The organism is Niabella agricola (assembly GCF_021538615.1).
Lineage (GTDB): Bacteria > Bacteroidota > Bacteroidia > Chitinophagales > Chitinophagaceae > Niabella > Niabella agricola.
Genome location: NZ_JAJHIZ010000002.1, coordinates 747017 through 862359 on the forward strand (window position 1 = coordinate 747017; position 115343 = coordinate 862359).

The window sequence follows — 115343 nt, forward strand, 5'->3', positions numbered from 1 at the left end:
CTTTAACTTATTTTTAATCAATATGTAACAATGGTTTCATGATTGCAAATTATCGGAGGAATCCATTCCTGCGCCAGCCATAAACGCAATAAAAAGAAGCTGTCTCAAAAGTCCGAAACCGTCATTTTCGATCCCGTACGAAGCGGTCCCGATTGCTATCAGGAGGAGAAATCTCATTGCCTGGAGATTATGTATTGGAGATTTCCCGGCTCACTACATTACGCTCGAAATAACGGACTTTTGAGACAGCCGCTCTTTTTCCAGGGAAACAGCAAAGGCTTCCCGGTCATCATTTATCGTTTGTGCATCTTCATCATCTTTCCTTTCCACTTTCTCATAGCCTGGGAATTGATCTGCATACCCAGGCTCATCGTCAGGTTACGGTTAGTGAAGGATGGCGTCTCACTGGGATTATTGGGTTTCTGCTCCACAAAGCCGTGATAATAATTGATCTCATGATTCAGGTAGAAGCCGTCAAATACACGGATATTCAATCCCAGGGAAGCGTTACCGCCCACATCGATTTTAGTATTCAGCGCCCGGGTGCTGTATACGCCGGCAAATGCATCTTCTTCGGTTTTTAAAAATGTTTTGCCACCTACCAGGAATTGTACCGAGGGGCCGATGGTTAAACGCGGACGTACCCGTTGCGCTGCATCCCCGAAATTAAAGCTGGCAAATACCGGAACCTTTATATAGTTTGTTCTTGCGATGGCGCGATTACCGGAGTTTTCGTATTTAAAGCCCGTACCCTGGCTGCTGAAAAAAGTACCAAAACCAATGCCCGCCACATCGGTAAACTGATACGTAGCCGTGCGACCGATTTCAAAAGTGGGGTGAAACTGTCGTTTTGCATTATCCGGCTTATTGCCCACTGTCCAGCTATGTCCAAATGCGGCACGATCGCCGATATTCCAGCCGGTTTGAGCGGTTGTTGCCAGGCTTCCCGTTAACAGAACTGCCGAAAAAAATAAATGCTTCATCTTTTTAGTTTTTTTGAATGTGTAGGGGGCGTTCCTGTTTAAGTAGACCATTGCTTCTAAATTACAGGACCCGGTTCCCATTATGTTATATATAGGATCTGTTTATCAAGTAAAAAGCCCGCAAAACCATGCCAGAACATGGCTTCCGGAGCAACAAAACGTTGATCCCGTTTATCTTGGCGGTATCACAGTGCCTGCGAAACCCTTGCTCCGGGCCTTTTCCTCCAAAAGCGGTCTGCCTGCAGGACAGAGAGGCTGCCGGCGGGAAGCAGGTTGGGAAACCGTATGTGGATCTTTTTGCCAAAAGCAGGGTTTTTGTTGGATATTTCCTCCTGCCGGAAATCGCTGCAGATATTGCCTTTTGTGTAGTGGTGATTCTTTGCTAATTTTGCCACCTTATTTTATTGAATTTTAATGAATATGATCAATATTACATTTCCGGACGGAGCCCGGCGTGCGTATGAGCCCGGCGTTACAGCGCTGGACATCGCCAAATCCATCTCTGAGGGATTGGCGCGAAAAGTAATTGCTGCAAACGTAAACGGAGAAGTTTGGGACGCCACGCGCCCGATCCATACTGATAGTGCTGTTATTTTGTTAACCTGGAGCGATGCAGACGGAAAGAAAGCATTCTGGCATTCAACGGCACACCTTATGGCAGAAGCAGTAGAAGCCTCTTTTCCCGGTGTAAAATTTTGGGTAGGACCTCCGCTGGATTCCGGCGGGTTTTATTATGATATGGATCTTGGTGACCGCAAACTTTCCGAAGAAGAGCTGGGCGCCCTGGAGAAAAAAATGAATGAGTTGGCAAAGCAAAACAATGCTTATGTGCGTAAGGAGGTTCCCAAGCAGGAAGCCATACAATATTTTACCGAGAAAGGTGATGAATACAAACTGGACCTGCTGAACAACCTGGAAGATGGTAATATAACCTTTTACACCCAGGGGAATTTTACGGATCTCTGTCGCGGCCCGCATATTCCGGCCACTGGTATCATCAAAGCCATTAAACTTACCAGCGTGGCCGGCGCTTACTGGAAGGGCGATGAAAAAAATAAGATGCTCACCCGCGTTTATGGTATCAGCTTTCCCAGTCAGAAAGAACTGGATGAATACCTGCAGATGCTGGAAGAAGCCAAGAAACGCGATCACCGAAAGCTGGGTAAAGAACTGGGCATATTTACCATGGATGATGATGTAGGCCAGGGGTTGCCTTTGTGGTTACCCAATGGTACGATTGTGATTGAAGAGCTGGAGAAACTAGCCAAGGAAACCGAAGAGGCCGCCGATTATAAGCGGGTGGTAACGCCGCATATCGCCAAGGAGAGTATGTACCTCACCAGCGGGCACCTGCCTTATTACCAGGACAGCATGTATCCGCCCATGGAGGTAGACGGACAGAAGTATTATCTCAAGGCGATGAATTGTCCGCATCACCACAAGATCTTTGCAGCCGAACCTAAAAGTTACAAGGATCTTCCGCTGCGCCTGGCCGAATACGGAACCTGCTACCGCTATGAGCAGAGCGGGGAGCTGTTTGGATTGATGCGGGTACGCTGCCTGCATATGAATGATGCGCATATCTATTGCAGTAAAGAACAGTTTGCAGAAGAGTTTCGTGCGGTGAACGATATGTACCTGAAGTACTTTAAGATCTTTGGGATCGATCGGTATGTAATGCGTTTGTCGTTACATGATCCGGAAAAACTGGGACAGAAATATATCAACGAGCCGGAGCTGTGGCTCGAGACCGAAGCATTGGTGCGAAAGGTGCTGGTGGAATCAAATATTCCTTTTGTGGAAGTAAAGGGCGAAGGCGCCTTTTACGGGCCTAAGATCGATGTACAGATCTGGAGTGCCATCGGCCGCGAGTTTACGCTGGCCACTAACCAGGTAGATTTTGCACAGGGCCGGCGGTTCAACCTGCAGTATACCACGGCAGATAACGGACACGATGTGCCCCTGATCATTCACCGCGCGCCCCTGGGCACCCACGAGCGTTTCATCGGGTTCCTGCTGGAGCACTATGCGGGGAAATTCCCGGTGTGGCTGGCACCCGTACAGGTAAAAGTACTGCCCATCAGCGACAAGTTTGAAGCATACACCAAAGATGTATACAGGGCACTGCGCAGGGCCGGCATCCGGGCGGAGATCGATGAGCGGAATGAGAAGATCGGGAAAAAGATCCGTGATACGGAGCTGATGAAGATCCCCTATATGCTGGTGATTGGCGAAAAGGAAATGAACGAGGGAAAGGTCGCCATCCGCAGGCAGGGCAAGGGCGATGCCGGAACAAAGACTATAGAAGAATTTGTTGAGGGCGTTAAAAACGAGATCGCCAACCGGGCAGATGCCGTATAAGGAGCAGGTTTGAGATTTGATGTTTGATGTTTGATGTCTCATTTCATAATTCTCACATAGACCGGGTCCGGCGCTGGTATTTTTATATTTATTATTCTACATTTTATATTTTATATTTCAAATGAGTTTTACCGTAGCAATTGTAGGAAGGCCAAACGTGGGAAAGAGCACGCTCTTTAACCGTTTGCTGGAGCAAAAAAAAGCGATCGTTGATGATGTCAGCGGCGTAACCCGCGACCGGCAATACGGCATCAGTGAGTGGAACGGTAAAACGTTTAACGTCATCGATACCGGCGGGTTTGTACATGGCAGTGATGATGTGTTTGAAAAAGAGATCGCCAAACAGGTACTGGTGGCTGTAGAAGAAGCCAATGTGATTCTTTTTATGACCGATGCTGCTACCGGCATTACCGACCTGGACGATTCGATGGCCCGGGTGCTGCGCAAAAGCACAAAGCCCGTTTTCCTGGTTATTAATAAGGTGGATAACAACGAACGCCTGCTGGAAGCCAGTGAATTTTACAGCATGGGATTTGAGCAAGTGTTTTTTATAGCGGCCGCCAGTGGAAGCGGAACGGGAGAACTGCTGGATGCCGTTACCGACCTGATGACGGAAGATTCCGGTATCGACGAGCATATTGCGGACCTGCCGAAGTTCGCCATCATTGGGCAACCCAATGTGGGCAAGTCTTCCCTGTTAAATGCATTGGTTGGAGAAGAGCGTACCATCGTGAGCAATGTGGCGGGCACCACCCGTGATACCATTCATACACATTACAATCTGTTTCAGAAGGAATTTGTGCTGATCGATACAGCGGGGATCCGGCGCAAAGCCAAGGTGCACGAAGACCTGGAGTTTTATTCGGTGATCCGCGCTATTAAGGCGATGGATGAAGCAGATGTATGTATATTACTACTGGATGCAGAAAAGGGAATTACGGCCCAGGATCTGAATATCTTCAGCCTTGCGGCAAAAAAAGGAAAGGGCATTGTATTGCTGGTAAATAAATGGGACCTGATCGAAGATAAGAAAACCAATACAGCAAAGGAATATGAAGATGCATTAAAAAAGCGGCTGGCACCCTTTAGCGATGTGCCGATTCTTTTTGTATCGGCCACCGAAAAAACAAGGATTTATAAAGCGATCGAAACCGCACTGGAGGTATATCAAAACCGCAAGCGCCGGATTCCTACCAATAAGCTGAACGAGGTGATGCTGAAAGCGGTGGAAGCACATCACGCACCGGTAGTAAGAGGCCATTCGATCAAAATAAAATTCGTGACACAGCTGCCAACGGTGGTACCTTCGTTTGCGTTTTTCTGTAATTTCCCGGATGATGTAAAAACGCCCTACCGGAACTACCTCGAAAACCAGTTGCGCAAAAATTTTGATTTCAGAGGCGTTTCCCTGCGTCTCTTCTTTAGAAAAAAATAACAATTGTTGCAGGTTACTTTCAGGCGGTTTCCGGAATCATACTGAAAACAGGAATCATTATGAAAAATAAATTGAAATTGACTGCTTTGGGGTGCGTATGGCTGATGGCTTCATGTAACCTGAGCTCCGGCAGCGACGCCGAGGCCAACAAGGATTCGCTTTCTTCCGATTCGATCGCGAAAATCACCGACAGCACTGCAAAAGCGGTTACCGATAGTATCAAGGCTGCCGGGAAGGATGCCGACAGCTCATTGAGAAGCCTCGGGGATTCGCTGAAAGCCGATATCCAAAGTGCCACCAGCAAATTAAAGAACCGTTCTGTAGAACTGGGCAATAAAGCAAAGGAAGGGCTCAATGCTGTAAAAGAAGGTGCCGAGAAATTGAGCAACGCTGCAAAAGCCGGTGTGGAAGCGGGAAAAGAGGCGTTGAAGAAATAACGCAGGCAACTGACGCTTCTGCCAGGCCTGATCATGCACAGCGATCCATGTTACCGGTGACCGCGTATGGCTGTGGATCTGCAAAATCATTACGCGGGAAAGCGGTCCGTGTGCTCATAGCCATGAGGAAAAGCTGCCTGGTACCTGCTGTGATCAGTGGTTGTAAGGATGCTTACTACGAAAAGGTTTTGACACCGCGAATCTTTGCAGCGAATCCGGGCCTAACTGGTATACGATCTGCTGTACTTTTGGCTTAAAGGATGGTGACCGTATTCTCAACAGATTACGAAAGAAGGGCGGTTAGATGCGCCTGCTTTATGATACAGCAACGCATGCCGTATATTTTGATTGCCGGCGTCCGGACAATGGCCGCTTCTTATGATATATTTCCGATCAATTGTTTTACCGTATTTTCAAATGCAGCCGCTTCTTCCAGTTGTTCGTGAATAAACGGATTGTCCTTTAGCGCTCCTACAACCGCCTCCATTTCTGCCGCCGACTCATAAACCATTTTCCGGAATGGATTTTCGTAATCCTTGGCTTTTGATGCATAAACCGAGTCTGCAATCCATCGTTTGGTATCTGCAGCCAGTGATAGCAGTTCCCGGATCAAAGGGCCGTCAACCGCACCGGGTGTAAAGCCGCGGATCTCCATGAGGGCACGTAAGGCGTGCCGGAGTTTCCGTGCGGGGTAGAGGCCGGCCTGCGCTTTGTAAAATGTATGAATCGCAGACCACCCGCCTTCCAGCTTCCCGTTTTCAATATCCCGGATCAGGTGACGGATGTCTTGTTCCGGAATCAGCTGTCCGCCGGCGTTTAACCAGGTAGTACGCGCTGCTGCTTCCTCAAAAAGTTTCCGGATCGCCGGCAGGCTTTTATCTGCCGCCTGCTCCAAATGCTTTACCAGGAGCGCCGCTCCGTAATAGGCTACCATTTTTTTATAGATCGCATACCCTTCCTGTACTTTCAGCAACAGCACGGGGCGGTGGGAATTTTCAAAACCGGAGGCGTATATTTCCAGTTGATCCAATACCGGGGCCTGTTCTTCGAGCAACGCTTTTCCCTTTTGTTCATGTTCGGCACTGCTGCCAATCATCTGGTATTGCTGGTAATAGGCCTGCCCGGTAAAGCGGCATAACAGGCGAAGGGCGTCAAAGATCTCGTTGACAGTATCCGGCGCCAGGAAATCGTACTCCAGCAGCTGTGCCTTTTCCTGGCGTTTGTCCCGGTCGGCAAACTTCCGTTCATTCCGGAGGATGGCATACATATTATACATAAACCAATATCCGGGCATCACCAGCAGGCGATCTTTATGCACCTCGTTGCTCACCAGGCTAAAAGGCAGGGGAATGTTCAGTTCTGCCGGGTAATCGCCCTTGGCAATCATCGTAAAGGATGCAAATTTTGAATTGTGTTTGAGGCTCACACAAAGTCCCGGCCAAAAGCCGCGTCCCGCCTGCAGCTCACCATCCGCTGCTCTTGAATTGTGGTTGGAACCAATAGTGGCTCCTGCAGCAATATTGCTTTGTCCCATCACCAGGGAAGCACATAAAAAGGAATTGTTGTGGTGTTGCTCATGTGCGGGAAACAACAGGGTGTTCAATACCTCGCAACAGGAAATAGTGGCGTTTTCTCCCAGGTAAGAATTAATAAGGCGCGCTCCGTATTTTAACTGCGAGAAGGGGGCCAGGATAAAACGCACGGCTTTTACGCCGTAGAAGGCACGGCTGCCCGCGCCCATAATACCATTTACCAGTTCACAACCCTCGCCGATCTGCGATTTGGCGACTTCATTGGAATTGATGGTCAGGTTCTTTAATTTGTTAGCACCCTTAATATAGGCGTCGCTGCCAATCTTTACATCTTTAAGGATATGCGTATTTTTGATCACCGTTCGTTTGCCAACGGTTCCGTAACTACCCCTGTAGGTGCCAAACTTCTGATCAGTAAATGCCTTAAAGGCCTGCAATAATTTTTCGTTATCCCTGTATTTCGACCATAACCAGGCGTCGCCGGGCAGCATGCCGTCGAAAGGGATCACTTTCCGGCCACCGTTCTCATTACAGATCTCCAGCCAGATCCGTACCTCCTCCGGTTCGCCGTCTTTAACAATACCGTTACCGAATTTGCTGTGCGAGGTGCAGGACATTTCATTGACATTGATGAGAATGGCTTCGTCTTCAATAATATAATGACTGAGCATCCGTACATTATTAATGGCCACGTTATTGCCGATATCACAACTTACGATCAGGCTGCGATAAAGCCCCACAGGCGTACGCAGCTGGCTAAACTCCAGGAAATAAGGCTCCAGTTTCCCAATCCGTACCAGCCCGAAGAACGTGCATTCTTCAATGAGCAGGATATCGATCCCATCCCGCACCAATACCTGTGACCAGTTATCGGAACGGTTCCCGTTTGATTTCAGGATGGCAATTTCCTGTTTGGTAAGCGGCCGGTAATCGGTAGCTGGGTTTTGCTGAAAGCGGATATAAAATTCATCCCTACCCTCCGGTAAAAATTGCCGAGGAATAAAGTTGTAACCCAGGTTTTCTACCGGATGTTTTTTAATCTGGTTCATGGTCGTATTTAGATATTAGAGGTCAGATGTCAGATTTGAGATGTCAGATGATGCCGAGACCTTTTGTTTCAGGTTTAAGATGCCGTGCCGGTAGTTATTAAATGGAGATTGAATGGTGGTTTGATACCTCCGGTAACCCGCTCCATTCTGAGATCTCAACGCTCACATCTCGCATCTCAATGCTCAATTCCGGATTATTCAACGGTAACGCTTTTCGCCAGGTTCCGCGGCTGGTCTACATTGCAACCTTTTGCCACACCGATATAGTAGGAGAGCAGCTGTAGCGGAACCACGGCCAGCATGGGCGCTACGATTTCATCAGCTTCGGGGATGGAGATACAGTCATCACAAAGAGCCCGGCTGGTTTCGTCGCCTTCGGTAATAATACCGATCACTTTTCCCTTCCGCGCTCTGATCTCCTGCATATTACTAACGATCTTTTCATGAAAGGCATCCTTACTGGCAATAAATACCACGGGCAGCTGTTCGTCAACAAGGGCGATAGGGCCATGTTTCATTTCCGCTGCCGGATAGCCTTCGGCGTGTATGTAGGAGATCTCCTTTAATTTAAGTGCACCCTCCAGGGCAACCGGAAAATTATAGCCGCGGCCGAGGTAAAGGAAATCGCGCGCGTCCTTATATTTTTCAGCGATGGCTTTTATTTGCTCGTGATGATTCAGGATCCATGCTACTTTTTCCGGTATGGCATCCAGTTCCAGCAACAGCTTCCTGTACCGGTTCTCATCGATACTACCCTTGATATAGGCAATCTTCAGGGCAATCATGGTGAGTACCACCAGCTGGGCCGTAAACGCCTTTGTGGAAGCCACCCCGATTTCAGGACCGGCATGGGTATAGGCACCACCATGACTGATCCGGGCAATGGAGGAACCTACCACGTTGACCACGCCCAGGATGATGGCGCCTTTCTCTTTAGCTTTTTCAATGGCCACAAGGGTATCGGCGGTTTCACCGCTCTGGCTTACGGCAAGGATCACATCGCCTTTATTGATGATGGGATTGCGGTACCGGAACTCCGATGCATATTCCACTTCCACATTGATCCGGCAAAGTTCCTCAAAAATATATTCGGCTACCAGGCCGGCATGCCAGCTGGTACCGCAGGCAATGATGATGATCCGGTTGGCATTGATGATCTGTTCGGCGTATTGCTGAATACCGGCCATGGTAATGGTTCCGCTGGCGGAACTGAGCCGTCCGCGCATACAATCAAAAATCGTTTGAGGCTGCTCAAAAATCTCCTTCAGCATAAAATGATCGAAGCCCCCTTTTTCAATAGCCGCCAGTTCCAGGTCCAGCTTCTGCACATAGGGCGTAATACTTTCATTACCGAGGTTTTTCAGGATCAGCTGATCCGGCCGCACAATGGCCAGTTCATAGTCATTGATATAAACCACCTCCTTGGTGTATTCCAGCATGGGAGAGGCATCCGATCCCAGGAAATGTTCATTCTTGCCCACGCCGATCACCAGCGGGCTGCCTTTGCGGGCGGCGATAATGGTATCGGGGTTGGCGGTTTCAATCAGCAGGATTACATAGGCCCCGGTAACCCGCTTCAATGCAATGCGCACGGCCTCTTCCAGGGAGCAGTCATTCTGCTGCCGGATCTCATCAATAAAGTTGAGCAATACTTCGGTGTCGGTATCGCTTGAGAACTCGTATCCTTTTTTCAGCAATTCATTTTTCAGCTGGGCATAGTTTTCAATAATCCCGTTATGGATCATGGCAATGGTGCCGCTTTTGGAAAGATGGGGGTGGGCATTTTTATCACTGGGCTCGCCGTGTGTAGCCCAGCGGGTATGCCCGATACCGGTGGTGCCTTCCACATTTTTTGTTCCGATGGCTTCTTCCAAATCGGCCACCTTCCCCTTTTTTTTATAGATTTTGAGCTGGTCTTTGTCTAAAAGTGCAACCCCTGCACTGTCATAACCTCTGTATTCTAATCGTTTTAGTCCCTTAATAATAATAGGATACGCATCCCGGGTACCGGTATAACCAACAATTCCGCACATGATGTTTCGTGTTTTTACTAAAGAAAGCGAAGATACACAAAGTTTTGTGCAAACGATTGCGCAGGTGTATTAAATATTGTTTAAAGAAGCGTGCCCTTTAAAACCATATAGGCTACCGAGAAGTAAATGATGATACCGGTTACATCCACAAGGGTGGCTACAAAGGGTGCGGAAGAGGTGGCCGGGTCGAGCTTTAATCGCTTTAAAACAATGGGCAGCATGGAGCCGATCAGGCTTCCCCATAAAACAATGCCGATGAGGGTAAAGAAAATGGTGATGCCTACCAGCAGCCAGTGCGGACCATAATCATAAAGATGCAGCTGTTGCCACATCATAATACGAAGCAATCCGATCGTGCCCAATGTCAGTCCCAGCATCGCACCCGAAAGCAATTCGCGGCGCATCACCCGCCACCAGTCGGCAATGGTTACCTCACCCAGGGTCATGGCCTGAATGATCAGCGTGGAAGCCTGGGAACCGCTGTTACCGCCGCTGCTCATGATCAGCGGCACAAAGAGTGCCAGCAGGGTGGCTTTTTCGATTTCCACCTCAAAGAACTGCATGGCCGTGGCCGTCAACATTTCACTCAGGAACAGGATGATGAGCCAGCCCACTCTTTTTTTATATAATTTAAACAGGGCAATGTCCAGGTAGGGCTCTTCAAAGGCCTGGGTACCCCCCATTTTCTGCATGTCTTCGCTATATTCCTCTGTAGCCACCCATAACACGTCGTCGATGGTTACAATACCCAGTAGTTTATTGCTCTGGCTCACTACAGGCAGGGCGATTCGGTTGTTCATTTTAAACACCTCGCTGGCCGTTTCCTGGTCATCGTAGGCATTGAGCGAAATCACCCGCCGTTCGTCCATTAAGTCGGATACCGGGGTTTCCGGAGTGTTTAAGATAAACTCACCGATCCGGATATCATCCAGCAGTTCACCTTTATGGTTGATCACATAAATGACGTTGATGGCGTCGCTGTTTTTGCCGTATTTGCGGATGGTATCAAATACTTCTGCTACCGTGTTGTACGCATATACATACACATAATCCGGGTTCATCAAACGGCCGATGCTGTTTTCGGGATAACCCAGCAGGGAAAGCGTGATCTTGCGCTCCTCCGGATCCAGCAGTTTGATCAGTTCTCGCACCGCGTTGGAGGGCAGTTCTTCCAGGAAATCGGTACGGTCATCCGCCGGCAGGTCGTTGAGCAGCTCGGCCGCCTTACTGGGCGGCAGTTTGTGAATGATGTCTTTTTGATTGGCGGTTTCCAGGAGTTTAAAAACGCTGGCGGCCCGGTGCATCGACATATTGGCGATGATCTGGCTGTCGTATTCCGGCATTTCATAGATGAGGTCAACCACGTCGGTGATGTTCTGGGCATCTAAAAATTTTTTGATCTCCAGTTTATCTTCCGTAAGGATGACTTCTTTGAAAAGCTCTACCAGTGTTTTATCTTCTTCTTCAAAAGACATGCGTCAAACGTACATAAAATTTTCCATTCCCGTTTCAACAGGTTGGATGAAAAGTTTGGATTACCTACCGGTTTTTGAAGCAGCGGAACCGGTGATGATTTTGTAGATCAGATCTGTGAACTTTGCGTAATTTGCCGGCTGCAGGTGCTGATCCTGCGGGGATTAAGTTTCTGTTAATAATGTATCTTGGTTTAAATTATATATAGTGATCGCATCCGGGTTATATATCGCGCAGACGGAAAAAATGGGAAGGGGCGTATTTACCAGTGTAGCCATTACGGCAGGATCGGTAATCGAAGTGGCCCCGGTCATCGTAATGTCGCAGCGGGAGCGGGAATTGCTGGACCAGACCCTCCTGCATGATTATATTTTTGAATGGGGAGCGGAAGGGGAACAATGTGCCATGGCCCTGGGCTGGGTGGCCGTTTATAATCATTCGTATAGGGCCAATTGCGATTATGAAATGGATTATACCACCGATTCCATACAGATCATCACCGTAAGAGATATCCAGGCAGGCGAGGAGCTGTTCATCAATTACGGCGGTAGCTGGGATGAGCAAAAGCCGGTATGGTTTGAAACGCGGTAGGGGAATTGAGATTTGAAATTCCAGATTTGAGACAGGAAGTCTGAAATCTCTGGTGCAGGTGAATCATCAGATCTTTTAGTCCGGACCCTTGGACGCCCGATACCGGATGCTCAATGTTCAAATCTCGAATCTCAGATCTCGAATCTGGAATCTCAAACCTGACACAGCTATTCAAAATAGATCCGTACTGTTTGATAGAGCAGTTGGTTCTGCATGATATTGGAAGACTGGCTGGCTTTATCTGAGAAGCCTTTTAATCCGAACAGACCTGCAGCATTCCCTTTATTAATGGCGATTTCGAGGTACCCGGCACTATTAAAAAGCGCCAGTTTATCGCCTTCCCGCACATCGGCATAGGACTCGCTGATCCGGTCGATGACTTCATCCCGTTTAAATACAATTTTAAAGCCACGGCCATTGCGTTGTTCTTCAAATTGCTCACGGGTAATATTTACAATTACGTTTTCAAAATTGTCGATAAAAATAATCTGGCCCTCAATATAGTTACTGTCAACCAGCGGCTGCAACGGATTTTTTTCCCGGAAGTTAAAATCCGGTACGCCGATCTTTTGTATCGATTCGCCGTTGACCAGTCGCTCCACGGTTTTGGCCATTACCTCCGTAACATAGAGGGTATTTTTTATAGCGCTCCGGCTTAACGGAATGCCGATGATGATATCGGGTTTTTCCTCCAGGATCATACTCAGCAGCCCGTTGTCGGCACAAATGATGTATTGATTTTTATGGAATGCTACCAGCAGGTTTTCCGGCCGGGTTCCAAAAAGATTCACCAGGATCAGGTGGAAGCTAAATTCGGGAAAGTTTTTAAAAGCGCCGCGGCATACATAGGATGCCTGGGGAAAATTAAAGGGCGTAATATTATGAGAGATATCTACCAGCTGAAGATCTGCATTTACTTGTAACAACTGAGCCTTGATAGCCCCCACTAAATAATCCTGGTACCCGATATCAGATGTTAATGTTACAAAATTCATTGCCTGTTCAGTAGATTCACATATTTTTTGTTAGGAGTATGTCCTGCAAAGTAAACAACCATTGACTACTTTATCAACTCTTTGTTTTTAAAGTAAAACTTATGAACCAGTTTATCGGCAATTGAAGGAAAAAATTTGTTCAGGAAAACGGTTTCTTTCCCGGTAGTGGTCATTACAATGGTACGTTTCTTACTCCGGATGGCTTTCAGGATCCGCAGGGCCACGGCTTCTGCGGTCATCATTTTCCCTTCATCCATGGGGTTTTCTTTTTGTTTTTCCCCCTTATCGTTCAGGGCATTGTCGCGGATGCTGGAGGCGGTGAACCCCGGGCTTACCCACATCACATGCACCTGGTCGTCGCGCAGCTCGGTCATCAGGCATTCGAGGAAACCCTGTAAGGCAAACTTGCTGGATGAATAGCCGGTTCTTCCGGGAAGTCCGCGGTAGCCCGCGATGGAAGAGATGCCCACAATGGTGCCCTTGCTTTTAGTCAGCCAGGGCAGGGCGAGCTTGGTGCAATATACGGCGCCGTAAAAATTGATGTCCATCAGTTTTTTAATAACGGCCACGTCCAGGTCTTTAAAAAGTCCGCGCATGCTGATGCCTGCGTTATTGATTAGCACATCAATGCGTCCGAATACTTCCACGGTAGATTCAATAAAGCGCTGGCAGTCGGCCTCTGCACTTACATCCGCCACCAGGGTATGCAAAAAGGAAGAGGGATGCGCGGCCTGCAGGGCATATAATTTATCATGGTTGCGCCCGCAGGTGGCCACCCTGGCGCCAAAACCCAGCAGTACATCCACCAGGGCACGTCCGATTCCATCTGTTCCACCCGTAACCACTACCACCTTATCTTTGTAATATTCGTTCATGCGGCTAATGAAAATATTTCAACAAACCTACTTATAAAATATTAAAAAATAACTTTTAATACAGGGTATATGGTGTGGTTGCAAAAGAAAATACTGCTGGTCATTGTTTTGAGTGCCTGCTTTTTTACCGGGTATGGTCAATCCTGGGTGCGGGTCAATCAACTGGGCTATACCGAAAAGGATGTAAAAGTGGCAGTACTGGTGTCTAAAAATGCGATGATCTGCACGCGTTTCTCCCTGGTTGATGCCGCAACCAACAGGGTCGTGTATACCAGCAATAAGGTGCAGGCCTTCCCGGCTTATGCTGCTTTTAGAAGCGGGTTCCGGCTGAATTTTACGGCATTTCAGAAGCCGGGCACCTATTATATAAAGGCGGGTGAGGCCGTTTCGCCGGTGTTCCCTTTAAACAACCGGGTTTATGATGGTACCGCGGATTTTATCCTGAACTATATGCGGCAGCAACGTTCAAAGTTCAATCCTTTTTTAAACGACAGCTGCCATACGGAAGACGGATTTATCGTATACCATAACGACAAAGCCAAAGATTCCACACGCATTGATGTGGCAGGCGGATGGCATGATGCATCCGACTACCTGCAGTACCTGCCTACATCGGCCAATGCCACTTTCCAGATGCTGTTTGCGTACATGAAAAATCCCGGGAGTTTTGAAGACCGTTACGACGCCAGCGGAAGAAAGGGGCCTAACGGGGTGCCGGATATTCTCGACGAGGCCCGCTGGGGGCTGGAATGGATGGTAAAGATGAACCCCGGAAAAGAGGAATATTATAACCAGATTGCGGATGACCGGGATCACCGGGGCATGCGCTTGCCAACGCAGGATACTGTCAAATACGCTGCGCATATGGGATTGAGCCGGCCGGTATATTTTATATCCGGTAAACCACAGGGCCCGAAATATCAGAACCGTACAAAGGGCGTCGCTTCAAGCGCCGGCAAGTTTGCATCGGCTTTCGCCCTGGGTGCAAAGATTCTGGAAACATACGACCCTGTTTTTGCAGCCACCCTAACGGAAAAGGCCCGAGATGCCTATGCTTTTGGAAAAAAATACCCGGGCAACAACCAAACCATTCCTTTTGGTGCGCCTTATTTTTATGAGGAAGATAATTATGTAGATGACATGGAGCTGGCGGCCCTCTCCCTGTACGAAGTGGATAAAAAGGAAGATTACCTGGATGAAGCAATCCGTTTTGCAAGACAGGAGCCGGTAACACCCTGGATGGGAGCAGATACCGCCCGGCATTATCAATGGTATCCCTTTTTAAACCTGGGGCATTACCTGGGTACCAGGCATGGCAACAACCGCAACGAATACCTTTCTTTTATGAAGGAAGGGATCGAGCGGGTAAAAAAGCGTGGAGCCGGAAACCCGTTTTTGATGGGCGTACCCTTTATATGGTGTTCGAATAATTTAACCGTGGCCATCCTCACGCAAATCAGTTTATATAAGGAAGCCAGCGGCGATCATCAGTATGATGAGCTGGAAGCCGCGTTGCGCGATTGGCTGCTGGGCTGTAACCCCTGGGGCACCAGCATGATCTGCGATCTGCCGGAAGCCGGCGTGGCACCAAAAGATCCGCATTCGGCCTTTACCCATTTGCATGGCTACAAGATTTCGGGCGGCTTGGTAGACGGTCCCATTTATGGAAGCATCTGGGATAAGTTGATCGGGATCAAATTGTATAAGCCGGATACGTTTGCTGCGTTCCAGTCGCCCCTGGTTATTTACCACGATGATTATGGCGACTATTCCAGCAACGAACCAACCATGGACGGCACGGCGAGCCTGAGCTATTATTTCGCAAAGATGCAGGCCCGGGCTTCGGAAACAGAAGCATTACGGAAAGACGCGGCAGGTGCCGTGATCGGGATGCCGGGCAAGACCGTATACCTCATCTTTTCGGCACACGATAAGGGCGAAGGCGGCGCCTATATCCGGCAGGTATTAAAGAAGCAGGATGTAAAAGCCAGTTTCTTTTTTACGGGTGATTTTTTAAGAGACCCGCAATTCAAACCCGGAGTGTTGCAGCTAAAAAAGGAGGGACATTATATTGCGGTACATTCCGATAAACATTTATTATATAACGACTGGAAGCAACGCGATTCCCTGTTGGTAACAAAGGAACAATTTGTAACCGATCTGAGCCATGCATACCAGGCACTTGAAGCAATGGGTATTTCCAAAGGCCGCTGGTTCCTGCCGCCCTATGAGTGGTACAACAAGGACATTGTAGCCTGGGCCCGGGAGCAGGGATTAACGGTCATCAATTTTACACCCGGCACGGGCACCAACGCGGATTATACCTGGCCCGGTCAGCCGAATTATAAAAGCAGTGCACAGCTGCTGACGCAATTAAAAAAAGCGGAAGCAGAAAAAGGATTGGCGGGTAATTTCCTGCTGATCCATTATGGTACGGATGAACGGCGGACCGATAAGTTTTATCATCAGCTGGAAACCATCATCCGCTTTTTGCGTGCCCGGGGATATCAGCTGGAGCGGCTGCCTTAGATGTATGATTTACATAAGCTGCGGTCATAAAGGATGCAAAACGATACTCCATCGGTCAGCAAAATAGCGCGTATACGGTGCGCAACGATGTCTTGCATGCAGGACAAAAAAATGAAAAAATATTTCAAGAATTCTGTGTTTTTTTTTGGAGCAATAAATTGATTCCCTTATTTTTGCACTCCCAAACGGGAACGCAGTTGATTCCGTAGCTCAGTTGGTAGAGCAATACACTTTTAATGTATGGGCCCTGGGTTCGAGTCCCAGCGGGATCACAGACAACTTAAAACCTCGCGCTCGTCGCGGGGTTTTATATTTTAGGCGGGCGTTTAGCTGGGTTCCTTTTTTATAACCCCGATTTTTTCCTGTACTTTATACTGGTTCATTAGCTTTCACTAAGTAAGCATATCTTAATCGGAGTTTACAGGTTCAGTGATTGGAGTGCAGTTGGATAAAATTGTAAAATTGCAGCAAATTAATTAAAAACCACGCTCGCTTATTTCACATAGGCTATCCGTTCGAAATTACCGCCTAACAATTCCAAGTGAAGCGAAATGAGTATACTCAACCTGTTTCTATTTTGATTGGCAACCATATTTGCTAACAAAAACGGTTAAATAATCGCTATGGTCTTTTGTAGTAAAAAGTCAGAGAATCATTTAAACCGGTTATTTGGGCGACACCTCTGGTCGCATAATCATTTACTATATTTGTCTGGTTTATTACAAATTGCTCCATAAAATGGAAGATGTCAATCTTTGGTTAGACCAGCCCAGAAAAGGTTAATCAGAAGTTAAGAATAAAGCGGTTTTATTTAAGTAGAGTCTTTCGATGAGCAATCCGGAAATTTTTTCGGATACCTTTTCTGTGCTCATCCATCAACGTCTTCAATCGATTATTTTTAACATGAAAGGCTTACCACATTTTTCTTTATTTTCGCAGCATTCTACTTTCTTTCAATATGAGCGTATGATGGATATTGTATTACCTTAATTACCGTTTGGGTAATTACATCTTCAACTGATTATTTCATTAGTGGCTGCTGCATCTTTCGCAGCGGAGCTACTCTTATTTTTATTTAATGCATCAGTAATGTACAAATACAATTATACCATCAGACAGGAAAAACCTGCTGATATCGAAACGATCAACGCAGTAACAAAGGCCGCGTTTGCCTCTGCTCCATATAGCAGCGGAACGGAATCATTCATTATAAATGCCCTGCGCAAAAATGGTCAGCTGACCCTTTCCCTGGTAGCAGCGGAGGAGGGCGTATTGATCGGGCATGTTGCTGTATCGCCCGTAACCATTTCTTCGGGTGCTGAAGGCTGGTTTGGACTGGGACCAGTATCGGTGCTCCCCTCCAAACAGGGATCGGGTGTGGGTTCCGGCCTCATCAGGGCCGCCATTGACGCATTGAAGGAGCTGCATGCAGCCGGCTGTGTGGTGCTGGGTGAGCCTTCCTATTATGGCCGGTTCGGATTCAGGAGTGATGCCCGTTTGCAGTACCCGCATGCTCCCGCCGAATATTTTCAGGTACTGCCATTTAGGGAAAAGCTACCGGAAGGAACGGTAGCATATGATGATTCTTTCCACGTCACCGGTTGAAGTAATCAACTATAAATAAAAGCGACGGTCTCAAAAGTCCGTCATTTCGAGACTGCAACGTAGTGAAGCCGGGAGCTCATCTGCATTTAATTTTTAGATCATATGAAATTTCCCTCCCGATAGCCGGGACCGCTTCGCCCTGCAACGGGCAGGATCGAAAGGACGGTTCCGGACTTTTTGAGACCGCCGTTTTTATAATTGAGATGATCAGAAAAGGGCACCAGGCCGGTTGATCCCGGCCGTTTTTAAGATCAACGGCGAAAAGAACCTGGGTCGGTTTTATGAGGTGCATCAACGCTGGTGTGTCAGGATATTTTATAAACAGTTAAATGATTGATGGGACTGCGGGTGTAACAAGGTCCGTTCCGGTATCGTGCCACCGGTTCGTTGGGTTGATGATGTGGTTTATAAACTGCTTAATTCAGCAGACCTCAGAACAAACGAAGCTGCCCCAGGGTTTGCGGAACGCCGGTACAGGGCGCCTTATCCCCGGAAATCGTATACACCGGTGTTTCTGCGTACCGCGATGCAACGATGATATGTGTGCTGGTTGCCTGCCCGGTAAAAAGATCAAGGACCAGATCCGGATCGTTGTTATCAGCCGAAAGATGGGAAAGGAAAAGGTGACTCATCTGTTCCTGCCGGCAGGAAAGAAAAAGCCCGAGCGCTTCTTTATTGGATAAATGTCCCCGGCCGCCGCGGATCCTTTTTTTCAGGTGATAGGGGTAGCGGCCTTTCTCAAGCAATACCTCATCATAATTGGCTTCCAGGAAAGCGGCATGGCATTTCCGGAAATGGGTGCTCAGGTTTTCACATACGCTCCCGATATCAGTAAAAACGCCGATGCAGGTAGGGCCGTCTTCCACCGTAAAGCTATGCGGGTCTGCGGCATCGTGCTGTTTCCGGAAAGCGCTGACCGACAACGCTCCAATCGCTACCGGCAGGTCTGCAGTCAGTGTTCGCACCAGCCCGGGATCCAGCTGCAGGCCGGAGTGCCGGAGCGTGCCGGGGGAGATATATACCGGAAGCTGATACTTCCGGGAAAGGACTTCGAGGCCCCGGATATGATCGCTGTGTTCATGGGAGATGAAGATCGCTTTTACTTTTTTAAGGGTCAGGCCCAGCCGGTGCATCCTTTTTTCGGTTTCCCGGCAGGACAGGCCGGCGTCGATCAGTACGGCCGTATCCTCGTTGCCGATATAATAACAATTACCGTTGCTGCCGGAATTCAATGATGTCAGATGGAGGCTGCCCATGGCTGCAAAATACTTTTTTTTATGCAACTACCGGTTTGGAGTCACTTTCATTTTGGCCGGTTGATTGCCGTCAATGAGTATTTTAATTTAATGGCCGGTAGTCAACGGGTGTTACCCTCGTATTTTCCTGGCGACGGATGCCGTAATGGTATCCAACGTTTTTGTAAAAAGATGGGCCGGGGTCGCGGGTGTCTCATAGCGACCACCCGTACCTGCAGCGTTTTTTTGATTAACGTATTCATCAGCGGAAGGAATGGGAAAAATGACGTATCTTTCAGGGCGAAACGCAAACTAAAACAAACTATTATGAAACAACTACTGATCACTGCTGCTGCTGTTCTGTTATTTTTTTCCTGTAAAAAGGAGTTGGCTGAAGAAAAAGAACCTGCGCGGGAGCAGGAGACTGCTAAAGAACAGGGACCCGTGATGCAGCTGGTAGCCGAATACAAGACGGTGAGTTATACCAGGGCCTATGGGATGCATCCGAAAGGCGGCAGTAAGGAAACGGCAGATAAACCTTTTGGAACCGGGTATAGCCTGGTACAACTTTTTAGTAAGAATGCCGGTGGCCCGGTTTCGGATGCGTTCGTCGTGATGATCAACAAAGACGGGGAGCTCTGCGGGCAGGATACCGTTGCTGTGAAATCCATATCCCCGGGCATCTTCGAACTGCTGGAGAACGCAATCGGCTCTTACCCGCTTAAAGCCCGGACGTATATCCGGATATCGCCCATCGACGATCAGCCGCAAACCATAGGAGTGGGAGCACAGGCGTTGATGCATTATGATGGTCCGGGTGCCGGGGTTACAGACTGGGTTTACCAGGACTATCAAACCGTTGTCCGGACAAAATAAAACAACCACGGCGGCAGGCAATACTCAACCCGGTTTCGGGGGATGGGATTCTTCACGGAATAACCGCTTCAATTGAAAGGTAAGAATGCGCCGCACCGGCCGTACAAAAACGTTGATAAAAATGCTGCCCGGGGCCATGGCCTCCATATTTTCAAAAATGGATACCACTTCGGTATAGATCATGATATATAGCATGCTATCACCAAAGAACCCGGTAAGACGGTTGTCAAATACCTGGTTGGAAGCACACACGATATTCAGGATCACCATGGCTACGATAATGCAGCCGCCGTATTGCAAAAATTTTGTAATGGTTTTACGGAAACCCTGGGAACTGCGGGGGATCCCGGTAAGTGTAGCCCTGGCTACGCCAAAAATGAAATCCAGCAGTACTCAATCAGGTAGCGTTGCTTGAAGCAGAGGAGTTGCCTTTAATATGCTTTAAACAAGATGAAGCACATTGGGTTTTGATAACAAGCGATCGAGTAATAGAGGTGCGAGGGGGTAAAAGAATGATAATGCCATACTCTGAATTGGTTGAAGTGGACCTCGCTATACAAGATGAATTTAACGATGGGGTGATAAATAAGGTGGATTTTACGCGTCTTGTTTTAAAAGATAGATCCGGCAGAAAGTATATTATAAGGTTGGAGAAAGGTAAACCTTATCAGGGAATTTATCAAGTATTGCATTATGTAGCATCGAAGCATTAAGCCGTTTAATGGACTGTTTTATGAATTTAACTGCAACAGATCTGGATATTAGATTTAAAGAATTAGTTTCAAAACCAAATGAGTTTCAGGAGATTTAAAATTAAAGGCGGCGATTTGAAAATTCTAGACGCCGGGAGTGATGATTTAAACAACCGGCTAAAAGAAATACCTTTTAAAGAAGCTCTGGATATACGGGGAATACTCAAAAAATAACCAGGGGAGGATTATTCATTGATAGAGAAAGAGCGGTTAAAGAAGATTGAAAAGATCATTCTGAAACAACGGATCTCTAATGTTCGAGAATATATGCTAGTACGGGAGCGAACAGAAGAGATATATGCCGATGTGAGCAAAAGGGAATAGTTAGAAAAAATTAAACGAGTTAATTATAAGTTTGATGAATCAAAAAAGGAAGGATTGATGGTGTTTTAATAGAGTATATTACCTGTCTGGTTTTGTTGCTTTAGTAAACAGCAATTTTAGTTCTTTGAAAAGGTGCACCTGACAAATATGGAGACACCCGCTGAAGTTTACGGATCCTACCGGAGATTTGTTGCAGGAGCAATGGAAGAGCGCAGTGACGGCTATTAATGCATTGTTGGGAGGTTATTACAATGATCTTTTTCCAGGAGCATATGGACAAAGCGGCAGTACCGGTCAAATGACTTTTTATGATAAGGATCAGCTGTTTGGTTATATGTCTGGATTGATGAGTCAATATGGATATTGGGATGCACAGCGAAACTGGGCGCGCTCACCGTATGAAGCTCTCCGTCGCTATCAGGGAGGTAGTAGTTCAAGGTTGACTGCAGGAATGTGGAACGGATATATGCAGTCCGTGTGGAGAAATTATGCATTCGATATCAATACGACGGATGCCACTTCGGTAAGATATGGTAGCGGTTTTCAGACCGTTGGGCTTACATTTGCAAATGCTAATCTGGGAGCTGCAGCTGCTACATTTTACTCTTATGGTAAAGCCGAAGCGTTGTTTTTTCAACAACAAAACGAGGCGAATCGGAGTGTCGGAGAGCCCGGATTGGGAGAAAGTTTAATTCCGATTTGGGGAAATGGTAGGTCTGCAATAAATGCCTTTCAGAACGGCAACTGGGGCTGGGGCTTATTCCATACTGCGATGGCGGTTTCGGATGTGTTTTTAGTAAAATCACTCGTGACAGGGGCTGCTCAAATGGTCGTAGGAGCGACGATTAATAAGAAGACTGCGGATCAGATTGCGTTGAAAGAATTGGTGCATGAGGCATCATTAGGTGGACGAAAAGCACTCAGTGCTGTCGATACCAAGGCCGCAATAGAATTGGCAAAGGACGTAAAATATCCCGGTTTTAGAGCAACCCCGAGTGATATGGCTCCATTCAATAATCATTGGATAGGAGGCCCTCATATTCACATTCCTGGTGTTGGAAATGGCCATATCCCAATAGTTCGTTAAAATGATTAAAATATTTTATGGAATCAAATATTATAGCAGGCTTCATAGTTCTTCGAAAACCACAATATGTTGAGGTGTATCCGGGCGGACAGAATTTGCCATCTTTTAATGGCATGTGTTACAACGGAATAGATAGGTTTATGTGGGGTGATATAGAAAGTTATTTTATTAATAAAAGGCTACCGCAGACGACGCCGTTAAATAAACATTATGACGCATTAAGGAACTCAGGATATGACGGATCGCACTTCATGGTGGTAGAAGATTATGATGTTGCCCGGTCTTTTAACGAAGCTAGTAGTGAAATATTAGGAAAAAATGAAATAGTCGCGGTGTCATCGCCTTACTTAAACAGTATAAAAAAAGGAAAGAAGTCTGAAGTGCCCATCAAATGGATGGGCTATGACATCGTTTTATTAGGAGGCTGGTCATTAGTGAGGCATGGTGTTTTTGAGAATAAACTTGAGCGTCTTATAAAAAAGGGAACGGACATTAATAGCTTCGGATTGTTTAATACCACGGATTATTTAGATGACTTCGTCAATGAGTATAATCATTTGGCCGCCTTAGATAAGGTTGATCCGGTAATTGAAGGATTGAGACTAGACTATGTACGGGTTGGAAAACTCTCTTTTTAAATGGAGTGCCATTCCATTTTATAGTAATTGGAAAACAAGGATGCTGGAAGTGTGTTGTCAGTGGTTTAGGATAAAACAAAAGGAATGTCAAGGCAGATGTTTGTTTCGGCTTTAGGAAAAGTAAATCTGAAAAGCAGACAATGCGTTAATCAACATGCCAGGTGATGAATAGGCGTTGTCTTATGTCTTAGAAGCATTCGGGAAGGTGAAATCCAAGAAGGTAAAAGATAAAATAACCGTGCTGACAAATTACCCCGATCACTGACAAGAAAGGAGGCACAAAAAGCGGTTATTATAAACAGAACAATAATGCAATAACTCATGATTGAAAGCGTGCGATATATAGAAGCAGTAAAATCATACTTTAATTTTCTTACGTCAGAGTTCAGACTTGAGGTCCCCGGAAAACAGCTGAATGGCAATGCTTCTCATGAGCTCCAGTATAGAAACGCTTTGCGGATAGTGTCGGTATCTTATGAAAATTGAGGATTATCTTCAAATAGTCATTTTTATGCTTCATGATAGAATATTACCGGATTATGCAGACAAAGCGAAAACACTGCACTTAAATGAGCTAAGGGAAAAGATCCTTCCGGAGATAAGTAAAATGGAAGTTAGTTTGAATAATGAACAATTTTAGAGGCTTACATCAAAAAATAAATTGGAGGACTGCAATTGGGTGTGTACGGATATCGTATTTCATCATACGGGAAAGGAATAGCGGCTTTTGGAAGATTTAATTCTATTTATGGAGCACTGGGAAGGGCAAGAGTATTAGCGAGCGGGGCAGGAGTTGTCGGGCCTGCTGCTACAGCGGTTGGCATTATTAATGATTATAACTCCATGCAAAGTGGAGAAATCGGTTCTCAAAGATTTGCTTACCGGGTTACAGGTGGACTTGCTACACTTGGTGCGTCGACCTATGTTGGTGCGCAATTCGGAGGCCCCTGGGGCGCTGTTGTTGGGGCTGCAGAAAGTTTAACAGTTAGTGAGGGAGAGGATGGATATATGTACTGGCATAATAAAATGTCGGAAAATCTTGGGAATATAGAAAAAGGACTAAATAGTTGCACATGGATGCCAAATGGATGGTTTAGATAAATTGTAAATTTGCGAATATGATATTAAAACAAACGTTTCGAAACCACATATTGGCTAACCAATTTAATATATTAATGCTAATTGCTACGTTTATTATACTGTGGTATTTCCAATTTGCTATGGTCCCGGTTATTATAACGCTTGGTATGTTTATATTATGTGTTTTCCCCGCTGTTATTTTGCATATAATTTATGCTATTAAGAATCAGGGAATGGAGGTGATATTAGAAGCTAATGATATTGTTATTAAAAACAGGGATAAAGAAATGATCGCATATAATGATATCGAGTCCATCATCATATATAAATCTGCAAATATGGACAATGGTATTCCTATAATGGGGTTCGAGTATTATTATTTTGCAAGAATAGTTACTAAACAACAGAAACAGATAGATATAACGTGTTTAGTAAGCAGAAATATTGATAAGCTATTAAAAAGTCACGTAAGCGGTGTTTTCTTTGAAAGGAGACATAATCCATTTGCAATAATAGCTGCTAAATAGTAGCATCCGCTGCCTGTGGTACGGTTCTGATTTATCATGCTGCCAACACCTATTACTTTCAGTTAATCCGGGATCTAAAGCAAGTATTTTTTTATCGGCTCACTGTATTGTATTACCCATATTAAACATAGGCAGGTACATGGCAATGAGTACGACGCCCACAACCAGTCCGAGTACAATGATGATCACCGGTTCGATAAATTTGCTGAGCTGTGTGGTTTGATAATCCAGGTCCTCGCTATAGCGGTCGGAAAGGTTTTTAAAAAATAATTCCAGCTCGTTTACTTCTTCGCCCACCTTCACCAGTGCCACCATTTTGGAGGGGAATACCTTTTTGCTGCTCATGCTTTCGTGGAGCGGAAGCCCCTTCAGGATGTCCTGCTCCATTTGATCCAGCGCCTGCTCCAGCGGGTAAAAGCCCATGACCTGTTTGCTCAGGCTCAGGGCCTGTACCAGGGGCACCCGGGCGCCCAGCAGCAGTTGCATGGTGGAAGCAAAGCGTGCCAGGTAGATCCTGGAAACAATATGTTTTACCACCGGTGTGCGTTGTAATAAAAGGTCCTTATATTTTTTATACCAGGGTTTGCTGCGGTTAAGGGCTATAAAGACGATAACCGCCAGTAATAACAGGAAGAGCTTGCCGGCGGCTGCCTGCATAAAGTTAGAAGCATTTAACACCTGCCGGGTAAGAAAGGGCAGGTTGCCGCCGAAACGCTGGAACACATCGGCAAACATGGGCACCACGTAATTCATCATAAAGAATACGGAGCAAAAGGCTACCGACAGTACAATGAGGGGATAGGTAAGCGCCCCGATGATCTGCCGCCGCTGTTTGATCTTTGCCTTGTAATAAACCGATAGCTGCTGCAGCACCGTGTTCAGTTTGCCGGTTTCTTCACCGATTTCCACGGTAAAATATTCGTAAGGGGTAAAATTTTTGTTGTCGCGCATGGCTGTGGAAAGACTGCTGCCATTGACTACTTTTTCAAGCACGGTGGTGAGGATGGCTTTGGGCGCCTTTTTGGTTTGCTCGTCCCGGATCAGCTGCAGGGCCGTACGGATATCCAGGCCGGCGTCCATCAGGCTGCCCAGCTCCAGGTAAAAGGATTCCTTGATCTTATCGGAAAACGGTTTTCCAAACAGGGTAAACTCCCGGGTCAGCAACCCTTCCAGCTGCTTCATAAAGGAACGGGCTTCCTTGTTAGCCGCTGTTTGCGGTTCTTTGCTGCCCTGCTTTTTCAGTGCATGGATATCGATAGGCTGATTCATATTATGGTTCCGTTTGGATGGAGTCGTTCAGAAGATCTGCTTTTGCATAGCGCTTCTGAAGATAGGTATAAAAATATTGATCCCGGTAGCGGTGCCGCAGCTTTAAATATACAAGTAGGGGGGTACTGTCGTTTATAGGGCGTTGTGCCACGATACCCGCGCCCGGCCGGAGGGTATCGGAGCGGCCCGGTTCGGTGCGTACGATAAAGGCGGTATCCAGCTGGTACACCGTGGTCCTGGAATGGTTACCGGTTTTTGTCTGCAGGATGAGCTGGTTGCGTTCCGGATCCAGTTTTACGGTACGGGCCTTTTCAATATCGCGCTGCAGCAGTTTTTTGGTAATATAATAATCAGTGAAAAAGCGGTTCCCGGCAAAATAGTGGCCGGATTGCCGGGCCAGGATCATGTACACCGTGGCAATCACCCCAAAGAGGATGGCCATCAGGAGCAGGCCGATCACCAGCTCCGGGAGCGTAAACGCCGGGATCCTGCGGGTATCTGTTTTTTTATGGCTGCGCATCCGGTAGGGGTTCAGAAGATGGTTGAGTATTAACCAGGAAGGTGCGCGTGATGAAGGGCGCCCCCAGGCTGTCTCTTTTATAAACGGTAAAACGCACCCGCAGCAGCGCCGGCGCTGCTGCATCCGGGCTACTTTCCCGGCTGAGGGTCCAGTTATGGATGACCTCTTTTTTAACACTAAAGTCCTGATGGAGGAAGGACGCTTGTATATATTCCTCCAGCGTGCTGGCGGCGTTCATCCGTTGCAAGCTGAATCCTGATTCCTTTACCGATACAAAAAAATGAATACAGATAAAGAATACCAGCAGCACCAGCACCAGGGCTAGAACCGATTCGATCAGGGAAAAAGCCCTGACGGCTGTTTTATATATCCGGGTTTTTAATAAAGCCATTTCAAAAGGGTTTGCTGCTTTGCATCCGTAAAAATAGAAAAATATCCGGCATCGCGGAACCAGCGGGAAGGCACAATGGTGGCATCGATGAGGATATTTTCCATGCTCATGGGGCCGCGCTGTTCAAAGAAAAAATGGGTAAAGACCGCGCCTTCCATTCTTCCGTTCAGATAAGTATAGCCTTCATTATATACCAGTCCCTTTACTGTGGCACCGGGTTTTATCTTTACCACGGGTTTGATATTGGAATGCTCATTTTCGGCCAAACCAAGGAGGATGCCGTGCAGCACCGCTCCCTCATGCAGGGTTACCGTGGCGCCGGTATTGCCAATGGCATTGCTGCGACCAAGTCCCACCAGTGCCGAAGGATAATCAAACACAGAACCGCTTTCTGCGGTAATACTGTCGAGGGCAATAGCCTGCACGGCACCTTTAAATCCGCTGGTAAAATGAATAAAGGGGGCAACCAGGAGCACATCTTCCAGCCGGGCCCCGGAGCCCACTTCGATCACCGAGTCGGATAATACGATCAGTTTTCCTTTCAGGTACTGGGTGGTTAGTATTCCTTTCCGGGGTAAAATAAGCTGCCGGGCTGCATTTAAAAAAGATTGTTCAACAGAATCTGTACCCGCACCGGAAGCTGGTAGCAGGGTATCCGTAACCCGGTTGCCCAGGGCACGCAGCTGCTTTCTGAAAGCCGTTTCCAGTGGCGGCAATTGTTTGCCACTGCTGTCGATGGTGCCCTCGATCAGGTTTTTGCGCGAAAAGCCCTTTTGCTGGAAAAAGCCGCTCCGCAAGCCGGATTTAGGCAGGTAGGCCCGGCCTTCGATATAGGTATCGCCGGTGAGCGACAGCGGCCGGTCGTGATCGGCAAGATAAAGGCTGGCATCTTTGTAACGGAAATGTTCGGCACCGTACAAAAAGGAAGTGGTTTTCATACGCCCTTTATAAGTTACTTTGATTCCCGAAGCCTGGAAGCAGCCCCAGGGCTCATTCCGGTAATACAATGAATCGGTCATACCCTCAAACAGCAGGCCGCTGTCCAGCTCCGGTGTTGCCGTAATGCGTTCCGCAGCCAGTACCCGCTCTATACCGGATTGCAGGTCATCGTTCAGCCGCTGATCCAGCTGGTCGTTAATTTCAAAATATTTAAAATGATAGAGGGCCAGCAGGAGCATCCCGCAGGTGATAAAAAGCACCAGGGAAAGGATCAGCGTGGCGATCAGGGAGCCGGCCCGGAACTTCCGGAAAAAAACCGAACGGATCATTTTTTTGCAGCCGGCTGGCGAACGCCCTTTTTATAGGTAACCACAACGGTGCTATCATTCACCAGCTCCACCTGGCGGCCGGTAAACCGGTTGTCTTTTTCATATCCTTTTTTTGTCCGGCGGCCTTCGGGGTCGAATGTATTGATGTGCAGCGCCCCATCCCAGAAGCGTTTGCGTGTTAAGGACCGCAGTCTTCCGTTGGTATGCCAGGTGCGCCAGCGGCCTTTCTTTTCGCCCCGTTTAAAACGGCCCTCTTCGAGCAGGCGGCGCTCCTTGTCTACCACTTTATAGTAGCCATGCAACAGTTTGCCGTAATAACCGCCCTCCGTGGTATAGATATGTCCTGATTTAAACCAAGTATAAAAATGACGGGTATGCAGCCGGGGCCGGGCATCGGTTACCTGGAACAGGAACGAGCGATCGAGGGAGTCGATCCGTACCTGGCCATTATAATACTGTGCTGCGGTATCGGGGGCAAGGGCGCAGATCAGGATCAACAGAAAGAAGATGCGTTTCATTTTCTCAGCATGTTTAAGTTGGGTATAAAGATAGGGGTTGTTTTGAAATTATGGATGTTTAAAGGATCGTGCATGTGGATGAAGCTTCCCGGGCTCAACGCCGGTTCGCGGATCTGCTTAAGGCTGCCGCTTCTGCAACATCCGCTTTGGGCTTTTTTGAACCCGGTGATACAGGCTGGCAGTCTGTGAAGGGATCTGCGGCAGACCGGTTGTTGCCGTAATATATAGATCATTGAACCTGTTATGCCTGGGGGTTCGCTTTGCACCAGCCGGATACCGTGGAGGTACAGCGGGTTCATTTTTTTCTTGAATTTTTTTTTTCACAGGCCGTATGGGATATCAGAAAACCGCTTATCTTCGTCTTCGAGCTTCTATCAAAAACTGTTTTTGAGACGCTGCTTCTAAACAATGTAAACTTTTCGATAACCTAAAATGAAACCATGATGAATGTTTATTTCCAGTAAGCGATAATGGAATAGCCGGTTCGCCAGGCATTGCAATGGATGCATCAGGCGGATTGGGTAAGTTGGAAACTGCTGTTGATGAACGTTGCGGGTAAGCCCTGAACCTGGAAAGCATGCTGACGCTTATAAGGAATACCGCCAAAGCAACTTCATAATTGTTCCACCGTTTCAAATTGTCTGTTAACAGCAGCATGCTCGGGTTATGGATACAACCGGATTCCGGAGCCTGTTTCCCGGTGGAAGGACGAGCCCGTTTTACCATGAAATAAAGCGAATAAACAAGCAACTATGAGAAAATTAATGGCAACCGCTATGCTGCTGCTGGGCAGCCTTTTAAGCCATGCACAAACCGGTGATCTGTATGAAACCTCGGTGGTATTTCCGGCCGGTTACCAGGTGGGCGATTATATAGAGTTTGTAAAAGTGGCGCCACTGGCCTCGGGGTCTTCGGGCTATTATGAAATATCGATCAGTTATACAAGAGGCAATATTGCGGCTTCGGCCACCCATCTGGCCAGCATTTCGCATGCCAACCCGGCCGTTTGGCGGGAAGCAGGACGGGTGAATGCCAATCATTATAATAGTACGGGCGTCTGCAGCGGGTAAATGCCGGTCTGGCTGCTACTGTCCGGCATTTGAAAACAATACAAAAGCATCAAAATAAATAAATATAACAGTCATGAAAAAAGCGCTTTTCCTTTTTAGCTTCCTGGATGTGCGGGGAGCTGTAACCATGGACACAACGGCTCCGGTAATCCGGCTGAGCACCGCGGGCACCGATCAGAACCGGTATCTGTCCATCCTTAATTCACTTGCTTTTGGCGTTGCCGGCGGACTGAAAGTGGGAGGGGTTTTGGTATCGGATGCTTATGCGTATGCCAATCCCGCGAAGGGCGACCTGGTTGTAAAAGGAACTATCAGTATTGGAAGAGCCACGCCGGTTACCGGGTATAAGCTTGCGGTGGCCTGTAATATCATCGCAGAGGAAGTAAAGATAAAGTTGCAGTCTTCCGGCTGGCCGGATTATGTTTTCAGACCTTCTTACCGGCTGATGCCCTTAAGCCAGGTGGAGCATTTTATTAAAACCAATGGGCATTTACCGGAAGTACCTTCTGCCAGGGAAGTCGCTGAAAATGGCATAGAAGTGGGCGCCAACCAGGCGGTATTGCTGAAGAAGATTGAAGAACTGACGCTGCATTTAATTCAATTGGAAAAAAAAGTGAAAGACCTGGAAAAGGAGAAAGAGGGTATGAAACGCAATCTAACAGATGATCGACAGCGATCCATTAATACAGAGCCCGCTTTTCGAACATTCACAAGTAGAAACAGAGGAGGGTTACCCTATCTGAAATGAATAAGTTGTTGTGGAGAAGATTGAATAGCTGAAAATACATTTAATCGATGATGAAACGACCAGAGTTGCACGCGATAAACATCCTAAAAATAATAAAACGATGGTTTTTGAAGCTACTTCTGAAAAATAAAGTCTGTGCAAATTATCAAATTAATATTTAAAAAATGATGTTAACAGGTTTTTACAAAAGTAATTGTCCTTCTGATGAATATTGTTCCCAGAGTGCTTTTTATTATTACCTAACACTCTTGAAAAAACTTAAAACAAAGAGCCTTCATATTTTAAAAAGTGTGAGCCTCCTGCTTGCGCTGATGGTAATAAGCAGAGGTGTTGTCGGACAAGATGATTTTAGGGCAACGGTAATTCCTCCGGCTCCAACTTCAGCTATTTTTAACAAATATGGAAATGACCAGCCTTCGTTGCAAACCGGCATAATAAATATTCCAATCTCGCTTTTTACTGTTGGTGTCAAAGGAATTAATATCCCTTTGGCCTTGACATATCAGACTTCTGGAATTAATATAACTGACAATCCATATCCTGTTGGCTACGGTTGGACATTCTCTCCCGTTTTGAGGATTACCCGTACCATACTTGGCAGGCCGGATGAACAGTTTCCCTTTAAACAATTGGATGGTAGCGAAGAATATAATTCAATAAAACCCGGGATAGTAAGCGATCAGCTTTATAGTCAGCACCAATTGAATTATAATGATTTGTTCGATACACAAAAGGATGTTTTTTCATTACATCTCCCTTCAAAAACAATCAATTTTTTTATTAAGAAGAGTGGAAATACCATTGAGACGATTACCACTGGTAACCAGGTGAAAATAACAGCCTTTCCCGGTTTGGCAGGCTTCAAGGTTCTTGATGAAGATGGTGTTGTTTATTTGTTTGGTAATGATGAAAGTAATTCACTGCAGAATTGTACCGAGCCGGCTCCGTATGCAGGTTCAACGGCCTGGATGCTAAGAGAAATACGATCGCTTAATAATGAGAAAATATTCTTTTCATGGCAAAAAGTGAATACCAACGCCTATGCTATGGAAACAAATACACCAATATCAGTCATTGATTATAAATCATGGAATTGCGACAATACTCGATATGATATTAACGATCCCGGAGGTATGATTAATTACGGGAGTTATAGTGGCGCCAATGTGATCACATTTATAGCAAAGGCTGCTGGACGCAAATAAAAGATACAATCGCCCTGACAAGTTTTTTACCCACTCACCGACGTTTTTATTCAAATTAACGATAGCGCCACTGAGTATCTACCTCTCGCGGATATTTATACATCGAAGCCGCGGAAAGTTGATAGTGTTAGGGCTCGTTTTGAATCAGGCTTTGTTTCAGATTGGCCAAAAGTAGCGGATAGGCTATATAAATCTTTGTCGGTAGTTGTTCAAACCTCGTTGAATATGAAAAATTTTGTGCTCTTAAATGGAACCAAATTTATAGAACCTGATGGACGATTGTTGAGAATAAAAGAATTGCCGGATGTGACCCATTCATTTAGATAAAGTTGGCAAAAGATTTTTCATCGAAGGGGTATGGGGGATAGTTAGGGGTTTGCATAGCTGGAGATACTTCCACTGCATTGTTTCGTGTCCGTCCGCATCTTTCTTTTAAATGAATACCTTTCCAGCTCAAGTCTGGCTGGTTTAAGATCGCGGCTCCGAAACCTGCAAACTGGCACCAACAACCGGCCTCGGTGACGGCTCGATACCGGTGATAACTATGGCGGTGAAATAAATGATAACCTGGCCAGAAAGGGAACCAGAATCTCTGCGGTATCAACTGTTTTAAATCTATGGCAAACCTGTCAGCCGTGGCAGATCACCATTACGCCGCTGAATGGCGGCTCTTTCGAAAAAGTTAAAAATAAATTTGGAAAATTCATAGGGACTTTTAATTTTACGTTGAAAATTGACTCTAAACAACACAGAACACTTATGAGGATACTGAAATCAAAATGGCTACTTCCTGTGATTGCGGCATTGCTGGCTTTATTTGCTGTTTATCTTATTTTCTTCCGGGCTACCAGGATCGCCTACGTAGATTCCGCTAAACTGTTGACCGGCTATAATGCCATGGTGGCGGCACGCAGCGAGTTTGAGGCCAAAAAGAAGGTCTGGGAAAGCAATATCGATTCGCTTACCAATGATGTGCGTAATGCTATCGGGACCTATGAAAAGACGGCGGCCCTGGGTACCGAAAAAGAAAAACAACTCAGCAAAGAGCTGATCGGCACCAAACAAAAGCAGCTCCAGGATTACCAGAATGCCATTCGTCAAAATGCGGCGCAGGAAGAGCAACGGCTGAGCCAGTCGGTGTTAACTACGGTGAATGCTTTTCTTTCCCGGTTTGGGAAGACCCATGGTTATAAAATGATCCTGGTGGCAGCTAATGGAAATATCGCCTATGCCGATCCGGCACTGGATATTACAGATAAGGTAGTGGAGCAGCTAAATAAAGAGTATGCGGTGCCGGTTAAAAAATAAGCATTGGCTGGGAATGCTGCTGCTGGGGCTGATGGCCTGCAATGGAAAACCAACGTCCATGAAGCGCCCGGAGCTGGAGGCGTATATCCGCAATCCCGGGAACGGCCTTCAGGTAGAGCAGGTGGTAAATGGAATAAAGGCACAACTGGTTTATTTCCCGTCTGATTTTTTAAAAATGCAGGAGAAGGAAGCCAATTCCGGGGCTGACACGATATCTCAAAAAGCAAATACCGCCTACGACAGCATGTATTATTTTAAACTGAAGTACAGCATCCAGGATAAAGAAGCCATCCGGCAGCTGGGCTCTTTTAACCGGTACAGTGAGATGCTGCAGGTGCTGGCCTTCCGGATGGGGCAATACATTAACCTTACCACGCCGGCAAGGGATACGCTGCCGGTAGCGGATTATTTTTTTGATCAAACCTATGGGATGAGCAACGGGAACACGTTACTGCTTTGCTTTCCCAAATCCGGCCTGGAACGGGCCGCAGCATTTGATATCAATATTGCGGAATGCGGCTTTGGCACCGGGGCGCTGAAATTCCGCTTTGAGAAGGACGATATAGAAGCAACGCCACGCCTGGCCGGACTTTGAGCCGGGGCAGCCGGACGATGATAAAGGACCGTACGACCATAACTAAAAGAAACAACCAAGAACATGCCAAGAAGAACGCATAGCCAAAAAACCATTGCGGCAACCTTGTTGCTGCTGATGTTGACAAATGTATTTGCGCCTACAGTATCCTATGCCCTTACCGCGGGCCCTACCGCTCCTGAGGTTACCAGCTTTGAACCCGTGGATACTACGGATCTGGTGAATCTGCAAACCGGTGACTTTACGTATAATATTCCTTTATTGGAAGTCCCGGGTCCTGATGGAGGGTATCCGCTTGCGTTATCCTATCATGCGGGCATACAGCCCAATGTAGAAGCAAGTTGGGTTGGCTTGGGTTGGACATTAAATCCAGGGGCTATTAATAGAAGCGTGAACGGGGAGCCTGATGACTGGCACGCTGTTACAAATAACCGGCAGGATTATTATGAAGGGGGCACCACTAAATCTTATAGTGCCGGTATAACTATCGGTTGGGGCGCGCTGCCGGTGAATGCGAGTGTTGGGCTTACATTTGCCAATGATACATACGATGGCTTCGGACTAGAGGGGTTTCAAACCGGACTGGATGTCGGTTATTCTTATGATTTGAAGGGAATCGGAAAAGTTGGGGCAAGAGTGGGTATTTCCAACACCCAAGGTGCACATGGGAGTTTGGGATTGACCAACAGCAAGGTGGGCGTATGGGGTGAGCTGGGGGTAGCAACCAATTTTAAGACGGTTGATGGATCTGTCAGCGGGGGAATCGGCTTTCTTGAGGCTTCTTTATCTACTTCGGGTGACAGGACGGTATCTATTGCAGGGTTAAATACCTCCCCGTCCGTAAGAACAAGCCAGGATGCGCCTATTCAGACTGAAGTTAAATCATATGGAATGAATATACCCACCCCCTGGTATTTTTCCGTAAGTCTAGGGTATAGTAAAATGAGGTATTGGATCGACAGGAATGAGTCGATAAGTGCTTATGGAAGTCTGTATCTGAATGACGGACCGGAAGATGTTAATAATATTTCTTATGATAGCTATTCGCTACTTGAGGATAATCTTACGGCATTTATAAGACAACCGGATGCAACAAAACATCAGGGAGGTTCGTTTCCGGAATTTGATAATTACAATGTGCTGGCCCAGGGTATTTCAGGATCGATTCGCCCCTATTATTTTCAGGGAAGTCTATTAGATATGAACCGGCTTACAGAAAGTGGCGGCAGATCTGTAAGATTTATGCGGACAATGCCAACGACCTATAACCCAAAATTTAGATTTGAAGGTGATTTTTCGAATACCTACCAGCAAAATTATCCCATGTACGGGTCGTCAATTCAATATAATATAACAACAGGTAGCCAACCGCCGCCATTTGATCCGAATCCCGTTTTTGGCGAACCCGGCAATCCATCTGCCGGTTATAGCCCAACAAATGGGCTGGCAGCTTCGCGAACTGTATCTGTGAATCAGTTTATAAAACCCAGCAAAGCTGCGGGTTATGACAGGAATGCCCGGTACCGTAGCAGTATGATAGAAGGTTTTTCTGTCACAAATGCTTCCGGGGTAACCTACCATTACGCGCTTCCTGCATATTGCTGGGGAGAAGAAATAACCCAGCACAAGCTGGATGAATCGCGGGGTGTTTTTTTAAACAGGAGTAGTAAACCCGGTTCGTATGCCTATTCGTGGTACCTGACTACTATTACCGGGCCCGATTTTGTAGATAGAAACGGCAATAATATTGCTGATGACCAGGACTGGGGATATTGGGTGAACTTCGAATACGGAAAATGGTCGAATAACTATAGCTGGAGAAACCCTGCAGAGGGCGCACATAAAGATGAAGATGAACAATGGGAGAATTGCTCAATGGGTAAAAAAGAAGTGTATTTTCTTAATTCGATAAGGACCAGATCACATGTTGCATTATTTGAAAAAAGTATCCGGAATGATGGAAAAAGCTCTTCTCCGGAAATTTTTGAGCAATTCGGAGGTACTGGCAATAATAAATATAAATATAAAAATGAGGGGGTATTTAACTTTAATAGTACGCAGAACCTCAAATTAGATCGGATTTATTTGTTGAATGCTTCGGATGCTCAGGTTGTTAATGAAGCTTCTGCAGCTAATAATCCTTATTATGTTGCACAGCGGAATAATAGTTTATATACCGAATGTGAGCTTCCCCAGAATGTTTTGGATAAGTCGGATGTTGATGCAGCAGGCCGGCAGACGATTGAGGACAAATCAATTAGAGTTATTGATTTTAAATATGATTATTCGCTTTGTAAGAGAACTGCAAATAGCTTTGATGCCATTAGCGGCTCATCTGTAAAAACGGGGAAATTGACACTGAATAAGCTCAGCTTTCTTGGTAAGGGCGGGCATAGTGTGCTGCCTGCAACCTCGTTTGAATATGACTTGCCCCTGAAAATAGTAAAAGGAAGTGTAATAAACGGGGCCTATGAACCCCAGCCCAAGGTCCCAGAACTAGGGGATATCCTCGTTACGAATGATGCGACTGAACAGTATGCGGGTGTTGTAGTAAGACTGGAACCCCAGCCACAGGGGAATTATAAATACATTTTGAAGGGCGGCGAGGTAGCCATCGACGATAATAAGACCTATAAAGTAACAAAGAATCCTCCTTATAATAAGAGCTTTTATGATAATTGGGGCATGTTTAGAGGATATTTTGACCCGTCACTGGGATATAAAAATGAAAACCTGGCGCGAATGGTTGATCCCGCGGCTGCGAAATGTGCAGATGCATGGAGTTTACGGAAGATAAGTACACCACAGGGGGGCAATATTTCCGTGAGCTACGAGCCAGACGACTATGGCGCTACGGCATTCGATAACAGTCCTAGTTTTATTCTATCCAATTTGTCTGATTTTAGCTTTGACAACAACAATAATCAGTATGGTTCTTTTTATTGCACTGTACAATCAGAAGGCTACAATTTAAAAGATTTTATTAAAGAAGGCGACCGGGTTAGATTTTCTATTTTAACCAGGGAACGCCAGGAATCCGGAGGAAGCGTTGTGGATATTCCCAGCAGTGATATTCTTGAAGGAACCATCACCGGTCTTAATTTTGCAACGGGTACATTCAGAATGACCAATGTGGACCGCCAACTATTCGTGCTTCGAAGTAGCACGGTGAAGTATATTAAGCTGGTTACAGGAAACCTTTATACCAGTCAAAATAAGGTAAAATATGGAGGAGGATTAAGAGTCGCGAAAATCTCCGTCGGTGATAATAGTGGGTCGATAGCAGAAACAAAATATGCTTACAGGGAAACAGGAGATGTAATGAAAAGCTCCGGCGTAACCTCGTATGAGCCCACAATTTTCCCCATCGGAGACTGGGCTCAAATCAATGCGGTTACCTATCCCAGGCCCTGGGGAGCGGATGAGGATCATGAAAAGGTTGCTTACTTTGAACAAATAAAACAGGTTTATAAAGAGCGCCTGTATAGGAATATTGACCGGCTTTATTTAATAGCAAGGGAATTGCCTTCGCCCGGAGTAATGTATCAATACGTTACGGTTACAAATAGCGTTAAAGATAATGCTACCAATACAGAAAGGATTGTTCCTTCTAAGAGAGTATACCAATTCGAAGTGCCACGGGAAAATATGGTTGACCGGCAAGTGGCGGCTGTACAGGAGAGCAACATCTCTGTACAAGAAGATTATCATCTTTTTGGGGATCATGACCCACATACATTCCACCAGCGTGCTGCAAATATTGTAATAAAAAAGTTCACAAGCGCAATTGGCAATTTAAAGCGTGTGATAGATTATGATAACACGGGTAAGAAACTAAGTGAAACGATCAATCATTATTTGCATGACGGATTGGAAAATTTACCAGCCAGTACTATTTTCGATCAATATAAATCGCGGTTAAGTAATTTTAAATACCAGGGATACTTGCAGGAGCGGAACTCCCAGGTGAAAATGGTCTATACGCCGGGATACAGAACTGATGTGCTGTCAACATTAAGCGGCCGGGAAGATTATCCGTGTATTTCCACGGGCACAACGGTTATTAATTATGTAAATGGTACCAAAACGGTTCAGCAGAATCTTGGGTTTGATTTTTATAGTGGAGCAGTAACCAAAACCTTAAGCATAGATGCAGATGGTAACCGGTTTATGGATAGTACAACGCCAGCATACCGGATTTATCCGGAAATGGGTGTAAAAGCCAGTAATAGCGCTAATAAAAACATGTTGACGCAGGTTGCTGCCAACTACTCTTTTATTGTAAATGCCTCCAACAATGTGTTGGGATTAAAGGCTGCTTCAATTAATACATGGAGTAACAGTGCAAATGTGTTGGATCCCAATTACACGGTACTTCAGCAAAATGGAGGAGCAAATGGCAACGTGTGGCGCCCCCGGATGACGTATACCTGGGCCCCGGAAGGACAATCGCAAAATGGAGCGACCGCAATTGGGTTGTTCGTTGGGTTTAACTGGAGTAGCCAGGACGACCCGCAAACCCAAAATACCGGATGGATCAAAACCGGGCAAGTGACTTTATATGACGTTTTTTCGCATGCCCTGGAGGCCTCCGATATTAATAGTCAATTTGCCGCTACAAAAATGGGATATAATCATAGTAAAGTGATGATTAATGGCGGGCCAGCCCGTTATGCGGAGCTTGCGTATAGTGGTGCCGAAGACAATCCTGTAAACAGCAAATTTAATGGCGACATTAACATGGGTAGTGCAATTCAGGAAACAGCCCCGGTTTATGTACATACCGGCTCAAAAAGCGTTAAGCTAAATAGTGGACAAACCGGGTTTAGCTATACAGTACCTATTGGCAGCAACGGCCCCTCGAGTACGGAAATAGATCCTGCCCGGGATTATTTTGCCAGTGTATGGATCAAATCCGGAAACGGAACCCTGGTGAGTAATGCGGGGCTCTATTACAGTAAAGGCGGAACTCCCGTTTATGGAACAGTTTCCTCCGCCAATCCTGCCGGCTGGCAGCTGGCTACACTTAAGATACCAGCAGCAGCATTAAACGGGGGCGGAACGTTAACCGTAGGTTGTTATAATAATGAAAATGGGAATATCATTTATCTTGACGATCTCCGATTTCATCCCTTAAATGCCGGGGTAAACTCCTATGTATATGATAACTTTACCGGGGAACTAGCGTATATACTGGATGACAATAACTTCTTTACAAAATTTGAATACGATGACGCCGGACGGCTTATAAAAACATATCGGGAAACAATGGTTAACGGCTCCAGGCCTGTAAGTGAATTTCAATATCATTATCCGCAATTTCTGTATAAGAATGATGCAATTGTAAACGAATCATTTACAAAAAATGATTGCCAGGGAACAAATGTTACCGGTTCCTCAATATTGATTAATATTCCGGAGGGGCAGTTTACTTCTTCAAATTCAAAAGAAGAAGCGAATCTGCAGGCCAGGGCATACGCACAGCAACAGGCCAATCAGCAGGGCACCTGTAACGGCGTATATGTACGGATTGAATATGAAGAATATTATGATCTTGGGGGCTACGACGAATACATGACTTCGGCGTACCCGTATATAAGGGCGTATAAAGATGCTGCGTGTACCATTCCATACACCGGTTCCGTTACTGTTTCTTATAGAGCGCAGAGCCAGACATCGGTATATACCTCCGGCGATGCAACCCGGTGCACAGACCGGCGGGCAAATCCTCAGGTAATCACCGTGACGTTCAATAAGGCATTCTTAATTGGAGGAGGTGTTAAGGAACTTATCAGTTATACCTTATATAATCCTGAAACATCGGAGGCTATTTGTAATACCTCTACTTATTTTGAAATTGTTAATTAACGACTATGTATTATAAACACGTTATTTGCTTCGCCCTTGTCATCTTCCTGAATAATAATTTGTATAGTCAAAATAGCCTCAGGGAGTATCAGGCGACAACGGTGAAAAAAAATACCGAGGGTTTTGGAAAATACCTGGGCTTGAGTAACGAGCAAAAACAACAGTTTGAGAAAACGGAAACCGAGTTTTTTACGCGGTTGACGAATTTAAAACCTGGCGGAAGTCCGGAACTCGCTGAGCAATGGAAAAAACAGGAGCTAAAGAAAATTTTATCGCAGGAGCAGTTTGATAAATATATAAAAAGGCAAAAGATGATTGATGAGCTGATGGGAGCATATCAAAAAAAGCCCAGGGAATCAACGCCGGTTTTTATTAAAAACCGATAGTACATTCATTTAATGACTAACATGTAGCCCATGAATAAAAAAATCCTTTTGTGCACCTGGCTTGTCATGCTTTCGCTGATGATGAGCGCACAGCAAACAAGTAACAGTTTACCTTGGATCCATACCAAAAATCTGAAGGCAAATAACACTGCTAACGGAGAAGAACGTATCTATTTTGATAATACGGGAAAGGTTATTCAATCCCAGGCAAAGAATATAACTACGGATACGACCCTGGTATCGCAGACTATTTATGATGCGTATGACCGTCCGGCCATTACTACAATGTCTGCACCTGCTGGAACTGGCTTCGAATATCGGAACAATTTTGTAACCGATGCGACCGGGAAACCATATGACCATACCAATTTCGACGACGCCAAAACCGATAGCCCGGATGCAGTGGGCGTTCAACCGGGAACACTTGGCTGGTATTATAGCAGTGGTAATATAAAAGAATTAAGGGTTCCGACTACCGGTTATCCTTATTCCCGTACAGATTTTTATAGGGATGGCACCGGCAACGCCAAACGAACCGCAGGTCCGGGAGATGCCTATAAGATGGGCACAAACAGGGATATGAGCAGCTATATCGCCCCGGTGCAGAATGAACTCAATCATTACCTGCAGATCCGGAATAAATACTTTGCAGAGGCAGAACTGGGAGCGATGCCAACAAGTCTGGCCGGCAAAGCATTTCAGTCGGTAGCAAAAGATGTAAACGGAAAAGAGCAGATATCCATAACAGATCAGGATGGGAAAGTATTAATGACGGCATTGCCCGGCTCCGAACTGACCGTAACGCATGCTGTAACCATTGGAGGTGTTGTGGATTATGTGTATTACTCCAACAATGATTACGTAGGAACCGCATTGCAGTCGGTTTCGGTAAATGGCGGAAATATAAAGATATATACAAGCAGTAACGGAGATCCGAATGGACCCTGGTTGCAGGTTTATAACGGGCCGGCAGCGGATATTGCTGGTCTTGGAATGATCATTTATAAGCCGGAAATATTTAAAATTGAATCAGACGTTCCTTTTACCATCAACTATGATGCGTCGGGTACAACCAGCACTCCGGTTTGCAGGGGGTGTGCTGCGCAATTAGGAAAAGAAAGGGCCAGTGCGCTGTATTATTTTAAGGTACTGGCAGATGCACCGGTACAGGTTTCCGGATCCGATTATACCTTGTTTGATATGAAGACCGAACAACCGGTCACCGGTTTTTCGGGAAATGGTATGCTGCCCAAGGGGTATTATAAGCTTGTAAATAATAATAATTTTTATAATGTTTCGTTAACCTATACAAATTCGTATTCCGATATTTCCTATACCTTTTACAACCAGCTCGGTCAGGCCGTTGCTTCCATAGATCCGGAAGGGGTATCTAAACTGATTGCGAATCCAAATGCCTATGCCACAAAGAATGATATCCCGTTTTTGTCGACCAGCGAATACAACCTGCGCGGGCAGCTCATTGCCGCAACCAGCTCCGATGGTGCGCGGTCGGAGTTTATTTACCGCCGGGACGGCAAACTGCGGTTTTCCCAAAATGCCAAACAGCGGCCCCTGGGCTGGTTCTCTTATACCAATTATGACCCATGGGGTCGGGCTATTGAAAGCGGGGAGTACCATCCCAACGGAGACGTGACCTTTAACGGGCTCAAAACAAATACTGCAGTTCTGGAAAACAAGACCCTGCAGGGTGGATTGTCGGCCGGAACGAAGGTGGATTGGACCCGTACTACCTATGATGTGGAGGATAATACGCATTCCCTATCCGGTTATACGCAGACTTTTGTCAGAGGCGGGGTCAGTACTACGGAAGGGCCGGACAGCAAGACCTGGTACAGCTATGATGAGCAGGGCCGCAGTACCTGGACGATCAAGCGGATCAGGGCCATGGACAATGGAAACGATAAATATTTTACAGAGGACTACCTGTATGACAGCGAAGGCAATTTAACTAAAACTATTTTCCAGAAGAATGTATCCGCAGAAACCTTTGTACAGTATTACGAGTATGATGCGGACGAACGTCTTTCTAAAGCCTATACCAATACCACGGATAATGCCGGAACTAAAATACTACAGGCCAAACTGGATTATTTCCTGCATGGGCCGGTAAAGCGCATGGAGATCGGGGGCAATCTCCAGGGGATCGATTACACCTACACCCTCGACGGAAAACTGAAGGCCATTAATCATAGTAAGAAGGGCATGGACCCGGGTAAGGATGGGATGACGGGAGATCATTCCGGGTTTTTACCAGATGCCTTTGGGGAGGTGCTGGAATATTACGACGGCGATTTTACCAGTAATACGCTCATCGGCAGCAATACCAGCGGTTCCTCCGGTTCGGCCGTTTATGCCGACCTGCAGGTAAGCAGCCACGATCCGCAAACGACAGTATACAAGGCCACCAATAGTATTACCTTTTTACCGGGGTTCAACAGCAATGGCAACAGCTTCAGCACCCAGCTGGGCATGCCAGCCTCCGGCGGAACGGAAGACGGCTCTACGCCGGCCACCAATATCAGCATCGCCATCAATGACGGAACACCCGCTCAATACGGCGGGCAGATCCGGGGCATGAGCTGGTTCAGTAAAAAGACGGCCATGGCAGGTGTGGCGGAAACGCCCAATATGTATGCGTATAAATACGACAACAAATACCGCTTTCATACTGCCACCTGGGGCGGCATCAGCAATAATGCGTTTAGCCCGCAGCTGGGCGTAAACAACGAGACCATTCCTGACCAGACCGGCTACGACAAGCATGGAAATATTAAGAACCTGAGCCGCACGGATGCGGCCGGCACCACGGTTGATAACTTTCAATACAATTATACGGCCAATACGAACCGGCTGGAAAGCATTACCCAGCAAACCACCGGGCAAACCTATGCCAGCTACCAGTATGATGCATTGGGGCAGCTGATTGCGGAAGTGCCCGGTCCTGCTTATGGAACGGCCCCGGCCAAATACATCGACTATAATGTATCCGGACTGGTAACGATGGTATACAGCGATGCTGCCCGGTCAAAAAAACTGGTGGAGTATGTATATGATGAAGCTGGCAGCCGGATCAAAAAGATCAGCTATAACAGTACCGGCGGCGTTATCAAAACCACTTTTTATATCGGGGATGTGATTTATGAGCAAAATGCCGGTCAGGCCCTGGTGCAAACCGAAGTGCCCTTTAGCGCCGGCGGCCGCATCGGCATTTATTTCCGGCAGAGTAATGCCTATCGCTATGAAATGCAGGACCACCTGGGCAATGTAAGAGCTGTGTTGGTAAAAACCAACAGCGGCAGCACGGATTATGTGGTTTTCCGGGATTACTATCCGTTTGGAATGGAAATAGGGGGGAGAAGTTATACCGATGCGGATGGATACCGCTATGGATACCAGGGGCAGTACGCGGAAAAAGATCCGGAAACGGGTTGGAATGCCTTTGAATTAAGAATGTATGATAGTCGCGTGGGCAGGTGGTTAAGTATTGATCCTGCAGGCGAATTTTATAGTCCTTACGTGGCAATGGGTAATGATCCGGCGAATGGGGTCGATCCAACAGGAGGCTTTACGGATGATCCTCCGGCGAAGGAATTGGATAATGTTACAATCCGCGGTTATACAAATCAATGGAATCGCATGAATTACCGGGATTGGATACAGGAATGGGATTTTCTGGGGGGGAAGGAACGAGGATATGAATATTATGCTGACATTTTGCGTAATCATCACGGCACACCGAAAGCCTGGCGATTTTTGAACCAGGTATCCGATCCTAACAATGTAGGATATAGGGAAAGGTTGCAGGCAAGCAAAGATGAATTTCAGCGGGTTTCAGGGATAATAGCCAAAGAGGCGATCATTTGGTTTGCTGGTGGAGAGGTTGTAAGTTTGTTGAGTAAGGGATATAAAGCCTATAGAGCGTATCGTTTGTTAAAGGCCACGGGTGTAGATAAGCTCACGATTGAGGCAACAACCACAGCAGTGGAAGTTGGAGCGGCCAAGGCAGTTCATGCATTGGCCGCTGAGACGGGAAGTACAGCTTTACGCAAAGTCGGTTCTGTTTTAGAGAGCGTTGATGATGTCCTTACTAATCCTAGCCTATTACAAGGTCAATCTTATGGTTATGTTCGCAATATGCTAAGTAAGTCAGAAGGCTGGGTAAATAGCGTTATGACTAAAACCAGAGGAGCGGATAAAGGTTGGGTATTACGTCAGGTTAATAGTAGGGGTCAAGAAACAGGTAGATTAATTCAATATCATCCAGGTTCACGCAGGCATTTTGGTGGAGCTCCATATTGGAAAGTATCTAATGGTGCAAATACATTTAGATTTCCAGCAGCAAATTAAAATTTGAATTATGACATTAGATGTAAATGATAAATTTTCTCTTTTAAGAAATAGCTTAGTCACTTTGTCAAAACCATATAAAGAACAAATGGCTATTTTCCCCGATTATGCTGATGCATTTGATGAGGCTATTTCTGATTTTGATAATGCATTCAGGTTGCTGCCTAGTTTAATGGAAGCAAGAATTGTTTCTTATGAAGCGGTTATTGATATTTTGAAATGCAACAATCTTATAGAGCTTAATCTTTCTATTGAAGAAAGACAAACTGACGAAAGCTTTGAAAATGATGATGCTTGGAATTTAGTACGAGAATATGCGGCACGAGCATTGAGCTTGTTATAGGCAAAAGCCCGACAAGTCCGGGCTTTTGTACTTTATCTAAAAGCCCCCTTCCCGCGCAGGTCTGTCGCTAAGGTTTTGCATAGCTGACCTGTGCAATAACGTTACTTTTTGTTACATCCGTTTTTGTTTCATTCCGCTGGAATGAAAATGGGCCAATGAGTGACCGATAATGGTATGCATACAAAGCTCTTTGAATTGCAGCCAAATTCTGGAAGAACTAAATACTTTCATCGCCGGCGGCCGCATCGGTATTTACTTCCGGCAGAGCAATGCGTATCGTTATGAAATGCAGGATCACCTGGGCAATGTAAGAGCTGTGTTGGTAAAAACCAACAGCGGCAGCACGGATTATGTGGTTTTCCGGGATTACTATCCGTTTGGAATGGAAATAGGGGGAGAAGTTATACCGATGCGGATGGATGCCGCTATGGATACCAGGGGCAGTACGCGGAAAAAGATCCGGAAACGGGTTGGAATGCCTTTGAATTAAGAATGTATGATAGCCGGGCGGGCAGGTGGTTGAGTATTGATCCTTCAGGCGAATTTATAGCTCTTACGTACCAATGGGCAATGATCCGGTGAGTCTGGTCGATCCAACAGGAGGCTTTACTGATGATCAGGTGTGGGGTAAAGGTTTGCCAGGTATTCCTGTAAATATTAACACAAACAAAGGGCCATCCATCTTTTAAAAAAAAAACGGCAGGACCTGTTTTTTTCTTTTAGTAATGATATATCTTTGAAGGGATAACCCTGGCTGAAACCATAACTTGATTTTTATGAATGCACACTGCGCTATGAGACTTTACCGGCATCTTTTGCAAACGCTGTTAAATAGAGAAACGGTCTTCATTGCATAACTTTAATTCTATTTTTATAAACAGATACGATCACTGTGAACGATCATTGATGTTACTGCTTACGTCATTAATAATCATCTTATAAATGCATAAACCGGAGCAGCCTGGCTTCAAAGATTTTCTTCAACCAACACAAAAACAAACAACATGAAACAACTTTTTTTCAGTCTATTGCTGCTGGTTTTGATAACCACTGAAACTATAGCACAGAATACCTTTCCGGCCTCTGGTTATGTCGGTATTGGCACGGTTTCTCCCGGCGCTCACTTGCATATTAAAACTAACAATCCTCAATTGTTTCTTGATGGGGACGAAAATTCCTACTATCCATCCATACGGGTTAAAAGTATTACCGGCGATGGCTGGATCGATAATTATGGGCTCATCAGTAATTTTCATGGGATGTTCCTGAATTGTGGTTTTCCAACTGGACGGGCCAGCATTGGTGTTTCAAACAGAGGTGTTGTGACCTTTTCCCAGGATAGCACCATGGTACCCCACACTATCATAGGTGCAGCAAATCAAACCGGTGATCATTTCAGGGTAGTAGCCAACCTTGCTGCAAACAACACCTATCTTTTGGAGAAAAGTCTGTTTGTAATTGATAAAACGGGGAATGTCGGCATCGGTATATCCAATCCTGCGGAGCCATTATCCGTAAATGGAAAGATTCGTGCAAAAGAGGTTCGGGTGGATGCCGGCCCCTGGCCCGATTATGTGTTTCGCCCGGACTATAATTTGAAACCGTTGGATTCGCTCCGGAAGGAAATTCAAACATTGGGACATTTGCCGGGCATGCCCGATGCGAAAAAAGTCGCGCAGGAAGGGGCGGAACTCGGTATGCTGGTTCGCGAATTAGTTGAAAAGAATGAAACCTTAACGCTATACCTTTTACAGCAACACGAGCAAATCAAAAAACTGCAAAAACAGGTGGCGACATTAACGGCAAAAAAAGCGAAAGCAAAATACCGGTAAGCAACCCTGCTTTTAACAACGGAATGTACCATTGCAGGTCTGGACAAATTTCCTTTAATGCTCAGGTAAAATAACCTTGTAGCAGGAGCTGCCTGTCTTTTATCAAAAACCATGGAGCCAACTGTTCTTATAAAAAACATTCAATCCTTTTATACCAAGTACCCTCCGCTAAAAAAGTGGCAGAACAGGGTGTTGATATGGGCGCCAACCAGGCGGTATTGTTAGAAAAATCGAAGAACTGACCCTCTATGTCATTGAGCAGCAGAAACAAACAGCAGCACTCCGGCAGGATTTGAAAAAAGCGGCTGCAGAGCGCAGAAAACGCTGAGGAAAAAACGGTACAGGAAGCGACCGGGAGGGCGGAAATCCGAAATGCGAAAGCAGCAATCCGTGGAATTTTTTTTGATTATTGCCCATTTGAGCCTACTTTTATCCCATAGATTCGTAAGAAACAGCCTGTCCTTTTGACGCCTGTGCCCGGTGAAATTGACTGACCCCTGCAAAAGCATGTTAAAAGCGGCCGCTGATTCCCCAATCGGTTTGGAAAATACCGGAAAAATGTTATTTTAGTTTAAAACAGATCGACTTGAAGACACTCAGGCCCCAAAAAACTGCTCGTTACCGCTACGCTGCCTTTACTCTTACCGAAGTACTGGTGGTACTGATCATTATCGGCATATTGGTGCTATTGGCGCTGCCTAGTTTAATGCCGCTGATCTCCAAGGCCAAGAGCACGGAAGCCAAGCTGCAGCTGGAGCACGTGTATACCCTGGAACGGTCTTATTTTTTTGAGAACTCTGTTTATTCGAACGACCTGAATGCCATTTCCTTTGAACAGCAGCAGCTGACCACGGGCGGCGGACAGGCCAATTATAAAATAGAAATTATAGATGCGTCTCCAAAAGGGTTTAAGGCCCGGGCTACGGCCGTAGTGGATTTTGATGGGGATGGCACATTTAACCAATGGGAGATCGATCATAATAAAAAACTGGTGGAAACTGTTCCGGACTAATGCTATGGAAATATTGAGCCTGGTTTCTTTAATCGTTGTGTTGGCCGCAATGGCGGTCCGGGATTTCCGGTTCCGGGCCATCGAGGGCTATTATTACCTGCTGCTGGCGGCAGCCGTGGTCTTTTACGCAACAATGAAAGTGGCGGTTGCTGTACCGGTCTCCAACCTGATGATGAATGCATGCCTGTTACTGCTATTAATGTACGGACTATGGGCTTATTTTAAAATCCGGAGTGGCATTTCGCTGCAGGAACTTTTCAGGAGCAAGCTGGGAATGGGCGACCTGTTGTTCTGGGTGGCGACCGCACCGCTTTTTGCCCCGCTTCATTTTATCGCCTGGATGATCGGGTCTTTATGCATCATATTGATCGCGTATGGAGTATGGCATGTGGCGGGCAGCCGGCAACAGGCCCAGGCTACCATACCACTGGCGGGCATGCAGGCGGTACTGTTGGCCCTGCTGCTGATCCTGAACCAGGGCGTGCTCCACTATAATTTTTTTGAAGATTCAATCATCTTATCTGCCATTCAGCCATAATGCTTACCACCTCAAACATAGCAACGCTGATCACGCCGGAGCTGGCCTGGAAATACCATACGGCATTTGCGGGTTTCGAAAACGGTGTGCTATTGCTGTGGGCGGATGCGGGGGCAACGGAAACGGAGTTAAGGCTGCATAAGGAGGAACTGGAATGGATCACGGGTCATCCGGTGCGGTTTGAAAAGCTGGACAGTGCCTTGCTGACTCAAAAGATCAGCGAAATCTATGCAAAAAAAGATACGGCCGACCAGCGGGGACAGCATAATTTTTATACCGGTCACCCGGATCATTTTTTAAACGACCTGATCGCGGAGGCTAAAAGCCTGAAGAGCAGTGATATTCATATTGAAACCTACGAGAACGACTGCCGGGTGCGCATCCGGGTGGATGGCTTGCTGGTGCTGCGTTACCTGATCGAAAAGAAGCAATACCCCGCGCTCATCAATAAGATAAAGATCAGCGCCAACCTGGATATTGCCGAAAAACGGCTGCCCCAGGACGGACGGATTTTTTTCCAGAAAGGCAATGATAAATTTGATATCCGGGTATCTATCGTACCAACCCTGCACGGAGAAAAAGTAGTATTGCGGTTGCTCAGCAATGATGCCACCGATATCCGGCTGGAAACCCTGGGTTTTTCGGAAAATGATTTAAATAACTACCTGGAAGGGTTGAAAAAGCCCTATGGCATCGTGCTGATCAGTGGGCCCACGGGGTCGGGGAAAACCACCACGCTGTATGCCACGCTGAAGCTGCTGAACCTTTCTACAAAAAATATCCTGACCATCGAAGATCCCATCGAGTATACCTTAAAGGGGATCAACCAGGTGCAGGTCAAAGAAAATATCGGGCTGAGCTTTGCCGTGGCACTGCGTACTTTCCTGCGGCAGGACCCGGATGTGATTATGCTGGGAGAGATCCGGGATGCAGAAACCGCCAATATGGCGATACGGGCGGCACTCACGGGGCACCTGGTGCTTTCCACCATTCATACCAATTCGGCCTGGGGTACGGTGTCGCGCCTCATCGATATGAATATCCCGTCCTTTTTGATCGCCAATACGCTGAATACCTCGGTGGCACAGCGGTTGGTGCGTCTGCTTTGTCCAGATTGCAAACGGGAAGAGTCCTTTTTACCCTCTTTCTTCCCGAAAAATTACCGGCCGCCGCAGGCATTGCACCGGCATTGGATACCGGTGGGTTGCCCGCATTGTTTTAATACCGGCTACCGGAAGCGGAAGGCGATCTATGAGGTAATACCCGTGGACGGGGAGCTGGCAGACGAAATAAAAAAGGGAAGTTCCCGGGTGGATGAACTTTTAAAGGAGAAACAGATAAAAACATTGGCCGATAATGCTTTTGAATTACTGAAAGCCGGGGAAACTTCGCTGGAAGAGGTGTACCCGATGTTGCTGAACTAGAAGGGGATTGGAAAGTTTAAACGCAAGGGACGCAAAGGATTTTGCAGAGTATGCAAAAGAAAGGGACATAGTGATCGTTGCGGGACTATTGCGCCCATTGCGGTTAAGTTTAAAACCGCAAGGAAGGTTTCTGAGAGCAGAGTTCTTTTTAGCGATGAGTGCAGGTTCTTAATTTCTTTGCGGTAGGAGTTTAAACGCAAGGGACGCAAAGGATTTCGCAGGGTACGCAAAAGAGAGGGGCATAGTGATCGTTGCGGGACTATTGCGGTTAAGTTTAAAACGGCAAGGAAGGTTTCTGAGAGTAGAGTTCTTTTTAGCGATGAGTGCAGGTTCTTAATTTCTTTGCGGCAGGAGTTTAAACGCCAAGGACGCAAAGGATTTCGCAGGGCATGCAAGAAAGGGACATAGTGATCGTTGCGGGACTATTGCGCCCATTGCGGTTAAGTTTAAAACGGCAAGGAAGGTTTCTGAGAGTAGAGTTCTTTTTAGCGATGAGTGCAGGTTCTTAATTTCTTTGCGGTAGGAGTTTAAACGCAAGGGACGCAAAGGATTTCGCAGGGTACGCAAAAGAGAGGGGCATAGTGATCGTTGCGGGACTATTGCGGTTAAGTTTAAAACGGCAAGGAAGGTTTCTGAGAGTAGAGTTCTTTTTAGCGATGAGTGCAGGTTCTTAATTTCTTTGCGGCAGGAGTTTAAACGCCAAGGACGCAAAGGATTTCGCAGGGCATGCAAGAAAGGGACATAGTGATCGTTGCGGGACCATTGCGCCCATTGCGGTTAAGTTTAAAACATAATGCATGCGGCGATTTCGCTAAATGCGCTGAAATCTATGAGAAAGAGACGTAGCGGTTTAAGTTTCAAAAAGAGGAAGAAACATTTATGAGGAAATTTTATATAAGGATTGTATTTTTTATCGGTTGCTGCATGCACCTGACGGCAATGGCCCAGCAAGACCGGCTGATGCAGCTGCGCAATATCCTCACCACGCTGTCCATGGACCTGCCGGGACTGAACCAGTCCATCCAGATGGATGTAGCGGATATTTCAATTGCCGATTTTATGCGGGGACTGGCGCAGTCCTACAAGCTCAATATTAATATTGCGCCGGAGGTAAATAAAAAAATGACCAATCATTTTTCCAATACCCTGGTACGCGATGTGCTGGTTTTTATTGCAGACCAGTACAGCCTGGCTTACGATTTCCAGGGAACGATCATTAATGTACGGAATTACCGGGATCCGAAACTCGATCTGCCGCCACCGCCCAAAGTCATCAAAGCCGATTATAATACCGCCACCAAATTGCTTTCCCTGGATCTTTCCAATGATACTCTCTATGATGTAACCAAAAAGATCACGCAGTTAACCGGGGTAAATATTGCGGTAATGCCGGCCTCTATCAACAAGCTGGTATCCGGCTATGTAAAAGACTTGCCGGTGGGGGAGGCACTGGGGAAGATCGCCGTATCCAACCGGATTAAAATGACCTCCAGCGGTGGGGATAACTTTATCCTGGATGCCCTGCAGGAGGACGAGGAATATGTACTTAAAAACACCCGGCCCGCAACGGATGGCTACACCATTGCCCGTAAAACCGGCGGCGGGGATAAGAATGCCCCCGGCCGGATGTCGATCGATGCCAGCCAGGTAGGCGATGAACGGCTGCTGAATGTAAGCGCGGTAAACACGCCGTTGAAAGAGCTGGTGAAAAACCTTTCGGCCCAGGCCGGTGTACCCTATTTTATCTATGCAGAGCTAAACGGCAATGTAACGGCAGAGGCCCATAACCTGCGGTATGCAGAGGTGTTGCAAAAGATCCTGCTGGGAACCCCATATTCCTTCTCGCAACAGGATGGCATTTACATGATCGGCGAAAAGAATTTTGAAGGCATCCGCGCGCAACGCCTGATCCAGCTGCACCACCGTTCGGTAGATTCCCTGGTGCATTTCCTGCCGGATGATCTGAAGAAGGATATCTCCGTAAAAGAGTTTAAAGAACTGAATGCCTTCCTGGCTACAGGTCCGGAGCCCCAGCTCAATAAAGTAGAGCAGCTGGTCAAACAGCTGGATCGCAAAGTGCCGCTGATCACCATCGAAGTGATCATTATGGATATCAATAAAGGATCGGTGGTTAAGGCCGGACTAAAAGCAGGTATTTCCGATAGTATGCGTACCGGCGGCAATTTACTGGGTGGCGGCCTGGATTTTACCCTGGGATCAAGATCGATCAATAATATCATCGATAAGATCGGGTTGAACAATGTGTTCAACCTGGGGCATGTAACGCCCAATTTTTACCTGCAGTTGCAGGCCATCGAAAACCGGCAGAACGTGGAAATGCGGCAGACGCCCAAGCTTTCCACGCTCAACGGGCACGCGGCTTCGCTGAGTATTGGCAACACCCGGTATTATGAAATATCCACACAGAACACATTGGGATCATTGAACCCTACGATTGTTTCCACCAAACAGTTCAACTCCGTAGAAGCCAACCTGGAACTGAAGATCACGCCCTTTGTGTCGGCCGATGAGGATGTGACCCTGAATATGGAAATGGATATTTCCAACTTTACGGCGGATACCAAGATCAACGAGCCACCGCCCACCGCCACGAGCAAATTCAAATCCATCATCCGGGTAAAAAATGATGATATGGTGCTGCTGGGTGGCATTGAACGCACCGAAAAGGGGGATAGCTATGATGGCATCCCGCTGCTGGGAAGAATCCCGGTGTTGAAATGGCTGTTCAGTTCGCGCAATCGTAAAAATGTGAAAGTTGTATCCGTAGTATTTATTAAACCCACCATTGTTTATAATTAACCGATGTTCCGGAAGCTAAACGATAGCATCATTACCATTAAAGAAGCCGTTGGCCTGGAGCTGCTGATTGGAGCAGATGAACGCTGGCAGTTCAACGGGGTCTATGTAAAGTTTATTGAGAAAAAATTAAAGAAAATTGCGGAATATACCGGTATTGATGATCTGAAGGCACTAAAAGCAAAACTGCCCAAACAGGTGCCGGTTGTATTGGTGATTAATGGCAAAGGCGTCCTGATGCGCAAGACTGCCCAACCGGAAAACAACCTGGTGAACCAGTTATTTCCGGGCTCCAACCCCGGGGAGTTCTTTTCCGTGACCTGTCCCGATGATGCAACCGGGCAATATCATTTTATCTGCCGTAAAACACTGGTAGACCAGGTGGTGGAGGCATTAGACACTGCAGGGCTTCAACCCCTGTCGCTCGATATTGGGATAACGCCGCTGTTGCAGGCTTTACCCTTCCTGGAAACACCGGATGCGGTCATAAATACTTCCTCGTATTCCATAACGATCGTTCAAAAAAAGATCCGTGAAATTACCTATAGTCCCGGAGAACGCCCGGATGCATCCACATTGTTGATTGGCGGAGAAACCTATAAGCACCAACAGGTAAATGCATTGGGGGCGGTGCTGCAGGTGCTGTTAAAGCCGGCAGATCAGTTGGAGCGCGTTATTTCAACGGCCGCTGTGGAGGCCGCCGCACAAGACTATAAATACTACAAACGGTTCCATTTTACCAAATGGGCAGTACTGGCGGCGTTGCTGGTATTATTGCTGGGTAATTTCTTTGTGTTCAACCACTATTTTGGTAAGAATAAGGTGCTGGCACAACAAGCCAGCCTGGCGCAGGCTGCAGCGCAAAGCAGCCTGCTGGAAAATGCCCGGTCGGATTCCTCTTATGCTTTTTTCACCAGTGCCGGCTGGAATAAAAATACACGGCATAGTTATTATGCGGATCGCATTGCCGGGCTGGCGCCGGAAACAGTACGCTTTACCTTGCTGCAAACGGCCCCCATACAGGAAACAGTGGGCGCGGGGGACCTGGTTTTTGCCCATAATAAAATCATATTGCAGGGCCTGTCTACCGATCCCACTGAGCTGGAAACCTTTAGCCGGGCCATTAAAAACATTCCCGGCGTGGAAGCGGTGATCATTAATAATTATTTATACAAGCGGGATTTGTTGGCGGCCGTATTCACCCTGGAAATTACCATACGATCATGAGCAAGGCCCTGCATATAAAAAAGACTACTTACCGGCAACGCCTGCAGTGGCTGCGTTGGTCGGTGCTGCCGCTCCTGTTGCTTTGTTACCTGCTCGGTTTCAGGAAAACAGCAGCTGTGATCAGCGAATACCATAAAAACCAGCGGCTGCAGCAACAGGGTGCCCTGATGGCGGACAGTATGCAGGTATTGGAGAAAAAACAGGAAGCCGTTGCCCGCTGGCAACAACAATACCTGGTAGACAGTTCCCGGCTGGACGGCGCCATCCTGGCCTCCATCAACAGCCGCTGCGATGAACTGGGCCTGCAGTTTAAAGAATACAAGCCGCTGGGAACAAGTGCCCAGGATATCTGGACCCGGATTGTAACCGTGGAGGGGGGCTTCCAAAAGATATTGCAATTGATCTACCAGCTGGAACAGCAGGAGCAGCAGTGCCGGATTGCATCCATTAAGTACCAGAACATAAAGGATGGCGACAACGAGGTGCTGAACTGCAGTTTATACATTCAAAACGTGGTAAACAAAAAATGAAGAACAGGCATATCATAGGAATTACGGTACTGGCAGGGATGCTGATGGCATCGGCTTCCTGCGAAGAGATCTTTGATGATGATTATTCGTCCTACTCTGTAAAGCTGGCGGCTCCGGCAGACAGTATGCTGCTGGCCGATACCCTGGTACAGCTGAGCTGGACACCGCTTCAGCAGCCGGCCGATTACCAGGTACAGGTAGCCCAGCCTAAATTTGATTCCCTGGCAAAACTGGTAAAAGACACCATCACCAGCGGCAGCAGTATCCGGATCACCGCACTGGAGCGGGGCAAAAAATACCAGTGGCGGGTACGGGCCATCGGTAAAAACACGGTAAGCCCGTATAGCAAACCCTGGATGTTTTTTATACAAAATAATCAAGGCCTTGAAGAATAATCCCAATATGAAATACCTGTTGATCGGCCTGGTAGCACTGATCTGGGGCCTGATCATTTACAAAGTAATCCGGGGCTTATCGGGTGATGATCCGCCGCCGGTAGCTACAAAGATAAAACCGCTGCAAACCACGGACACCTTATCCACCTACCAGCTTACGGCGGCCTCTTATCCCGATCCTTTCAACAATGAACTGGTTACGGAGGAAGAGGAGATTACAGAAGTGGCTGTGCCGGGTGGTGCAAAAACAGCAACAGGTGTGGTTGCCAATCCGCAACCGGCGCCGGTGATTGCTGCCCCGCCACCACCGCCACCAGCCATCAAATACAGCGGTTATATTTACAACCCGCAGACAAAAAAGAAAACAGCCATGATCAGTGTCAACGGCCGCAGCATGAGTGTAGGGGTCAATGAAAAAATCGATGACATGACAAGGGTGTTATATATAGCAGATCAGAAAATAATAGTGAGTTTTAATGGGCGGAAAATTGAAATTGTTTTGGGCGGCTAAAAAGAAACAGTTTGAAAATTATGAGAAAGCATAATACTCGCCAATATTTTTAAAGCTTTAACCAGTGCGGAAGTGCTGTTGATATTAAATTTTTTTAAAATATTCTCGCGGTGCTTATCTATAGTTCGTTTACTTAAAAATAGTCTGTTTGACATTTCTTTCGAACTAAGTTTTCTTACCATTAATCCGATAATTTCTTGCTCCCTTTTTGTGATACGATGAGTGCTCAAAATTTGATCAGGTAATTGCGCGTTAATCATTTTTTGCAGTTTTTCGCAGATAAAAACTTCTCCATTTTGTACTCGTTCAATTGAAATAACAAGCTCAGAAGATGAGATGTCCTTTAAAATATAACCTTTCACGTTAAATTTTTTCATCTTTTTAATATGCTCAAAGTCAGAGTACTCGATCATAGCTATGGAGGGTACCTTTATTTTATTGGTTTCAAGCCAGCTTATAAACCCCTCACTGGTTGAGTTCTCCAGTTGATAGTCTAAAAGAATAATGTCCAGCTTGCCGTTGGTTATATGAGTCTCTTTGTGGAAGATTTTTCTAAAAAGCTCGATAAGCTCGAAGAACAAGCTAGAGAATATCAGAAAGCGCTTGGTGAGTTGAAAAATTTTGATATTTCAGGAAAAGAAAAAAAATAATGGGAATAATTCAGATAAGCACAATATTTAGTTTTCTAGGATTAATGTTTTTTTGGTTAGGCTGCATCAAAAAAATCACAATTTTATATGCAAAAAAAGAGCCGGATTACAAACGCAAAATAATAAAGGTCTATTTTCGAGTGTTTGCTGGATTACTTGTGTTTGCTTTAGTGATGGCCTTTTTATTAACACGGGAAATTAATTGAGACCTTCTCATCGTGGTTCATGGCTGTCCAAATCTTTTCTTTTGAAGTGTTCCCCTAGATGCCATCTGTAATGTAATAGGAGGTGATCGATTGTTATTATAGGATTCGCTGGCATAGATTTGTAATAGCCTGCTGCGCTCTCTTGAACAACTAGTAGAATGGTATTGTCTGGAATCTGATATCCGATATATTTATTTATATCATGATAAAAATGGCACAACGGAGGTCGAGAGTGGTATAATCAACTGCGGCTCAAACTTGCTGTTACGGTTTCTGGGAATGTTGAGCACCATGTCACCCAGCGACTGGGTCTTTACCTTTTTGGGGTAGGTGCCGTTACGGCGATTGCCGGTATTGTTGCCATCTTTGGCATGCTTCTCATAACCGAGGTGGCTATCAAGTTCGGCTTGTAACATCTGCTCTACGTCCTGTTTGTAGAGCTCGCTAAAAAATGATTGAAAATCTTCTTTGCTTGTAAATTGCTTGAAGAAGTCTTTGGGTAATTTGTTGTCCTGTTCCATAAAACTGTATTTAAAAGTTAAAAAATCCGGGCCAAAGCACCGGCCGCAACCCGGGCGGGTTCGCTTCGTTCGGCTCCGCTACGCTCCGCCTCACTTCGCTTCACCTGCCCGGTGGTTAACTCTCCCATACAGTTACTTAATATTTATTTACACAAAGAACTAAACACTGCCTATTTAGAGGCGGTATCTGTTGTTAAAGATAGCTAAAAAATGATGGAGTGTGAACCTTAACTGACCTTAATCCTTCTCAGTGAGAGTGCCAACTCCCATAGCATCAGCTAAAATGTTCTTTTGCCCTTCGAGGCATATATCTTATTGCAGAAACTGAATGATACTTCGAGCCAGAGTCTCTACCAAAGCTTCTCGTTCGAAGCAACGATCGAGTGAGGACGCCACTGTTAGCCTGATCAAAGACTATAACAAAAACATCAGCGTCTCTTTGATACGTCTACGATAAATGAACGGCTGGTTAAAATTGATTGGGACCGGAATTATCGGTATTTTTGTTAAAGCAACTGTCCAGGTATATAAAAATGATGTTGGTAACACCGGCTTCATTGTTCCTCCCAAGCACTACGCATATGAAGAAAAAGATCTGTTTCTTGTTGGCTTTTACGGTCATCAACGGCTTTGTTTCCGGACAAACTACAAAAGCAGCTTTGTTTATCGACTCTTTTACAAAGCAGCATTCTTTTAACGGAACGATCCTGTTGGCAAAAAAAGGCAAAGCTTCGCATAAAAAAAGTTTCGGGATGGCCCATTTCCAGATGAAGGTGCCCAATACCCCTGATACCCGGTATAAGATTGCATCCATTACGAAGGCCTTCACTGCTGTACTGATCCTGCAGCTTTATGAGCAGGGTAAGATTGACCTGAACAAGCCGATCCGGACGTATTTGCCGGGGTATAAGGGAGAGGGGGCGGATAAGGTAACGATTGCGCAACTCCTGAACATGACTTCCGGAATCTGGAACATGGATGAAGGCGTAACCCTGGAATCCGCGCTCAAAAGCGGAATGCCTGCCTATCAGTTGCCGCATACTTCCGATGAAATGCTGACGCTTTTCTGCAGCGGTAAACTGAAATCAGAACCGGGCAAAGTGTGGGATTATAACAATGCTAATTATATGATCCTTGGAAAAGTGATTGAACAGGTTGCGGGCAAAACCTTTGAGCAACAACTTCAAACAATGATCCTGCAGCCTTTGGAGATGAAACACACGGGTATTGCGTATCAGCAAACAATGATTGCCGGCCTGGCAAGTACCTATTTTTACCGCGATGATATTCAAACGCTCGTCAACGACCTCCCGGTATATACCGAAAACTGGTATGCGTCGGGGGCTATGTATGCTACTGCTGATGATCTGCTGAGGTTTACCCGTGCATTGTTTGAACGGAAATTATTAAAACAAGCCACCCTCGATCTGATGTTCACTCCCGGCGCAGGCGAATATGGCTATGGTGTTTTGGTGTATAAAGCGTATGATATTCATCAGAAGCATTATACAATTGTCAAAAGGCCCGGCTCCATTATGGGCGCCCAAACCATGTTGTTTCATGTACTGGAGGAAGACGCTACGATTCTTATCCTGAGCAACGCCAGTACTGTTAGCTTGGATGAATTTGCCGCAGCAATCGCTGAGCGGTTTATTGATTAAAATAAGCTGCCGCATTGATTTGTGTTTCGTCACCCAGGTTCGTGTCCGCACAAACCATTCTTTATCTGAACGCTTTGCCGCGCAGGTCTGTCGCGAGCTTTACGTAACAACACGGAATTGTTTCATGAATGAAAGCTCCTGGGTTCAATGCCGCCGGTTGGGTTGCTGCCGGAGTACCCCGCTTTATGGTTACTGTCTACTGGTATTTGGGGTTAAAGAAGGAGCTTCCGCCCTTCGCCCGGTTGCTGCCGGCAACCGGTTGTTGAACGTGGTAATTTAAGGCGCTGGTGGTGCCTACGGTAAGATCGATGGTAGTGCCGGTGATCCGGGATGCATTGCCGGAGCAAAGAAATACAGCCGTATCGGCGATGTCCTGCATGAGGGGCAATTCTTTTAGCATGGTGTCGTTACGCATATTGCCCAATACCTTGTCTGACAAAGCGGGATGCACCGCCATAAAATCACGGAACACTTTGGAATCGGGGGAGCCGGCCGAGCGGATATTGACCACACGGATCCCATAGATACCCAGCTCTGATGCCAGGTTTCTTGAAAAGCCCTCGATGGCCGAGCAGGCGGGACCAAAACCGCCAGTTAACGGGTATCCAATGCCGCCGGGTGTTGCCGTAAGCGAAAGGATAACCCCCGAATGTTGTTGCTGCATGATGCGGGCGGCAGCTGTTGCGGTCAGAAAATGGGAGCGCATTGCCCGGTGTATGGGTTTTAGAAAGTCTTCCAGGTCCATTTCGGTTAACGGGAGATCCTGGGTATCCTCAAGCCCGATGAGGTTTATCGAGATATCTACTGTGCCGGCCGTTTCCACAACCCGGAGCAGGTGCGCCCGTATGGCCGGTTCCTCGAGGCCATCCACCACGGCTATGGTCGCTTTTCCCCCCGAGCGGGTGATGGCCGTAGCCAGCGCCTGCAGCGGCGCCTCCCGGTGGCCGGTTACAAATACATGCGCGCCTTCTTTTGCAAAGGCCCGGGCAATGGTTCCGCCAAGAGAGCCGCCGGCACCATAAATCACGGCATTTTTATCTTGTAGCAACATCGGTTCTTTTTTAGTGATCTACAAATGTAAAGACGCGGGCGCTCTGATACGATTGATAAATCGGACAATATAAGGGGGTATTTGCGACATGGGGGCGCTTCAAATGCTGCGCAGAATACGTGTTGGCGATGGTGGGGCGCTGCATCGATTTTGAAGATGGGCCGGCATCGTTCACGCATCCTAATGTGCATGCCCTTCCGTATTGGTTATTTTTGCCAGCAGGAAGAACGCCCCCTTTACGGCTACCTTTGCACCCGGGGGTATACTGGCCAACGGGGTAATTTGGGTATAGCCTACATCTGATACGCCCCGGGCCACCGGGATCATGGTGAAATGTGTTTCCGCTGCGTGCCCTTCTTCATGTGCCGCATGTTCGTCGGCTCTATGTATGGATGGATCTGCAGCTACAATAAAAATATAGTCCTTTCCCTGGTAATTGACCAGCGCGGCATCCGGCACAGCCGGTGCCGTGCGGGTATTGAGACTGATATTTGCCGTTACGCCCATTCCATCAATCAGCCCGGTTTTATCACCGGTAACCGAGGCATGCACGGGCACCGATTTGGTATCTCCTTCAAAGGCTGTTCCGATCGAAAATACGCTGGCATCGTATTCCTTACCGGGGTTGTTGGTGAGCGTAAAATGAATGACCTGGCCCACACTGATCAGAGGCAGGTCTTTTTCATATACATTCAGATCGAGGTGGATAAGGGAATTATTCACCACCTCCGCGATGGGGGCGCTGATGGTTACATTGCTGCCGATTTGCGCCATTACTTTGCTCACCGTGCCGCTGATGGGAGCGCGTATGGCCAGTGTGGCGGAAAAAGAACGGCCTGCTCCCAGGGTGCTAAGCTGCTGCTCAATGCCCGAGCGCTGGCTGCGCAGGGTTTTTAACTCTGTTTGGGCGCGCTGGTAGTTCTTAAGGGGCGCCGCGTTGCCCTTGTACAGCTCCTGTTGGCGGGTTACCTCCAGCTCGGCCAGCTGGATCTGCGCATTGAGCTGCTGGAGCTGCTGCTGCAGGGGGATGAGGTCTGGGTTTACGAGGGTGGCCAGCACCTGGCCCTTTTTTACAAATGCCCCGGGACGTACGTTGAGGGTACACAGCACTCCGCCTGACAAGGGGGTTACAAAGGCCTTGTTTTCATTGGGCACGGTAAGCATTCCCATTGCCTTTACGGTTTGGGACAATTCTTTGTTTTCGATGGAACCCAGCTGCAGCCCGATGGATTTGATCTGGTCTGCGGTCATGGATACCCCATCCTCCGCATGGACTTCCGTTTCGGTGGCTTCTTTTTCTTCAGCAGCGGGCCCGGGTTTGCTGTTACAGGAAAAGAAGATGCAGGCAGCAAGGAATATCGGTAGTATAGGAATTGATTTCAACATGTGTTTGAATTATTGATGAGTAAAATATAAGTACTGGATCACGGCCTGGTTGTACCGGTTCAAGGCGTCCAGGTAATTCTTTTGCATATCGGTGGCCTGGTTCAGGTATTGCGTGAGTTCCATAAAACTGATCTCGCCGCCCTTGTAGCCGATGGTAGCCGCCTGGATGATTTCTTCAGACTGGTTGAGGCCGCTGTTTTCATAATACTGCAAAAGGGCATCGGCCTGTGCGGTTTCTGCAAGAGCCTGCTGTTGCTGATGTTCCATTTTCTGAGCCTGCCATTCCAGATTTTTTTGCCGGGCCTCCATTTCCGCCTGCGCGGCGACGATTTTTTGCCTGTTGGCGCCTGCACCAAAAATGGGAATACCCAGGGAAACCGAAAATCCCGAATAAGGATTTTTCATTCCATACAGGGCCTGTGAAAAGAAGCGTCCCGAGAGCTCAGGTTTTACCGCATTTTTTTGAACACGGATATTGGAAGCGGCGATGTTTACCGTTTGCTGCTCAAGCGCCAGTAACGGATGGAGTTGCCCGTTTTCCCCGGCGGCAGGCAGCAATTTCTGCAAAGGTGCATCCACGGGTAACAGGAGCTGTTCCGTATTCAGCAGCAGCATGAGCTGTTGTTGCTGGATGCGCATTTCGTGCTGCACCTCTTTTTCCTGTGCCTGCAGCTCCTTCAGCCGCTGTTCGGCAGCAATCTTTTCAATACCGGCGGCTTCTCCTTTCTGATACCGCAGTGTGGCTGCTTGCAACAACCCGCTGTACATACTATCCAGCCGGCGATACAACTGGTGGCGGTTTTCCAGGTACCAAAGCTGGTAATAAGCTTTCCGGACATCTTTTTTTAATTGTACCGTAATAGCGGCGGTATTCATTTCATAATACCGCGCCTGTTCTTTAAAATATTGCTGCCGGGCTTTGTAAACACCGGGCCATTCCAGGCCCTGGCTCACACCGATCTTTAAAACGCCCTTGGCATTGCCGGGTTGCAGGTCTTCATTTTCTGCGAAGATGCCGGTATTGGTCAGCCCTTTGGCCGTTTTTGTAAGTGCATTGGCTTTTTTTAGTTCCGCTTTGTTGACTTCGTATTCGAGGTTGGCGCCGGCTGTATGCAGCGCTTCCTCAATGGTAATGCGCTGCGCGGCAGCGGGGATGGCACCGGTGCAAAGCAGGCCTAAATAAAGTATAAATGGATATAAGATCCGGTTCATAATTTTAATTTTCAGGATTAACGGATGGCGCGGCACCAACCGGCGCAGCGCTGCTTGTGGTTTCCCTGCCGTTGAACAGGAGGTAGAGACAGGGCAGCACGATCAAGGTAAGCAGGGTGGCGGAGATCAGCCCGCCGATTACCACTGTAGCGAGGGGACGCTGCACCTCGGCTCCGGCGCCCTGGCTGAGTGCCATGGGTAAAAAGCCGAGGGAAGCAACAGCAGCCGTCATGAGCACGGGCCGCAGGCGCGCCATGGCACCGTTGATCACACGCTGGTAGATGTTTTGCACCCCTTCCGCCTTTAACTGGTTGAACGTACCTACCAATACAATTCCGTTGAGTACGGCTACGCCAAACAGGGCAATAAAGCCTACGCCGGCGGAGATGCTGAAGGGCATACCCCGTAAGGCCAGGGCGCCAATGCCGCCGATGGCGCTTAATGGGATGGCCGTGAAGATCAGCAGGGCCTGTTTGACTGAATGGAAGGTAAAATACAACAGGGCGCATATGAGGAGCAGTGCCACGGGAACGGCGATCTGCAGGCGGGCTGAGGCTTCTTTCAGGTTTTGAAACGTACCGCCAAACGTGGTATAATAGCCTGTAGGCAACCGGAAGCGGGGTTGTTTCAGCAATTGCTGTATCTCTTCCACTACGCTTTCCACATCCCGGTTACGTACATTAAACCCGATTACGATCCGGCGTTTGGCGTCTTCTCTGGTGATCTGCGCCGGCCCTTCTTTAAAACGGACGGCTGCCAGCTCCGAAAGTGGTACCTGGTGTCCCGCGGGAGTTGGTACAAACAGCGCCGCCACGCTTTCGAGTGAATTCCGGTAGGCACTGTCTACACGTACCACCAGGTCAAATTTTCGCTCGTTCTCAAAGATCACACCGGCTGCGGTGCCGGCAAAGGCGGTGGTTACCACCTCATTGATGGCGGCAATATTCAATCCATAACTGGCAATGCGCGCGCGGTCGTATTCAATCGTGATCTGCGGGAGGCCGGCAATGCGCTCGATCTGGGGAGCAGATACGCCTTTGATCTTGCTGATGGCCCTGGTAACCTTTTGGGCCTGCTCCAGCAGGGTGTCCAGGTGTTCTCCAAAGATCTTTACGGCCACATCCTGTTTGATGCCCGTCATCAGTTCATTAAAACGCATTTGTATCGGCTGACTGGGCTCGGCAATAACACCGGGTATTGTTTCCAGTTTTGTCTTCATCAGCTCCGCCATTTCGGAATAGTCTTTCGTGGTGGTCCATTCCCGCTTGTCCTTCATAACAACGATCAGGTCGGATGCGTTCATGGGCATGGGATCTGTGGCCACATCTGCAGAGCCGGTTTTGCCCACCACCATTTTTACCTCGGGAAACGAACGCAGTATTTTTTCCGCCTGGAACGCCGTCTCGATGGTCTGTGCCAGCGATGTGCCCTGGGGCAAACCGAACTCAATCGCATAGTCACCCTCTTCCAGGTTGGGGATAAATTCGCCGCCCATGCGCGTAAACAAAAACAGTCCGCCCGCAAATAATGCCAGGGCAAGGGCAACCACGCTTTTCTTAACACGAAGTGCTTTTTGCAGTACCGGGCGATAGTACCGCTGTAACCGTTGTATCATGCGGTCGGAAAGGGTTTCTTTTTGCGTACCTTTTTTTGAAAGGAACAGTGCACACATCATGGGGATATAGGTGAGTGAAAGTAACAGGGCTCCCAGGATCGCAAAGCTTACGGTTTGCGCCATGGGCCGGAACATCTTGCCCTCGATGCCCACCAGGGTCAGGATGGGCAGGTATACGATGAGAATGATGATCTCTCCAAAAGCCGCACTGCTCCGGATCTTGGAGGCCGCCTGGTATACCTCGGTATCCATCTGCTGCTGCGTAAACCGCTGCATCCGTTTTTTTCCGTAAAGATGATGCAGGGTGGCTTCCACGATGATGACGGCGCCGTCTACGATGAGCCCGAAGTCGATGGCTCCCAGGCTCATCAGGTTGGCACTTACGCCAAACAGGTTCATCATGCCCAGCGCAAATAAAAGAGAGAGGGGGATGGCCGAGGCTACAATCAGCCCGGCGCGCAGGTTCCCCAGGAAAAGCAACAATACAAAGATCACGATCAGCGCGCCTTCGATCAGGTTCTTTTCCACGGTGCCGATGGCCCGGTTTACCAGGGCGCTGCGATCGAGGAAGGGTTCTACTTCCACGTCAGCGGGTAAGGATTTCTGGATCGACAGCATCCGTTCTTTTACCCGTTTCACTACTTCATTGCTGTTGGCGCCTTTCAGCATCAGCACAATACCACCCACCACTTCTTTCTCCCCGTTATAGGTGAGAGCACCGTATCGCGGGGGAGACCCAAACCGCACCGTGGCTACATCCCGCACCAGTACCGGGATTCCGTTGGAGGCCGTTTTGACCACCATATTTTCGATATCCCTGAAATCCCTGGCCATGCCGATACCCCTGATAAAATAGGCATTGGGCTTTTTATCGATATAGGCGCCGCCGGTATTCTGGTTGTTTTTCTCCAGGGCCATTACAACCTCCGGTATGGTCACGTTCATGGCCTGCAACCGGTCGGGGTTCAGGCTTACTTCATATTGCTTGGTAATACCTCCGAAGCCGCTGATTTCGGCAACCCCTTCAATGCCGGCCAGCTGGCGCGCCACGATCCAATCCTGGAGTGTACGCAGGTCCATGGGGGTATAATTTTGTTCGCTGCCTTTTTTTGGGTGCAGCACGTATTGATAAATTTCCCCCAAGCCGGTGGTAACCGGCGCAATACCCGGACTTCCCATGCCCGGGGGAATCTGCTTTTCGGCGTCCTTGAGTTTTTCGCCGATCAGCTGCCGGGCAAAATAGATGTCTACATTGTCTTTAAACACGATGGTGATTACGCTCAACCCGAAACGGGAAAAGGAACGCATTTCCACTACGTTGGGCAGGTTGGCCATCACCCGTTCAATGGGACTGGTTACAAATTGCTCTACTTCCTGGGCCGCCAGGGTGGGCGACTGTGTAATGATCTGCACCTGGTTATTGGTAATGTCCGGTAGTGCATCGATCGGCAGCTTGCCGGCACTCCAGATGCCCCAGGTTATCAATCCCAGGGTAAGCACCGCAATAACCAATTTGTTCTGTATGCTGAAACGTATAATTTTTTCTAACACATGAATGCGATTTATTGATGAAAATAGCCATGCCTCCTGGGCACACTTAAAACGGGTGCTGCTGCAAACAGCGCCAATGATGGCACGGTGTGTCTCCTGTACATACAGGCATAAACGGCTTACGGGATCAACCCGTCGCTAAACAGAATCAGCAAAGAGGTTTGGGTGGCTGCCAGACCGGAACTTTAAAACCGGCAAGGTACTGGTCTGCATAAAGAGCGGTTTTAAAACCGGCGGGCATCAGGGCCCCGGGGTTAACGGCCGGCGCCAGGGGGATTTTCGCCACAACAGAACTACAGCAATTGCACAAACAGAGAGGCGTGCAATGTTCTGTGGTGTGTGTATGATTGGAAGCTGTTTGAAGCGTGATACCTGCATCGCTGCCGGTACAGGCATCCCCGTCATCCGAACAGGGAACGGCGGTAAGCGATAACAGGTAAAACCCAAAAAGAAACAGGAACCATTTCATCGGAGGCAAAGCTAAAACATCGCAGATTGCCGGACAAATAATCCGCTGATTTTTAATGTAACCATAGTGCAGAATCGGGAAAGGTGGGATCAGTGACCGGGGGGGTAGTGATCAGCCAGCATCTCCTGGCATTAAGGTCCCATTGTTTTTTGTAATTTGATCTTTGTATTTTTCTGGCTGATTGAGTTTTGTATTTTTTAGCAGGTGGCGTGCAGCATTCAGCTTTTAGCATTCAGCCGGGTGTTCATTTTTGCTGTTATCTTGTTTTTTGCTATTTGAATTTTGTATCTTTTAGCAAATGGCGGAACCGGATTTTAACATCAGGCATGCAGTACTTAGCATGTAGAATTTAGTATTCAACCCTGCCTCCTGTATCCTTTTTCCTCCAGCACCTGCACGGCGTTTTTATAAGTGATTTCGAGCATCTGCGGGATACCCTTTTTGTCGAAAAGGCTGAATTGGGTCATGCCGGGCGGATCAAAGAACAGGTCGCAGGCATGGGCCTTGGAATAGACAGACTTCCCGATTGCCAGGTGCACCACCCGGTCGAACACCTTGCGGGCGCTTATCTTTTGCATATCGTCGTACATCAATGAGTTTACATGGGAGCCGATCAGCACATCACATTTGTTGTAAATGGGTTCGATGGGGAAGTTGTTGAGGATGCCTCCGTCCATGTATACTTTATTGCCGATCCGGATGGGAGGAAAGATATAGGGGATGCTCGCCGACGCCAGCAGGGCCTGGAAGAGTTTTCCATCCGAGAAATATTCCGTTCTGCCGTTGGTGATTTCTGTTGCTGCAACATACAACGGCGTTTTGAGCACGTTAAAGTTGTCGTCGGAAAATGATTCTTTAAAGATCCGCTGCAAAAAAAGGGTATTAAAAATGCCGGTAGTACCCAGGCGGAAAGAAGACCTCGAAAAAAAGGAGGTTTTTATTGCGATATCCTGCATTTGTTGCGGCGAGAAGCCGGCTGCGTAGAAGGCCCCGATAATGGCACCCGCGCTGCTTCCGGATATCACGCGGGGTTTGAGGCCAAACTCTTCCAGTGCTTTTAATACACCGATGTGCGCCACACCGCGCATGCCGCCGCCGGAAAGGGTAAGGCCAATAGTTTTTTGTTTTTTTCGAAACGGAAAGAGGCTCATAATGGAGTGATGAATATAAAATCTAAAATAAGGAATTTAAAATTTCTGAAGCGAAGATGTTTCAAATGGGAGCATTCCAAATTGTAATGATCGATTGTAAGGATCGTCATGCCGACCGTAATGGAGGCATCTGCCCAATATATATAAGACCGCTCCCTACGGTTGGGTTGAGGTCCAAAAAAATAATTGCTTCATGTGGCTATTTGGAATGCACCTTTCAGATGAGATAAGGTTGCTGGCAAGGAATGCGCTTCTTAATAGCGGTTGAGATTTTACCGCTAAGGCCGCAATGGGCCTAAGACATTCATCATTATGGCCCTCGTTGCGCTCCTTCGTGCACTGCGCGGTTAAATTCCAACCGCAAAGAACGCAGATTTTTTTGCTAGGGTCGCTATAGAAAGACCGCGGAACGTATCAGCGCTTCTTCGCGTTTAAATTTAAAACTGCGTTGGCCGCTATGCCTGTTCTGTAAAGTATAAAACAGCCGGTTTATTGTTCAAACAGTGCGAAGCTGCCCCCCGTCCAGATCTTGTCTTTATTAAACCGTACACCGATCATCTTTCCCTTGCTCAGGCGCGCGAGGTTATTTACGGGCCGGGGCCGGGCGGCGCTATCTTCCCAGAAATAAAAAATGCGTATTTCAGATTTGGCGGGCTCGTCGGGGGTTTGAATTACCGCCGCGTATTCCACTTTTTTCTGCAGGATCCAGTTCTCCGGGTCTTTGATGGCATTGATGTCGTCAGGCGTTACATCGATAACCACACCCTGTCCGGCAAAAGAAAATAATGGTTTTAATACATAGTGTTCCAGGTCCCGGGGAATGGTTTTTACATCACTCAAAAAGCGGGTTTCCGGTATATTGGGGTGCTCGATCATGGGCAGGGTAAATTTACTGATCCGGTAAAACCAGTTGGGATGCGTTACCCATTCTACATCCAGGTCTTCAAACAGGATTTTTGCTTTTTCCTGTACCGCGGGTTCCTGTTGCTGCAGCTCATCGAAGATCACCCGGTTATAAATCCGTTTGATGCGCGTTTCCTTCCCGTCTTTTAAATAGAACAACTGATTCCCCTTCCGGATTAGTTCCGTAATACATACCATTTTTATACCCAGGTAGTCTTCCGTGCAATAAAAATCAATATTGGTTTTTTGCTGTTGCGGAAAGATCTCCAGCAGGATGACGTTTTCGGGATCTTCCGCTGCCACTACGATCTTCCTGAACAGGTCCAGGTAGGTTTCCCGGTTGAGTGAGTCCAGGTAGGAAGAATAGCCCGGCGGAATGCCAAAATGCGCGTTGAAGACATCGTCGAGCAATACCTGGTAACCAAACAGGGTGGGGAAGCCCTGCATTTCGATCAGTTGCGGCTCCAGCTCGCCTTTTGAATTGCGGCAAACACCAAAATCAAAGGCAATAAAATGCGGATGGCCGTTTTCATTGGGCACACGGAACTGTTCCGGTATGGCCCGTGCTGTTTTTTCTTTAAAATCCGGCTGTATCAGTACATCCACGATCTGCTCGCAGGCATCAATCATTTGCCGGGAGAAGCTCCGGGGAACAAAAACGGGCGTTTCGGCGATCCGGAACTCGATCGGACTGCGATATCCGTTCAACGCCTGTACAAAATCCTGGAATTTTTCTTCGGTGAATGCCGCATTATAAGCCTGTCTGAGTTCCGGAACCATAGTGTCAATTTGTGTTAACAAGATACTGTTTTAAATTGAGATTTGAATATTCAGATTTCAGAATTCAGAATCCGGTTTTGAGATCAGATTTTAGATTTTAGTATTTAGATTTTAGAATTTAGTATTTGAGATTTCGAGCTTAGAACTTGAGTTTTCTTTTACTTTGCATTTATGAAGCACTTAGGCGCGCTGGGAAAATATTTCTGGAAGTATCGGGTACGGTTGGGAGCGGGTATTCTTTTTGTGGCCTTGTCCAATTACTTCAACGTATTGTCGCCCCAGCTGATGCGTTTTATTGTCAACTATGTCGATCAGTCGCTGACGCTTACCGGAAGCACGCATCTTGCAGAAGCGCGGGGTTATGATGTACTGGTGCGGAAGATTGTTGAGTGGGTCACGGGATTCAGCAGCATTGCACAGGTGGTGTTGATTGCCAGCATTATCATCCTGGTTATGGCCTTGCTGCGGGGCTTTTTTATGTTCCTGATGCGGCAAACCATTATTGTAATGAGCCGCCACATCGAATATGACCAGAAAAATGAAGTATATACCCAGTATCAGCGGCTGGACAGCCTTTTTTTTAAACAGCATACCATCGGTGACCTGATGAACCGGATTGCGGAAGATGTAAGCCGGGTACGCATCTTCACCGGGCCGGCGATTATGTATATCGTAAACCTGGTTACCGTTATTGTACTCAGCGTGTTTTTTATGGTACAAAGCAGCCTGGAGCTGACGATCTACGTGCTCATTCCCTTGCCCGTGCTGGCGGTGATCATTTATTTTGTAAACAGCAATATTCATAAAAAAAGCGAACGGATCCAGGCCGCCCTGTCGGACCTGACCACCAATGCCCAGGAGTCCTATTCCGGGATCCGGGTAATCAAATCCTTCGTACAGGAAAATGCTATGTTCCGCTTTTTCGCCGTTAACAGTGAACAATACCGGAAAAATGCCATTGCGCTGGCCCGGGTGGAAGCCATTTACTTTCCTTCCATTCAGCTGCTGATCGGTATCAGCACCCTGTTTACCATTATGATCGGCGGGCTTTATTACATCCATCATGAGCACAACATCACCCTGGGTACCATCGTGGAATTTATTGTGTATGTAAACATGCTCACTTTCCCTGTAAGTGCCATCGGGCTAACGGCCAGCATGGTTCAGCGGGCTGCGGCGTCCCAGAAGCGGCTCAATGAGTTCCTGGATATTGTACCGGAGATAAAGAATGAAACCGGCGCCACACCGGTTCCGCTCGACGGAACAATCGCTTTCCACAATGTTCATTTTACATATCCCGATACCGGGATCCGGGCTTTGCAGCAGTTCGACCTGGAGCTCCGGAAAGGAGAGAAGATTGCCATAACAGGAAAAACCGGCAGCGGTAAAACAACGGTTGCGCAGCTGCTGCTGCGGATGTATGATACCAATGAAGGCACCATCGTCATGCATAACCGGAATATCCGGGATATGGATGTTTTCTCACTGCGGGAGCAGATTGCGTATGTGCCCCAGGATGTGTTCTTATTCAGCGATACCGTGGAAAATAATATCCGGTTCGGGAAGCCCGGTGCTACAAGGGCCGAAGTGGTTGCTGCAGCTGAAATTGCGGGTGTGGCGGGTGAAATAGACGGGTTTGAAAAAGGATACGACACGATGATCGGGGAACGCGGGGTTACCCTCAGCGGCGGACAGAAGCAACGGATTTCTATTGCAAGGGCCCTGATCAAGGAATCGGCGTTGGTTATTTTTGATGATTCGCTGAGCGCAGTAGATGCCAAAACAGAAAAGGAGATCATGGGCCGGCTGAATGAATACCTGGAGGAGAAAACCGCAATCATCATCACACACCGGGTATTTTCCCTGCTTTCTTTCGACAGGATTATTGTATTGGATGAAGGCCGCATTGCCGAACAGGGTTCTCATGAAGCACTGATGAAAATCCCCGGAGGGTTTTATGCCCGGTTGTACCAGCGACAGCAAATGGGACTGGGCGCGGAGGAGGCCGGCTGATGCCGGTTGCTGCAAACAGTAACCGGGTTCCGGAGCAAACGGGCATTTGCAGGATCTTATCAATGTGCCTGCTTCGGGCGGGAGAAAATGCAGGCTCGCCCCCGGCTCTTTGCAAATTGGTGTGGTTTGCCGGAAAACCTGCTTATAGATGCCTGATTTTCTGCATATAAAAATTGTTTAAAAAAATATGGTAAAACTTCAATAAATTTAATTTTTATTGAAAACATACATATATTTGTTTGTGTATTAATCTTTCTACTTAAAAAAAGAAACACGTGGAGAACGAGCATAACGATCGTAAATTGGAGAGCATCTACAGCAAGAGACTCCGTGCCGGAAAAAGAAGGACCTACTTCTTTGACGTAAGGTCTACGAAGGGAAATGACTATTACCTTACTATTACAGAAAGCCGCAAGCGTTTTGATGATAACGGGTATGACCGTCATAAAGTGTTCCTGTACAAAGAGGATTTTAATAAGTTCCTGAAAGCATTGAATGAGGCCATCGATTATGTAAAAACAGACCTGATGCCCGATTTTAACTTTGATGCATTCAATCATGAAGATTATGATGAAGAGGGTGGCCCCGTAGCGTACCAGCCGGCTCCTGTTGCCGCTCCCGCTGCACCGCCGGCAACGCCGGATGAAGCGGCGCCTGCAGCACCTGTTACTGCTGAAAAAGCGGAGGAGGTGCATACGCCTGCTTCACAGGACGATGCTCCTGCTTCCGGTACTCATGAAGAGGTGGAAAAATGGTAAGACCTGTTTAAAGATAAAATTAAAGCCGCCTCCGGGTGGCTTTTTTATTTCCTGCAGTGTCTCGCTGCGGGTAGGGTATTCACCATAGGGGCGTAAAGAAATACTGAGATTTGATCTTTCTTTGTATACCCTTCGTGTTTTTTTTGCCTTCCGGTCTTCGTGCTTGGAATTTCCCGCAACGGCGCCAGGTTTTTTTCGCAAGGTGAAGATGCCTGACCCCACAATCTTATTGTAGTCTTAGCGGATCCGTAGCGTCTTTAGGAGTCAATTTAAAACAGCAAGACGCAAAGGTGCTATGAGCGCAACGCTATATCCCTTCGTGTTTCTTTATGCCTTCCTTCGTGGTTGGAATTTCAGCGTTTCTTCAGCTTTAATTTTTGTTTCTCTACAGCCGGTTCTTTATCCAGCAGGGGATTGCTTACGATAATGGGCTTGGCTTTCACCACGCTATTCTCCGCTTCCAGTTCTATTTCGCCGATGATCATACTTTGCGGGCAGATAACGGAATACAGCGACTGGTTCCACAATTGCTGCTGATCCGATGCCGTCATAAACCTTCGCAGGCTTCGCATATTGAGATTGGTAAATTTAAAGCCGGTCAGCAGTTCTTCTTTCATGGTGGCCGTATCAACGCGGTACAGGTAGGGCACCTGGCCATAGCTCACATTTACTCCCCGTACAATATAAGCATAGGGGAGCCCTTCTTCCTTAGCCACCCTGATCAATTCTTTCTTCATCTGGCTGAACGGAACAACCGGGTCTGCGGTGAGTCTTAGCACGCCGGCGCTATACGTACGTTCGCCGGAGGCAAACCCGCCGGGCTCGCGGAATTTCTGCGTTGGCGTCCGGCCGTTCAACAGGTTCTTCAGTACGCCATTCCGGATCAACTCCAGCGAATCTGGCGGTAGTACGCCATTATAATCGATATCAAAGGCCCCCGTAGTATGCCGGCCCTTATAGGTTTTTAAATGGGGCAAGGCGGTCAGTGTTAAACCGGAGGCAATCAGTTTTTGCCCGATCTTATCTTCGTAAAATGTGGTGCTGTTATCAGGATAGAGGATGGATTTTCTGTTTACACCCAGACTGTAACGGAAAAAACCGGAAATAAGATCGGAAAGCGATGCGCCTTCAAAAAGCACCGGCCCCAGGTATGAGCCTTCAAAGCGAGGGGCGTTATCCCGTTCCAGTATTTTTTTGATCAGCCCACGGGTCGTATCCTCCAGCGTTTTATAATCCGGCAGATCCTCCATCCGGGCTACGGATTCGCTATAGGTTTCAAAAATATTGCTGCCTTCTTTTCCCTGCATGGAAGCGGAGATGGTGAGCGCAATTTGAGCAACGGGTTTGCGGACAATGGTTCCTTCGCTGGATACCAGGTATTCCTCGCCGTTGTTGATGGCCAGAAAACAGGCGGAGGATGTGATCTGGGGATAGGCGATAAATAAGGCGGAAAGCTTTTCCAGCAGCGGCTTCCAGCGCTCTACGCCGGATATCGGTGGGAGCCCTCCGTAATCCCTGACCACAGGATCAGCCTTCACCAGGTCAGGCAGGTCGAGCTCTTTCTGATCGACCGTTACTCTTTTTAAAGCCGCCATGGTTGCATTGTATTGCTGCGCGGTCATTTTATAAGCCCGGTCGGTTTCCAGCCAAAGAAGCCGGCGCAATTCGTCGGCATCGTTTTCATCCGGCAGCAGGACATAGGAACCATCATCAAAAAGATAATCAAAATTCCGGCGATAATCGCCCACCAGCAGTTTTACCGAGGCCGTTTTTGTTTCCGACGGACCGGAGAATGGCGTTACGAGCTGACCCCGCTCTGCACGTATGGCTTGGGAAACGGCGTGTCTTAATTTGTAGCTGATAAAAAAGGGCTTGCCTAAATCGGGAAGCCGCAGCTGCCGGATATTACGGTTCAGTTCCTGTGAAAGCGCTTTTACATAAAAGTTGTCGCGCAGGTCCTGTGCCTCCGTCGTCAAAAAGCAGGAAAGCATACCGGCAGCTAATATAAATTTCTTGAGCATCGGGTGGTTTTAAAAAGATGGAGTGGTGGAGGAATGGGCGGCACTGTCGAGATCGGGCCTGGGCAGCACCGGCAGGCGGTCGTTGGATTTGCTTTTTTTCTGTGTTTCGATCACATCTACAAAAATAGCAGGCGAGGAGGCCGAAACCGGCACCCAGCCGGAATTGGAGCCGCACATGCCGTTAAAGGTCTCCAGCGTATTATCGGCCGCAATGATCCTGCGGAACATGGAAAGCGGCGTGCCGATCAGGTCAACGCCCCGTACCAGCTGATCGGGCCGGCCATCCACAAATACCCGGTATACTTCAATCGGCATTACATTGAAGGCATTGGGGGTGGTGCGCCCAACCGTGGTAAACCCACCCTGCACATCTTCAAAATAATACCCATAGGCATGTCCCTGTTTTTTGGCTTCGTTGCGCAGCCGTTCTTTTAAAGCTGCTGCTGTTTGGGTTGTAGCGGCCTTAACGATCAGGTTGCTTTGCCGGCTTTCCGGAATACCCCCGGGGGCCGTCCGGGCATGCCCGTTGGAGCCGCTGGAACCGTTGATCGGGGTACGGGTCATTAAAAAGCTCCGGAGAATACCATCCTCCACCACCTTTACCTTTTGGGCGGCTACACCTTCATCATCATAGCGGTAAAACCCGTTCACCGCTGCCGATCCTACCTGTTTGACCGTAGGATCGAGGGTGATGCTCAGGAAGTCCGGCAGTACCGCTGTTCCGATTTTATTTTTAAAAGTGTGCCCGTCAAAATCACTTTTCATCCGTTTGCCCTCCAGGCGGTGCCCGAAGATTTCATGGAAAAAAACACCCGATGCGCGTCCGGATAAGATCGCCGGTCCCACAAAAGGATCCGCTACGGGTGCCGACCGGAGCGCGGTAAGTTTGCTGCTCATGGTACGAACGTCCTTTAAAACACTGTCCCTGGAAGGCAGCCCCGAAGGCTCGTAGGCATAATACATCTGGAACAGGGGCAGCTCCATGCCATCCGGGGCCTTTGTGGAGCTGTATACCGACTGCCAGGTACCGGTACTGTTCTCGATAATGGAAGATCCGTCGGTATCTGTAAAATATTTACGCAAGATCTTGAATTCGATCGTGGCCATCCCGGTAAGCAGGTCCGGATTGGATTTTAAAACAGCCGAATAAGCGACCAGATTTTTGGTAAGGGTATTCAGGTCGGGGCGGAGGGCCGCATAACGCAGGGGCGGATCCTGGTACACCACTTTTGGGGCCGGCGAAAAATCGGCAGCAGAATCTTCCTCAGCTACTTTTACTTTTTTATTGGTAAGGATTTGTTCATAAGCCTGCACGGCATTTTTATAGGCATTGTCTGTGTTTTTCCAGATGGCAAGGGTGATCAGATCGGCATCATCCGCTACAGGGATGCCTCCGGGGAACTGTCCAAATCCTACATTGTGCGTATTATCGAGCTGATAACTGCCCAGCCTTACAGATGGCGAAAAGACGCGGTACCGGGAAGAATCAATGCCGGTAACGACGCCAAAGGAAGTGCGGATATTATAGGTGGTGATGTCATCTACCCGGTAACTCATATAATACAGGCGGTCGTCTGCTTTTTTAAGCTGATCAAACTCCCTTTGCAGTTCCTTCTTCAGCGTCGTCATAAGCAAATCCTGGGAAAACAGCGTTTGGGTGATAAAGGTTAGTCCGATTGCAGCGAGCCCCGATCGCAGGTTAAAGATCATATAATGGGTTTAATAATTGATTTGATTAAGGATCACATCCATCACGGAAGATACCGATTTTTATGTTCCGATTCTTAAACCGGTTGTTAAAAACAGGGTGATTACTGTCATCCGGTTTAACCGGACGCGTGCACCGGCCGGATCTGGTTGGTGTACTGTTTTTTGAACTTTGTGCAGGTTGTAAACCATTTGCTCTCCGGATATTTGTTCACATGATTTTTGTTTACAAATATCCGGTCAATAAATTTGGTGTACATAACCGGTCACTTCCTTAGTGCGGACGATTAGACCGGCCGTTATGCAGGTCAGACAGCGATGGTGCCTGGCTATAGTACAGCGGGCGCTTATAGAAGTGCTGACCCGGCGCGGTACTGTCCGGTTGCGGTTTGTTCCATAAATTGGGCATGCGGTCTGTCCGGTTCATGCCTTTGCCGGCATTTGCAATGGGCTTACCGGTTCCGTAGGGAAGCAATACCGGCATCCGGTCCTGCCGGGCGAGACCTGTATAAAATTTTTCGTTGAGCCGCTTAATGGTTGTGGTATCAATAATATAAGGATCAGGCCTGGAATATAATTTCAGGTCGGCCGGCTTTACAGGCATCGTTGTTCCCTGTGCCCGGGCGGCTGTGGCACAGCATGCCAGTACAATAATGATTAGATAATTCATATCCGTTTTCCGGACAGGATGCAGCGACTCAGGTTTTTACATAAAAAAAACCGGGAAGATCCCGGTTTTTAGTATTATCCTTTCAACTGTTTAATGGCTGCTGTAAGTTTGGGTACCACTTCAAAAAGGTCTCCGACAATTCCATAATCTGCCGCTTTAAAAAAGGGTGCTTCCGGATCTTTATTGATCACCACAATCACTTTGCTGCGGTTTACACCCGCGAGGTGCTGAATGGCTCCGGAAATACCTATTGCCAGGTAAAGATTCGGTGCAATGGCTCCGCCGGTTTGTCCCACGTGCTCGTTATGCGGGCGCCAGTGCGCATCGGCCACAGGGCGGCTGCAGGCCAGGGCTGCATTCAATGCTTTGGCCAGGTCTTCCAGTATCCCCCAGTTTTCCGGTCCCTTCATGCCGCGTCCGCCACTCACTACGCGTTCGGCTTCGGCCAGCGGCACTTCCGCCGACTGGCGGTTTACGCTCACTGTTTTCACTTTTGGAAGATCCGCTGTCACTTCAGCCGGAGCAACGGTAGCCGTACCTGCTCCTGCCTCAATAGTGAAGGAATTGGGATTGAGTGTGATGATCTTTATAGAGGTGGTGATCTTTACATCGGCAAATGCTTTGCCGGAGAATACCGATTTTCTGACAACAAAATCATTGGCTGTTTCCGGTAATGCCACAGCTCCGGACACGAGGCCCGCTTTTAGCCGTGCCGATAACCGGGGCGCCAGGGCCTTGCCATCGGTGTTGTTGGAGAACAGGATAACGGTAGCACCTGTTTTTTCTGCTACCTGCGCAATGGCTTTGGTGTACACCTGGGCATCAAAATGGGCCAGCGCCTCGTTTTGAACCTGGTGAATGGTTTGAACACCATATTTCCCCAGCGCAGCAAGATCCTCCTTTACCGGTGCCAGCACCAGCCCTTCTGCGGGTACACCCAGTTGCTGTGCCAGCCGGGCTCCGTAGGTTAACACTTCAAGCGAGGTTTTTTTTACCGCGCCTTCCTCATTGATATCGATAAATATTAAAACAGACATGACTAATTTGAAAATGTGTGAATTTGAAAATTTGAAAATTGGTTAAACCGGAAACTGCTTTAAATTACCTTCGCTTCTTCGTGTAACAACCGTACCAGTTCCTGTACATTGTCGGCATCCACCAGCTTTACGCCGGCCTTTGCGGGCGGAAGACTAAATGCTGCTACTTCTGTAAGCGCATCCGATACCGCAGGTTCTACCACTTTAAGGGGTTTGGTACGGGCGGCCATAATGCCCCGCATATTCGGGATCCGCTGCTCCGCCATTCCTTTGTTGCAGCTGACCACTACCGGCAGTGACACTTCACATACTTCTTCGCCGCCTTCTATCTCCCGGGTAACGGTGGCTGTTGTTCCGTTCAGCTCAAATTTTGTAGCCAGCGAAATATAAGGCAGGTCCAGCAACTCGGCTACCATGCCACCCACCGCGCTGCCGTTGTAATCGATGGTTTCCTTTCCTAAAAAGATCAGGTCGTAATTATTTTCTTTGGCCACCTGTGCAATCTGCGTGGCAATACCAAAGCTGTCCAGGTTTTCTGCGTTTACGCGGATGGCTTCATCACCGCCCAGGGCCAGGGCTTTCCGGATGATGGCATCACTGTCGGCGCCGCCAACATTGATCAGGTGAATGATCGTGGCAGGATCGGCTTCCTTTAGCTCGATAGCCCGCACCAGCGCATAGTATTCGTCGTTGGGATTAATGATCCACTGTACCCCGGCCGCATCAAATTTCGTATTATTATCTGTGAAAGCTATTTTTGCCGTGGTATCAGGCGTCTTACTAATACAAACTAATATCTTCATTATGGTATCACTTTTATATTTGAAAGTTGTTTATGCAACTGTTTATGTAACCAAACAAAGATAACAGTTGTAAGGTAATATTGTATGGATGTCAAAAAAAAATGTTCAGAATGAGCCGGATTGAAAAATTGGAGGAATTGTTGCAGGAAAACAGCGGAGACGCGTTTCTGAATCATGCACTGGCATTGGAATATGTAAAAGCAGGAGACGATCTGAAAGCGGGCCGGCTCTTTAAAACCCTCCTGGAAAAGAACGAGGATTATGTAGGCAGCTATTATCATCTTGGCAAATTGCTGGAACGCGGCGGGGATGAAGCCGGCGCAATAACCGTTTATAAAAAAGGAATGGAAGTGGCACAAAGGCTGGGAGAGCAGCATGCATATAATGAACTGAAGTCCGCCTGCGAATACCTGGAATTTTAAAAATATAGAATGGATCTGTTAACCCGTTTTACAACGCATATTTACCAGCGGCATCTTTTTACAAAAAAGGATCGCCTGCTGCTGGCCATAAGCGGTGGTGTGGATTCGGTGGTATTGGGTGCTCTTTGTAAACGGGCCGGTTTTGATATGGGCATAGCCCATTGCAATTTTCAATTAAGAGGCGCCGATAGCGACGCCGACGAGCTGTTTGTAAAACGGCTTGCCGAAACCTGGAATGTACCGTTTTACAGCATCCGTTTTAATACCCGCGTTTTTGCCGAAGAGAACAAACTCTCAGTACAGGAAGCAGCGCGGGCACTGCGGTATGAATGGTTTGGAGAGCTCCGGAAACGGGAGCTGTACGATTATGTGCTGACAGGTCATCATGCCAATGACGATATAGAAACCCTGTTGATGAGTTTCTTCCGGGGCACGGGTATAAACGGACTTACGGGCATTAAAGAAAAAAACGGGGCAGTGATACGCCCGCTGTTATTTGCCAAAAGAACCGAACTGGAGCAGTACCTGAACGAGCAATCGCTTTCCTTTGTACAGGATGCTTCTAATTTAAAAGACCATTATACCCGCAACTTTATCCGCAACCGGCTGCTTCCACAGGTTGCGGGTATTTACCCGGAAGTGGAGCAAAACCTGATCGGCAATATCCATCGTTTCCAGGAAGCGTATGCATTATACCAGCAGTCCGTCGCTCAATACCGGAAAAAGCTGGTAAGCCGGAAGGGGAGCGAATTGTATATCCCCGTGTTGCTGTTGCTGAAAACAGCGGCACCCGCCACCGTGCTGTTTGAGATCATCAGCGATTATGGTTTCAGCGCCGCGCAGTTGCCGGAGGTTTTGGCGCTTACAGAATCGGATCCGGGGAAATTTATCAAATCAGCAACGCACCGGGTGATCCGCGACCGGAAACACCTAATTATTGCACCGCTGGCCGCAGCGGCCGGTTCCCGGGTGCTTGTGGAAGCGCCGGGCGATTATTTTTTTGAAGCAGGAACACTAAAGATCCGGCGGCGAAAAAAAGAAGGCGCTATTCCTGTGGCGGCGGATACCGCATGGATCGATGCCCGCCTGTTGACATTTCCCCTCACACTCCGGCCCTGGAAAACGGGTGATTATTTTTACCCGTTGGGCATGAACAAAAAAAAGAAAGTGGCCCGCTTCCTGATCGATCTTAAGCTTACGGCCACCCAAAAAGAGCAGGTATGGGTACTGGAAATGGGACAAAAGATTGTTTGGATAGTGGGACTGCGGATCGATAACCGTTTCCGGATAACGGATACCACCGGGGAAATCATCGAAATACATTATAAAAAATAATCAGAGCGGCTTTTACCTGTTTTTGCGGGGTGAAGGGCCACCGAAAAATCTGACGTATAACTATGGCAAAAAAGAAAAAGAACGTTCCGTATCTCCTGCTCGTGCTGCTTTTGCTGGTGGCCTTTGTACTGTTTAAATTCCTGGGGCCTGCTACCCACAAAACAGAAAAAGGTTTTTTATATGTAAAAACAGGCACAACCCTGGAACAACTAAAAGTACAGTTGTTAAAAGAAAAATTCCTTGGGAGCACTACCTGGTTGAATATGGCGGTAAAGGCATTGGGGTATAAAACAGTAAAACCCGGTAAGTACAAGGTGGGAGCGGGAACCAGCATTCTTTCGTTGGTGCGGATGCTGAAAAACGGCCGGCAAACCCCGGTAGACCTGGTGATCAACAAAATCCGCACAAAAGAAGCGCTGGCGGGGAGGATCGGGAAATTGTTTGAGTGCGATTCATTGCAAACGATCGGGTTCCTGAACAGCAAGGATTCGCTGACGGAATATGGGCTGGACAGCAATACGGTGATGGCCACAGTATTGCCGTTGCGTTATGAAATAAAATGGAACACAACGCCCCGGGCGATCTTCGACCGGTTCTTCGAAGCTTATAAAAAATTCTGGACCGATGAACGTTCAAAAAAAGCAGCGGCACAGGGGCTTTCCCAGCTGGAAGTGATTACCCTGGCTTCCATTATTGATGAGGAAACCAACAAGGCCGCAGACAAGCCCAAAATCGCCAGCACGTATATGAACCGCATAGCAAAGGGAATGCCCCTCCAGGCCGACCCGACGGTAAAATTTGCGCTAAAGGATTTTGGGATCAAACGCATTCTCTTTGGTCATCTGGCCGTGGTGTCGCCCTATAATACCTATAAAAATAAAGGACTGCCACCCGGCCCTATCTGCACCCCCCAGCAATCGACCATTGATTCCGTGCTGAATGCGCCGAAAACAGATTACCTGTATTTTGTAGCCAGCAGCAATTTCGACGGTTCCCATATTTTTACCAGCAACTACGAAGAGCATACGAAGTACGCAAAAATGTATCAGCAGGTGCTGGATGCGCAGATACGTAAAAGAGATAGTATCAACGCCCTGCCATGAGTCCTGTAAAAAATATCGTTAAACGGATTAAAGATTCCCGGAGGATCAGCTGGTTGCGGCATAAGGGTGAAACGGCGGCCATCCCCGGCTTTGAACGGGTTTCGGTACTGGATACCTTCCGGGGGTTCCGTAAGCAGATCAAAGACGACAATATCATTGAGCGCGCATCGGCCATTTCGTATAATTTTTTTATGGCCATCCCACCCACAATGATCTTTTTATTTACACTGGTACCGGTTATACTCGGGCTGTTTCCTACCAATTTTGATTTTAAAACCCAGATCGAGGAACAAATCGAAACATTGATTAAAGGGGTAATTCCCGCGCCAAAAAATTACGAGCCCATCCTTGAATTTATTTTTAACATCATTCACCGCCCGCGTACCGATCTGTTATCGGCAGGTATCCTGCTTTCCCTGTTCTTTTCGTCGAACGCGATAATGGGATTGATGCGTTCCTTTGACAAAGACCTGCCCGGTTTTATTAAACGAAAAGGCCTGCAGAAAAGAGGGAATGCATTAAAGGTAACACTGGTGCTCGATTTCCTGTTTATACTTTGTATGGCATTGCTGGCTGCACAGGGTAATGTACTGGAATGGCTGGGTATCGAGCAGCAATGGCTTATCAACCTTATCAGCAGCACGCGTTGGGTACTGGTTGTCGGATTGTTCTGGGTAATTGTTTCCTATATCTACCGGGCCGTTCCCTCGGTGCATAAGAAATGGACCTGGATCACGCCCGGTTCTGTTCTGGCCGCAGTACTGATGACCATACTGGCCCTGGGATTTTCCTGGTGGGTGAGCAGCTTTGGAAACTTTAATAAATTATATGGTTCCCTTGGAACCGTGCTTATTGTGCTGGTGTATATTTTCATCAATTCCCTGATCCTGCTGGTTGGCTTTGAGATCAACGTAAGCATCCGTTCCCATGCGCTGAACCGCGATGCCCGCCGGGAAGATCTCTTTGCAGAAGATGTGTTAATATAGGGGAGGTTTAAGGTTTCACGTTTAATGTTTCAGATTGGTTCCGTTTGGTACCTGATGCGCTTCCGGTTGAATGTTTAAAGTTCAAAGTTTAGCACGATTCTCCGCCTGATGCAAGCTGTTTCAGGCACCGTTTCCAATTAGCAAAACCGGAGGGAAACCTCGGGAGATAGTAACGGCATCTCTACTTTTATATTTAATATTTTTCATGCTTCATTTTAAATTCTCCGATCCCTGGCCGGCCTCAGCTGAAATCTGAAAACTGATCTCTGATCTCTGAAATCTAACCGATCGGCGTAAATCCTCTCAATGCTTTTTATTTTCTTTATTTTCCTTTCTTTCTGTTAAACTTTCTTAATTTCCAGCCGTCAAAAGAAAAATAGAACCGGTTAACAATCATTTAACCAGGCCTCCGGGGTCGCTAAATTATATTTGACGGGTCCTTTTTTAAACAATTGCTTCATTTATAAAAAAGATTGAATGGATAACAGACGTGCATTCCTGAAAAAATCCATGCTGCTGTCGGGTGCAGCAGGTATTAGAGCCGCCGTTCCCGATAGCCTTTTAAAAGCCCTTTCCATTGACCCCAAACCGGGCAGCACCTTCCTGGATGCAGAACATATCGTGATCCTGATGCAGGAGAACCGATCTTTTGACCATTGCTTTGGGGCGCTACAGGGGGTACGCGGTTTTAATGATCCGCGGGCCATTACCCTGCCGGATCAGAAACCGGTTTGGTTCCAAACCAATGAAAAGGGAGAGTCCTATGGCCCTTTCCGTTTGAACATTAAGGAAACCAATGCTACCTGGTTGGGTGCACTGCCTCATTCGCGCCACAGCCAGGTGGATGCATTTAATAACGGGAAGTATGATAAATGGCTGCCGGCGAAAAAAACGGGGAACAAAAAATACGCCGCCATGCCGCTGACCATGGGCTATTATACCCGGGAAGACCTGCCGTTTAACTATGCCCTGGCGGATGCCTTTACCGTTTGCGATCAGAATTTTTGTTCGGCCATGACCAGTACTACACCCAACCGGTCTTTTTTCTGGACGGGAAAGATCCGGGATACGGATGACGGGTACCCGCGGGACAATATCCGCAATGATAATTTTGCCCATGCAAAAATGAGCTGGAAAACCTTTCCGGAACTGCTTACAGAAAATGATATTAACTGGAAGTTTTACCAGAATGATATTTCCTGTGGCGGCGGATATACGGGGGAGGAGCGGGCATGGCTGTCGAATTTTGGCTGCAACCTGCTGGAATTTTTTAAAGCCTACAATGTAAAGTACACCCCCCGGTATGTTGAAGGATTGAAACAGCTGGTGGATACCCTGCCCGGAGAGATCAACCAACTGCAGGAGGAAAGCCCTTCCAGCGAAGCGGCTTCAAAAAAAATAAAAACTGCTTTGAGCAAAAAGCAGGCGGCATTGGACAATGCAAGGGCCGAGTTGGAACGCTGGAGCCGGACCAATTTTGAAAAGCTGACCGAAAAGCAAAAAGAACTTTTTTATAGTGCTTTTGTCAACAATAAAAAAGATGCCGGCTATCGCTCCGTTTCCCAACTCAAATACCGTGAAAACGGCGCAGAACGTTTGATGACGGTTCCTTCCGGCGATATCCTGTACCAGTTCCGGAAGGATGTGGATGAAGGGCGGCTGCCCATCGTATCCTGGCTGGCGGGACCGCAGAATTTTTCGGATCATCCCAGTGCTCCCTGGTATGGAGCCTGGTATGTTTCGGAGATCCTGGACATCCTTACGAAGAATCCCGAGGTTTGGAAAAAGACCATCTTTATCCTTACTTATGATGAAAACGACGGGTATTACGATCATGTGCCGCCGTTTTCTATTGCAGACAATAAGAAACCCGGCACCGGGAAATGCAGTGCGGGGATTGACACCGAGGTGGAACAGGTGCGGCTGGAATATGAATTAAAACAGGGTATCCCCGAAAAACAGGCACGCGAGGCTCCCATTGGGTTGGGGTTCAGGGTACCCATGGTCATTGCATCACCCTGGAGCCGCGGCGGTAAGGTATGCTCCCAGTTGTTTGAACATACATCCACCCTGCAATTCCTGGAAACCTTTCTTAACCAGAAATACAACAAAAAGATCCGCATCGACAATATCAGTGAATGGCGGCGCACCATCAGCGGTGATCTTACTTCGGCATTCAGTCCTTTTAACGGGGAGCCCGTACGGAAACTTCCGTTTTTGAAACGGGACGCATTCGTGGAAACCATTTACAATGCCCAGTTTCAAAAGGATCCTGGCGGCTTTCACCGGTTGTCGGAGCAGGATTTGAAGCAGGCGAAAAAAGGCGGGCAGGAATTATCTTTTATGCCCCGGCAGGAGCAGGGCACCCGGCCCTCTCCGGCCATTCCGTATGAATGGTATGCGGATGGAAATCTTTCAGAAGACAAGGCATCTTTGCTTGTTTCCCTAAAGGCCGGAACCACGGTGTTTGGCCAAAAAGCACAGGGCGCCCCGTTTACCGCTTATGCCCCGGTGCCGTTTACAGATGAGAAAGGGAACTCCGATGTTTGCCGCAACTGGTCCTTCGCAGTAAAAAAAGGAGACACACTTCATTATGAATGGCCGGTTAAGGCCTTTGCGGATGGGCTTTATCATCTCCGGCTGCATGGTCCTAACGGTTTTTTCCGGGAATTTAGGGGCAATAGCCAGGACCCTGCATTGAAGGTACAGTGTATGTACGAGATGAACGGGGCGCAGCCTACGGGTAATGTGCTGTTACAGTTCGGCAGTGCCGTACCGGTGACCATCGATATCGTTGATAATGCTTATAAAAACAATACGATCAGCAAGGCCGTCAATGGCAGTCAGAACCTGGTGCTCAACCTTGCAAAAAGCGGTGGCTGGTATGACTTCAGCATAAAGATCAAGGGGAATAATCGTTTTGAGAAACGGTATGCCGGCCGTGTGGAAACGAAAAAAGAGGGAATCACAGATCCGGCCATGGGACATACGGTTTAGGTAAGCCGGCCCCAGTAAACCTTGGTGGCATAATGAATAACGACCTGGTTGCCGGTTTCGTACTGATCAAACAGTGCTTTAAGATCGGCAACCATTTCAGTATACCCGGCACCATCTTTTACCGGCATATAAGAGGAGGAAAGCAGGCGGCCCTCCAGGCCTTCATAGGTAAAGACCTGCTCGTTGTTGAAGATGGATAAGGTTACTGTTCCCGGCGCAAAGAATGCTTCAATTACGGCATCATCAATGTTCCGGTGGTCTACCTTCTGGTATTGGTTGCTATGCCTTACAATAAGGTCTTCATATTCCTTTTCAAAGGGCGTTGCAGTAAGCCGTTCATTCCAGATCAGCGCTACACCGCCACCAGTTTTCAGGATCCGCTCAAATTCGGGGCGGCAATGCTCCCGGTTAAACCAATGAAACGCTTGTCCGGCAACAATCAGCCCTACGCTTTTGTCAGGAACGTTAGTGGATTCTGCGGTACCGTCGATTGCCTTAAAGCCCGGGTACGATTGAAGCAGTACCTCGCTTTTCTGCCGCATTTCGCGGTTGGGTTCAATGCCCCATACGGTATAGCCTTTTTTCAAAAATAGTTCAGCGGAAATACCGGTACCCGAACCGATATCTGCAACGGGCAGATCCGGTTTTAGCAGGCCCTCCTGCTCCAGCAGGGAACAAATGGCGGCAGGATAATGCGGACGGTATTTTACGTAGTCTTCTACGCGGTTACTAAAACGAAGGGTGCTGTGTTGCATGGATGCCTTTAGAAATATAATCTATTCAATCAGGAATAGACAATGCAAAAGTAGAAGAAAGAAATCACTTTCGGCAAGGGCCGGCAAGTAAACGTTGCTTTACTTATTTTTAGCAGGAACTATTTTTGAGGAGCCGCTTCCAGGTGCTGCACGATGGCCAGTGATTTGATGCGCTGTATTACAGAGAGGAAATCCCGCAGCCAGGAAGCTGAAAGGTAATTGAATAATTTGATCTCATGCAGAAAATACAGGTCGGCATTTGTGATCGCAGAAACGGTATGCCCGGAATAAACCTTCATAAGCAGGTTTACCAGGCCGCGCGTGATACTGTGATCGCTGTCGGCCTTAAAATAGATCCGGCCATCTTCCTTATAGGCGGTTACCCATACTTTCTTACGGCAGCCGGCTACCAGGTTCTGGTCATTCTTATCTGTGGCATCCATCGATCCCGTGCCTTTGGAAACCTGCTTTAAATGCCGGAAATAAGAGAATTTATTAACCGCAGCGGCCAGGTGTTCAAACTCTGCGATAATTTTGTCCTGCATTCTGTTTATATCCATGTGCGAAGTAGTTTAGCGGTAATCCTAATATGTTCTGAATATACATAAAACGCTGGAATGCCCCGAAATCGTATGTGTGTGAATAAATAATATTCAGACGGCAAAACCCATTGGGTATGAATACGTTCGGAAATGATTATCTTTGGGGATAAAGGAATGCTATGGATTATAAATGTACGCTGGATACTGCAGACAGCTTCCTGGAGTTGCTGAAATCGCACTTCGAACACCAGCAGAAGGTTTCGCTCTTGTCCGATATCGGTGGCTGGGAGCGGGCGGAAGGAATGGTCCGGGAGATCGTTCAAAAGGAGGATGCCTCGTACCTGGTGCTGGATAATGGCACTACACTTGATATCTCAAAGGTTATTGCGGTGAATGGGGTTTTTAAAACCGGTTGTTCCTGCTGACGGCGCAGATATACCGGGAAACAACGGTGTTTGTTGAAAAAAAATCAACAGATCCGGTTCTTATTAGAATTTAATTAAAGCGTTTAAAGGGGTGCCTGGTTCTTAGTAATTTTGCACCTCAATTATTAAAAAACAGTTTTCAGAATGGAAAGAGTCTACAATTTTTCGGCCGGGCCCTGTGCATTACCGGAAGCGGTGTTATTAAGAGCACAAAAAGAGTTATTAAACTACAACAATACCGGTATGTCGGTGATGGAAATGAGTCACCGATCGAAAGATTATATGGCTATTATTGAATCGGCAGAACAATTGTTCCGTGAACTGATGCAGGTGCCCGACAACTACAAGGTGTTGTTTCTCCAGGGGGGCGCATCCAGCCAGTTTGCCATGGTTCCCCTCAACCTGATGAACCGGAATAAAAAAGCCGATTATGTCAATACCGGCGTGTGGTCTGATAAAGCCATTAAAGAAGCATCCCGTTACGGAACAGTAAATGTTGTGGCCAGCTCAAAAGATAAAACCTTTAATTATATCCCCAAGCTGGACCCGGCCACCTTCACGCCGGATGCGGATTATTTTCATATTACCACCAACAATACCATTTATGGTACGCGCTATAATACGCTGCCGGATACCGGCGATGTAACGCTGGTGGCAGATATGTCTTCCGATATCCTGTCTAAATACTATGATGTGCGGAAATTCGGTCTGATCTATGCCGGTGCCCAGAAAAACATGGGTGCCGCCGGTGTTTGCGTGGTGGTGGTACGCGAGGATCTTTTGGGGAACGCGATGGAGTTTACACCCGCCATGATGAACTATAAAAATCACGCGGACAATGGTTCAATGTTCAACACTCCACCCACTTATGGCATTTATATATGTAAGCTGGTATACGAATGGCTGAAAGACCTGGGCGGCGTGGATGCGATTGCGCAGATCAATATTGAAAAGGCTCGTGTATTATACGAATTCCTGGATAATTCGGAACTGTTTAGCGGTACTGCAGTGGCCGAAGACCGTTCCATTATGAACGTTCCCTTTATTACGAAGGACCATACACTGGATGACCAGTTTTTAAAAGAGGCTGCGGCCAGTGGTTTTGTGAACCTGAAAGGACACCGGACCACCGGTGGCATGCGGGCGAGCATTTACAATGCTACTTCGCTGGAAACCGTACAAAAATTGGTAGATTTTATGAAGCAGTTTGAGCGGGCGAACGCATAAGGCAGATGCCCCGATATAAATTTAAGCCTCCGGCAAATCTGCCGGAGGCTTTATTGTTTATCTTTATAGCATGTTGCATCCACTGATTGCCACAGTACGGGGGTTTACATCCTTCCCGGACGCGGAGGCTGAATATTTCCTGTCACTTTTCACCGAGAAAAAATACAAGCGGGGCACGTTGTTGCTTGAGGAAGGGCAGGTGGCTAATGAAGTTTTTTTTATCCTGAACGGCGCCATCCGCCAGTACTTTTTGAATGAAGAAGGGCAGGAGCGTACCTGCAATTTTGCATTGGAACATGCGTTTCTTACGGATCTCGAAAGTTTTTCCCGGAAATCGCGGTCGGCTTCCAGCATTGTTGCGCTGGAGTCTACCACCTGTTTGGTGATCACCTGCAAAGACCTGGTTACGGCCCTGCATCATTCGCCTGCGGTCTCCGAATTTTTCAGGATCATCGTGGAAAATGTAGCTGCCGAAAACATCCGCCGTACCAAATCCTTATTGTCATTATCACCGGAAAAACAGTTCAGTGAACTACTGCATGAGAAGCCCCTTTTATTTCAGCGGATACCGCAACGCTATATTGCGCAATACCTGGGTATCGCGCCCGAAAGCCTGAGCCGCATCCGCAAACGCATGATGACCCTTCAAAAATCTTAACACAGGTCATCGTTTAAATGGAGCACCCGGGCTAGGTTTGCAGGTATAAAATAAACAATCATGCAAACAATTTTAGGTGCCGGCGGCGATATCGGGAAGTTTCTTGCAGGCGCCCTGCGGCCGTATACAGACCGGGTACGACTGGTGGGACGGCATCCGGAGAAGGTGAATGAAACAGATGAGCTGGTGACTGCAAACCTGCTGGATGCAGATCTTGTTCAAAAAGCCGTAGCAGGCAGCGAGGTAGCGTATCTCACTGTTGGATTGCCCTACCATGCAGTCATTTGGGAGCAGCAATGGCCGGTGATTATGCGCCATGTGATCGAGGCCTGCATACAGCATCATTGCAAACTGGTTTTTTTTGATAATGTGTATGCTTATGCCCGAACGGCCATTCCCCATATGAAAGAAGACAGTCCTATCGATCCGCCCTCGCGAAAGGGCCAGGTGCGGGCTCAGTTAATCCGGATGCTGGCGGCTGCCGAAACAAGAGGATTGCGCTATCTTATTGCCCGCAGTGCCGATTTTTACGGTCCAGGTGCCCGGAACGGTATATTGAACCTGCTGGTGCTGAACAATCTTAAAAAAGGACGCAGGGCCAACTGGCAAACCAATGTACATAAAATACATTCATTAACCTATACTCCGGATGCAGCAAAGGCCACGGCGCTGTTGGGTAATACTGAAGCTGCTTACGGTCAAGTATGGCACCTGCCTACGTCGCAGGAACGGCTTACCGGTAAACAGATGATTGAACTGGCTGCTGCCCAGTTGCAGGTGCCGCCCCGCTATTTCGTCTTGTCGCCACTGCTGATGGCTTTGGGCGGGTTGTTTTCCCGTACGATAAGAGAACTCCGCGAAATGCAATACCAGAACAGCCAGGATTATTATTTCGACAGTTCAAAATTTATAAAAACATTCGGACTTGAGCCCACTTCTTATCAAGAAGGGATCCGGCAAACGATGCTGGGGGATGATGACATACGAGGTTAACGCCACAAAGGCGCTATAAGAAGATGGCGCTTTTATCAGAACCTCTTTGCTTATTACGGTTGGGTTTTTAGCGCTGGCTGCAACCGAAGCTGGGATTGATGATCGGGCCGGGACAATGTGGGTTATTTTATATAACGACCCAACGAAGGAACGGCTATACCATTCTTTGCGGCTTCGCGGCGCTCGCTTATATGATCTTATGTTCGATCGCCAGTTTGATCACGGAGAACATATTGGTTGTCTGAAATTTTTGTATGATGTTCCGGCGGTGGGTTTCTACAGTCAGCTGGCTGAGGAACAGTTTATCGGCAATGTCGGTGCTGGAAAGTCCTTCCGAGATGAGGCGGAGGATTTCTTTTTCCCGTTTCGTAAGTGTGGGGATACCGTTCCAGTCGTTGGTGGCGGGGCGCGACAGGATCGCTTTTACTTCATGGCTTAGTGCTTCTTCTCCTCTCAGCCCTTTTTCAATACCATCCAATAGCTCATCGGCCGAAGCATTTTTAAGCAGATAGCCGCTGGCTCCGTTCTGAAGCATCTGTACAATGATGCTGCGTTCGGCCTGGTTACTGATGGCCAGCACGGTTATTTCCGGATACTTTTTTCGGAGTTCCCTGCAAAGCTCCAGCCCATTTATATCCGGCAATACCACATCCAGCAGTACGACATCGGCCTCGTTTGTTTTAAGATAATTCAGGAAGTCATTTCCTGTTGTAAAACTTACAATCTCAAACTCCGTTTCGGAGGTGAGCAGGTTTTTCAGTCCTTCAATCACAATAGGATGATCATCTACGATCGCAATAACTGGAGCGGAATTATGCTGCAACATGTAGTTCCATATTTAATGTGGTGCCCTCGTTAGCGATCGATATAACATCGATTTTGCCATTGAGGTATTTCACCCGGTTTTCAATATTAATCAACCCGATGCCTTTCTGGTCTTTTCTAAGGTTGCTGAAGCCGATACCGTCGTCTTCAACGGTAATATAAAAACGATTTTTATTCTGACTGCACTGTACCATGATGTTCTTTGCTTTTGAATGACGGATGGCATTGGCCAGTGCCTCCTGGATAATACGGTAGATGACCACCTGGATCGATAACTCCATCCGTTCGTCGATGTCAAATGCCGCAAAACTGATATGCGTTTCGCTGGTCATCAGCGATTCACAAAGATCCTTTAACGCCGTTTGCAAGCCAAACCGGATCAGGCTTTCGGGCATCATATTCCGCGCAATGCGCCGGAGTTCCGTAACCGATTGATCCAGCTGGTTGATAATCGTGGATAACTCTGGCTGCTCGTTCCGATGCTGATACCTCTGGCTGCTTGCATGACTGGATAACTTGAGTTTGATACCGGCCAGCATTCCGCCCAGTCCATCGTGAAGATCCCGCGCCACACGCCTTCTTTCGCGTTCTTCGCCCTCCAGCATGGCTTCAGTGGTTAAAATCTGGCGCTGCTGCTCCATCTCCTTTAGTTGTTGCTGGTAGTTGAGCTCCCGCTGGGCTGCAAGCGTTTTGGAGGTTTTATAAGTAATGGTTACAAAAATCAGGATGATCAGAATTGCAAGGCAGATGATAACAAGAATCGATGTGCGTAACCGGGAGTTTCTTGCTTTAAGTGCCGCTTCTTTATTTTCTGCCTGAAGCAATGCGATTGCTTTTTCCTTTTCTGCGGTATTGAATTTTGTTTCCACAGCAGCGATCTCCGCCTTCAGGTTCCGCATGTACATAGTATCGCGCAGGACACTGTATTTTTTCAGCCAGGTATAGGCACTGGGAACATCGTTAAGGCGTGCATAGGTTTCAGACATTTCAAAGGCATGCATTACCTCATCTTCCATGAAACCGGATTGTTTGTTTTTTATAACCGTTTGCAAGGCTCCCAGTGCCAGCCGGTAGTTTCCCTGGGCTGTATAAACTTTGTACAACTGAAACCGCAGGTCATTTTCCTGGCGTTGTTGCTTTAGCTTTTGCGCAAGCAGAATACCGGTTTGAAGGCTTTTCAATGCCGCCTGCAGGTTGCCTGTTTTCCGGTAATAAACGCTTTGGGTTAGTGTGTAGTCGATATTGTATTCGGATTCGGGATAGGGCTTTAGGAGCGTGCCCATTTCATTAAGCAGGGGCCGGGCATATTGCATGCTGTCCATATAGCAAAAGTTTTTTGCCCGGTTATCCAATGCTACGATCATCGTTTCCAGCCGTGGCTTTGTTTTCTTCAGCAGGCTTATGCCTTTTTCAAAAAACGTTTCGGCTTTTGAGTGCAGCAGCTGGTTCATATACACCAGGCCTACGTCGCAGTAATAACTGCCTTCACGCTCCAGATCGTTTGCTTTCCGGACCAGAGGAATGGCATGATCCAGGATTACGGCAATCATTTCCTGCTCATTATCTTTTTGCTGCTGCAACGTGCCATAGTTCCGCCAGGCCCTTGCTCTGTAAACCAGCGCCTCTTTGTACGGGAGTTTCTCCAGGAGCTTTTCTGCCTCTTTGTATTTTTTTGCGGCCAGCTCCAGCTGAAAATCGTGCAGGAACAGCGCTTCATAAAAAACAAAAAGCGCCTGCAAATAGGGGTGGTTCTTTGCGGCCTTTTTTCCTTCTCTTAAATAAAAAGCAGCCCTGGCCGTATCTGTATAACTCCAGTAATCGGAAAGAAAATAGTTGAGGCGGGCCTTTGTGCTGTCATTTTTTGCGTTTTGCAGCAATTGCAGCAAACTATCCGGGTAGCTGGTATGGTTCAGCATGGGTTGCCCCGAAATCAGCATCCCCGTAAAACATCCGATGACCAACAACAGCGTTCGCATAGGGGCAAAATAAAAAAATATTTTGTTTGGCCGGGATTCTCTTCAAAATATACCGATAAACCAGTAGAACAAAAAGTGAAAGCACGGGGTTGTCCCTGAGAATCTCCGGAGTGGTTCGCCAGTCTGCCTGCATGCAGGCAGACTGCGCATGGGTTAATGCCCGGCGCTTATCTCTTTGAAGCTTTTTTAGCTGCTGCTTTCTTTTTTGCCGGTGCTTTTTTTGCTGCGGTTTTCTTCGCCGGTTTACTAAATGCGCCGGGAAGTTCGGCCTCGATCATTTTTTTAACCGTTTCAATGTCCAGCTGTGCTACTTCTTCCGGAGTGTATTTGGTACCGTCTTCTTTTCTTCCCAGCTTCACCATTTTTTTACCAAAACGGATAAAAGCGCCCCAGCGCCCGTTCTCCAGCGCGATCTTTTCCTCGGGCCACTGCTGAATGTACCGGTTGGATTCCTTCTCCAGTTTAGCTTTAATGAGCTCATCAATATCTCCCTGGGAAAGGTTGTCAAAATCATAGCGGCGGGGTACATTAATGAAAAGATCATTCCATTTAATATAAGGACCGAAGCGGCCCTTGCCCTTTGTTACGGGTTTGCCCTCAAAATGGGCGATGGGGGCGTCGGCTACCTGCTTTTCGTTGATCAACGCGATTGCGCGTTCCATATCAACAGACAGCGGATCTTCCGTACGGGGAATGGAGATGAAGTCTTCACCCCATTTCACGTAAGGTCCAAAACGGCCTACGTTTACGGCCACCTCTTTATCTTCATACGTGCCGAGCGTTACCGGAAGCTTGAACAGATCCATGGCTTCCTCGAACGTGATGGTTTCAATGCTTTGTCCCTTCCGCAAGGTAGCAAACCGTGGTTTTTCTTCATCGTCCACATTGCCAATCTGAATCATGGGACCAAAACGGCCCATCCGGGCAATAACCGGCTTACCGGTTCCCGGCTCCGTACCCAGTTCCCGTTCTCCTTTTATGCGTTCGGCGTTTTCAATGGTATTGTCGACCCCTTCTTTAAAGGGGTGATAAAACTCGTCGATGAGTTTATTCCAGGATAATTTACCGTTGGCAATCTCATCAAATTCTTCTTCGATCCTGGCGGTAAAGCCATAATCCATGATATTCTCAAAGTATTGCTTCAGGAAATCAGTTACTACCAGCCCCAGGTCTGTTGGAAATAATTTGGCTTTTTCGGCCCCGGTGATCTCGGTATTTTCTTTTTTGGAAAGCTGGTTGTCTTTTAGTGTAATGATCCGGAATTTCCGCTCCAGACCCTCCTTATCGCGCTTTTCAACATATTCCCGTTTCAGGATGGTTGAAATGGTAGGCGCGTAGGTAGAAGGGCGTCCGATGCCCAGTTCTTCCAGTTTTTTTACAAGGGAAGCCTCTGTATAGCGGGGAGAAGGGCGGGTAAACCGCTCGGTACCGGTCATTTCCACCAGCGGAAGCTGTTGCCCGATGGTTAAGGGCGGCAGCATGCCTTCCTGGGCTTCATCTTCCTGGATATCTTCATCATCCCGGTCTTCCCGGTAAAGCTTCAGGAAGCCGTCAAATTTTACAACCTCCCCGGTTGCCGACAGGTATTCTTTATTGGTGGAGATCTCTATTTTGGCGGTGGTTTTTTCCAGCTGTGCATCAGCCATCTGGCTGGCCATGGTCCGCTTCCAGATCAGATCATAAAGCCGTTTCCAGTCTGCATGTTCCACCGTGGTATTGCTCATGTAGGTGGGGCGGATGGCTTCGTGCGCTTCCTGTGCGCTCTCGTTTTTATTCTTAAAGCGGCGGAACTGGTGGTATTGCTCCCCGTACATACTTTTGATGGTATTGGTAAGGTCTCCCAGCGCCGTATTGCTCAGGTTTACACTGTCGGTACGCATATAGGTAATATGCCCGTTTTCGTAGAGTTGCTGCGCGATCTGCATGGTACGGCTTACGCTGTAGCCAAATTTCCGGCTGGCTTCCTGTTGCAGGGTGGAGGTGGTGAACGGGGGAGCGGGACTGCGTTTACCCGGTTTTACCTGTATGTCTTTTACAGTATAGTCTGCATGCAGGCAGGATTGTAAGAAGCTTTCAGCGTCCGCAGCGTTATTGAATTTTGCTCCTTCAGCTTTAAAGGAGATCTTTTTTCCGGTGATATCGGTTGCTGTAAACACCGCCACTATTTTAAAGCTGCTCTGTGGTTCAAATGCGTTGATCTCCCGTTCCCTTTCCGCAATCAGCCGTACGGCCACACTTTGCACCCTTCCCGCGCTCAGGTTGTTCTTCACGCTTATTTTCCGCCACAGCACCGGGCTCAGCTCAAACCCAACGATGCGGTCCAGCACCCGGCGGGCCTGCTGCGCATCTACGAGGTTCATGTCTACATGGCGGGGTGCGGCTACTGCCTGCTGGATGGCCGGTTTGGTAATTTCATTGAAAACGATCCGTTTGGTGGTTTTAGGATCCAATCCCAAAACCTCGCATAAATGCCAGCTGATGGCTTCACCCTCACGGTCCTCATCCGTTGCCAACCATACTTCTTCACTTTTAGAGGCCAGGTTTTTAAGATCGCGTACCACCTTTTCCTTCCCCTCCGAAACCACATAGCGGGGGTGAAACTGCTTTTCAATATCGATACCCATACCCGCTTTCTCAAGATCACGGATGTGCCCGAAACTGCTCTTGACCTGGAAGTCTTTGCCTAAAAATTTCTCAATGGTCTTTGCCTTTGCCGGGCTCTCCACGATCAGTAAATTCTTCGCCATATGCTTTTCTGAACAACGCTTTTTATTACCAAATTTTGGACAAGATTAGAATATTTTTTTTAAATCCGCTTAATTTTTCCCCGGAAGCGGTTCCTGTTTTGACATTTCAGACGCTGCGTTTCATGGATTTATACCATATATTATAATTCTGTGATGCCTTTAAAAGCAGGCTGTAGCAGCCCATCAAAATGTGACACAAACGATTGTTTGGGTTGGGCTGTTAAAGAAACCCAGCCACTTTTTCAAGAACAACAGGATCGCGGTAAATCTTGCTATGTCCCAGTCCTTCCGTAAAAATAAAACGGATCTGTGGAGGAGCCAGCTCCTGTATTTCATAGGCCTCCGCCACCGGAGTGATCCGGTCGTCTTTGTCGTGGATCCAGAGAACAGTACTGTTAAGCTGCGGCAGGCATCTTTTGATGGTAAACCAGCTGAGGTCCTTGCCACTAAGCCGGGATACATTATTAAAGAAGTGCTGCCGGATTTCCGGGTCGGTAATCGCCATTTGCTGTAAAAAAGTCGCTGCAAGGCCGGTAGTATCAGCGGCCGGGGCAAATAATACCATTTTTACGGAGGCATTGCGGGGCTGTTCCGAAACGGCCAGTGCTACCGCCAGCCCGCCAAAGGAGTGACCGATATAACTGTCGAAAGGACCATATTGTTCCGTTAGCCCGGTAACCAGTTGCATATAATCAACAGCATTGATCTGTTTGCCCCCGCTACGTCCATGAGCAGGAGCATCGAAAGCGGTAATTTCATATCCTTTTTCAATCAGCAGGGGAACCAGGTGTTCGAACCGCTGCACATGCGACCGGAAACCATGCGCAATAAGGAGTTTGCGTGTACCGCCTTTATTCCAGCGGTACCCTTTAAGATGCTGCTGCCGGTAAAAAAGCGAAAGCTGCTCTGCGGATTGCAGCAACGGGCTCAGCGCATAACCTGCCTTACCCAGCGGGGTGCAGAAAAGCCGGAAGGCATTGTTTCCGGCCCGCTTTTTAGACACCAGCGCCAGCAGGCGGATGCGTGTTTTGTAAAGCTCCTTTATAAAATTTTGTAATTTCATCCGTAGAATTTTTATTTTCCACCGCTGGTGGATCTTTTATTGTCGGATGGAACCGGGTTTGAAACTACTCCAGGATGTATCCGGGAGGTCATACTTTGTTTCATCAACGAACACAAAGGTATTTAGATTATGAATATTGTTATGATCGGGTCGGGAAATGTAGCAGCGGTACTTGGACGAAAATTGCTAAAAGCAGGACATGTGATCCAGCAGATCTACGGACGCAATGCGGCGGCTGCCTCGGAACTTGCCTACGAATGGAATACAGAATCGACCAACTATACCAGCCTTATTGTAAAAACGGCAGATGTGTACCTCGTTGCAGTTACAGATTCCGCCATTGCAACAATTGCAGCGGACCTGCGGCTGAAGGGCAAAATTGTGGCACATACAGCTGCTGCCGTACCCATGGAAGTATTAAAGGATGTTTCCGTTAATTATGGTGTTTTTTACCCCTTGCAAAGCCTGCGCAAACAGCAGGATCATCTTCCGGAGCTGACCATGTATACGGAGGCTTCAAATGCGGAAACAAAAAAGGTATTGGATCAGTTGGCGGCCTCCATTACCAACAACCCGGTATACCCGGCTGACCTCGACAGGCGGTCGCGGTTGCATGTGGCAGCCGTGTTTGCCAGTAATTTTACCAATTACCTGTTTGACCTGGCGGAGTCGTTTTGCAAAAAAGAAGGGATTGCTTTTAGCGAATTGCTACCGTTGATCCGTAATACGGTGGAACGGCTGGAACAGGAATCGCCTTCGCAAATGCAAACAGGGCCTGCTGCGCGAAAAGACCTGGATACGATTCATAAACATCAGGAACTTTTGAAAGAATACCCGGAGCATCTGATGGTATATAATTTTTTGACGGAGGCGTTGATGAAGCATTGATGAAATAAACACAAACAAACGCAGGATTTGTTCCATTGCAGTCGTTGGATGCATTGGTGCTCGCGGTTCAGTTTAAACCGCCAGGGGCGCAAGGCTTTTCGCAACGTTTGCGAAGATAACTGACCCCAATAATCCTCGCTGCAATCTTTGCGGATCCGTTGCGTACTTTGCGGTTCAATTAAAACCGCGAGGGGCGCAAGGTTTTCGCAAGGTTCGCGAAGATAACTGACCCCAATAATCCTCGCTGCAATCTTTGCGGATCCGTTGCGTACTTTGCGGTTCAATTAAAACCGCGAGGAGCACAAGGTTTTCGCAAGGTTCGCGAAGATAACCGACCCCAATAATTCTCGTTGCGATCTTTGCGGATCCGTTGCGTACTTTGCGGTTCAATTAAAACCGCCAGGGGCGCAAGGCTTTTCGCAACGTTTGCGAAGATAACCGACCCCAATAATCCTCGTTGCGATCTTTGCGGATCCGTTGCGACCTTTGCGGTTCAATTAAAACCGCCAGGGGCGCAAGGCTTTTCGCAACGTTTGCGAAGATAGCTAACCCCAATAATCCTCGTTGCGATCTTTGCGGATCCGTTGCGTACTTTGCGGTTCAATTAAAACCGCCAGGGGCGCAAGGTTTTCGCAAGGTTCGCGAAGATAGCTAACCCCAATAATCCTCGTTGCGTATTCTTTGCGGTTGCATTAAAACCCCGGGCTACGGTAAAACGCCTTCTTCCCGTTTCGGTGATTCGCCCGAATCCAATACATTTGCATCACCCTTAACAAAATTAAGTAGCACATGAACCTATTGCAGCGATTTCAGCAAATCAAGGCCTTTGTTTTTGATGTGGACGGCGTACTAACGAATGGCGACCTGCTGGTGCTGGAAAGCGGTGAAATGGCCCGTGTGATGTACGTAAAAGACGGCTATGCCCTGCAGCTGGCCATCAAGCAGGGATATACCATTCTTGTGGTTTCAGGATCTGCACCTTCGGCGGTGCTCGGTCGTTTGAACAAACTAGGTATCCGCGAGGTTTATTTTGAGATCAAAGACAAACAGGTTTTTATCCGGAAATGGATCGAAGAACAGCATCTGGCGCCCGAATCGGTACTGTTTATGGGGGATGATATCCCAGACCTGCCGGTATTTGATGAAGTGGGTTTGTCTGCCTGCCCGGCAGATGCGGTGCCTGAAATACAGCAAAAAGCCATTTTTGTTTCGGGTTATACCGGGGGCAGAGGGTGCGTGCGGGAGGTGATTGAGAAAGTTTTGCGCAGCAATGATCATTGGGGAAACGATGCCCAGGTTGCTTCTACTTAAAATTAAAAACCGGATGAAGAAGGTCGCTGCATTTTTAAAGCTGGTACGTTATCCGAATCTTATTTTTATAGCGCTGACACAGGGGATGTTTCAGTATTGCATTTATCATCCCATTTACCGCAATCGGATTCCCGAGGGAGATGGCAGGCAGTTCCTGATGCTGGTACTGGCCTCTGTATTTATTGCCGCAGCGGGAAATATCATCAATGACTATTTTGATATGAATATCGACCGGATCAACAAACCGCAGAAAATGGTCATTGGTAAATATATTAACCGCAGATGGGCATTGGTCTGGCACCTCGCGCTGAGCGTGCTTGGAGTGGCATTGACGGCTATTGCTGTAAACCCGTTTTCGAGATGGTACCTGGTAGTTGCCAACATAGCCTGTGTATTGCTGCTGTGGTTCTATTCCGTAAAATTTAAAAAGGAAATCCTGATTGGTAATGTCGTCATTTCCTTGCTGACAGCCTGGACAATCATGATCATCTTTCTTTCTAAATTTTCCTTTTCTGATGCTTTTGGGAACGGACATCCCGGCCAGCTGAAACTGTTTCGCTTTGCAGTATTATATGCCGGTTTTGCCTTTATTATTTCGCTGGTACGGGAAGCGATAAAAGATGTGGAAGATATAGCCGGCGATCAAAAATATGGGTGTAATACCATGCCGATTGCCTGGGGGGTAAACGCGACCAAGGTGTATGTTGCCGTATGGCTGACCCTGCTGATCGCATTGCTGCTGGTGGTGCAGTTTTATATCCTGCAGCTGGGGTGGTGGCCGGGAGTGGTTTATTGTGTAATACTGATCCTGTTGCCGGCCGGTTACCTGTTCCGGAAACTGATAACCGCAGGTACACCGGCAGCCTACCATTACCTGAGTATGGTAACCAAAGGGCTAATGCTGACGGGAATTTTATCGATGGGTATCTTTTATTTTTATTTGTAGTTTTTATGACAGTCAACCGCATCATCCTTGCATCCTCATCGCCCCGCCGGAAACAGATACTCGAATGGGCCGATATCCCGTTTGTGATTCATACCAAAGAAATTGATGAAAGCTTTAACCCCGCACTGGATCTGCAGGCAGCGGTTGCGGATGTAGCCCGGCGGAAAGCTCAGGCCGTTCTGGAAGCTGCTCCTGCCGGCACGATTGTACTGGCGGCGGATACGGTAGTAGTATTAGACAACCAGGTGATCGGAAAGCCCAAAAACAGGGAAGATGCGATTGAAATCCTAAGCCGCCTGCAGGATCGCACCCACCAGGTAATGACCGGGGTGGCCCTCGTAAAAGGACCACAGGAATGCCTTTTTTCCGATATCACGGAAGTTACTTTTCACCCGTTAACGCAGCAGCAGATCTGCTTTTATATAGATCAGTACCAGCCTTTTGACAAGGCAGGTGCCTATGCCATCCAGGAATGGATCGGTGTAGTGGGCATTAAACATATCAACGGGGATTTTTATAATGTAATGGGATTGCCTGTGAGCAGAATATTACAGGAAATACGTAAATTGCAGTACCCACTTGCAGAAGACGGGTAAGTATTTTATAACCTAGAAAAATAGCACCTATGAATGAACAATTACTCCAGTATATCTGGCAGTTTCAATATTTTAATGTACGGTCTTTAACCACCACCGACGGAACACCCGTTCAGGTATTGAATGTGGGCATGCCGAACCGGAACCAGGGACCGGATTTTGAACACGCGCGCATCCGTATCGGGAACACATTGTGGGCGGGCTCTGTAGAGCTTCATCTCAAAACCTCCGATTGGAACCGGCACCAGCATCAACAGGACCGCAATTACCGCAAAGTGATCCTCCACGTGGTATACGAAGATGATGCCGGGGGACCTGCAGCGCTTCCCGTGGTGGAGCTAAAGACTCTGATTTCAAGAAGCCTGCTGCACCGGTACGAAACCCTGCTGAATGCGCAAGCGTTTATTCCCTGTGAAAAGATGATTGCCACGGTTCCGGGTATTATTCTTAATGTATGGAAAAGCCGGCTGGTAGCAGAGCGCCTGATACGGAAAGGGGCGGTGATTGAAGATTACCTGGAGGTGAACCATCAGCATTGGGAGGAAAGCTTCTGGTGGCTGCTGGCAAGGAACTTCGGGCTGCCCGTTAATGCAGATGCTTTTGAAGCCATTGCAAAAAGCTTACCGGTAACCTTGCTGGCTAAACACAAACAACGGATCCAGCAACTGGAAGCATTACTGCTGGGGCAGGCGGGGTTGCTGGATGATAATTTCGGAGACCCCTATCCGGTAATGTTACAGCGGGAGTACCGGTTTCTTCAAAAAAAATATAACCTGAAGCCGGTGGCGCATGCTATGCATTTTTTACGGATGCGCCCCGGAAGTTTTCCTACGGTACGATTGGCACAGCTCGCAGCCGTAATCGCTTCATCGGCTCATTTATTTTCGAAGATTATACGGGAAAACGCTTTAGACAGGGTTCGGGCCTGGTTTCGCGCAGAGGCCAACGATTTCTGGCATTATCATTACACATTAACCGAGCCCAGCACCATGAAGGTAAAGTCGATCGGGGCTTCGATGATCGATAATATCATGATCAATACCATTGCGCCGCTGCTCTTTGCTTATGGCAATGTATATGGAATAGACCGGTTAAAGGAGAAAGCCATCCGGTGGCTGGAGGAAACAAAGCCTGAAAGGAATCATATCACAAGGGGATTTGAATGCCTGGGCCTGGTCAGCCAGTCGGCAATGGATTCGCAGGCCTTTATTGAATTAAAAACCCGGTATTGCGATGCCCGTAAATGCCTTTATTGTTCTGCTGGGAATTACCTGCTCAAAAAAGAAAAATAAGCTTTCAGGAAACCTGGCTGTATACTTTCTTGGGACCGGGTACCGTCATCGTTGGACTGTCAGAAAAACCGGCGTTTAGTTGTGCAATCGTTTGCGCTGCATATTGCGGTATTTATAATTTTTTAAATGCAACCGTTTGCGCTGAAAAAAAATATTTTTTACTGAAATAAATCTGAACGAAAATAGTATTCTTGTTAAAGAATTATTAAACGAGAGTGATGGTTGTGTTTTTAGAAGTTTGTTGAGCAGGTCCAAAAGTACTGAACGTGTTTAGGCTTCCGGATGCTGTTGGATCCTTCAACTGACGTATTGTTCCGTAATCATTTTTACATATCATGTACCGGCTAATCTAAAACAAGCCGGGGCTTAAATTCTAAATACGTGGCTATCGAGTCTTGTATTAGCGGGGTGTACTATATTTTTTGATCATCATAACTTAATTCTTTACATGAAGAAGATTTTAATCAGTTGCTTGTTTGTTTTGTATTGCATCGCAGGGAACACACAGGATGTGCACTTGATCTCCGGAGCGGTTATGGATACATCCGGATCCCCTTTGTCAAATGCGAGCATTGTCGATCTTGCAACTAAAAAAGGAACACTGACAGATAGCACCGGAAGGTTTTCGCTTGCCATTGCCGGAAATAGCGCAAAAATAGAAGTGAGCCTGGTCGGATTTACAGCCCAAAAACTTACAGTAAATACAGGAGCAGACCTCCTGATAAAGCTATTGCCGGCACAGGAATCCAATCTTGACAATGTGGTGGTTGTAGGATATCAGGCGCAATCCTTAAAAAAGACAACCAGTGCCGTGCAGGTGATCTCCGGTCGGGACATAGAGAATCTTCCTGGTCCCAGCTTCGACCAGTTGCTGCAGGGCAAAGTCGCAGGGGTTAATATTCAAAACTTCAGTGGTGAACCCGGGGTTCGCAATACCTTTACAGTCCGCGGGAATTCGACAATTGTCACCAATTTGAATACCGATGAATTTGATGCTGCCAGAACAATGAGTACACCTTTGTATGTAATAGACGGCGTGCCCATGTCTGTTACGGATATGGAAAGCATCAGCTCCAGTGGTACCAACCTTCTTGCCGGACTTAGCCTTGCAGATATTGAAAGCCTGAGTGTACAGAAAGATGCGGCTGCCACAGCTGTTTGGGGCGCACGAGGCGCAAACGGTGTGATCGTGATCAAAACAAAAAAGGGAAAATCCAGAACCCCGCTTGTAAGGGCTTCTTACTACCGAGGCCTTGTTGAAAAGCCAAAGCTGTTGCCTACGGCTATTGGCGCCGAGGAACGCAGACAGAAAATGGACCTGATCAATGCCTACGGGAGCTACGCCCAAAAAGGTACCATTCCCCAAATGCTTTCCGACAGTCTGAACCCTTCTTTCAACAATGCCACAGACTGGCAGGACATCTTTTACAGTTCCGGAAAAATCGACAATGCAGACCTGAGCATATCCCAGGGTACAGATAATTACAATTACCGGGTGAGTGCGAACTATTACAATGAGGATGGTATTGTGCGGCAAACGGGTGTTACAAAATATTCACTGCGGGGAAATTTCGGGTTTAACTTCAGCCCTAAATTAACCACCAATTTTAATATTTCAGCATCCCGGCTTAACAGAAAAAGAGGATTGGGGAAAGGCAAGAATGACGTACTGCCCATAAGCCCCACGCAAATGCCCTCTTCATTTTATGCGATCAGTGATGCAGACCGCGCTTTCTATTTCGGGCAGTTTGATAAGCTGAAAGATAAAAACCAAACTGACCAACTGAGCATATCTATGCAAACAAGGTATAAGATTCTTGAGGGACTTGAATATACGTTTATGGGGGCTTATTCCAGCGCAAACGACCAGCGCGACCGTTTTCAACCTTCATTCATTGCCTCAGACGGGCGTTCATTTGCCGAAAACAAGAGCGGTGTATTTGAAAGCTACCAGCTTACCAATACACTGGGGTATACAAAGTCGTTTGGTGAGCGCACCCACAACCTGGGTATCGTAGCCACACAGCAGTTCCAGCTGGATCAGAAATCGGGCAGCGTTCTGGGAGGTTATAACGTGCCGGATGATAATATTAAGGCCGTATTTGGTATTCCTCAGAATGATTTGTACGGAAATTCATATGAGCAAAAAGCAGGGCTGCTGTCTTACCTTGCACAGTTCTCCTATGATTTCAAGGAACGGTACTTGTTGAATCTTTCATTGGCGGCCAATGCATCCTCGCGGTTTGGAGATGATAGCAAATGGGGGTATTTCCCGGCTGTTTCACTGGGGTATATTATTTCCGATGAACCGTTCATGAAGAATGTGGAGTGGATCAGCGAGTTAAAAATAAGAGGCAGCTACGGCCTTTCGGGGACCATGCCGGAAGATTTCTATGCGCCTTTCAATATCTGGGACCTGAACAGAGGCACTTATAATGGCATTGTACAGGCAACGCCTTCATTTCAAAAACCGATCACGCTTCCCAATCTGACCTGGAATAAATCGAACCAGGCAAATATCGGGTTGAATCTTTCTATGTTCAAAAGCCGGATCAACTTAACAGCAGACGCATACCGCAGGAATAACACCAATCCGATACTCAGCTTCCCATTCCCGTTCTTTACCGGTTATACAACGGTAGTTTATAATGCCCCTGTAAAGATTCTTAATGAGGGGATAGAGTTGAACCTGAACACAAAAAATCTGGGACCCAAAAGCCCGCTGCAATGGGAAACCAGCATCGTTTTAAGTTACAACAAGAACCGGATCGCTGCGCTGCCCAACGGGAACCGCTCATTCTTCAGCGATTCAAGAAACTATAATCAGTCGCTGATCTATTCCGTAGGAGCCCCCATTTACGGATGGGCGCAAATGCTGTATAACGGCGTATACAACCGGAATTCTGAAATACCGGTAAATCCGTACACGGGGCAGCGGCTGACCTATTTTAAAGGCAACAACCCTGTGCAACCCGGCTATCCGTACTGGATAGACGTAAATAAGGATTGGGATGCATGGAGCGATGAAGATAAAGGTGAACAGTTTGGAGACCTGGTTCCCACAGGCGACCCGAACCCCCGGTTTACCGGCGGTATTTATAACCAGTTTACCTTTAAGCAATTCTTTATAGGCATCCAGTGCACGTATACCTTTGGCAGGGACATCATTAATAATTTTGATGCCAACCAGTTTGCCGGTGTATGGAATTTTGGAAACACAATCTACGATTTTGCGCGGTTCCGCCTGCCCGATCTGTCGGGAAAGGATTATTGGACACCCGCAAAAGCGGCAGATCCTAACTATAAAGCCAATTTTCCCAGCATCAGTCCGTATGGACCGAATTTTTATCAGTTTCTTCCGTTTTCCACTATGTGGAACGAGAACGGAAACTACTTTAAGATTCGTTCGGCTACGCTGGGTTATACGGTGCCTGCAGAAACCGTGCGACGTATCGGCTTTAAAAACGGGCGCATCTTTGCGATCATTGACAATATCTATTCCTTTCAACGATCTAATGTACCTGACGCCGAGCTGGTAACGCCGCAGGGGGAATATACCGGTTCTGCATATCCGTTGCCCCGGAAATACACGTTGGGCTTTGAACTTACATTCTAATACGAAAATATTTTTCAGTTATGAACATGCATTTTAAAATCATATCAGACAGGGCGATTATACTGGGGCTGCTGTTGTTGGTCTTATTGCCTTCATGTAAAAAATATCTTTACCTGAAGCCGGAAGACTCTACCTATGATAAGGTGTTCTGGGCATCCGGAGCAAACGTAGAGAAGGCGCTGGCTGGTGCCAGCGGGCTTTTCAGGGATGCGATCACTGCAAGCCGCCTTCATTTCATAGTAGGCGATTTTGTAACCGATGAGTTCTTAAGGGGAGGCGATTTCTGGAACTATGAAGCCCTTTCGATGGCCGGGCGGAACAACTATGCTTATACGCCGTATATTGAGCCGGTATCTAACTGGACAAGTTTCTACGGGGTGATCAATCAATGTCATCTGATTGTTGAGAATACGCCAAATATCGATGACTCAAAATTTGAAGGAGGCACTGAACGAAAAAAGCAGCTCCTGGGCGAAGGGCATTTTTTGCGGGCGCTTACCTATTTTTATATGCTAAGAATCTGGGGGGAGCCGGTTGTAACCAAACATTCAATAGTGGATCCGTTAAATGTACCACCGGTTCCAAGGTCAACAGACGAGGAAGCGCTCGGTTATTGCATTGAAGATCTCTTAAAAGCAACCGACCTTTTGCAGGACAAAAGTGACAACCCGGTTTATGCAGATAAGAATGCAGCCCGGGCACTGTTGGCACATATCTATGCCTGGAAACATGATTATGTTAATGCCAGGAAATACTGCGATGAAGTGATTAATAAAGGGGGCTACGACCTGGAACCCATCAATACCTATACAAATATCTGGGATGCACAATCCAATGAAACCATTTTTGAGGTGTTTCTGAAATATGATAAAGGCAGCAATGAAGCGCAAAAAGATTTTTTCAATGTTTTCCTGTTTAACCCGGTTATAAACAAAGGTACCGCCAGTTCCTGGGCTGTAAATACGGATTATGCAGATGAGCTTTTTACAGACGAGAGCGATCAGCGTTACACAAAGATCTTCAAGAATGGACAGGGAGGCGTCATGTTGAGCAAATATACAGGTGTGAATCACTATGATCCCAACCGTCCGGATGAATATGTGATTGATAACAACCTGGTATTGTTCCGCCTGGCAGATATAAAACTCTTAAAAGCGGAAGCTTGTGTAAAACTGAACACAATAGCAGAGGCCCGTAAAGAGATCAATGATATCAGGAGCAGGGCACAGGCTGAGCCACTGGCAGATAATGATCCCTGCACAATGGAAACTGTATTTAACGAACGTGCACGGGAACTTTATGGCGAGGGGAGCCTGGCCTTTGACAATATAAGAATGAAACTCACCAATCCTGATTATGCCAATGTTCTTCCGGATCCATATACGCCCGCACGCGTAGCCGCAAAAGGATATTACTGGCCGCTTTCCATGCGCACTTTGCTGCCACAAAATGCATTGTTAACTCAAAATGAATGGTGGAAAAATCACTAAAAGTAAATTAAGTCAATTATGAAAAGAGTATTAATAATAACGATCATCTGCACAGGACTGATTTTGTTGGCTTCCTGTAAAAGAGATGACTATCTTACCGGTGGATCGCTGCACAACCCGAAGTTTGACATGACCACCTATGACTTCCTGAAGAACCGTCCCGATGGTTTATTTGACACCCTGGTGTCGCTGATTGACAAAGCAGGGCTTAAAGATCTGTTGAATAAAAACAACATTACATTCTTTGCGCCCACAGATTATTCTATTCTGAAATACCTGGATTCCAGGACCAAACAGGAACAAAAGATAAACGAGAACCGTAAATGGACCCTGGATTCCATGATAAAATATGAGTTAACCAAGTTCTCCGATTCCTTAAAAACATATATCGTGGACCGGAAATTGGCTTATAGTGGTCTTACAAATAATGGTACAATGATGCCAACCGAAAAAGCGGGATCTCAAACTGTGGTGTCATATGAGGAAATAAAGCCGGACCACCCGGATTATGAAAAACTCGGAGGCAACACCAATGTTTCAACCAATCCGTTTATTGTCTATTATACGTTGCTTTATGCGCCGCTGACACCGCCGATAGTGGCAGCCGACATCACACCGGAACAGGGCAGAAGAGAGCGGGTGCAAACCTCCGGTATCGAAACAAACACCGGCATGATACAGGTACTGAATAATGATCACATCCTGTTCTTCCGGCAGCCTTAATAATCAATAAAAACTTAATAATGAGCAGCAGATTTTTAAAAATATTTGTAACCGCATTCATGCTGGTTTCTGTCTTTGCCGGGTGCAAAAAACTTCCCGACGGGTTTTTGAGTACCACGCTCCGTTATGAGGAAGATCCGATTCTTATTAATAAAGGACAGCTGCGCGTTAGTTCCGCACTGAACTTCGACGGCTCCAGTAAACCCGCAAAGATCGAATTGTTGCATATCTATAACCGGGCCACCGGAGCCAACGTAGATGCCCTTTTTTCAAAAAAAGTGCCCATGAAGATATGGACGGGTATCCTGGATCCCAAAACAGATACAACCCTCGAAGCAGTGGCTGCAAAACAGAAGGAAGTAATGTTGGCCCCGCTCACGATCAATGAGGTTAGCGGCCAGCTGGAATCAAACTATGGCACACTTGATCTGCCTACAGGCTCATATACCTTTGACCTGAAAATCACAAATGGCGCCGGATCAAAAATATATCCTAAAATTGGGAATTTTGATCTGATTGATGCGCCGGCCTTTGAAACGCCCTCAGCGCCATATTTAAGAATGAGTAAAGTGGGGGACGAAGCATCCGGCACCAACCTGACCAGTGCTGCCGACCTCAATGTAAAGATCGAGCATGTGAATCTTACGGATAATAAAGTGATCCTGAAATTTGTGGATAAAAACGGCGTGGTATTTAATCCTGCAGCTGGGGAGGTAGCCAAAAGGCCCAACACGGGATTGAATCCGGTGCCGCCCAACCTGCAGAATCTTGAAGACTATGCATTTAAAACAAGCATCTTTAATGATCGGATGGAATTTGCATATGTTACCATTCCATTTCCGTTAAATTCGCTTGGGAATGGCTTTAACCTGTATTACCGTATCCCGTCGAAATATTTCAGCTACGATGATCAGGCTACATATCCGAAAGATTTGTGGAACGCAAATCCCCGCTTCTCATTCAGAGCTTATGTTCCCGGAACATACCAGATTACGTTTACCCTTCGCAGGGCCACACACCGGTAACCTGATTGGAACAGGCAAAAAAAGGGCCATATCTGCATTTTGATATAGCCCTTTTTTTTTGAACTTATGTATGCTAGTAACGTCCCCGGTCATTGCGGCTATGGGCATAGTTGCGGTTGCCATGATTGTTCCTGTATACGTTTTTGTCCCGTTTATCATTACGATACGCATAATCTCTTATCGATACCTGTGTATGATCATACCGGTACCGGTCGTAACGGTTGCGGTGAAAACGGTTATCCCTCCAGGGATCCGTGGTATTGATCACTACTTTGTAGGTGTTATAAAGATTGATATTTGCAAACCGGCGGGGCAGCTGGCGTGTGGTTACCCAGCTTCTCCGGTCTTGGTAAATATAAGTCCGGTTATATACGTCGTAATAGGCATTGATCTCCGGCAAATAATAATAGCGGGCCTGGTTATAGCCATAAGGACCCCATTGAGGCTGATTCCCGATGTTGACATTGATATGTACCTGTGCACCGGCAGGTTGTACTGCCGCCATTCCGCTTACCAGCATCATTACAATGAATAACTTTTTCATAACGACCTCCTTTGTTTTTTTGATGAATGTTGTTCTGTTATATAGACGTGGTTCTAAAGTAAAGGTCTGCACGGGAAGCGTTAATAAATTACTAAGGTTAAATGAAGCGGATGTTCCAGGGATCAACGCAGATCCGGGTTTCTTTTTTAACGCACCGGGCACTGGGATTTTGCAACGTTCGCCCTGCGCAACGTATAAGTGTTGGCTGTATTGCCATTACGGTTCTGGCGGATTCTTTGCGCGTATTGCGTTAAAGCTGTACTACAGAACTGCGAAGAGGGCTTTAATGATCTTATTTCCTGCAGTTCTTTGAACGGTGTAGAGCCCGCAGATCCGGGTTTCTTTTTTTACGCAACGGGCGCAAGGCTTTCGCAAGGTTCGCCATGCACAGCGATATAAGTGTTGGCCGTAGTGCCATTACGGTTCTGGCGTATTCTTTGCGCACATTGCGTTAAAGCTGTACTACGGAACTGTGAAGGGCAGATTTAATGACATGATGATCCTATCCTCTGCATCTTTTTGAACGTTCTAGACCCAGCAGATCCCGGGCTTTTTTTTAACGCAACGGGCGCAAGGCTTTCGCAAGGTTCGCCATGCACAGCGATATACGTGTTGGCCGTAGTGCCATTGCGGCCTTAGCGGGTTCTTTGCGCACATTGCGTTAAAGCTGTATTACAGAACTGCGAAGGAGGCTTTAATGATCTTATTTTCTGTAGTTCTTTGAACGGTGTAGAGCCCGCAGATCCGGGCTTCTTTTTTAACGCAACGGGCGCAAGGATTTTGAAACGCTCGCCCTGCGCAACATATAAGTGTTGGGCTGTATTGCCATTACGGTTCTGGCGGATTCTTTGCGCACATTGCGTTTAAGCTTTTACTACGAAGGAGGGCTATCAACAAACTCAGGAGGTTTGCTCCCAGGTATCCAGTACATCCACGATGGATGGGTAGGCCTGTTCTTTATAGGCGGCAATCTGTGTGGGCGCTACCCAGCTGATGGCTGTGATGTCTTCCTCGGTTTGCGGTACCAGTTGTTCCGTAGCCGTTCCCTTCATTATAAACCAATGCGATTCTTTCAGGATATGATGTGTTCCCTGTTCATAGGTATGATAGGTAATCAGCAACGGAGCTCCCAGTTCTACCTGTGAAAGCCCGGTTTCTTCTTTTACTTCCCGGAGCGCACAGGCTTCAATCGTTTCTCCTTCATCCAGCTTTCCTTTGGGAAGATCCCAGAAGCCGCGCCGGTGAATCATCAATACTTCCCGGCTTTCATTCAACACCAGGCCGCCTCCGGCCCGGATGATCTCGAATTTCCGGAAAAAAGCATTTTTCAGCTGGTCGAAATCCGGGTGTACAAAGATCCCGGTTTTAATTTCGGGCAGGGTCAGTTCCCGCAGCATGGCTTTGACCGAATGCGTGTCCAGTTCATCGATCAATACCGTTTCGGGATGATGCAGGAGCTCCTGCAGGTGGCTATCGGGCTGGTCGCAGAGGTAAAGGATTTTATTATGGGTGTGTATTTTAATTTGCATATAATTTCTGTTTTATAAAAGATGCGCTTAATTTCGCAGCCTAAATTTAGGGAGCTATTATGAACGATGCAAAAGTAGTTGCAGAAAAGTTACTGCAGGTAAATGCGGTAAAATTGAGGCCACATGAGCCTTTTACATGGGCCAGCGGCTGGAAGAGCCCCATCTATTGCGATAACCGGAGCGTGCTTTCGTTTCCGTTTGTGCGCGATTTTATTAAAAGTGAAATGTGCAATGTACTGTTTGAGCAGTTTAGCGATGCGGATTGCATTGCCGGTGTAGCTACAGGAGCCATTGCCTGGGGCGCCCTTGCTGCCGACCAGCTGAAATTGCCCTTTATTTATGTACGGCCGAAACCCAAGGAGCACGGATTGGGTAACCAGGTGGAAGGTTTGTTTGAAAAAGGACAGAAAGTGGCCGTGGTAGAAGACCTGGTGAGCACCGGGAAAAGCAGTTTGCAGGCGGTGGATGCACTGGAGGCCGCAGGTTTGGATATCGTGGGAATGGTATCGATCTTTACCTATGATTTTGCAGTTGCACAGGCTGCCTTTGCGGCTCGTGGAATTAAGTATCATCCGCTAACCAGCTACCCGGTGTTGCTGGAGCTGGCGCAGGAAAAAGGATTGATAAAAGAGGAGGATGCCGGCTTACTGCTGAAATGGAGAGAAGACCCGGCAAACTGGACGGGTGTTTAAAATTTAAACTGACTCAATAATTCGTTGGATGCCTTTTTCCCGCTGTACCGCAGCGGGAAATTTTTTATAACACCGCCCTTGCTCAAACGGGCATTGCCATCCAGTTTGATGTTAACCGAGTCCCGGGTGGCCAGGCTGAGCGCATTCGTCAGCAGGTCTTTCATATTTACCTTTAAGCGTACGGGAACCGAAAAATTGCTTCTGGCGGGGATTTTTACATCTTGATTCAGCAGAAAGTCGCCAATGTAAATATCCTGGATCCATGCCTTGCCTCCGGCATTGTTCAGGAGTGCTCCCAGTTTATTGGGATTATTAAACACCAGGTTCATTTCCATCGTGGTTTCACTCATCCCGATCTTGCCCATTTTTACATTTTCGATACCTACAAATTTTATGTCCTGGTATCGCATACAGGAGGGCAGGAGCAGCACTAAAACAGCCAAAACAACAAACAGCTTCTTCATCTTTTAATGATTAATGAGGGCAAATTAAGCGCATTTGGTGAAGCGGCGAAAAATGCACTGTTAAATCTAAAAAGGCGGACTATTTCTTTTAGTAAATTCAACGAACTAGAACCTTGTTGGGTTGCTACTATTTTTAGAAAATTAAAATTCATACAAATTGCTGGTTATTAATTTTAATCATGCATTATCGATAATTTAAATAAATGCAAAACGCCCAGGAAACCGGATGTTAAAAATAACTTTCCAAACAAGTTTGAAATGAAGATATGTGATTTTATTACCGACTGATAATGATATCAATATGACGTTATTATGCATTTTCAGTTTAAGTGAAACAGGTATTCAGTTTTTTATTGATCCGATAAATCTTTTGTAAGGAGCATTGGTGCGAGCTGGTACCGGGTGCTACCAAAGGCGGTGCATGAGCTGGCTGGTGTTACGGTCATTATTGAACGAGGTTTCAACAAGTGATTTTCGCAACTGGATTTCTTCGTCTTCAAAGGGTTTGTAATAAAGCTGGGAGATAATGGAGGCAATTGCATTGGAATTGTTGCCGATATGGCAGGCGCTTTCCAGGCCCGTTCCGGTTACCATGGATGGAGTGGTTACACAATGACGTCCGGAAAACAATGAGTGTAAGAGCTTTAAACGTATTCCTGTTATATTTTTGTTGAAACAGGGTAATACATTGATATGGGCTTTTTGAACCAGGTCATTGATCTCTGATTCGCTGGGATTGCTGATCAGGCAGGTATGCTGACAAAGCGCGGCAGCTTTCTGCAGAGGGCGGCCGGGATCTTTTCCTGCAATAATAAATGGTACCCGTACTTTGTTGAACACTTTATTGAGCAGCCATAAGGCGGCTTCTTCGTTTTCAGCCACGGAAAGATTGCCATGAAAAAGGCAATGGGTGCCCATCCCTTCCAGGCTGTTTACTTTTTGCCAGGACGGGAAAGTGGGCAGGAGGAAGGCCTGTTCAAATCCCTGTTCTTTAAAAAAAGCAACGTCTGTTTCGGAAACACAGGCCAGCTGAATGTTTTTTGAAAGTGTAGGCAGGTAGTTTTTTATAAGCCGGCTTTCTGCTTTGTAATACAGCTTTTTGAAAATATCGGAAGTGGCCCGGGCCAGTTCTTTGTAATAGACCTCTTCGTTATTGTGCATCCGCACACAGATCCTGCGGTCTGCATGGTCAATAAAGGGGATAATGCCCGTACAATGCAACCCTTCCAGCAACACGGGATAATTGTCTTTCCGGAGCTGCTCTTTCAATGCTTCGTTGATCCGCGAAGAAACAATATAGGGCAGGGAAAGGTTCAGACATTCCGTTTTTTTCCGGCGCTCATAAACGTGTACCGATTCACAAAATATATTCAGTTCCTTCGGAACACCCCGTTCGTTATAGCTGAAATAATGCAGGTGCACCTTTACACCCAGCCGGTGAAAGGCCCGGATGCGGTTCATCATATCGATCACGCCTCCGTAGTCGGCCGGCCAGGGCACATCCAAACAAACGATATGCAAGTGTTGCTGCATTATAAATAAGGTTCGTAAATTTTTATCAGTACCTGTTTCTCCTGGTTCCAGTTCAGCTCTTTTTGCGCCTTTAACACGTTTGCCTTTACCTTCTGCAGGTTTTCAGCATCATCCAGGAAGCGCGCTATTTCAGCCGCCATTTCTTTCGGGGTACGGTTATTTAAACAAAATCCAACACCGTATTGTTCGATGATCTTTTTTACCTCCGGCAACGGGGTGGCTGCCACCGGTATACCAGCTAATATATAGTCGAAAAGCTTATTAGGCAAGCTTACCAGGAAATTTTCATCGGTGAACCCGTCCAGCGAGAGTCCCAGATCTGCGTGTGGTGTATAATGCTTTAACTGATCTGGCGGCAGTTTATCGATCATTTCCACGCAGTGCTCAAGCGCCCATTCCCTGCGTTTTTCCCGGATCTGTTCCCAAAGGAGCCCGCCGCCGATATACACCAGGTAATAATCTTCCGGCAGGTACCGCATCATCTCCAGCGATTCCAGGCCACCACGCCCATGATTGATTCCTATTCCCTGCATCAAAAGCACTCTTTTACCAGCCCAGGCTGCCGGACGCGCCATAGAAGAGGGCGGAGGGGGCACGGGTAGGTTACGCACCACGGAGATGGGTATGCCGTATGCCGCCTGGTATTTGGATTTAACAGCATCGCTTACGGTATATACCACCTTTAGCCGGGGAAAAATAGCGTCTTCCAGGCGTTTCCAGAACCGCTTTTTTGCAGGCGAGCCTGCCAGTTCCGGCACCCCCGTGAAATATTCATGGGTATCATAGAACAGGAATTTTTTCCGCCATTTGGAAACGATATAGTTGGGAGCAAGGGTGTCCAGGTCGTTGGCCAGCAGGTAATCGGTTTTACAAAACAACAGCCGGAAAAACAAACGCAGGTTAAACTCGGCATATTGCAAAACACCTTTCCGGAAATAACAACGCATCCTGCGAGCATGAAAAGTATAGGTTCCAAGGGGCAGGCTGTTTCCAAAGGCCCTTCCGATCAGGAACACGTCAAAGCCCATTTCCCGGAGGGTGGCGCAGATCCGTATGACGCGCTGATCGGTCGTTATTTCGGATATTACGGATACGGTGATGCGCTTTCGCTTCATAACGGAATTTACAGAGAATCTGATAAATGATCACAAATGTTCTGGGCGGCATTGCCATATCCGAAAAGTGCGGCTTTATAATTGGGCGTATGTTGTGCCAGTTGGATAAACGTATTCAGGATGGCATCCCGGTGTGGTGCACAGGCAAGACCGGCTCCGGACCGGATGATCTCCGGCCATACGGGACGTGCCATAACCACCAGCGAGGGCTTTTCGGCAAAATAAGCTTCACGGCTCACACCTCCGCTGTCGGTGATGATAAAAGCCGCCTGTTTTATGAAGGCTTTCATTTGCGGGTAGCCTAGTGGCGGAATGATCCGGAATGAAACAGTGAGGCCAGCTTCTGTTATTTTCTTTTGCGTATGCGGATGCAGGGGAACGATCACCGGTATCTGGCGATGCAGATCGTTTAACGCATCAATGATCGCTTCCAGGTTTTTCTTTACCAGGATATGCTCTGCCCGGTGTATGGTGCAGGCTACATAAGATGTGGTTTCCGGTTTAAAGGAAGCATCTTCGGGTATTTTCAGATAAGCATCCAGCATCAGGTCGCCGGTAAAAAAAGGGGTTGCGGTAATGGCGGTACCATATCCTTCTGCTTTCAATGTTTGAAGATTATGCAGGGTACAACAATAATGAACGGATGACAGCCGGTCTGCCAGCAACCGGTTGATCTCCTCCGGCGCCTTCAGATCCCCGGTGCGTACGCCGGCTTCAAAGTGATGCAGCGATTGCCCCGTGCGCGCAGCGGCCATGGCAGCCGCGTAGGTGGTATTGGTATCGCCATAAATCATAACGGCGCCTGGTTGTTCCGCCGCCAGGTAATGTTGTAGCTGCCGGGTGGTGTGCGCTATGAACTGATCGGGATCCGTATTCTCGATCTGCAGCTGAATATGGGGGGCGGGCAAGGCCAGGTCGTCAAAGAAGATGCCGCTCATTTCCTGACTATGATGCTGACCGGTATGCAGGATCTGCTGCCGGGCTATTTTCCGCGCTTCGATCGCTTTGTATAAAACAGCCAGCTTGATGAACTGGGGCCGGTTCCCCACGATGTGAATAATTTGCTTCAAGGAACAAATATAGCGGGGAATTTAAAATATCCAATGTGGAATATGAAATGTAGAAGTAGAGATATCGTTACTGCTTTATGATCTGTCCTTCGATCCGGATGTTGCCGGAACCGGGAGCGGAGCGTCTGCTCCAGGCGCAACATGAGCCTAACGTGAAGCCTTAAACCTTAAACGGGAACCGCCCGGTAATCCGGTGCAGGAACAAGATCCTGCTTCTACATTCTTTATTTATTATTTTATATTCGATATTCCTACTGTCCGCCCATGCCCTGCATACCGCTCTGCATGCTTTCCTGCTCGCCTTTCATGTTCTTGCGTTTGAACAGGGACGCATCGAATTTTCCGAAGCGGTAGGCAAAGTTCAACCGGAAAAACTGCTGGTCGCGGGTACGTACCTGGTGCTGGTCGAAAAAGCCGGAGCTGGTATAGATATCGTTTTTCCGCGTTTTAAAGAGATCGTTTACGCTCAGCGTAACCGAGGCCGCCTTGCCTTTTAAGAACTCGTACTTTAAAGCGGCGTCAATACCATAATTGGGCATGGTATATCCCTGGGCATTACCGCTTACGGTACCGCCCATAAAGCCGCGACCACCGCCTCCGGAATTATTGCTGCTGCTGCCGCCCGGCGCCAGCACGGTTTTAGAATTATAATCACCGGACAGCTGCAATGTAAAGTTCGCCGGCAGTTTAAAGTCGTTGTTGATTTTTCCGAACCAGCTATAGAGCTGGTCTGCGGTTGGAATCGTCGGATCATCGATTGTAATCTTCGATGTATAGATGTTTACGTTACTGGTCAGGTCCCACCAGGGCGTCAGCTTATTTTTACCAACGGCCTCAAATCCTCCTACAAAGCTGGAATTGGCATTGATGAATGTATTGACCAGGATCTGGCGGTTATCGATGGGATGTATATCGGGCGATTGGTACCGGGTGATGAGACCGGCAGTGTGTTTGTAATATACCGAAAGGATCAGGCTGTTGTTCCGGTTGAAGTTGTTGGAATAAGACAGCTCAAACGAATTCGTGAACTCGGGTTTGAGGTTGGGATTCCCTTTGTTAAGGTTGAGTGAATCCGAATAGTCGATAAAGGGAAATAACTGGAAAAAGCCCGGCCGGTTGATGCGCCGGCTGTAGTTCAATTGCAGATCCTGCTGGTCATTGAGCTTCTGACTCAGGAACACACTCGGAAATAAACTAATGGGATATTTGATGCTGAAGTGCTGGTTGGTTCCGTTTGTGAGAACAGTACCGTCATAATTAGAGCTTTCAACCCTTAAGCCCAGCTGGTAGCCAAACCGGTCGCCGATCTTACTGGAAAAATTTCCGTAAGCCGCCAGTACCATGTCTTTATAGTTGAACTGCGAAGACAGAAGCGGTTGTAAGATGGAAGAGCCGTTTGCCTGTATATAGTACATATTGTTAACACTGGCCACTTTGGACTGGTTCATACGAACCCCTGCTTCCAGTTTCGATTTATCGGAAAGGGGATTGGTATAATCGGCCTGTGCCGTCATCCGTTGGTTATTCCCGTTTCCCAATTGCTGCTGGTTGAAACTCCGGGTTTGCGGTCCGGAAGCCTGGTCAAAAATGCGGTTGCCAATTGCCGTATTGTTGTCATTCCGGCTTTTGTTATAATTAAAATCTGCCGTAAGCTGGTGCCCGGTTTTTGGAAAATTATGCACGTAACCAAGGCTTCCTCCGAGATTGCGGAAACTGAAATTGCCGTTGGA

General features: G+C 47.4%; 92 protein-coding genes, 1 tRNA gene and 2 pseudogenes (1 of these 95 cut by a window edge). 54 read left to right on the forward strand and 41 right to left on the reverse strand.

Going from position 1 to position 115343, the window contains the following annotated elements; genetic code table 11:
• Positions 1 to 293: 293 nt before the first annotated feature.
• Entirely contained in the window at positions 294 to 983 is a 690-nt protein-coding gene (locus LL912_RS03505; protein WP_235552171.1) for an outer membrane beta-barrel protein, read from the reverse strand.
• 185 nt (positions 984 to 1168) lie between these two features.
• The gene (locus LL912_RS03510) at positions 1169 to 1378 is read right to left on the reverse strand and encodes a hypothetical protein (protein ID WP_235552172.1); all 210 of its coding nucleotides are present in this window, start codon (positions 1376 to 1378) and stop codon (positions 1169 to 1171) included.
• Between the two features lie 25 nt (positions 1379 to 1403).
• Between LL912_RS03510 and thrS the strand changes: the two genes are divergently transcribed.
• The 3 genes from thrS to LL912_RS03525 all read left to right on the forward strand — a co-directional run bounded on the left by thrS (position 1404) and on the right by LL912_RS03525 (position 5216).
• Entirely contained in the window at positions 1404 to 3344 is a 1941-nt protein-coding gene (gene thrS / locus LL912_RS03515; protein ID WP_235552173.1) for a threonine--tRNA ligase, read from the forward strand.
• 121 nt (positions 3345 to 3465) lie between these two features.
• Positions 3466 to 4779 carry a ribosome biogenesis GTPase Der gene (gene der, locus LL912_RS03520; protein WP_235552174.1) on the forward strand — a complete coding sequence of 438 codons (1314 nt, stop codon included), beginning with the start codon at positions 3466 to 3468 and terminating at the stop codon, positions 4777 to 4779.
• Between the two features lie 59 nt (positions 4780 to 4838).
• Positions 4839 to 5216 (forward strand): hypothetical protein, encoded by a 378-nt coding sequence (locus LL912_RS03525; protein WP_235552175.1) that lies wholly within the window; start codon positions 4839 to 4841, stop codon positions 5214 to 5216.
• A 376-nt stretch (positions 5217 to 5592) separates the two neighbouring features.
• Here the strand turns inward: LL912_RS03525 and LL912_RS03530 are convergent, their stop codons facing one another.
• The 3 genes from LL912_RS03530 to mgtE form a co-directional block, all read right to left on the reverse strand.
• Complete coding sequence (locus tag LL912_RS03530) at positions 5593 to 7797, reverse strand: DUF4954 family protein (protein WP_235552176.1); 2205 nt, start codon at positions 7795 to 7797, stop codon at positions 5593 to 5595.
• Positions 7798 to 7991: 194 nt separating this feature from the next.
• Positions 7992 to 9830, reverse strand: a complete 1839-nt coding sequence (glmS, locus tag LL912_RS03535) for a glutamine--fructose-6-phosphate transaminase (isomerizing) (protein WP_235552177.1) — start codon at positions 9828 to 9830, stop codon at positions 7992 to 7994.
• A gap of 80 nt (positions 9831 to 9910) precedes the next feature.
• Entirely contained in the window at positions 9911 to 11305 is a 1395-nt protein-coding gene (gene mgtE, locus LL912_RS03540; RefSeq protein WP_235552178.1) for a magnesium transporter, read from the reverse strand.
• A 205-nt stretch (positions 11306 to 11510) separates the two neighbouring features.
• On the opposite strand from mgtE, the gene LL912_RS03545 reads away from it, so the two are divergent.
• Complete coding sequence (locus LL912_RS03545) at positions 11511 to 11894, forward strand: SET domain-containing protein (RefSeq protein ID WP_235552179.1); 384 nt, start codon at positions 11511 to 11513, stop codon at positions 11892 to 11894.
• Between the two features lie 167 nt (positions 11895 to 12061).
• On the opposite strand, the gene LL912_RS03550 is transcribed toward LL912_RS03545, so the two are convergent.
• Both LL912_RS03550 and LL912_RS03555 read right to left on the reverse strand, forming a co-directional pair.
• Positions 12062 to 12889, reverse strand: a complete 828-nt coding sequence (locus tag LL912_RS03550; protein WP_235552180.1) for an SAM hydrolase/SAM-dependent halogenase family protein — start codon at positions 12887 to 12889, stop codon at positions 12062 to 12064.
• A gap of 65 nt (positions 12890 to 12954) precedes the next feature.
• The gene (locus tag LL912_RS03555; protein ID WP_235552181.1) at positions 12955 to 13764 is read right to left on the reverse strand and encodes an SDR family oxidoreductase; all 810 of its coding nucleotides are present in this window, start codon (positions 13762 to 13764) and stop codon (positions 12955 to 12957) included.
• 69 nt (positions 13765 to 13833) lie between these two features.
• On the opposite strand from LL912_RS03555, the gene LL912_RS03560 reads away from it, so the two are divergent.
• From LL912_RS03560 to LL912_RS03570, 3 genes are all read left to right on the forward strand, one after another.
• Complete coding sequence (locus tag LL912_RS03560) at positions 13834 to 16293, forward strand: glycoside hydrolase family 9 protein (protein ID WP_235552182.1); 2460 nt, start codon at positions 13834 to 13836, stop codon at positions 16291 to 16293.
• 199 nt (positions 16294 to 16492) lie between these two features.
• Positions 16493 to 16565: transfer RNA gene (locus tag LL912_RS03565), tRNA-Lys, on the forward strand.
• A gap of 817 nt (positions 16566 to 17382) precedes the next feature.
• The gene (locus tag LL912_RS03570) at positions 17383 to 17898 is read left to right on the forward strand and encodes a GNAT family N-acetyltransferase (RefSeq protein WP_235552183.1); all 516 of its coding nucleotides are present in this window, start codon (positions 17383 to 17385) and stop codon (positions 17896 to 17898) included.
• A 431-nt stretch (positions 17899 to 18329) separates the two neighbouring features.
• On the opposite strand, the gene LL912_RS03575 is transcribed toward LL912_RS03570, so the two are convergent.
• Entirely contained in the window at positions 18330 to 19154 is an 825-nt protein-coding gene (locus LL912_RS03575; RefSeq protein WP_235552184.1) for an MBL fold metallo-hydrolase, read from the reverse strand.
• A gap of 306 nt (positions 19155 to 19460) precedes the next feature.
• Here LL912_RS03575 and LL912_RS03580 point away from each other — a divergent pair, with 306 nt between their 5' ends.
• Positions 19461 to 20009, forward strand: coding sequence for a hypothetical protein (locus tag LL912_RS03580; protein ID WP_235552185.1), 549 nt, complete (start codon positions 19461 to 19463; stop codon positions 20007 to 20009).
• Positions 20010 to 20033: 24 nt separating this feature from the next.
• Here LL912_RS03580 and LL912_RS03585 read toward each other — a convergent pair whose 3' ends face one another.
• Positions 20034 to 20354 carry a phage holin family protein gene (locus LL912_RS03585; RefSeq protein WP_235552550.1) on the reverse strand — a complete coding sequence of 107 codons (321 nt, stop codon included), beginning with the start codon at positions 20352 to 20354 and terminating at the stop codon, positions 20034 to 20036.
• A gap of 918 nt (positions 20355 to 21272) precedes the next feature.
• On the opposite strand from LL912_RS03585, the gene LL912_RS03590 reads away from it, so the two are divergent.
• The 4 genes from LL912_RS03590 (at position 21273) to LL912_RS03605 (ending at position 24417) form a co-directional block, all read left to right on the forward strand.
• A complete protein-coding gene (locus LL912_RS03590) occupies positions 21273 to 22172 on the forward strand; it encodes a hypothetical protein (RefSeq protein ID WP_235552186.1) in 900 nt (299 codons plus the stop codon).
• Positions 22173 to 22189: 17 nt separating this feature from the next.
• Positions 22190 to 22810, forward strand: a complete 621-nt coding sequence (locus tag LL912_RS03595) for a hypothetical protein (RefSeq protein ID WP_235552187.1) — start codon at positions 22190 to 22192, stop codon at positions 22808 to 22810.
• Between the two features lie 675 nt (positions 22811 to 23485).
• A complete protein-coding gene (locus tag LL912_RS03600) occupies positions 23486 to 23911 on the forward strand; it encodes a hypothetical protein (protein ID WP_235552188.1) in 426 nt (141 codons plus the stop codon).
• A gap of 212 nt (positions 23912 to 24123) precedes the next feature.
• Complete coding sequence (locus tag LL912_RS03605; RefSeq protein ID WP_235552189.1) at positions 24124 to 24417, forward strand: hypothetical protein; 294 nt, start codon at positions 24124 to 24126, stop codon at positions 24415 to 24417.
• A gap of 99 nt (positions 24418 to 24516) precedes the next feature.
• On the opposite strand, the gene LL912_RS03610 is transcribed toward LL912_RS03605, so the two are convergent.
• From LL912_RS03610 to LL912_RS03630, 5 genes are read right to left on the reverse strand one after another with little or no spacing between them, the layout of a single operon-like run.
• Positions 24517 to 25686, reverse strand: a complete 1170-nt coding sequence (locus tag LL912_RS03610) for a type II secretion system F family protein (protein WP_235552190.1) — start codon at positions 25684 to 25686, stop codon at positions 24517 to 24519.
• 1 nt (position 25687) lies between these two features.
• A complete protein-coding gene (locus LL912_RS03615) occupies positions 25688 to 26206 on the reverse strand; it encodes a type II secretion system protein (protein WP_235552191.1) in 519 nt (172 codons plus the stop codon).
• Entirely contained in the window at positions 26193 to 26597 is a 405-nt protein-coding gene (locus LL912_RS03620; RefSeq protein WP_235552192.1) for a hypothetical protein, read from the reverse strand. The genes LL912_RS03615 and LL912_RS03620 overlap by 14 nt, the downstream gene beginning before the upstream one ends.
• Positions 26585 to 27865 carry a hypothetical protein gene (locus LL912_RS03625; protein WP_235552193.1) on the reverse strand — a complete coding sequence of 427 codons (1281 nt, stop codon included), beginning with the start codon at positions 27863 to 27865 and terminating at the stop codon, positions 26585 to 26587. The genes LL912_RS03620 and LL912_RS03625 overlap by 13 nt, the downstream gene beginning before the upstream one ends.
• Entirely contained in the window at positions 27862 to 28383 is a 522-nt protein-coding gene (locus LL912_RS03630; RefSeq protein WP_235552194.1) for a toxin-antitoxin system YwqK family antitoxin, read from the reverse strand. The genes LL912_RS03625 and LL912_RS03630 overlap by 4 nt, the downstream gene beginning before the upstream one ends.
• Positions 28384 to 29135: 752 nt before the next feature.
• On the opposite strand from LL912_RS03630, the gene LL912_RS03635 reads away from it, so the two are divergent.
• The 20 genes and pseudogenes from LL912_RS03635 (at position 29136) to LL912_RS03725 (ending at position 54560) form a co-directional block, all read left to right on the forward strand.
• Positions 29136 to 29453, forward strand: coding sequence for a hypothetical protein (locus LL912_RS03635; RefSeq protein ID WP_235552195.1), 318 nt, complete (start codon positions 29136 to 29138; stop codon positions 29451 to 29453).
• Positions 29454 to 29526: 73 nt separating this feature from the next.
• Positions 29527 to 30201, forward strand: coding sequence for a hypothetical protein (locus LL912_RS03640; protein WP_235552196.1), 675 nt, complete (start codon positions 29527 to 29529; stop codon positions 30199 to 30201).
• Positions 30202 to 30365: 164 nt separating this feature from the next.
• A complete protein-coding gene (locus LL912_RS03645) occupies positions 30366 to 31406 on the forward strand; it encodes a hypothetical protein (protein ID WP_235552197.1) in 1041 nt (346 codons plus the stop codon).
• 759 nt (positions 31407 to 32165) lie between these two features.
• Positions 32166 to 32714 (forward strand): OmpH family outer membrane protein, encoded by a 549-nt coding sequence (locus LL912_RS03650; RefSeq protein ID WP_235552198.1) that lies wholly within the window; start codon positions 32166 to 32168, stop codon positions 32712 to 32714.
• Positions 32692 to 33309 (forward strand): hypothetical protein, encoded by a 618-nt coding sequence (locus LL912_RS03655; RefSeq protein WP_235552199.1) that lies wholly within the window; start codon positions 32692 to 32694, stop codon positions 33307 to 33309. Before LL912_RS03650 ends, LL912_RS03655 begins: the two co-directional genes overlap by 23 nt.
• Before the next feature lie 63 nt (positions 33310 to 33372).
• Entirely contained in the window at positions 33373 to 39177 is a 5805-nt protein-coding gene (locus tag LL912_RS03660) for a DUF5977 domain-containing protein (RefSeq protein ID WP_235552200.1), read from the forward strand.
• A 5-nt stretch (positions 39178 to 39182) separates the two neighbouring features.
• Positions 39183 to 39563 (forward strand): hypothetical protein, encoded by a 381-nt coding sequence (locus LL912_RS03665; RefSeq protein WP_235552201.1) that lies wholly within the window; start codon positions 39183 to 39185, stop codon positions 39561 to 39563.
• Positions 39564 to 39593: 30 nt separating this feature from the next.
• Positions 39594 to 43931 (forward strand): RHS repeat domain-containing protein, encoded by a 4338-nt coding sequence (locus LL912_RS03670; protein WP_235552202.1) that lies wholly within the window; start codon positions 39594 to 39596, stop codon positions 43929 to 43931.
• Between the two features lie 10 nt (positions 43932 to 43941).
• Positions 43942 to 44274 (forward strand): hypothetical protein, encoded by a 333-nt coding sequence (locus tag LL912_RS03675; protein WP_235552203.1) that lies wholly within the window; start codon positions 43942 to 43944, stop codon positions 44272 to 44274.
• Positions 44275 to 44464: 190 nt separating this feature from the next.
• Positions 44465 to 44764: a hypothetical protein gene (locus LL912_RS03680; protein WP_235552204.1), complete on the forward strand. Its 300-nt coding sequence runs from the start codon at positions 44465 to 44467 to the stop codon at positions 44762 to 44764.
• Positions 44746 to 44856, forward strand: a pseudogene (locus LL912_RS26170) (hypothetical protein); the annotation flags it as partial. The gene LL912_RS03680 and the pseudogene LL912_RS26170, both read left to right, overlap by 19 nt.
• A gap of 422 nt (positions 44857 to 45278) precedes the next feature.
• Positions 45279 to 46106: a hypothetical protein gene (locus tag LL912_RS03685; protein ID WP_235552205.1), complete on the forward strand. Its 828-nt coding sequence runs from the start codon at positions 45279 to 45281 to the stop codon at positions 46104 to 46106.
• Between the two features lie 586 nt (positions 46107 to 46692).
• Complete coding sequence (locus tag LL912_RS03690; RefSeq protein WP_235552206.1) at positions 46693 to 47118, forward strand: prepilin-type N-terminal cleavage/methylation domain-containing protein; 426 nt, start codon at positions 46693 to 46695, stop codon at positions 47116 to 47118.
• A gap of 4 nt (positions 47119 to 47122) precedes the next feature.
• Positions 47123 to 47656, forward strand: a complete 534-nt coding sequence (locus LL912_RS03695; protein ID WP_235552207.1) for a hypothetical protein — start codon at positions 47123 to 47125, stop codon at positions 47654 to 47656.
• Positions 47656 to 49080, forward strand: coding sequence for a GspE/PulE family protein (locus LL912_RS03700; protein WP_235552208.1), 1425 nt, complete (start codon positions 47656 to 47658; stop codon positions 49078 to 49080). The genes LL912_RS03695 and LL912_RS03700 overlap by 1 nt, the downstream gene beginning before the upstream one ends.
• An 879-nt stretch (positions 49081 to 49959) precedes the next feature.
• Positions 49960 to 51900: a type II secretion system protein GspD gene (locus LL912_RS03705; protein ID WP_235552209.1), complete on the forward strand. Its 1941-nt coding sequence runs from the start codon at positions 49960 to 49962 to the stop codon at positions 51898 to 51900.
• Between the two features lie 3 nt (positions 51901 to 51903).
• Positions 51904 to 53124 carry a type IV pilus biogenesis protein PilM gene (locus tag LL912_RS03710; RefSeq protein WP_235552210.1) on the forward strand — a complete coding sequence of 407 codons (1221 nt, stop codon included), beginning with the start codon at positions 51904 to 51906 and terminating at the stop codon, positions 53122 to 53124.
• Entirely contained in the window at positions 53121 to 53654 is a 534-nt protein-coding gene (locus LL912_RS03715) for a hypothetical protein (protein WP_235552211.1), read from the forward strand. The genes LL912_RS03710 and LL912_RS03715 overlap by 4 nt, the downstream gene beginning before the upstream one ends.
• The gene (locus LL912_RS03720; protein ID WP_235552212.1) at positions 53651 to 54049 is read left to right on the forward strand and encodes a fibronectin type III domain-containing protein; all 399 of its coding nucleotides are present in this window, start codon (positions 53651 to 53653) and stop codon (positions 54047 to 54049) included. The genes LL912_RS03715 and LL912_RS03720 overlap by 4 nt, the downstream gene beginning before the upstream one ends.
• A gap of 7 nt (positions 54050 to 54056) precedes the next feature.
• Positions 54057 to 54560, forward strand: coding sequence for a hypothetical protein (locus LL912_RS03725; RefSeq protein WP_235552213.1), 504 nt, complete (start codon positions 54057 to 54059; stop codon positions 54558 to 54560).
• Here the strand turns inward: LL912_RS03725 and LL912_RS03730 are convergent.
• Both LL912_RS03730 and LL912_RS03735 read right to left on the reverse strand, forming a co-directional pair.
• Positions 54557 to 54937, reverse strand: coding sequence for a response regulator transcription factor (locus LL912_RS03730; protein WP_235552214.1), 381 nt, complete (start codon positions 54935 to 54937; stop codon positions 54557 to 54559). The genes LL912_RS03725 and LL912_RS03730 overlap by 4 nt on opposite strands.
• Before the next feature lie 718 nt (positions 54938 to 55655).
• Positions 55656 to 55937: pseudogene (locus LL912_RS03735) on the reverse strand (transposase); the annotation flags it as partial.
• Between the two features lie 533 nt (positions 55938 to 56470).
• Between LL912_RS03735 and LL912_RS03740 the strand changes: the two are divergent.
• On the forward strand, positions 56471 to 57598 hold the full coding sequence (locus tag LL912_RS03740; protein ID WP_235552216.1) for a serine hydrolase domain-containing protein: 1128 nt from the start codon (positions 56471 to 56473) through the stop codon (positions 57596 to 57598).
• A gap of 196 nt (positions 57599 to 57794) precedes the next feature.
• On the opposite strand, the gene LL912_RS03745 is transcribed toward LL912_RS03740, so the two are convergent.
• The 7 genes from LL912_RS03745 to LL912_RS03775 form a co-directional block, all read right to left on the reverse strand.
• A complete protein-coding gene (locus tag LL912_RS03745) occupies positions 57795 to 58649 on the reverse strand; it encodes an SDR family NAD(P)-dependent oxidoreductase (protein WP_235552217.1) in 855 nt (284 codons plus the stop codon).
• Positions 58650 to 58829: 180 nt separating this feature from the next.
• Entirely contained in the window at positions 58830 to 60035 is a 1206-nt protein-coding gene (locus LL912_RS03750; protein ID WP_235552218.1) for an efflux RND transporter periplasmic adaptor subunit, read from the reverse strand.
• A 9-nt stretch (positions 60036 to 60044) separates the two neighbouring features.
• Positions 60045 to 61247: a TolC family protein gene (locus LL912_RS03755; RefSeq protein WP_235552219.1), complete on the reverse strand. Its 1203-nt coding sequence runs from the start codon at positions 61245 to 61247 to the stop codon at positions 60045 to 60047.
• 4 nt (positions 61248 to 61251) lie between these two features.
• A complete protein-coding gene (locus tag LL912_RS03760; RefSeq protein ID WP_235552220.1) occupies positions 61252 to 64413 on the reverse strand; it encodes an efflux RND transporter permease subunit in 3162 nt (1053 codons plus the stop codon).
• 148 nt (positions 64414 to 64561) lie between these two features.
• Positions 64562 to 64882, reverse strand: coding sequence for a DUF6660 family protein (locus tag LL912_RS03765; RefSeq protein WP_235552221.1), 321 nt, complete (start codon positions 64880 to 64882; stop codon positions 64562 to 64564).
• 356 nt (positions 64883 to 65238) lie between these two features.
• The gene (locus LL912_RS03770) at positions 65239 to 66033 is read right to left on the reverse strand and encodes a patatin-like phospholipase family protein (protein WP_235552222.1); all 795 of its coding nucleotides are present in this window, start codon (positions 66031 to 66033) and stop codon (positions 65239 to 65241) included.
• Between the two features lie 489 nt (positions 66034 to 66522).
• Positions 66523 to 67737 carry a hypothetical protein gene (locus tag LL912_RS03775; protein ID WP_235552223.1) on the reverse strand — a complete coding sequence of 405 codons (1215 nt, stop codon included), beginning with the start codon at positions 67735 to 67737 and terminating at the stop codon, positions 66523 to 66525.
• A 150-nt stretch (positions 67738 to 67887) separates the two neighbouring features.
• Here LL912_RS03775 and LL912_RS03780 point away from each other — a divergent pair, with 150 nt between their 5' ends.
• Both LL912_RS03780 and LL912_RS03785 read left to right on the forward strand, forming a co-directional pair.
• The gene (locus LL912_RS03780) at positions 67888 to 69729 is read left to right on the forward strand and encodes an ABC transporter ATP-binding protein (RefSeq protein WP_235552224.1); all 1842 of its coding nucleotides are present in this window, start codon (positions 67888 to 67890) and stop codon (positions 69727 to 69729) included.
• A 275-nt stretch (positions 69730 to 70004) separates the two neighbouring features.
• A complete protein-coding gene (locus LL912_RS03785; RefSeq protein ID WP_235552225.1) occupies positions 70005 to 70487 on the forward strand; it encodes a DUF3276 family protein in 483 nt (160 codons plus the stop codon).
• A gap of 353 nt (positions 70488 to 70840) precedes the next feature.
• Here LL912_RS03785 and LL912_RS03790 read toward each other — a convergent pair whose 3' ends face one another.
• From LL912_RS03790 to LL912_RS03810, 5 genes are all read right to left on the reverse strand, one after another.
• Positions 70841 to 72508, reverse strand: coding sequence for a metallopeptidase TldD-related protein (locus LL912_RS03790; RefSeq protein ID WP_235552226.1), 1668 nt, complete (start codon positions 72506 to 72508; stop codon positions 70841 to 70843).
• A 9-nt stretch (positions 72509 to 72517) separates the two neighbouring features.
• On the reverse strand, positions 72518 to 74218 hold the full coding sequence (locus LL912_RS03795) for a metallopeptidase TldD-related protein (protein ID WP_235552227.1): 1701 nt from the start codon (positions 74216 to 74218) through the stop codon (positions 72518 to 72520).
• 271 nt (positions 74219 to 74489) lie between these two features.
• Positions 74490 to 74885, reverse strand: a complete 396-nt coding sequence (locus LL912_RS03800; RefSeq protein ID WP_235552228.1) for a hypothetical protein — start codon at positions 74883 to 74885, stop codon at positions 74490 to 74492.
• A gap of 74 nt (positions 74886 to 74959) precedes the next feature.
• Positions 74960 to 75922 (reverse strand): electron transfer flavoprotein subunit alpha/FixB family protein, encoded by a 963-nt coding sequence (locus LL912_RS03805; RefSeq protein ID WP_235552229.1) that lies wholly within the window; start codon positions 75920 to 75922, stop codon positions 74960 to 74962.
• 59 nt (positions 75923 to 75981) lie between these two features.
• Complete coding sequence (locus LL912_RS03810; RefSeq protein ID WP_235552230.1) at positions 75982 to 76725, reverse strand: electron transfer flavoprotein subunit beta/FixA family protein; 744 nt, start codon at positions 76723 to 76725, stop codon at positions 75982 to 75984.
• Between the two features lie 110 nt (positions 76726 to 76835).
• Between LL912_RS03810 and LL912_RS03815 the strand changes: the two genes are divergently transcribed.
• The 5 genes from LL912_RS03815 (at position 76836) to LL912_RS03835 (ending at position 83568) form a co-directional block, all read left to right on the forward strand.
• The gene (locus LL912_RS03815) at positions 76836 to 77147 is read left to right on the forward strand and encodes a tetratricopeptide repeat protein (protein WP_235552231.1); all 312 of its coding nucleotides are present in this window, start codon (positions 76836 to 76838) and stop codon (positions 77145 to 77147) included.
• A gap of 9 nt (positions 77148 to 77156) precedes the next feature.
• Positions 77157 to 78482 (forward strand): tRNA lysidine(34) synthetase TilS, encoded by a 1326-nt coding sequence (gene tilS / locus LL912_RS03820; protein WP_235552232.1) that lies wholly within the window; start codon positions 77157 to 77159, stop codon positions 78480 to 78482.
• 62 nt (positions 78483 to 78544) lie between these two features.
• On the forward strand, positions 78545 to 79585 hold the full coding sequence (gene mltG / locus LL912_RS03825) for an endolytic transglycosylase MltG (RefSeq protein ID WP_235552233.1): 1041 nt from the start codon (positions 78545 to 78547) through the stop codon (positions 79583 to 79585).
• The gene (locus LL912_RS03830) at positions 79582 to 80571 is read left to right on the forward strand and encodes a YihY/virulence factor BrkB family protein (RefSeq protein WP_235552234.1); all 990 of its coding nucleotides are present in this window, start codon (positions 79582 to 79584) and stop codon (positions 80569 to 80571) included. Before mltG ends, LL912_RS03830 begins: the two co-directional genes overlap by 4 nt.
• Positions 80572 to 81048: 477 nt before the next feature.
• On the forward strand, positions 81049 to 83568 hold the full coding sequence (locus tag LL912_RS03835; RefSeq protein ID WP_235552235.1) for a phosphocholine-specific phospholipase C: 2520 nt from the start codon (positions 81049 to 81051) through the stop codon (positions 83566 to 83568).
• Here the strand turns inward: LL912_RS03835 and LL912_RS03840 are convergent.
• Together LL912_RS03840 and LL912_RS03845 are read right to left on the reverse strand one after the other, a co-directional pair.
• The gene (locus tag LL912_RS03840) at positions 83565 to 84323 is read right to left on the reverse strand and encodes a class I SAM-dependent methyltransferase (protein ID WP_235552236.1); all 759 of its coding nucleotides are present in this window, start codon (positions 84321 to 84323) and stop codon (positions 83565 to 83567) included. The two genes, LL912_RS03835 and LL912_RS03840, sit on opposite strands and share 4 nt — an antisense overlap.
• Before the next feature lie 119 nt (positions 84324 to 84442).
• Positions 84443 to 84883, reverse strand: coding sequence for a SufE family protein (locus LL912_RS03845; RefSeq protein WP_235552237.1), 441 nt, complete (start codon positions 84881 to 84883; stop codon positions 84443 to 84445).
• A 161-nt stretch (positions 84884 to 85044) separates the two neighbouring features.
• Between LL912_RS03845 and LL912_RS03850 the strand changes: the two genes are divergently transcribed.
• The 4 genes from LL912_RS03850 (at position 85045) to LL912_RS03865 (ending at position 88168) form a co-directional block, all read left to right on the forward strand.
• Positions 85045 to 85290, forward strand: a complete 246-nt coding sequence (locus LL912_RS03850) for a hypothetical protein (protein ID WP_235552238.1) — start codon at positions 85045 to 85047, stop codon at positions 85288 to 85290.
• Positions 85291 to 85434: 144 nt separating this feature from the next.
• Positions 85435 to 86517, forward strand: a complete 1083-nt coding sequence (gene serC / locus LL912_RS03855; RefSeq protein ID WP_235552239.1) for a 3-phosphoserine/phosphohydroxythreonine transaminase — start codon at positions 85435 to 85437, stop codon at positions 86515 to 86517.
• Between the two features lie 70 nt (positions 86518 to 86587).
• Positions 86588 to 87175 (forward strand): Crp/Fnr family transcriptional regulator, encoded by a 588-nt coding sequence (locus LL912_RS03860; protein ID WP_235552240.1) that lies wholly within the window; start codon positions 86588 to 86590, stop codon positions 87173 to 87175.
• Positions 87176 to 87235: 60 nt separating this feature from the next.
• Complete coding sequence (locus LL912_RS03865) at positions 87236 to 88168, forward strand: NAD-dependent epimerase/dehydratase family protein (protein ID WP_235552241.1); 933 nt, start codon at positions 87236 to 87238, stop codon at positions 88166 to 88168.
• A 187-nt stretch (positions 88169 to 88355) separates the two neighbouring features.
• Here LL912_RS03865 and LL912_RS03870 read toward each other — a convergent pair whose 3' ends face one another.
• The 4 genes from LL912_RS03870 to LL912_RS03885 all read right to left on the reverse strand — a co-directional run bounded on the left by LL912_RS03870 (position 88356) and on the right by LL912_RS03885 (position 94779).
• Positions 88356 to 88994: a response regulator transcription factor gene (locus LL912_RS03870; protein WP_235552242.1), complete on the reverse strand. Its 639-nt coding sequence runs from the start codon at positions 88992 to 88994 to the stop codon at positions 88356 to 88358.
• Complete coding sequence (locus tag LL912_RS03875; RefSeq protein ID WP_235552243.1) at positions 88981 to 90969, reverse strand: tetratricopeptide repeat-containing sensor histidine kinase; 1989 nt, start codon at positions 90967 to 90969, stop codon at positions 88981 to 88983. The genes LL912_RS03870 and LL912_RS03875 overlap by 14 nt, the downstream gene beginning before the upstream one ends.
• A gap of 167 nt (positions 90970 to 91136) precedes the next feature.
• Positions 91137 to 93716 (reverse strand): type I DNA topoisomerase, encoded by a 2580-nt coding sequence (gene topA / locus LL912_RS03880; RefSeq protein WP_235552244.1) that lies wholly within the window; start codon positions 93714 to 93716, stop codon positions 91137 to 91139.
• A 220-nt stretch (positions 93717 to 93936) separates the two neighbouring features.
• On the reverse strand, positions 93937 to 94779 hold the full coding sequence (locus LL912_RS03885; RefSeq protein ID WP_235552245.1) for an alpha/beta hydrolase: 843 nt from the start codon (positions 94777 to 94779) through the stop codon (positions 93937 to 93939).
• 129 nt (positions 94780 to 94908) lie between these two features.
• On the opposite strand from LL912_RS03885, the gene LL912_RS03890 reads away from it, so the two are divergent.
• From LL912_RS03890 to LL912_RS03930, 9 genes are all read left to right on the forward strand, one after another.
• Positions 94909 to 95667, forward strand: coding sequence for a Rossmann-like and DUF2520 domain-containing protein (locus tag LL912_RS03890; protein ID WP_235552246.1), 759 nt, complete (start codon positions 94909 to 94911; stop codon positions 95665 to 95667).
• A 789-nt stretch (positions 95668 to 96456) separates the two neighbouring features.
• A complete protein-coding gene (locus LL912_RS03895; RefSeq protein WP_235552247.1) occupies positions 96457 to 96978 on the forward strand; it encodes a KdsC family phosphatase in 522 nt (173 codons plus the stop codon).
• 13 nt (positions 96979 to 96991) lie between these two features.
• On the forward strand, positions 96992 to 97924 hold the full coding sequence (locus LL912_RS03900) for a geranylgeranylglycerol-phosphate geranylgeranyltransferase (protein ID WP_235552248.1): 933 nt from the start codon (positions 96992 to 96994) through the stop codon (positions 97922 to 97924).
• Between the two features lie 5 nt (positions 97925 to 97929).
• The gene (locus LL912_RS03905) at positions 97930 to 98520 is read left to right on the forward strand and encodes a Maf family protein (protein ID WP_235552249.1); all 591 of its coding nucleotides are present in this window, start codon (positions 97930 to 97932) and stop codon (positions 98518 to 98520) included.
• Positions 98521 to 98549: 29 nt separating this feature from the next.
• Positions 98550 to 99812 (forward strand): DUF2851 family protein, encoded by a 1263-nt coding sequence (locus LL912_RS03910; RefSeq protein ID WP_235552250.1) that lies wholly within the window; start codon positions 98550 to 98552, stop codon positions 99810 to 99812.
• A gap of 448 nt (positions 99813 to 100260) precedes the next feature.
• Positions 100261 to 103428 carry a SusC/RagA family TonB-linked outer membrane protein gene (locus tag LL912_RS03915; protein WP_235552251.1) on the forward strand — a complete coding sequence of 1056 codons (3168 nt, stop codon included), beginning with the start codon at positions 100261 to 100263 and terminating at the stop codon, positions 103426 to 103428.
• A 20-nt stretch (positions 103429 to 103448) separates the two neighbouring features.
• Positions 103449 to 104918 carry a RagB/SusD family nutrient uptake outer membrane protein gene (locus LL912_RS03920; protein ID WP_235552252.1) on the forward strand — a complete coding sequence of 490 codons (1470 nt, stop codon included), beginning with the start codon at positions 103449 to 103451 and terminating at the stop codon, positions 104916 to 104918.
• 18 nt (positions 104919 to 104936) lie between these two features.
• A complete protein-coding gene (locus LL912_RS03925) occupies positions 104937 to 105641 on the forward strand; it encodes a fasciclin domain-containing protein (RefSeq protein WP_235552253.1) in 705 nt (234 codons plus the stop codon).
• A 20-nt stretch (positions 105642 to 105661) separates the two neighbouring features.
• Entirely contained in the window at positions 105662 to 106666 is a 1005-nt protein-coding gene (locus tag LL912_RS03930) for a DUF5007 domain-containing protein (protein WP_235552254.1), read from the forward strand.
• Positions 106667 to 106739: 73 nt separating this feature from the next.
• Here the strand turns inward: LL912_RS03930 and LL912_RS03935 are convergent, their stop codons facing one another.
• Complete coding sequence (locus LL912_RS03935; RefSeq protein ID WP_235552255.1) at positions 106740 to 107210, reverse strand: hypothetical protein; 471 nt, start codon at positions 107208 to 107210, stop codon at positions 106740 to 106742.
• Between the two features lie 899 nt (positions 107211 to 108109).
• Positions 108110 to 108739 carry an NUDIX hydrolase gene (locus LL912_RS03940; protein WP_235552256.1) on the reverse strand — a complete coding sequence of 210 codons (630 nt, stop codon included), beginning with the start codon at positions 108737 to 108739 and terminating at the stop codon, positions 108110 to 108112.
• A 59-nt stretch (positions 108740 to 108798) separates the two neighbouring features.
• On the opposite strand from LL912_RS03940, the gene pyrE reads away from it, so the two are divergent.
• A complete protein-coding gene (gene pyrE / locus LL912_RS03945; RefSeq protein ID WP_235552257.1) occupies positions 108799 to 109431 on the forward strand; it encodes an orotate phosphoribosyltransferase in 633 nt (210 codons plus the stop codon).
• Here pyrE and LL912_RS03950 read toward each other — a convergent pair.
• The 5 genes from LL912_RS03950 to LL912_RS03970 form a co-directional block, all read right to left on the reverse strand.
• Positions 109428 to 109895 carry a hypothetical protein gene (locus tag LL912_RS03950; protein ID WP_235552258.1) on the reverse strand — a complete coding sequence of 156 codons (468 nt, stop codon included), beginning with the start codon at positions 109893 to 109895 and terminating at the stop codon, positions 109428 to 109430. The two genes, pyrE and LL912_RS03950, sit on opposite strands and share 4 nt — an antisense overlap.
• Positions 109896 to 110300: 405 nt before the next feature.
• Positions 110301 to 111428 carry a glycosyltransferase gene (locus LL912_RS03955; protein WP_235552259.1) on the reverse strand — a complete coding sequence of 376 codons (1128 nt, stop codon included), beginning with the start codon at positions 111426 to 111428 and terminating at the stop codon, positions 110301 to 110303.
• Entirely contained in the window at positions 111428 to 112543 is a 1116-nt protein-coding gene (locus LL912_RS03960; RefSeq protein ID WP_235552260.1) for a glycosyltransferase, read from the reverse strand. The genes LL912_RS03955 and LL912_RS03960 overlap by 1 nt, the downstream gene beginning before the upstream one ends.
• An 8-nt stretch (positions 112544 to 112551) precedes the next feature.
• Entirely contained in the window at positions 112552 to 113613 is a 1062-nt protein-coding gene (locus LL912_RS03965; protein WP_235552261.1) for a UDP-N-acetyl glucosamine 2-epimerase, read from the reverse strand.
• A gap of 251 nt (positions 113614 to 113864) precedes the next feature.
• Positions 113865 to 115343, reverse strand: partial view of a TonB-dependent receptor gene (locus LL912_RS03970; protein ID WP_235552262.1) — the 3' portion only. The gene runs 1146 nt beyond the window's last position; 1479 of the gene's 2625 nt are visible here — the last part of the coding sequence; its start codon lies beyond the right edge, outside the window; it ends in the stop codon at positions 113865 to 113867.

What these genes read in the sequence shown, in the direction of transcription:
- LL912_RS03505 (WP_235552171.1), bottom strand. Translation starts at nt 983, where the DNA reads ATGAAGCATTTATTTTTTTCGGCAGTTCTGTTAACGGGAAGCCTGGCA.
- thrS (WP_235552173.1), top strand. Translation starts at nt 1,404, where the DNA reads ATGATCAATATTACATTTCCGGACGGAGCCCGGCGTGCGTATGAGCCC.
- der (WP_235552174.1), top strand. Translation starts at nt 3,466, where the DNA reads ATGAGTTTTACCGTAGCAATTGTAGGAAGGCCAAACGTGGGAAAGAGC.
- LL912_RS03525 (WP_235552175.1), top strand. Translation starts at nt 4,839, where the DNA reads ATGAAAAATAAATTGAAATTGACTGCTTTGGGGTGCGTATGGCTGATG.
- LL912_RS03530 (WP_235552176.1), bottom strand. Translation starts at nt 7,797, where the DNA reads ATGAACCAGATTAAAAAACATCCGGTAGAAAACCTGGGTTACAACTTT.
- glmS (WP_235552177.1), bottom strand. Translation starts at nt 9,830, where the DNA reads ATGTGCGGAATTGTTGGTTATACCGGTACCCGGGATGCGTATCCTATT.
- mgtE (WP_235552178.1), bottom strand. Translation starts at nt 11,305, where the DNA reads ATGTCTTTTGAAGAAGAAGATAAAACACTGGTAGAGCTTTTCAAAGAA.
- LL912_RS03550 (WP_235552180.1), bottom strand. Translation starts at nt 12,889, where the DNA reads ATGAATTTTGTAACATTAACATCTGATATCGGGTACCAGGATTATTTA.
- LL912_RS03555 (WP_235552181.1), bottom strand. Translation starts at nt 13,764, where the DNA reads ATGAACGAATATTACAAAGATAAGGTGGTAGTGGTTACGGGTGGAACA.
- LL912_RS03560 (WP_235552182.1), top strand. Translation starts at nt 13,834, where the DNA reads ATGGTGTGGTTGCAAAAGAAAATACTGCTGGTCATTGTTTTGAGTGCC.
- LL912_RS03570 (WP_235552183.1), top strand. Translation starts at nt 17,383, where the DNA reads ATGTACAAATACAATTATACCATCAGACAGGAAAAACCTGCTGATATC.
- LL912_RS03575 (WP_235552184.1), bottom strand. Translation starts at nt 19,154, where the DNA reads ATGGGCAGCCTCCATCTGACATCATTGAATTCCGGCAGCAACGGTAAT.
- LL912_RS03580 (WP_235552185.1), top strand. Translation starts at nt 19,461, where the DNA reads ATGAAACAACTACTGATCACTGCTGCTGCTGTTCTGTTATTTTTTTCC.
- LL912_RS03595 (WP_235552187.1), top strand. Translation starts at nt 22,190, where the DNA reads ATGGAATCAAATATTATAGCAGGCTTCATAGTTCTTCGAAAACCACAA.
- LL912_RS03605 (WP_235552189.1), top strand. Translation starts at nt 24,124, where the DNA reads ATGGAGGTGATATTAGAAGCTAATGATATTGTTATTAAAAACAGGGAT.
- LL912_RS03610 (WP_235552190.1), bottom strand. Translation starts at nt 25,686, where the DNA reads ATGAATCAGCCTATCGATATCCATGCACTGAAAAAGCAGGGCAGCAAA.
- LL912_RS03615 (WP_235552191.1), bottom strand. Translation starts at nt 26,206, where the DNA reads ATGCGCAGCCATAAAAAAACAGATACCCGCAGGATCCCGGCGTTTACG.
- LL912_RS03620 (WP_235552192.1), bottom strand. Translation starts at nt 26,597, where the DNA reads ATGGCTTTATTAAAAACCCGGATATATAAAACAGCCGTCAGGGCTTTT.
- LL912_RS03625 (WP_235552193.1), bottom strand. Translation starts at nt 27,865, where the DNA reads ATGATCCGTTCGGTTTTTTTCCGGAAGTTCCGGGCCGGCTCCCTGATC.
- LL912_RS03630 (WP_235552194.1), bottom strand. Translation starts at nt 28,383, where the DNA reads ATGAAACGCATCTTCTTTCTGTTGATCCTGATCTGCGCCCTTGCCCCC.
- LL912_RS03635 (WP_235552195.1), top strand. Translation starts at nt 29,136, where the DNA reads ATGAGAAAATTAATGGCAACCGCTATGCTGCTGCTGGGCAGCCTTTTA.
- LL912_RS03640 (WP_235552196.1), top strand. Translation starts at nt 29,527, where the DNA reads ATGAAAAAAGCGCTTTTCCTTTTTAGCTTCCTGGATGTGCGGGGAGCT.
- LL912_RS03645 (WP_235552197.1), top strand. Translation starts at nt 30,366, where the DNA reads ATGATGTTAACAGGTTTTTACAAAAGTAATTGTCCTTCTGATGAATAT.
- LL912_RS03650 (WP_235552198.1), top strand. Translation starts at nt 32,166, where the DNA reads ATGAGGATACTGAAATCAAAATGGCTACTTCCTGTGATTGCGGCATTG.
- LL912_RS03655 (WP_235552199.1), top strand. Translation starts at nt 32,692, where the DNA reads ATGCGGTGCCGGTTAAAAAATAAGCATTGGCTGGGAATGCTGCTGCTG.
- LL912_RS03660 (WP_235552200.1), top strand. Translation starts at nt 33,373, where the DNA reads ATGCCAAGAAGAACGCATAGCCAAAAAACCATTGCGGCAACCTTGTTG.
- LL912_RS03665 (WP_235552201.1), top strand. Translation starts at nt 39,183, where the DNA reads ATGTATTATAAACACGTTATTTGCTTCGCCCTTGTCATCTTCCTGAAT.
- LL912_RS03670 (WP_235552202.1), top strand. Translation starts at nt 39,594, where the DNA reads ATGAATAAAAAAATCCTTTTGTGCACCTGGCTTGTCATGCTTTCGCTG.
- LL912_RS03675 (WP_235552203.1), top strand. Translation starts at nt 43,942, where the DNA reads ATGACATTAGATGTAAATGATAAATTTTCTCTTTTAAGAAATAGCTTA.
- LL912_RS03685 (WP_235552205.1), top strand. Translation starts at nt 45,279, where the DNA reads ATGAAACAACTTTTTTTCAGTCTATTGCTGCTGGTTTTGATAACCACT.
- LL912_RS03695 (WP_235552207.1), top strand. Translation starts at nt 47,123, where the DNA reads ATGGAAATATTGAGCCTGGTTTCTTTAATCGTTGTGTTGGCCGCAATG.
- LL912_RS03700 (WP_235552208.1), top strand. Translation starts at nt 47,656, where the DNA reads ATGCTTACCACCTCAAACATAGCAACGCTGATCACGCCGGAGCTGGCC.
- LL912_RS03705 (WP_235552209.1), top strand. Translation starts at nt 49,960, where the DNA reads ATGAGGAAATTTTATATAAGGATTGTATTTTTTATCGGTTGCTGCATG.
- LL912_RS03710 (WP_235552210.1), top strand. Translation starts at nt 51,904, where the DNA reads ATGTTCCGGAAGCTAAACGATAGCATCATTACCATTAAAGAAGCCGTT.
- LL912_RS03715 (WP_235552211.1), top strand. Translation starts at nt 53,121, where the DNA reads ATGAGCAAGGCCCTGCATATAAAAAAGACTACTTACCGGCAACGCCTG.
- LL912_RS03720 (WP_235552212.1), top strand. Translation starts at nt 53,651, where the DNA reads ATGAAGAACAGGCATATCATAGGAATTACGGTACTGGCAGGGATGCTG.
- LL912_RS03725 (WP_235552213.1), top strand. Translation starts at nt 54,057, where the DNA reads ATGAAATACCTGTTGATCGGCCTGGTAGCACTGATCTGGGGCCTGATC.
- LL912_RS03730 (WP_235552214.1), bottom strand. Translation starts at nt 54,937, where the DNA reads ATGAAAAAATTTAACGTGAAAGGTTATATTTTAAAGGACATCTCATCT.
- LL912_RS03740 (WP_235552216.1), top strand. Translation starts at nt 56,471, where the DNA reads ATGATGTTGGTAACACCGGCTTCATTGTTCCTCCCAAGCACTACGCAT.
- LL912_RS03745 (WP_235552217.1), bottom strand. Translation starts at nt 58,649, where the DNA reads ATGTTGCTACAAGATAAAAATGCCGTGATTTATGGTGCCGGCGGCTCT.
- LL912_RS03750 (WP_235552218.1), bottom strand. Translation starts at nt 60,035, where the DNA reads ATGTTGAAATCAATTCCTATACTACCGATATTCCTTGCTGCCTGCATC.
- LL912_RS03755 (WP_235552219.1), bottom strand. Translation starts at nt 61,247, where the DNA reads ATGAACCGGATCTTATATCCATTTATACTTTATTTAGGCCTGCTTTGC.
- LL912_RS03765 (WP_235552221.1), bottom strand. Translation starts at nt 64,882, where the DNA reads ATGAAATGGTTCCTGTTTCTTTTTGGGTTTTACCTGTTATCGCTTACC.
- LL912_RS03770 (WP_235552222.1), bottom strand. Translation starts at nt 66,033, where the DNA reads ATGAGCCTCTTTCCGTTTCGAAAAAAACAAAAAACTATTGGCCTTACC.
- LL912_RS03780 (WP_235552224.1), top strand. Translation starts at nt 67,888, where the DNA reads ATGAAGCACTTAGGCGCGCTGGGAAAATATTTCTGGAAGTATCGGGTA.
- LL912_RS03790 (WP_235552226.1), bottom strand. Translation starts at nt 72,508, where the DNA reads ATGCTCAAGAAATTTATATTAGCTGCCGGTATGCTTTCCTGCTTTTTG.
- LL912_RS03795 (WP_235552227.1), bottom strand. Translation starts at nt 74,218, where the DNA reads ATGATCTTTAACCTGCGATCGGGGCTCGCTGCAATCGGACTAACCTTT.
- LL912_RS03800 (WP_235552228.1), bottom strand. Translation starts at nt 74,885, where the DNA reads ATGAATTATCTAATCATTATTGTACTGGCATGCTGTGCCACAGCCGCC.
- LL912_RS03805 (WP_235552229.1), bottom strand. Translation starts at nt 75,922, where the DNA reads ATGTCTGTTTTAATATTTATCGATATCAATGAGGAAGGCGCGGTAAAA.
- LL912_RS03810 (WP_235552230.1), bottom strand. Translation starts at nt 76,725, where the DNA reads ATGAAGATATTAGTTTGTATTAGTAAGACGCCTGATACCACGGCAAAA.
- LL912_RS03815 (WP_235552231.1), top strand. Translation starts at nt 76,836, where the DNA reads ATGAGCCGGATTGAAAAATTGGAGGAATTGTTGCAGGAAAACAGCGGA.
- tilS (WP_235552232.1), top strand. Translation starts at nt 77,157, where the DNA reads ATGGATCTGTTAACCCGTTTTACAACGCATATTTACCAGCGGCATCTT.
- mltG (WP_235552233.1), top strand. Translation starts at nt 78,545, where the DNA reads ATGGCAAAAAAGAAAAAGAACGTTCCGTATCTCCTGCTCGTGCTGCTT.
- LL912_RS03830 (WP_235552234.1), top strand. Translation starts at nt 79,582, where the DNA reads ATGAGTCCTGTAAAAAATATCGTTAAACGGATTAAAGATTCCCGGAGG.
- LL912_RS03835 (WP_235552235.1), top strand. Translation starts at nt 81,049, where the DNA reads ATGGATAACAGACGTGCATTCCTGAAAAAATCCATGCTGCTGTCGGGT.
- LL912_RS03840 (WP_235552236.1), bottom strand. Translation starts at nt 84,323, where the DNA reads ATGCAACACAGCACCCTTCGTTTTAGTAACCGCGTAGAAGACTACGTA.
- LL912_RS03845 (WP_235552237.1), bottom strand. Translation starts at nt 84,883, where the DNA reads ATGGATATAAACAGAATGCAGGACAAAATTATCGCAGAGTTTGAACAC.
- LL912_RS03850 (WP_235552238.1), top strand. Translation starts at nt 85,045, where the DNA reads ATGGATTATAAATGTACGCTGGATACTGCAGACAGCTTCCTGGAGTTG.
- serC (WP_235552239.1), top strand. Translation starts at nt 85,435, where the DNA reads ATGGAAAGAGTCTACAATTTTTCGGCCGGGCCCTGTGCATTACCGGAA.
- LL912_RS03860 (WP_235552240.1), top strand. Translation starts at nt 86,588, where the DNA reads ATGTTGCATCCACTGATTGCCACAGTACGGGGGTTTACATCCTTCCCG.
- LL912_RS03865 (WP_235552241.1), top strand. Translation starts at nt 87,236, where the DNA reads ATGCAAACAATTTTAGGTGCCGGCGGCGATATCGGGAAGTTTCTTGCA.
- LL912_RS03870 (WP_235552242.1), bottom strand. Translation starts at nt 88,994, where the DNA reads ATGTTGCAGCATAATTCCGCTCCAGTTATTGCGATCGTAGATGATCAT.
- LL912_RS03875 (WP_235552243.1), bottom strand. Translation starts at nt 90,969, where the DNA reads ATGCGAACGCTGTTGTTGGTCATCGGATGTTTTACGGGGATGCTGATT.
- topA (WP_235552244.1), bottom strand. Translation starts at nt 93,716, where the DNA reads ATGGCGAAGAATTTACTGATCGTGGAGAGCCCGGCAAAGGCAAAGACC.
- LL912_RS03885 (WP_235552245.1), bottom strand. Translation starts at nt 94,779, where the DNA reads ATGAAATTACAAAATTTTATAAAGGAGCTTTACAAAACACGCATCCGC.
- LL912_RS03890 (WP_235552246.1), top strand. Translation starts at nt 94,909, where the DNA reads ATGAATATTGTTATGATCGGGTCGGGAAATGTAGCAGCGGTACTTGGA.
- LL912_RS03895 (WP_235552247.1), top strand. Translation starts at nt 96,457, where the DNA reads ATGAACCTATTGCAGCGATTTCAGCAAATCAAGGCCTTTGTTTTTGAT.
- LL912_RS03900 (WP_235552248.1), top strand. Translation starts at nt 96,992, where the DNA reads ATGAAGAAGGTCGCTGCATTTTTAAAGCTGGTACGTTATCCGAATCTT.
- LL912_RS03905 (WP_235552249.1), top strand. Translation starts at nt 97,930, where the DNA reads ATGACAGTCAACCGCATCATCCTTGCATCCTCATCGCCCCGCCGGAAA.
- LL912_RS03910 (WP_235552250.1), top strand. Translation starts at nt 98,550, where the DNA reads ATGAATGAACAATTACTCCAGTATATCTGGCAGTTTCAATATTTTAAT.
- LL912_RS03915 (WP_235552251.1), top strand. Translation starts at nt 100,261, where the DNA reads ATGAAGAAGATTTTAATCAGTTGCTTGTTTGTTTTGTATTGCATCGCA.
- LL912_RS03920 (WP_235552252.1), top strand. Translation starts at nt 103,449, where the DNA reads ATGAACATGCATTTTAAAATCATATCAGACAGGGCGATTATACTGGGG.
- LL912_RS03925 (WP_235552253.1), top strand. Translation starts at nt 104,937, where the DNA reads ATGAAAAGAGTATTAATAATAACGATCATCTGCACAGGACTGATTTTG.
- LL912_RS03930 (WP_235552254.1), top strand. Translation starts at nt 105,662, where the DNA reads ATGAGCAGCAGATTTTTAAAAATATTTGTAACCGCATTCATGCTGGTT.
- LL912_RS03935 (WP_235552255.1), bottom strand. Translation starts at nt 107,210, where the DNA reads ATGAAAAAGTTATTCATTGTAATGATGCTGGTAAGCGGAATGGCGGCA.
- LL912_RS03940 (WP_235552256.1), bottom strand. Translation starts at nt 108,739, where the DNA reads ATGCAAATTAAAATACACACCCATAATAAAATCCTTTACCTCTGCGAC.
- pyrE (WP_235552257.1), top strand. Translation starts at nt 108,799, where the DNA reads ATGAACGATGCAAAAGTAGTTGCAGAAAAGTTACTGCAGGTAAATGCG.
- LL912_RS03950 (WP_235552258.1), bottom strand. Translation starts at nt 109,895, where the DNA reads ATGAAGAAGCTGTTTGTTGTTTTGGCTGTTTTAGTGCTGCTCCTGCCC.
- LL912_RS03955 (WP_235552259.1), bottom strand. Translation starts at nt 111,428, where the DNA reads ATGCAGCAACACTTGCATATCGTTTGTTTGGATGTGCCCTGGCCGGCC.
- LL912_RS03960 (WP_235552260.1), bottom strand. Translation starts at nt 112,543, where the DNA reads ATGAAGCGAAAGCGCATCACCGTATCCGTAATATCCGAAATAACGACC.